107 protein-coding genes, 3 tRNA genes and 1 riboswitch are annotated in these 110,256 nt (G+C 62.8%); of the genes, 20 read left to right on the top strand and 90 right to left on the bottom strand.

Annotated elements, in window-relative coordinates:
- The 7 genes from ACG97_RS08870 to ACG97_RS08840 all read right to left on the bottom strand — a co-directional run.
- Positions 1 to 348, bottom strand: a 348-nt coding sequence (locus ACG97_RS08870; protein WP_047966989.1) for an MFS transporter, incomplete at its 3' end; no start/stop codon positions are given.
- Positions 345 to 797, bottom strand: a complete 453-nt coding sequence (locus ACG97_RS08865) for a chalcone isomerase family protein (protein WP_053068117.1) — start codon at positions 795 to 797, stop codon at positions 345 to 347. The genes ACG97_RS08870 and ACG97_RS08865, both read right to left, overlap by 4 nt.
- Positions 798 to 831: 34 nt before the next feature.
- A complete protein-coding gene (locus tag ACG97_RS08860; protein ID WP_047966987.1) occupies positions 832 to 2,052 on the bottom strand; it encodes a cyclopropane-fatty-acyl-phospholipid synthase family protein in 1,221 nt (406 codons plus the stop codon).
- The gene (locus ACG97_RS08855) at positions 2,049 to 2,816 is read right to left on the bottom strand and encodes a DUF1365 domain-containing protein (protein WP_047966986.1); all 768 of its coding nucleotides are present in this window, start codon (positions 2,814 to 2,816) and stop codon (positions 2,049 to 2,051) included. The genes ACG97_RS08860 and ACG97_RS08855 overlap by 4 nt, the downstream gene beginning before the upstream one ends.
- Complete coding sequence (locus ACG97_RS08850) at positions 2,813 to 4,123, bottom strand: NAD(P)/FAD-dependent oxidoreductase (protein WP_047966985.1); 1,311 nt, start codon at positions 4,121 to 4,123, stop codon at positions 2,813 to 2,815. The genes ACG97_RS08855 and ACG97_RS08850 overlap by 4 nt, the downstream gene beginning before the upstream one ends.
- A 134-nt stretch (positions 4,124 to 4,257) precedes the next feature.
- Positions 4,258 to 5,208, bottom strand: coding sequence for a D-2-hydroxyacid dehydrogenase (locus tag ACG97_RS08845; RefSeq protein WP_047966984.1), 951 nt, complete (start codon positions 5,206 to 5,208; stop codon positions 4,258 to 4,260).
- Positions 5,209 to 5,222: 14 nt separating this feature from the next.
- On the bottom strand, positions 5,223 to 5,951 hold the full coding sequence (locus ACG97_RS08840; protein ID WP_238377302.1) for a DUF2189 domain-containing protein: 729 nt from the start codon (positions 5,949 to 5,951) through the stop codon (positions 5,223 to 5,225).
- A gap of 204 nt (positions 5,952 to 6,155) precedes the next feature.
- Between ACG97_RS08840 and ACG97_RS08835 the strand changes: the two genes are divergently transcribed.
- Positions 6,156 to 6,482 (top strand): FKBP-type peptidyl-prolyl cis-trans isomerase, encoded by a 327-nt coding sequence (locus ACG97_RS08835; protein ID WP_047966982.1) that lies wholly within the window; start codon positions 6,156 to 6,158, stop codon positions 6,480 to 6,482.
- A 48-nt stretch (positions 6,483 to 6,530) separates the two neighbouring features.
- On the opposite strand, the gene ACG97_RS08830 is transcribed toward ACG97_RS08835, so the two are convergent.
- The 5 genes from ACG97_RS08830 to rlmE all read right to left on the bottom strand — a co-directional run bounded on the left by ACG97_RS08830 (position 6,531) and on the right by rlmE (position 12,255).
- Positions 6,531 to 7,175 carry a DedA family protein gene (locus ACG97_RS08830; protein WP_047966981.1) on the bottom strand — a complete coding sequence of 215 codons (645 nt, stop codon included), beginning with the start codon at positions 7,173 to 7,175 and terminating at the stop codon, positions 6,531 to 6,533.
- A 178-nt stretch (positions 7,176 to 7,353) separates the two neighbouring features.
- A complete protein-coding gene (gene glmM, locus ACG97_RS08825; protein WP_047966980.1) occupies positions 7,354 to 8,685 on the bottom strand; it encodes a phosphoglucosamine mutase in 1,332 nt (443 codons plus the stop codon).
- A gap of 78 nt (positions 8,686 to 8,763) precedes the next feature.
- The gene (gene folP / locus ACG97_RS08820) at positions 8,764 to 9,594 is read right to left on the bottom strand and encodes a dihydropteroate synthase (protein WP_047966979.1); all 831 of its coding nucleotides are present in this window, start codon (positions 9,592 to 9,594) and stop codon (positions 8,764 to 8,766) included.
- A 65-nt stretch (positions 9,595 to 9,659) separates the two neighbouring features.
- Positions 9,660 to 11,567, bottom strand: coding sequence for an ATP-dependent zinc metalloprotease FtsH (gene ftsH, locus ACG97_RS08815; protein ID WP_047966978.1), 1,908 nt, complete (start codon positions 11,565 to 11,567; stop codon positions 9,660 to 9,662).
- A 70-nt stretch (positions 11,568 to 11,637) separates the two neighbouring features.
- The gene (gene rlmE / locus ACG97_RS08810) at positions 11,638 to 12,255 is read right to left on the bottom strand and encodes a 23S rRNA (uridine(2552)-2'-O)-methyltransferase RlmE (RefSeq protein ID WP_047966977.1); all 618 of its coding nucleotides are present in this window, start codon (positions 12,253 to 12,255) and stop codon (positions 11,638 to 11,640) included.
- A 94-nt stretch (positions 12,256 to 12,349) separates the two neighbouring features.
- Between rlmE and yhbY the strand changes: the two genes are divergently transcribed.
- Positions 12,350 to 12,670 carry a ribosome assembly RNA-binding protein YhbY gene (gene yhbY, locus ACG97_RS08805; RefSeq protein WP_202902728.1) on the top strand — a complete coding sequence of 107 codons (321 nt, stop codon included), beginning with the start codon at positions 12,350 to 12,352 and terminating at the stop codon, positions 12,668 to 12,670.
- A gap of 112 nt (positions 12,671 to 12,782) precedes the next feature.
- Here yhbY and ACG97_RS08800 read toward each other — a convergent pair whose 3' ends face one another.
- The 8 genes from ACG97_RS08800 to ACG97_RS08765 all read right to left on the bottom strand — a co-directional run bounded on the left by ACG97_RS08800 (position 12,783) and on the right by ACG97_RS08765 (position 23,033).
- Positions 12,783 to 13,214 (bottom strand): DUF4149 domain-containing protein, encoded by a 432-nt coding sequence (locus ACG97_RS08800; RefSeq protein ID WP_047966975.1) that lies wholly within the window; start codon positions 13,212 to 13,214, stop codon positions 12,783 to 12,785.
- Between the two features lie 72 nt (positions 13,215 to 13,286).
- Positions 13,287 to 13,763 (bottom strand): transcription elongation factor GreA, encoded by a 477-nt coding sequence (gene greA, locus ACG97_RS08795; RefSeq protein WP_047966974.1) that lies wholly within the window; start codon positions 13,761 to 13,763, stop codon positions 13,287 to 13,289.
- 157 nt (positions 13,764 to 13,920) lie between these two features.
- Complete coding sequence (carB, locus tag ACG97_RS08790) at positions 13,921 to 17,130, bottom strand: carbamoyl-phosphate synthase large subunit (protein ID WP_047966973.1); 3,210 nt, start codon at positions 17,128 to 17,130, stop codon at positions 13,921 to 13,923.
- A 77-nt stretch (positions 17,131 to 17,207) separates the two neighbouring features.
- Positions 17,208 to 17,855: a leucine efflux protein LeuE gene (gene leuE / locus ACG97_RS08785; RefSeq protein WP_047966972.1), complete on the bottom strand. Its 648-nt coding sequence runs from the start codon at positions 17,853 to 17,855 to the stop codon at positions 17,208 to 17,210.
- Between the two features lie 16 nt (positions 17,856 to 17,871).
- Complete coding sequence (gene carA / locus ACG97_RS08780; RefSeq protein ID WP_047966971.1) at positions 17,872 to 19,005, bottom strand: glutamine-hydrolyzing carbamoyl-phosphate synthase small subunit; 1,134 nt, start codon at positions 19,003 to 19,005, stop codon at positions 17,872 to 17,874.
- Between the two features lie 358 nt (positions 19,006 to 19,363).
- Entirely contained in the window at positions 19,364 to 21,148 is a 1,785-nt protein-coding gene (locus ACG97_RS08775) for an acyl-CoA dehydrogenase (RefSeq protein WP_047966970.1), read from the bottom strand.
- Between the two features lie 199 nt (positions 21,149 to 21,347).
- The gene (locus tag ACG97_RS08770; protein ID WP_047966969.1) at positions 21,348 to 22,280 is read right to left on the bottom strand and encodes an electron transfer flavoprotein subunit alpha/FixB family protein; all 933 of its coding nucleotides are present in this window, start codon (positions 22,278 to 22,280) and stop codon (positions 21,348 to 21,350) included.
- Between the two features lie 3 nt (positions 22,281 to 22,283).
- A complete protein-coding gene (locus tag ACG97_RS08765; RefSeq protein ID WP_047966968.1) occupies positions 22,284 to 23,033 on the bottom strand; it encodes an electron transfer flavoprotein subunit beta/FixA family protein in 750 nt (249 codons plus the stop codon).
- 306 nt (positions 23,034 to 23,339) lie between these two features.
- On the opposite strand from ACG97_RS08765, the gene ACG97_RS08760 reads away from it, so the two are divergent.
- On the top strand, positions 23,340 to 23,759 hold the full coding sequence (locus ACG97_RS08760) for a MaoC family dehydratase (RefSeq protein WP_047966967.1): 420 nt from the start codon (positions 23,340 to 23,342) through the stop codon (positions 23,757 to 23,759).
- Positions 23,759 to 24,220 carry a GNAT family N-acetyltransferase gene (locus ACG97_RS08755; protein ID WP_156168002.1) on the top strand — a complete coding sequence of 154 codons (462 nt, stop codon included), beginning with the start codon at positions 23,759 to 23,761 and terminating at the stop codon, positions 24,218 to 24,220. The genes ACG97_RS08760 and ACG97_RS08755 overlap by 1 nt, the downstream gene beginning before the upstream one ends.
- Positions 24,221 to 24,280: 60 nt before the next feature.
- Here ACG97_RS08755 and queG read toward each other — a convergent pair whose 3' ends face one another.
- Positions 24,281 to 25,360 (bottom strand): tRNA epoxyqueuosine(34) reductase QueG, encoded by a 1,080-nt coding sequence (gene queG, locus ACG97_RS08750; RefSeq protein WP_047966966.1) that lies wholly within the window; start codon positions 25,358 to 25,360, stop codon positions 24,281 to 24,283.
- Here queG and tsaE point away from each other — a divergent pair.
- Positions 25,359 to 25,850 carry a tRNA (adenosine(37)-N6)-threonylcarbamoyltransferase complex ATPase subunit type 1 TsaE gene (gene tsaE, locus ACG97_RS08745; protein WP_047966965.1) on the top strand — a complete coding sequence of 164 codons (492 nt, stop codon included), beginning with the start codon at positions 25,359 to 25,361 and terminating at the stop codon, positions 25,848 to 25,850. The genes queG and tsaE overlap by 2 nt on opposite strands.
- The gene (locus tag ACG97_RS08740; protein ID WP_047966964.1) at positions 25,811 to 27,049 is read left to right on the top strand and encodes an N-acetylmuramoyl-L-alanine amidase; all 1,239 of its coding nucleotides are present in this window, start codon (positions 25,811 to 25,813) and stop codon (positions 27,047 to 27,049) included. The genes tsaE and ACG97_RS08740 overlap by 40 nt, the downstream gene beginning before the upstream one ends.
- 69 nt (positions 27,050 to 27,118) lie before the next feature.
- Here ACG97_RS08740 and yacG read toward each other — a convergent pair whose 3' ends face one another.
- The 7 genes from yacG to ACG97_RS08710 form a co-directional block, all read right to left on the bottom strand.
- On the bottom strand, positions 27,119 to 27,301 hold the full coding sequence (yacG, locus tag ACG97_RS17260) for a DNA gyrase inhibitor YacG (protein ID WP_082133705.1): 183 nt from the start codon (positions 27,299 to 27,301) through the stop codon (positions 27,119 to 27,121).
- Positions 27,302 to 27,307: 6 nt separating this feature from the next.
- Positions 27,308 to 28,066, bottom strand: coding sequence for a cell division protein ZapD (gene zapD / locus ACG97_RS08735; RefSeq protein WP_082133704.1), 759 nt, complete (start codon positions 28,064 to 28,066; stop codon positions 27,308 to 27,310).
- Positions 28,063 to 28,806, bottom strand: coding sequence for a dephospho-CoA kinase (gene coaE, locus ACG97_RS08730; protein ID WP_082133703.1), 744 nt, complete (start codon positions 28,804 to 28,806; stop codon positions 28,063 to 28,065). The genes zapD and coaE overlap by 4 nt, the downstream gene beginning before the upstream one ends.
- Complete coding sequence (locus tag ACG97_RS08725) at positions 28,703 to 29,557, bottom strand: A24 family peptidase (RefSeq protein ID WP_047966961.1); 855 nt, start codon at positions 29,555 to 29,557, stop codon at positions 28,703 to 28,705. The genes coaE and ACG97_RS08725 overlap by 104 nt, the downstream gene beginning before the upstream one ends.
- Positions 29,557 to 30,774, bottom strand: coding sequence for a type II secretion system F family protein (locus ACG97_RS08720; protein WP_047966960.1), 1,218 nt, complete (start codon positions 30,772 to 30,774; stop codon positions 29,557 to 29,559). The genes ACG97_RS08725 and ACG97_RS08720 overlap by 1 nt, the downstream gene beginning before the upstream one ends.
- Before the next feature lie 16 nt (positions 30,775 to 30,790).
- Positions 30,791 to 32,494: a type IV-A pilus assembly ATPase PilB gene (gene pilB / locus ACG97_RS08715; RefSeq protein ID WP_047966959.1), complete on the bottom strand. Its 1,704-nt coding sequence runs from the start codon at positions 32,492 to 32,494 to the stop codon at positions 30,791 to 30,793.
- A 170-nt stretch (positions 32,495 to 32,664) separates the two neighbouring features.
- On the bottom strand, positions 32,665 to 33,627 hold the full coding sequence (locus ACG97_RS08710) for a porin (RefSeq protein ID WP_047966958.1): 963 nt from the start codon (positions 33,625 to 33,627) through the stop codon (positions 32,665 to 32,667).
- A 323-nt stretch (positions 33,628 to 33,950) separates the two neighbouring features.
- Between ACG97_RS08710 and ACG97_RS08705 the strand changes: the two genes are divergently transcribed.
- Positions 33,951 to 35,333: a deoxyribodipyrimidine photo-lyase gene (locus ACG97_RS08705; protein WP_238377301.1), complete on the top strand. Its 1,383-nt coding sequence runs from the start codon at positions 33,951 to 33,953 to the stop codon at positions 35,331 to 35,333.
- Between the two features lie 63 nt (positions 35,334 to 35,396).
- Here the strand turns inward: ACG97_RS08705 and plsY are convergent, their stop codons facing one another.
- Positions 35,397 to 36,023, bottom strand: coding sequence for a glycerol-3-phosphate 1-O-acyltransferase PlsY (plsY, locus tag ACG97_RS08700; RefSeq protein ID WP_047966956.1), 627 nt, complete (start codon positions 36,021 to 36,023; stop codon positions 35,397 to 35,399).
- A gap of 68 nt (positions 36,024 to 36,091) precedes the next feature.
- Here plsY and ACG97_RS08695 point away from each other — a divergent pair, with 68 nt between their 5' ends.
- The gene (locus ACG97_RS08695; RefSeq protein WP_047966955.1) at positions 36,092 to 36,451 is read left to right on the top strand and encodes a dihydroneopterin aldolase; all 360 of its coding nucleotides are present in this window, start codon (positions 36,092 to 36,094) and stop codon (positions 36,449 to 36,451) included.
- A gap of 79 nt (positions 36,452 to 36,530) precedes the next feature.
- Here the strand turns inward: ACG97_RS08695 and ACG97_RS08690 are convergent, their stop codons facing one another.
- The 9 genes from ACG97_RS08690 to mutY form a co-directional block, all read right to left on the bottom strand.
- Positions 36,531 to 36,917, bottom strand: a complete 387-nt coding sequence (locus tag ACG97_RS08690) for a group II truncated hemoglobin (RefSeq protein WP_047966954.1) — start codon at positions 36,915 to 36,917, stop codon at positions 36,531 to 36,533.
- A 48-nt stretch (positions 36,918 to 36,965) separates the two neighbouring features.
- On the bottom strand, positions 36,966 to 37,811 hold the full coding sequence (locus ACG97_RS08685; protein ID WP_238377300.1) for a CheR family methyltransferase: 846 nt from the start codon (positions 37,809 to 37,811) through the stop codon (positions 36,966 to 36,968).
- Between the two features lie 79 nt (positions 37,812 to 37,890).
- Positions 37,891 to 38,244 carry an iron-sulfur cluster insertion protein ErpA gene (erpA, locus tag ACG97_RS08680; protein WP_047966952.1) on the bottom strand — a complete coding sequence of 118 codons (354 nt, stop codon included), beginning with the start codon at positions 38,242 to 38,244 and terminating at the stop codon, positions 37,891 to 37,893.
- 90 nt (positions 38,245 to 38,334) lie between these two features.
- Positions 38,335 to 39,378 (bottom strand): N-acetyl-gamma-glutamyl-phosphate reductase, encoded by a 1,044-nt coding sequence (argC, locus tag ACG97_RS08675; RefSeq protein ID WP_047966951.1) that lies wholly within the window; start codon positions 39,376 to 39,378, stop codon positions 38,335 to 38,337.
- Positions 39,379 to 39,499: 121 nt separating this feature from the next.
- The gene (rpsI, locus tag ACG97_RS08670; protein WP_047966950.1) at positions 39,500 to 39,892 is read right to left on the bottom strand and encodes a 30S ribosomal protein S9; all 393 of its coding nucleotides are present in this window, start codon (positions 39,890 to 39,892) and stop codon (positions 39,500 to 39,502) included.
- A 17-nt stretch (positions 39,893 to 39,909) separates the two neighbouring features.
- Positions 39,910 to 40,338 carry a 50S ribosomal protein L13 gene (gene rplM / locus ACG97_RS08665; protein WP_047966949.1) on the bottom strand — a complete coding sequence of 143 codons (429 nt, stop codon included), beginning with the start codon at positions 40,336 to 40,338 and terminating at the stop codon, positions 39,910 to 39,912.
- 351 nt (positions 40,339 to 40,689) lie between these two features.
- Positions 40,690 to 41,406, bottom strand: coding sequence for a purine-nucleoside phosphorylase (deoD, locus tag ACG97_RS08660; protein WP_047966948.1), 717 nt, complete (start codon positions 41,404 to 41,406; stop codon positions 40,690 to 40,692).
- 291 nt (positions 41,407 to 41,697) lie between these two features.
- Positions 41,698 to 43,905, bottom strand: coding sequence for a bifunctional (p)ppGpp synthetase/guanosine-3',5'-bis(diphosphate) 3'-pyrophosphohydrolase (locus tag ACG97_RS08655; RefSeq protein ID WP_047966947.1), 2,208 nt, complete (start codon positions 43,903 to 43,905; stop codon positions 41,698 to 41,700).
- A gap of 39 nt (positions 43,906 to 43,944) precedes the next feature.
- A complete protein-coding gene (gene mutY / locus ACG97_RS08650; RefSeq protein WP_047966999.1) occupies positions 43,945 to 45,009 on the bottom strand; it encodes an A/G-specific adenine glycosylase in 1,065 nt (354 codons plus the stop codon).
- Positions 45,010 to 45,130: 121 nt separating this feature from the next.
- Between mutY and ACG97_RS17255 the strand changes: the two genes are divergently transcribed.
- Positions 45,131 to 47,860: a THUMP domain-containing protein gene (locus tag ACG97_RS17255; RefSeq protein ID WP_082133701.1), complete on the top strand. Its 2,730-nt coding sequence runs from the start codon at positions 45,131 to 45,133 to the stop codon at positions 47,858 to 47,860.
- Positions 47,861 to 47,964: 104 nt separating this feature from the next.
- A complete protein-coding gene (locus tag ACG97_RS08640) occupies positions 47,965 to 48,564 on the top strand; it encodes a MarC family protein (protein ID WP_047966946.1) in 600 nt (199 codons plus the stop codon).
- 162 nt (positions 48,565 to 48,726) lie between these two features.
- Here the strand turns inward: ACG97_RS08640 and ACG97_RS08635 are convergent.
- The 5 genes from ACG97_RS08635 to hppD all read right to left on the bottom strand — a co-directional run bounded on the left by ACG97_RS08635 (position 48,727) and on the right by hppD (position 51,845).
- A tRNA-Phe gene (locus tag ACG97_RS08635) sits at positions 48,727 to 48,802 on the bottom strand.
- Positions 48,803 to 48,825: 23 nt separating this feature from the next.
- A tRNA-Phe gene (locus tag ACG97_RS08630) sits at positions 48,826 to 48,901 on the bottom strand.
- A 111-nt stretch (positions 48,902 to 49,012) separates the two neighbouring features.
- Positions 49,013 to 49,672 carry a maleylacetoacetate isomerase gene (maiA, locus tag ACG97_RS08625; protein ID WP_047966945.1) on the bottom strand — a complete coding sequence of 220 codons (660 nt, stop codon included), beginning with the start codon at positions 49,670 to 49,672 and terminating at the stop codon, positions 49,013 to 49,015.
- The gene (locus tag ACG97_RS08620; protein WP_047966944.1) at positions 49,665 to 50,648 is read right to left on the bottom strand and encodes a fumarylacetoacetate hydrolase family protein; all 984 of its coding nucleotides are present in this window, start codon (positions 50,646 to 50,648) and stop codon (positions 49,665 to 49,667) included. The genes maiA and ACG97_RS08620 overlap by 8 nt, the downstream gene beginning before the upstream one ends.
- A gap of 120 nt (positions 50,649 to 50,768) precedes the next feature.
- Complete coding sequence (gene hppD / locus ACG97_RS08615) at positions 50,769 to 51,845, bottom strand: 4-hydroxyphenylpyruvate dioxygenase (RefSeq protein WP_047966943.1); 1,077 nt, start codon at positions 51,843 to 51,845, stop codon at positions 50,769 to 50,771.
- Positions 51,846 to 52,115: 270 nt separating this feature from the next.
- Between hppD and ACG97_RS08610 the strand changes: the two genes are divergently transcribed.
- Positions 52,116 to 52,598: an Lrp/AsnC family transcriptional regulator gene (locus ACG97_RS08610; protein ID WP_047966942.1), complete on the top strand. Its 483-nt coding sequence runs from the start codon at positions 52,116 to 52,118 to the stop codon at positions 52,596 to 52,598.
- A gap of 93 nt (positions 52,599 to 52,691) precedes the next feature.
- A complete protein-coding gene (locus ACG97_RS08605; protein ID WP_047966941.1) occupies positions 52,692 to 54,497 on the top strand; it encodes a diguanylate cyclase domain-containing protein in 1,806 nt (601 codons plus the stop codon).
- 64 nt (positions 54,498 to 54,561) lie between these two features.
- Here the strand turns inward: ACG97_RS08605 and metF are convergent, their stop codons facing one another.
- From metF to metK, 3 genes are all read right to left on the bottom strand, one after another.
- A complete protein-coding gene (gene metF / locus ACG97_RS08600; RefSeq protein WP_047966940.1) occupies positions 54,562 to 55,398 on the bottom strand; it encodes a methylenetetrahydrofolate reductase [NAD(P)H] in 837 nt (278 codons plus the stop codon).
- Between the two features lie 148 nt (positions 55,399 to 55,546).
- Positions 55,547 to 56,947 carry an adenosylhomocysteinase gene (ahcY, locus tag ACG97_RS08595; protein ID WP_047966939.1) on the bottom strand — a complete coding sequence of 467 codons (1,401 nt, stop codon included), beginning with the start codon at positions 56,945 to 56,947 and terminating at the stop codon, positions 55,547 to 55,549.
- A 104-nt stretch (positions 56,948 to 57,051) separates the two neighbouring features.
- Positions 57,052 to 57,115: riboswitch (S-adenosyl-L-homocysteine riboswitch) on the bottom strand.
- A 125-nt stretch (positions 57,116 to 57,240) separates the two neighbouring features.
- Positions 57,241 to 58,410, bottom strand: a complete 1,170-nt coding sequence (gene metK / locus ACG97_RS08590; protein WP_047966938.1) for a methionine adenosyltransferase — start codon at positions 58,408 to 58,410, stop codon at positions 57,241 to 57,243.
- A 70-nt stretch (positions 58,411 to 58,480) separates the two neighbouring features.
- On the opposite strand from metK, the gene ACG97_RS08585 reads away from it, so the two are divergent.
- Both ACG97_RS08585 and ACG97_RS08580 read left to right on the top strand, forming a co-directional pair.
- Complete coding sequence (locus ACG97_RS08585; protein ID WP_047966997.1) at positions 58,481 to 59,362, top strand: lysophospholipid acyltransferase family protein; 882 nt, start codon at positions 58,481 to 58,483, stop codon at positions 59,360 to 59,362.
- Between the two features lie 12 nt (positions 59,363 to 59,374).
- Positions 59,375 to 60,241: a lipid A biosynthesis lauroyl acyltransferase gene (locus tag ACG97_RS08580; RefSeq protein WP_047966937.1), complete on the top strand. Its 867-nt coding sequence runs from the start codon at positions 59,375 to 59,377 to the stop codon at positions 60,239 to 60,241.
- 342 nt (positions 60,242 to 60,583) lie between these two features.
- On the opposite strand, the gene ACG97_RS08575 is transcribed toward ACG97_RS08580, so the two are convergent.
- The 18 genes from ACG97_RS08575 to tpiA all read right to left on the bottom strand — a co-directional run bounded on the left by ACG97_RS08575 (position 60,584) and on the right by tpiA (position 76,639).
- The gene (locus ACG97_RS08575) at positions 60,584 to 60,880 is read right to left on the bottom strand and encodes a DUF2818 family protein (protein ID WP_047966936.1); all 297 of its coding nucleotides are present in this window, start codon (positions 60,878 to 60,880) and stop codon (positions 60,584 to 60,586) included.
- Positions 60,881 to 60,889: 9 nt separating this feature from the next.
- Entirely contained in the window at positions 60,890 to 62,344 is a 1,455-nt protein-coding gene (nuoN, locus tag ACG97_RS08570) for an NADH-quinone oxidoreductase subunit NuoN (RefSeq protein ID WP_047966935.1), read from the bottom strand.
- 20 nt (positions 62,345 to 62,364) lie between these two features.
- Complete coding sequence (locus ACG97_RS08565) at positions 62,365 to 63,861, bottom strand: NADH-quinone oxidoreductase subunit M (RefSeq protein ID WP_047966934.1); 1,497 nt, start codon at positions 63,859 to 63,861, stop codon at positions 62,365 to 62,367.
- Between the two features lie 41 nt (positions 63,862 to 63,902).
- Positions 63,903 to 65,954 carry an NADH-quinone oxidoreductase subunit L gene (nuoL, locus tag ACG97_RS08560; RefSeq protein WP_047966933.1) on the bottom strand — a complete coding sequence of 684 codons (2,052 nt, stop codon included), beginning with the start codon at positions 65,952 to 65,954 and terminating at the stop codon, positions 63,903 to 63,905.
- Between the two features lie 35 nt (positions 65,955 to 65,989).
- A complete protein-coding gene (gene nuoK, locus ACG97_RS08555) occupies positions 65,990 to 66,295 on the bottom strand; it encodes an NADH-quinone oxidoreductase subunit NuoK (protein ID WP_047966932.1) in 306 nt (101 codons plus the stop codon).
- Positions 66,296 to 66,314: 19 nt separating this feature from the next.
- Positions 66,315 to 66,956 (bottom strand): NADH-quinone oxidoreductase subunit J, encoded by a 642-nt coding sequence (locus ACG97_RS08550; protein WP_047966931.1) that lies wholly within the window; start codon positions 66,954 to 66,956, stop codon positions 66,315 to 66,317.
- A 9-nt stretch (positions 66,957 to 66,965) separates the two neighbouring features.
- Positions 66,966 to 67,445 carry an NADH-quinone oxidoreductase subunit NuoI gene (nuoI, locus tag ACG97_RS08545; RefSeq protein WP_202902727.1) on the bottom strand — a complete coding sequence of 160 codons (480 nt, stop codon included), beginning with the start codon at positions 67,443 to 67,445 and terminating at the stop codon, positions 66,966 to 66,968.
- A gap of 28 nt (positions 67,446 to 67,473) precedes the next feature.
- Positions 67,474 to 68,520: an NADH-quinone oxidoreductase subunit NuoH gene (nuoH, locus tag ACG97_RS08540; RefSeq protein WP_047966930.1), complete on the bottom strand. Its 1,047-nt coding sequence runs from the start codon at positions 68,518 to 68,520 to the stop codon at positions 67,474 to 67,476.
- Positions 68,521 to 68,523: 3 nt separating this feature from the next.
- Positions 68,524 to 70,878, bottom strand: coding sequence for an NADH-quinone oxidoreductase subunit NuoG (gene nuoG, locus ACG97_RS08535; RefSeq protein ID WP_047966929.1), 2,355 nt, complete (start codon positions 70,876 to 70,878; stop codon positions 68,524 to 68,526).
- Positions 70,879 to 70,881: 3 nt separating this feature from the next.
- Entirely contained in the window at positions 70,882 to 72,177 is a 1,296-nt protein-coding gene (gene nuoF / locus ACG97_RS08530) for an NADH-quinone oxidoreductase subunit NuoF (RefSeq protein ID WP_047966928.1), read from the bottom strand.
- Positions 72,177 to 72,677 (bottom strand): NADH-quinone oxidoreductase subunit NuoE, encoded by a 501-nt coding sequence (nuoE, locus tag ACG97_RS08525; RefSeq protein WP_047966927.1) that lies wholly within the window; start codon positions 72,675 to 72,677, stop codon positions 72,177 to 72,179. Before nuoE ends, nuoF begins: the two co-directional genes overlap by 1 nt.
- Positions 72,677 to 73,930: an NADH-quinone oxidoreductase subunit D gene (locus ACG97_RS08520; RefSeq protein WP_047966926.1), complete on the bottom strand. Its 1,254-nt coding sequence runs from the start codon at positions 73,928 to 73,930 to the stop codon at positions 72,677 to 72,679. The genes nuoE and ACG97_RS08520 overlap by 1 nt, the downstream gene beginning before the upstream one ends.
- A complete protein-coding gene (locus tag ACG97_RS08515; RefSeq protein WP_047966925.1) occupies positions 73,923 to 74,516 on the bottom strand; it encodes an NADH-quinone oxidoreductase subunit C in 594 nt (197 codons plus the stop codon). Before ACG97_RS08515 ends, ACG97_RS08520 begins: the two co-directional genes overlap by 8 nt.
- 9 nt (positions 74,517 to 74,525) lie before the next feature.
- Positions 74,526 to 75,002: an NADH-quinone oxidoreductase subunit B family protein gene (locus ACG97_RS08510; protein WP_047966924.1), complete on the bottom strand. Its 477-nt coding sequence runs from the start codon at positions 75,000 to 75,002 to the stop codon at positions 74,526 to 74,528.
- Positions 74,993 to 75,349: an NADH-quinone oxidoreductase subunit A gene (locus ACG97_RS08505; RefSeq protein ID WP_047966923.1), complete on the bottom strand. Its 357-nt coding sequence runs from the start codon at positions 75,347 to 75,349 to the stop codon at positions 74,993 to 74,995. Before ACG97_RS08505 ends, ACG97_RS08510 begins: the two co-directional genes overlap by 10 nt.
- 93 nt (positions 75,350 to 75,442) lie before the next feature.
- Positions 75,443 to 75,528, bottom strand: a tRNA-Leu gene (locus tag ACG97_RS08500).
- 18 nt (positions 75,529 to 75,546) lie between these two features.
- Positions 75,547 to 75,891 carry a preprotein translocase subunit SecG gene (secG, locus tag ACG97_RS08495; RefSeq protein ID WP_047966922.1) on the bottom strand — a complete coding sequence of 115 codons (345 nt, stop codon included), beginning with the start codon at positions 75,889 to 75,891 and terminating at the stop codon, positions 75,547 to 75,549.
- Between the two features lies 1 nt (position 75,892).
- On the bottom strand, positions 75,893 to 76,639 hold the full coding sequence (tpiA, locus tag ACG97_RS08490) for a triose-phosphate isomerase (RefSeq protein ID WP_082133700.1): 747 nt from the start codon (positions 76,637 to 76,639) through the stop codon (positions 75,893 to 75,895).
- Positions 76,640 to 76,785: 146 nt separating this feature from the next.
- On the opposite strand from tpiA, the gene pstS reads away from it, so the two are divergent.
- From pstS to ACG97_RS08465, 5 genes are all read left to right on the top strand, one after another.
- Positions 76,786 to 77,733: a phosphate ABC transporter substrate-binding protein PstS gene (gene pstS, locus ACG97_RS08485; RefSeq protein WP_238377299.1), complete on the top strand. Its 948-nt coding sequence runs from the start codon at positions 76,786 to 76,788 to the stop codon at positions 77,731 to 77,733.
- A 170-nt stretch (positions 77,734 to 77,903) separates the two neighbouring features.
- Positions 77,904 to 78,866: a phosphate ABC transporter permease subunit PstC gene (gene pstC / locus ACG97_RS08480; protein WP_047966921.1), complete on the top strand. Its 963-nt coding sequence runs from the start codon at positions 77,904 to 77,906 to the stop codon at positions 78,864 to 78,866.
- Positions 78,867 to 78,922: 56 nt separating this feature from the next.
- Complete coding sequence (gene pstA / locus ACG97_RS08475; protein WP_047966994.1) at positions 78,923 to 79,795, top strand: phosphate ABC transporter permease PstA; 873 nt, start codon at positions 78,923 to 78,925, stop codon at positions 79,793 to 79,795.
- A 13-nt stretch (positions 79,796 to 79,808) separates the two neighbouring features.
- Entirely contained in the window at positions 79,809 to 80,573 is a 765-nt protein-coding gene (gene pstB / locus ACG97_RS08470; RefSeq protein ID WP_047966920.1) for a phosphate ABC transporter ATP-binding protein PstB, read from the top strand.
- Between the two features lie 222 nt (positions 80,574 to 80,795).
- Positions 80,796 to 82,244 (top strand): inorganic phosphate transporter, encoded by a 1,449-nt coding sequence (locus ACG97_RS08465; protein ID WP_047966919.1) that lies wholly within the window; start codon positions 80,796 to 80,798, stop codon positions 82,242 to 82,244.
- 85 nt (positions 82,245 to 82,329) lie between these two features.
- Here the strand turns inward: ACG97_RS08465 and recG are convergent, their stop codons facing one another.
- From recG to ACG97_RS08440, 9 genes are all read right to left on the bottom strand, one after another.
- Entirely contained in the window at positions 82,330 to 84,378 is a 2,049-nt protein-coding gene (gene recG, locus ACG97_RS08460) for an ATP-dependent DNA helicase RecG (protein ID WP_047966918.1), read from the bottom strand.
- 66 nt (positions 84,379 to 84,444) lie between these two features.
- Complete coding sequence (locus ACG97_RS17595) at positions 84,445 to 84,858, bottom strand: hypothetical protein (protein ID WP_156168000.1); 414 nt, start codon at positions 84,856 to 84,858, stop codon at positions 84,445 to 84,447.
- A gap of 15 nt (positions 84,859 to 84,873) precedes the next feature.
- The gene (locus tag ACG97_RS17250; protein WP_156167999.1) at positions 84,874 to 85,803 is read right to left on the bottom strand and encodes a glycohydrolase toxin TNT-related protein; all 930 of its coding nucleotides are present in this window, start codon (positions 85,801 to 85,803) and stop codon (positions 84,874 to 84,876) included.
- Positions 85,734 to 86,204, bottom strand: coding sequence for a hypothetical protein (locus tag ACG97_RS17590; protein ID WP_047966917.1), 471 nt, complete (start codon positions 86,202 to 86,204; stop codon positions 85,734 to 85,736). Before ACG97_RS17590 ends, ACG97_RS17250 begins: the two co-directional genes overlap by 70 nt.
- Before the next feature lie 273 nt (positions 86,205 to 86,477).
- Positions 86,478 to 86,984, bottom strand: coding sequence for a hypothetical protein (locus ACG97_RS17585; protein ID WP_156167998.1), 507 nt, complete (start codon positions 86,982 to 86,984; stop codon positions 86,478 to 86,480).
- A gap of 585 nt (positions 86,985 to 87,569) precedes the next feature.
- Positions 87,570 to 88,001, bottom strand: coding sequence for a DUF2147 domain-containing protein (locus tag ACG97_RS08450; protein ID WP_047966916.1), 432 nt, complete (start codon positions 87,999 to 88,001; stop codon positions 87,570 to 87,572).
- 136 nt (positions 88,002 to 88,137) lie between these two features.
- Positions 88,138 to 88,719, bottom strand: coding sequence for a metallophosphoesterase (locus ACG97_RS08445; RefSeq protein WP_238377298.1), 582 nt, complete (start codon positions 88,717 to 88,719; stop codon positions 88,138 to 88,140).
- On the bottom strand, positions 88,719 to 88,883 hold the full coding sequence (locus tag ACG97_RS18050) for a metallophosphoesterase (RefSeq protein ID WP_238377297.1): 165 nt from the start codon (positions 88,881 to 88,883) through the stop codon (positions 88,719 to 88,721). The genes ACG97_RS08445 and ACG97_RS18050 overlap by 1 nt, the downstream gene beginning before the upstream one ends.
- 64 nt (positions 88,884 to 88,947) lie before the next feature.
- Positions 88,948 to 89,793, bottom strand: a complete 846-nt coding sequence (locus ACG97_RS08440) for a PhzF family phenazine biosynthesis protein (protein WP_047966915.1) — start codon at positions 89,791 to 89,793, stop codon at positions 88,948 to 88,950.
- A gap of 379 nt (positions 89,794 to 90,172) precedes the next feature.
- Between ACG97_RS08440 and sstT the strand changes: the two genes are divergently transcribed.
- Positions 90,173 to 91,423, top strand: coding sequence for a serine/threonine transporter SstT (gene sstT / locus ACG97_RS08435; protein ID WP_047966914.1), 1,251 nt, complete (start codon positions 90,173 to 90,175; stop codon positions 91,421 to 91,423).
- Positions 91,424 to 91,491: 68 nt separating this feature from the next.
- On the opposite strand, the gene ACG97_RS08430 is transcribed toward sstT, so the two are convergent.
- From ACG97_RS08430 to ACG97_RS18045, 17 genes are all read right to left on the bottom strand, one after another.
- Positions 91,492 to 92,127 (bottom strand): LysE family translocator, encoded by a 636-nt coding sequence (locus tag ACG97_RS08430; protein ID WP_047966913.1) that lies wholly within the window; start codon positions 92,125 to 92,127, stop codon positions 91,492 to 91,494.
- 131 nt (positions 92,128 to 92,258) lie between these two features.
- Positions 92,259 to 92,837: an NAD(P)H-dependent oxidoreductase gene (locus tag ACG97_RS08425; protein ID WP_047966993.1), complete on the bottom strand. Its 579-nt coding sequence runs from the start codon at positions 92,835 to 92,837 to the stop codon at positions 92,259 to 92,261.
- A 51-nt stretch (positions 92,838 to 92,888) separates the two neighbouring features.
- On the bottom strand, positions 92,889 to 93,257 hold the full coding sequence (locus ACG97_RS08420) for a MerR family transcriptional regulator (RefSeq protein ID WP_047966912.1): 369 nt from the start codon (positions 93,255 to 93,257) through the stop codon (positions 92,889 to 92,891).
- A gap of 88 nt (positions 93,258 to 93,345) precedes the next feature.
- Entirely contained in the window at positions 93,346 to 93,732 is a 387-nt protein-coding gene (locus ACG97_RS08415) for a RidA family protein (protein ID WP_047966911.1), read from the bottom strand.
- Positions 93,732 to 94,985: a radical SAM family heme chaperone HemW gene (hemW, locus tag ACG97_RS08410; protein ID WP_047966910.1), complete on the bottom strand. Its 1,254-nt coding sequence runs from the start codon at positions 94,983 to 94,985 to the stop codon at positions 93,732 to 93,734. The genes ACG97_RS08415 and hemW overlap by 1 nt, the downstream gene beginning before the upstream one ends.
- Positions 94,982 to 95,578: an RdgB/HAM1 family non-canonical purine NTP pyrophosphatase gene (rdgB, locus tag ACG97_RS08405; RefSeq protein WP_047966909.1), complete on the bottom strand. Its 597-nt coding sequence runs from the start codon at positions 95,576 to 95,578 to the stop codon at positions 94,982 to 94,984. Before rdgB ends, hemW begins: the two co-directional genes overlap by 4 nt.
- A gap of 127 nt (positions 95,579 to 95,705) precedes the next feature.
- Positions 95,706 to 96,692, bottom strand: a complete 987-nt coding sequence (gene dusA, locus ACG97_RS08400) for a tRNA dihydrouridine(20/20a) synthase DusA (protein ID WP_047966908.1) — start codon at positions 96,690 to 96,692, stop codon at positions 95,706 to 95,708.
- Between the two features lie 116 nt (positions 96,693 to 96,808).
- Positions 96,809 to 97,894, bottom strand: a complete 1,086-nt coding sequence (gene tssA, locus ACG97_RS08395) for a type VI secretion system protein TssA (protein ID WP_047966907.1) — start codon at positions 97,892 to 97,894, stop codon at positions 96,809 to 96,811.
- 40 nt (positions 97,895 to 97,934) lie between these two features.
- Entirely contained in the window at positions 97,935 to 98,198 is a 264-nt protein-coding gene (locus ACG97_RS08390) for a PAAR domain-containing protein (RefSeq protein WP_047966906.1), read from the bottom strand.
- Positions 98,195 to 99,619 (bottom strand): hypothetical protein, encoded by a 1,425-nt coding sequence (locus ACG97_RS08385; RefSeq protein WP_047966905.1) that lies wholly within the window; start codon positions 99,617 to 99,619, stop codon positions 98,195 to 98,197. Before ACG97_RS08385 ends, ACG97_RS08390 begins: the two co-directional genes overlap by 4 nt.
- Positions 99,620 to 99,632: 13 nt before the next feature.
- Positions 99,633 to 102,257, bottom strand: coding sequence for a type VI secretion system ATPase TssH (gene tssH / locus ACG97_RS08380; RefSeq protein WP_047966904.1), 2,625 nt, complete (start codon positions 102,255 to 102,257; stop codon positions 99,633 to 99,635).
- Positions 102,258 to 102,299: 42 nt separating this feature from the next.
- Complete coding sequence (gene tssG, locus ACG97_RS08375; protein ID WP_047966903.1) at positions 102,300 to 103,319, bottom strand: type VI secretion system baseplate subunit TssG; 1,020 nt, start codon at positions 103,317 to 103,319, stop codon at positions 102,300 to 102,302.
- Entirely contained in the window at positions 103,283 to 105,139 is a 1,857-nt protein-coding gene (gene tssF / locus ACG97_RS08370; RefSeq protein ID WP_047966902.1) for a type VI secretion system baseplate subunit TssF, read from the bottom strand. The genes tssG and tssF overlap by 37 nt, the downstream gene beginning before the upstream one ends.
- Positions 105,140 to 105,295: 156 nt before the next feature.
- On the bottom strand, positions 105,296 to 106,399 hold the full coding sequence (locus ACG97_RS08365) for a sel1 repeat family protein (protein ID WP_156167997.1): 1,104 nt from the start codon (positions 106,397 to 106,399) through the stop codon (positions 105,296 to 105,298).
- Positions 106,396 to 107,454, bottom strand: a complete 1,059-nt coding sequence (locus ACG97_RS08360) for a sel1 repeat family protein (protein WP_053068115.1) — start codon at positions 107,452 to 107,454, stop codon at positions 106,396 to 106,398. The genes ACG97_RS08365 and ACG97_RS08360 overlap by 4 nt, the downstream gene beginning before the upstream one ends.
- Before the next feature lie 3 nt (positions 107,455 to 107,457).
- Positions 107,458 to 109,587: a phospholipase D-like domain-containing protein gene (locus tag ACG97_RS08355; protein WP_047966901.1), complete on the bottom strand. Its 2,130-nt coding sequence runs from the start codon at positions 109,585 to 109,587 to the stop codon at positions 107,458 to 107,460.
- A gap of 2 nt (positions 109,588 to 109,589) precedes the next feature.
- The coding region (locus tag ACG97_RS18045; protein WP_238377296.1) for a DUF2345 domain-containing protein at positions 109,590 to 110,256 on the bottom strand (667 nt) is incomplete at its 5' end.

The raw sequence follows: 110,256 nt of genomic DNA, 5'->3' as shown, positions 1-110,256 counted from the left end.
CGCCAGGTACACCAGCAGCAGCGAGGCGGCCAGTTGCGGCAGCAGCGGCCAGTCGCGCTGCGGCATCACCAGCCAGCCGAAACCGGCCAGGCCGCCGCCGGCGGCCAGCAGCAGCAGCGCGCGCGCCCGCGGCGGCGACAGGCGGTCCTGCCACAGCCCGAGCAGCGGGTCGATGGCGGTATCGAACAGCCGCGCCAGCAGCAGCACCCAGCCGAGGCTGGCCAGCGCCACGCCGAAATCGGCGGCGTACAGCGCCGGGGTGTGCACGTACAGCGGCAGCGCCACCATCGCCAGCGGCAGGCCGCCGAGGCCGCTCAGTGCCAGCTGGCGCGTGCTCAGCGCGTTCATCCGCGGCCACCCAGCAGCTGCTCGCGCACCGCCGGCGCCCGCGATGCCGGATCCAGCCAGATGCGGAAAAACAGCTGCCCGAACAGCGGGTCGTCGATGCGGTGGGTCAGGCGGCCGTTAAGCCAGAAGCGCACCACCGCGCCGTCCATGGCGCCGAGCAGCACGTCGCCCTCCTTTACGTCGGGAAAGGCGCGCCGCATGTGCTCGGCCCACGCCGCACGTGAACGCTCCGGCATGCCGTAGCGCAGCATTTCCTCGAGGCTGGTTTCCACCAGCTTGGCGCCGGCAATGCTGCGCGCGTAGCGTATCTCCAGCGCGAACGGCCGCGCCCACTGGAAGGGCTGCGCCGCCGGGGTGTACAGCGCCGAGTCGTACAGCTTGAAGCCGAACCAGCGCAGCGTGCCCTGGCCGCGCAGTTGCAAACCGTTCAGTTCTGCTGGCAGTGCCATGGCATTTCCCATCTGTGCGACAAGCAGCGCCACGCTAGCGGCGACGGATTTCCAGTTGGCAGACATCGGTGCGTCCCGCATCGAAGCCGGCGATGCAGTAGTGCAGGTAGAACTGCCACAGGCGCACGAAAGCCTGATCGAAGCCCTGGCCATACACCTGCGGCAGCGCGGCGTTGAAATCATGCAACCAGCGCCGCAGTGTCTCGGCGTAGTCGCGGCCAAAGGTATAGCGCTCGGCCAGCTGCAACCCGGCGCCGGCGATCTCGCGGTCCAGCGCCGCCGGCGACGGCAGCATGCCGCCGGGGAAGATGAACTGCTGGATGAAGTCGGTACCGCGCTGGTAGCGCGCGAAGTAGTCGTCGCCGATGGTGATCACCTGCACCATCGCCCGGCCGCCGGGCTTGAGGCGGTCGTGCAGGGTGCGGAAGTAGCGCGGCCACCAGCGCGCGCCGACCGCCTCCAGCATCTCGATCGACACGATGTGGTCGAACTGGCCGTCGATGTCGCGGTAGTCCTGCAGCCGCAGATCGGCCTGCTGCGCCAGCCCCGCTGCGGCCAACCTTTGCTGCGCCCATTCCAGCTGTGACGGCGACAGGGTCACGCCGGTGACGTGCACGCCGCGGCTGCGGATCGCGTACTCGGCAAAGCCGCCCCAGCCGCAGCCGATCTCCAGGATGCGCTGCCCCGGCTGCGCATCGAGCCGCGCCAGGATGCGTTCGTACTTGGCCTCCTGCGCTGCGGCCAACGTCTGCCCGGCCTCGCCGCTGAAGATGGCGGCGGAATAGGTCATGCCCGGGTCCAGCCACAGCCGGTAGAAGTCGTTGCCGATGTCGTAGTGGGCGTGGATGTTGCGGCGGCTGCCACGGCGGGTATTGGCGCGCGTCAGGTGCTTCAGCCAGTAGCCGGCGGTGCCGAGCCAGCTGCCGTGGATCGCCTGCTCGAAGGCGGCCTCGTTGGCCAGCGCCAGCTGCAGCAGCGACGTCCAGTCCGGCGACGTCAGCCAGCCGTCACGCCAGGCCTCGGCAAGGCCGATGTCGCCGGCCAGCACGATGCGGCGCAACGCGCGCCAGTCGTAGACCTGCAGCTGTGCCTGCGGGCCGGGATGCGCGCCGCGGAACAGGTAGCTGCCGCCGTCGGGGGTGATCAGCGTCAGCTCGCCGTACTGCAGGCGCGACAGGGCCAGCAGCAGCGGGCGCACCAGCAGCGGGGCACGCAAGTCCTGCGGCGAAGCGAGGGTACGCGAGGATGCATTCATGACAACTCTCCGGGAGGGGCCGGGGTGGCCACACGGCCATCCTTGCCGAAAAACGGGACTTTCTTGCGCCACAGCCGTAGCGCCTGCCAGTGGATGCGCCCCCACACCGCCACGGCGAGCAGGCCGGTGGCCAGCAGCAGCTGCCACAGCCGCGCCGGCGAGTACGGCACCGGCGTGCCCTGCTGGGTGGCGACGAAGTCGTTGTGCTCGTCGTCGCGGCGGTACTCGATACGCACCGCGAAGCGGCCGTCCGCCGCGCGCAGGAAGCGGAAGCGGTAGCTGCCCTCCACCTGGAAGAACGGCGACACCTGAAGCGCCTTGCCGGCGGTCAGCAGGTCGCGGCTGCCGATGGCACGATGGTCGGGGTGGTGCAGGCAGTAGTCATGATGCTGGCCGAAGGTATTGCTGACCTCGACCCACACCGCGCGCAGCGTGGCGGCGGCATCGAACACCAGGTAGAAGCTGACCGGGTTGAACACGTAGCCGCACAGGCTGGGCAGGGTGTGCAGCTCGATGCGCGCGATGTCGTGTACCCCGCTTGCGGCCAACCTTGCCGTCAGCCACGGCAGCAGCGGCGAGCCGTCGCGCGGGCCGTGGCGGCGGCGCTGCCAGCTCACCCCCGGCGCCAGGCGGATGCTGGCCGGCTCCGGCTGCCCCGGCAGCAGAGTCAGCGCCAGCCAGGCGTGGCGGTAGCTGAACTGGTGGCGGGCCGGCGCGCTGCGTCCGTGCCAGACGCGGCCGCGGTAGACGGAGAACGTGCTCATGGCGCAATCACCACCGGTTGCGGTTGCAGCGGCGGTGCGGCCAGCGGCACGCTGATGTCCCACGGGATCGGCGCGCCGAGCGCCTGCGCCACCGCCATGCCGGCCTTGAGGCCGTCCTCGTGGAAGCCGTAGCCGGCCCACGCGCCGGCAAACCAGGTGCGCTGGCGGCCCTGTATCGTCGCCAGCGACTGCTGCGCGGCGATGGCGGCGCGGTCGAACAGCGGGTGGGCGTAGTCGAACTCCGCCAGCTTGCCCTGCGGCTCGCGGTAGGGGTTCAGCGTCACGATCACCGGACTGCGGAACGGCAGCCCCTGCAGCTGGTTGAGCAGGTAGCTGACCATCACCGGCTGCGACGACGGCCCGCCCTCGCCCATGCGGTAATTCCACGCTGCCCACGCCTGGCGTCGCGCCGGCAGGAAGGAAGCGTCGGTGTGCAGCACCGCGCGGTTGGGCTGGTAACGCAACTGCGACAGCAGCGCGCGCTCGGCGTCGCTGGCGTCGCCGAGCAGCGCCAGCGCCTGGTCGCTGTGGCAGGCCAGCACCAGCTGCTCGAAGTGCTCCTCGCCGTGGCGGCTGCACAGCGTCACGCCGCGCTCGTCGCGACGCACCTGTCGTACCGGCGACGACAGCCGCACCTCGCCGATGCCGGCCACCATGCGCTGCACGTACTCGCGCGAACCGCCCTGCACCGTTTTCCACTGCGGCCGGTCCAGTATCTGCATCAGGCCGTGGTTGGCGCAGAAATCGAAGAAGGTCGAGGCCGGGAACGCGGCCATGTCGCGGGTGGAGCTGGACCAGATCGCCGCCCCCATCGGCAGCAGATACCAGTCGCGCAGCGCCGCGCTGAAGCGGTAGCGATCGAGGATCTGGCTCAGCGTCTCGCCGCTGTCGCGGCTTTCCCGCTGCAGCTGCGGCGCCAGCCGGTGCAGGCGCAGGATGTCGCCGACCATGCGCCAGAAGGTTGGCCGCAACAGGTTGCGCTTCTGCGCGAACAGCGTGGCGACGCTGCTGCCGGCCCACTCCACGTTCTCCTGCTCCAGCACCACCGAAAAAGTCATCTCGCTGGCACGCACCGGCACGCCCAGCAGCGCAAACAGGCGGATCAGGTTGGGATAGGTGCGGTCGTTGTGCACCAGGAAGCCGGTGTCCACCGGCGCGCGGACGCCTTCCAGCTCGACATCGACGGTGTTGCTGTGGCCGCCGGCGTAGGCCGCGGCCTCGAACAGCACCACCTGGTGTCCGGCCCGGCTCAAGAGCCAGGCCGAGGACAAGCCGGCAATGCCGGCACCCACCACCGCAATTTTCATGATGTCAGTCCTTTATCGATAGTGCGTTATCGGTCAATCACAACTGATTGTCAAATGTTTGTCCTGTACAAAAATGGAAAGTTCAACAAAAAAGCCTGACATCGTCAGGCTTTGTCCACTACATGAGCGCCGGCTCAGTCCAGCCGGTGCTGCCGTTCGCCGCGCTGCCAGGCCTCGATATTGCTGACCAGCTGCGCCGCCAGCCTGGCCATCGCCTCGCCGCTGGCCCAGCCGACGTGCGGTGTCACGATCAGGTGCGGCAGGCGCGCCTTCAGCAGCGGATTGCCGTCGCGCGGCGGCTCCACCGACAGCACGTCGAAGCCGGCGCCGCCGAGCTGGCCGAATTTCAGCGCCGCCACCAGTGCTTCCTCGTCCACCAGCCCGCCGCGCGCGGTATTGATCAGCACCGCGCCCGGCTTCATCGCCATCAGCTCCGGCTGCGCGATCAGGTTGCGGGTGTCGTCGTTCAGCGGGCAGTGCAGCGAGATCACGTCGGAGCTGGCCAGCAGCGCGTCAAACGCCACGTAGCCGTCGCGCACCGTGGCCGCGCCCTTGCGCTCGGCAAACTGCACGCGCATGCCGAAAGCGCGCGCGCGCTGCGCCATCGCCTGGCCGATGCCGCCGCTGCCGACGATGCCCAGTGTCGCGCCCTGCAGGTCGCGGATCGGCGCGCCGAAATGGCAGAACTGCGCCGCCTGCTGCCACACCCCGGCGGCGACATCGCGCTGGTAGGCCGGCAGGTTGCGCATCAGCGCCATCATCAGCATGAAGGCATGTTCCGCCACGGTGTCGTCGCCGTAGTGGCGGATATTGCTCACCGCGATGCCGCGCTCGCGGCAGGCGGCGACATCGATGTGGTTGTAGCCGGTAGCGGCGATGGCCAGCAGTTTCAGCCGCGGCAATGCGGCCAACGTGGCCGCATCGAACGCGACCTTGTTGCTGATCACGATGTCGGCATCGGCACAGTGGGCCAGCAGTTGCTCGCGGCTGGTGGACGGATAGGCGCTGAAGCGGTGCGGGAAGGCACAAGACGGCACCGGGACAGGCAAGCTGTCCCGGTCGACAAACACGATGTGGAGATTCATGGAATGGACAGGTGCTAGCGCTCGAAGTTGATCAGGGCGCGATAGGCATGCCAGCTGGACAGCCCGATCAGGGGCATGATGAGCAACAGGCCGATGAACTGGGTAGCAAAACCGATCGCGGTCAGGACCACGATCATAGCCGCCCATACCAGCATCGTCAGCAAATTGCGATACACCGCCTGCACGCTCATCACCATCGCGGTGACGGTATCGACTTCCTTGTCCAGCATCATCGGAATGGCGCAGACGCTGAGCGCGAACACCGCCACGGCAAAGAAGAAGCCGGTGCCGAAGTAGGCAATCAGGAACGGCAGGTTCTCGGCAGTGAAGGCGGAGACCACCAGCTGTTCCAGCGACGGCACGCTACCCTGGAAGAACAGTGCGAACATCAGCAGCGAAACGCGGAACCAGCCGAATACCAGCACCGCCAGCAAGGCGGCAAACAGGGTAAAGCCCGGCATGTTGACGCGCCACGCGGTCATGCTGTGCATCAGCGTCACCTTCCCGCTACCCGGTGCTTCCAGCTGCCGCGCGATATCGTACAGGCCGATGGCGAGGAACGGACCGCCCAGCAGGAACAGCGTTGCCAGGGTAATCACGTGCTGTGGTGCGAAGTCGAAATACATGTTCAGCAAGAAGCCCATCACCACAAACACGGCGCCGTAGAACAGCGAATCCGCCGGTGCGCGCCGCAAATCCTGCCAGCCCAGGCGCAGCCACTGCAGCGGCTGATCGGGCGTCACATGCCTGACCACTATATGCTCATGAGACGGTAGATGAGTAATGTCCATTGCCATTCCCCTATGTCAGATAAAGTCGTAGGCGAAAACTGCTCCGCTTTCTCTTTATAAGCAATTGAAGGGCAAAGACAATATCAAGATTTCGACGGCGCGGTAGCGGACTGTTAAAATGCCGTTTTCGCTAATGCAGCAAAACAAGGACATCTCATGGCAGAACTGATCATCGAAGACCTGCTGGTAGGCGACGGCGCGGAAGCCGTGGCCGCTCAGGAAGTGACCGTGCACTACACCGGCTGGCTGACCGATGGCACCAAATTCGATTCCAGCAAGGATCGCTACCAGCCGTTCAGCTTCGTGCTGGGCGAAGGCTACGTGATCAAGGGCTGGGATCAGGGCGTGCAGGGCATGAAGGTCGGCGGCAAGCGCAAGCTGACCATCCCGGCCGAGCTGGGCTACGGCGCCCGCGGTGCCGGTGGCGTGATCCCGCCGCACGCCACCCTGGTATTCGAGGTCGAGCTGCTGCAGGTCGGCTGACCCCGCCTCACCCGGCAATGAATAATGCCCCGCGCTGCGGGGCATTATTCATTTGGCGATCAGGTCTTCGGCGTTGCGCCGGGCTTTCGACTCGCGCCGCTTGTGGCGCCAGTAGAAGCCGCCCAGCACCACCGCCAGCAGCGCGATGGCGATCAGGATGCCGGCCTGGCCACGGTGCACCATCTGCATCAGCCACTCGTGGTTGCGTGCACCGAAGTAACCGAGATACACCCACACCGGCACCGAGATCAGCGCGGCAAAACCGTCCATCAACAGGAAACGCCAGTACGGGATACGCCGTGTCAGCCCGGCGGTCAGGAAGATCGGCGAACGCAGGCCGGGCAGGAAACGGGCGACGAACAGCACCCAGTTGCCGTAACGGGCGAACTTCTCCTGTACCGCGGCAAAACGCTCCGGCGTCATCACCTTGGCAATCGGCTTGAAGCGCAGCACACGGTCGCCGTAGACGCGGCCGGCGAGGAACATCAGGCCATCGCCAAACAACACGCCGGCCATGCCCACCGCAAACATCACGTGCACGTCGGTATAGCCCAGCCCGGAAATGATGCCGCCGGCGACCAGGGTAATATCCTCCGGAATCGGCACACCAAAACCACACACCAGCAACACGATGAATACGGCAAAGTAGCCATATCCCGTGAACAAATCGAGAAGAATCTGCAGGATATCCATGTCGGCCTGACAAGCTGTTGATCGGTCGAAGTACTTCCGGCAAGGCCAGGCGAAGCAGTTCAGAGAGCGGCTGCCATCATAGCACAGCCCCCGTGGCGCCCTGCTTGACTATGGTTAGGTCGCCACGGCAAAAACAAAGCCACCTTCGCAGGTGGCTTGCGCCGATGCCGGTACGCCGTCAGGCCGCTTCGATCGCCGCGGCGATTTGGCCGGCCCACTGCTCGGCCAGCGCCAGTTCATCCGCTTCGACCATCACGCGCACCACCGGTTCCGTACCGGACGGACGCAGCACCACGCGGCCACGGCCGGCCAGCGCCAGCTGTGCCTCGGCGTACTTGGCGGCACTGGCGGCCTGCCAGTCCTGGCCATTGAGACGCACATTGATCATCTTCTGCGGGAACGGCTGCCAGTCGTTGCAGATGGTGGCCAGATCACTGTCCAGCTCGGCCAGCGCCGCCAGCACCTGCAGGCTGGAGATGATGCCGTCGCCGGTGGTGTGCTTGTCCAGACACAGCACGTGGCCGGACGCCTCGCCACCGACCTGCCAGCCGTTTTCGTGCAGCAGTTCCAGCACGTAGCGGTCGCCGACCTTGGCGCGGCCAAAGGCGATGCCCTGCTGCTGCAAGGCCAGCTCCATCGCCAGGTTGGTCATCACCGTGCCGACCACGCCGCCGCCGAGCTGGCCGCGCGCCGCGCGCGCCTTGGCGATCACGTAGATCAGCTGGTCGCCGTCGTAGACCTTGCCGTGGCGGTCGGCCATCATCAGCCGGTCGCCGTCGCCGTCCAGCGAGATGCCGAGATCGGCACCATGCTGCAGCACCGCCTGGCTGATCGCCTCGGTGTGGGTGGCACCGACGCCGTCGTTGATGTTGTAGCCGTTCGGCTCGCCACCGATGGTGATCACCTCGGCGCCCAGCTCGTGGAACACCTTCGGTGCGATGTGGTAGGTGGCGCCGTGCGCGCAATCTACGACCAGCTTCAGGCCCTTCAGGTTGCGCTCGTTGGGGAAGGTGCTCTTGCAGAATTCGATGTAGCGGTCGGCGGCACCGTCGATGCGCCGTGCGCGGCCCAGCTCGCGCGACGGGCTGGTCTGCATCGGCGAATCCAGCATCGCCTCGATCTCGCGCTCCAGCGCGTCGTCCAGCTTCTTGCCACCCTCGGCGAAGAACTTGATGCCGTTATCCTGATACGGATTGTGCGACGCGGAAATCATCACCCCGGCCGACAAGCGCAGCGCGCGCGTCAAATAGGCGATGCCCGGCGTCGGCAGCGGCCCGGTCAGCAGCACGTTGACACCGGCGGCGGTGAGGCCGGCCTGCAGCGCCGCTTCCAGCATGTAGCCGGAAATACGGGTGTCCTTGCCGATGATCACCGTCGGGTGTTCCTGCCGCTCGTGATCGACCAGCACCTTGCCGGCGGCATAGCCCAGGCGCAGCACGAAATCGGGGGTAATCGGAAACTGGCCGACTTCGCCACGCACACCATCGGTACCAAAATATTTGCGGCTCATTATTGTTCCTTCAGACTTTTATCCTGCCGATTTTACATCGCCACCTGCTTGCGGGGGCAACTGCCGCCACAGCCGGTTTCAGCCCAGCGCCTGCCACACCTGCAGCGCCTGGTGCGTGGCCTTCACGTCGTGCACGCGGATCACCTTGGCACCGCGCTGTGCTGCCAGCAACGCCGCCGCCACGCTGGCACCGAGGCGCTGGTCCGGCTGCTGCTCGCCGGTGATGGCGCCCAGCATCGACTTGCGCGACATGCCGACCAGCAGCGGTGCGCCGGCCAGTACTTCCAGCTGCGGCAACTCGCGCAGCAGTTGCAGATTGTGCTGCAGCGTCTTGCCGAAACCGAAGCCGGGATCGGCCAGCAGCCGGTCGCGGGCGATGCCGTGCGCCAGACACAGCTCGATGCGGCGGGCGAGGTAGCTACCGACTTCCTGTACCACATCGGCGTAGTCCGGCTGCTGCTGCATGGTGTCCGGATTGCCCTGCTTGTGCATCAGGCAGATGCCGACGTTGGCCGCCGCCACCAATGCCAGCGCACCCTCGTCTTCCAGCGCCGACACGTCGTTGATCAGGTCGACGGCACCGGCCTGCAGCGCGGCGCGCATCACCGAGGTGCGCCGGGTATCCAGCGACAGCGGTACCTGCAATGCGGCCAACCTTTCCAGCACCGGCAGCACCCGCTGCAGCTCCTCTTCCGGGCTGACGTAGGGCGCGCCCGGCCGTGTCGACTCGCCGCCGATGTCAAGGATGTCGGCACCGTCGGCCAGCAGGCGCTCGGCGTGCGCCAAGGCCGCATCCAGCCGGTTGTAGCTGCCGCCATCGGAAAAGGAGTCCGGCGTCACGTTCAAAATGCCCATCAGCAGCGGGCGCTCGAGCGACAGGCTGAACCTGCCGCAGGCAAAAACCGACATAGCTTTCTCCAATGCAAAACAGGGTGTCAGCCTGGACTGACACCCTGTTGTTTACCTGACCTGCCTTACAGTTCTTGTGCCGGCGTCACCGATGGTTCTGGTGCCGGTGGTGCCGGCGGCTTGCTGTCCGGCTTGTTGAAACCGGCGCCCGGCGATGGCGGACGCGGCGTCTTGCCGGCCATGATGTCGTTGATCTGCTCGGCATCGATGGTTTCCCACTCCAGCAGCGCGGCGGTCATTGCCTCCACCTTGTCGCGGTTCTCGTCCAGCAGGCGGCGCGCCAGCGCGTACTGCTCGTCGATGATGCGGCGGATTTCCTGATCCACTTGCTGCATGGTGGCTTCCGACATGTTCTTGTGGGTGGTCACCGAACGGCCGAGGAACACTTCACCCTCGTTCTCGCCGTAGACCATCGGGCCGAGACGGTCGGACATGCCGTAGCGGGTCACCATGTCGCGCGCCATCTGCGTGGCACGCTCGAAGTCGTTCGAGGCGCCGGTAGTCATCTGGTTCATGAACAGCTCTTCCGCGATGCGGCCGCCGAACAGGATGGCGATGCGGTCCATCAGATAACCGCGGTCGTAGGCGTAGCGGTCTTCTTCCGGCAGCTGCATGGTCACCCCCAGCGCACGGCCGCGCGGGATGATGGTGACCTTGTGCACCGGATCGGACTTCGGCAGCAGCTTGGCCACCACCGCATGGCCGGACTCGTGGTAGGCGGTATTCTTTTTCTCGTCCTCGGACATCACCATCGACTTGCGCTCGGCGCCCATCATGATCTTGTCCTTGGCGGATTCGAAGTCCAGCATGTCGACCAGGCGCTTGTTGCGGCGCGCGGCGAACAGCGCGGCTTCGTTGACCAGGTTGGCGAGGTCGGCACCGGAGAAGCCCGGCGTACCGCGCGCGATGATCTGCGCGTCGACGTCGGCGGCAATCGGTACCTTGCGCATGTGCACGTTCAGGATCTGTTCGCGGCCGCGGATATCCGGCAGCGGCACCACCACCTGGCGGTCGAAACGGCCTGGGCGCTGCAGCGCCGGGTCCAGCACGTCCGGACGGTTGGTGGCGGCGATCACGATCACCGTCTGGTTGGTCTCGAAACCGTCCATCTCCACCAGCAGCTGGTTGAGGGTCTGTTCGCGTTCGTCGTTGCCGCCACCGAGGCCGGCGCCACGCTGGCGACCGACGGCGTCGATCTCGTCGATGAAGATGATGCACGGCGCGTTCTTCTTCGCCTGCTCGAACATGTCGCGCACGCGGGAAGCACCGACGCCGACGAACATTTCGACGAAGTCGGAACCGGAGATACTGAAGAACGGCACCTTGGCTTCGCCGGCGATGGCCTTGGCCAGCAGGGTCTTACCGGTACCCGGCGAGCCGGCGAGCAGGATGCCGCGTGGAATGCGGCCACCCAGGCTCTGGTAGCGGGAAGGATCGCGCAGGTAGTCGACGATCTCCTTCACCTCTTCCTTGGCTTCATCGCAACCGGCCACGTCGGCAAAGGTCACGGTGTTGGTGTCCTGATCCAGCATGCGCGCCTTGCTCTTGCCGAACGAGAACGCGCCGCCCTTGCCGCCGCCCTGCATCTGGCGCATGAAGAAGAACCACACCCCGATCAGCAGCAGCATCGGGAACCAGCTGATGAAAATGCTCATCAGCATCGACGGTTCCTCTTCCGGCTTGGCGGAGAAGGTCACGTTGTTCTTGATCAGCACGTCCACCATTTTCACGTCGAACGGGGCATAGGTGCTGAAACTGGAGCCGTCGGTACGCTTGCCGCGCACCCACTGGCCGCGTAGCGGATTGCCTTCAATGCTCACCGTCTGAATCTTGCCGGACTCCACATCGCTCATGAATTGCGAATACTCGACCTGATTCTGGGTTTCCTGGCGCTTGGTAAACTGGTTGAACACAGTCATCAGTACAAGACCGATGATGACCCAGATCGCGATGTTTTTTCCGATATTGTTCACAAGAGCGTGCTCCTATGTGCCCTGACTTGGTAAATGGTTTTTTCTATTGTAAACCCGGCACGTCGCACTGTCAGCGACGGTCTTTGCCCAGCAGGTAGATTTCACTGGAACGGTCGCGCGAGGCCTTGGGTTTACGCGTTACGACTTCGCCAAACAGCTCGCGCATGGCTTTCAGATAGGGCTGAAAATCACTGCCCTGGAACACTTTGACGAGAAAACTGCCGCCGGGTTTCAAATGGTCACGGACAAATTCCAGTGCCAGCTCATTCAGATGAAAGCTTCTGGCCTGATCAATCCCGCTCATCCCTGAGATATTGGGCGCCATATCGGAAATTACAAGGTCCAGCTGCCGCCCGCCGAGCATGGTCACGAACTCCTCCAGCACCTCGTCGTCGCGGAAGTCGCCCTGGATGAAGGCGACGTCGGCGATCGGGTCCATCGGCAGGATGTCGATGGCAAACACCTTGCCGTTGTCGCCGACGATGCGCGCCGCCACCTGCGACCAGCTGCCCGGCGCCGAGCCGAGATCGGCCAGCACGGTGCCCGGCCGGATCAGCTTGTCCTTGTCGTTGATTTCCAGCAGTTTGTACGCGGCGCGTGCGCGATAGCCGTCTTTTTGGGCCATTTGCACATAGTGATCGTTGACGTGCTCACGCAGCCAGGCGTTGCTAGACTTGCTTCTTGCCATGTGGATTCCAGTAATTAATGCATGTGCCGTTTGGGGAATGACCTAAAGTTTAGTAAAATCGTTTTTTAATCTGAAACTTGAAGCCACAATGAAAATCGAACTGACCCCAGTCGAGCGCCAATATCTGAAGGGTTTGGCCCACTCGCTCAGCCCCGTCGTGATGATCGGCAACAATGGCCTGACCGAGTCGGTTATCCGTGAAATCGCCGTCAGCCTGGACGCCCACGAACTGATCAAGGTGCGCGTTCTCGGCGACGACCGCGCGGCACGCGTGGCCATGTATGACCAGATTGCAAACGATCTGGGCGCCGGTCAAGTGCAGCACATCGGCAAGCTGCTGGTGCTGTTCCGCCCGTCCGAGGCCAAGCGCATCGACCTGCCTAAAAGCAAGAAGGCACTCAAGGCACGCCCTTGAGCGTTGCCGGCTAGCGGGCGGCGGTCACGGACCGCGGCGCGCGCATGACAGACAAAAAGCGGTGGCGATGCCACCGCTTTGTCTTTGTCGGCCCGCACAAAGGTAGTACGGCTCAGTTGTCGCTGCGCAGCAGGTACACCAGCGCCATCAGGCTTTGCAGCAGGTAGATCAGGCTGGAGATGGCATGCCAGGTGGCAAAGCCACCACCGAACAGCCCTTCCGCGGCATGGTTCATCTGCAGCTTGAGGCTGGCGATGATCGGTGTCACCGCGAAGTGGTTGATCACGATGCACACCAGCATGCCCAGCAGCAGCCAGAAACCGCCCTGCTTCAGGCCGCGTGCGCCGTAGCGCAGCACGTAGTCGGCGAGCAGGAAGATGCCGCACACCAGCCCGACCCAGGCGATGGCGGCAAACAGCCGCCCCGCCACCATGCCGGCGGTCACGTTATCCAGTGCCGAAAACAGGATGGGGGCCACGATGATGCCGACCACCCACATGCCGCCGATCCACAGGGTCCGGGCAATTGCACGCAATCCGTCCATTGGTCTTCCTCTTCCCGGCCGGCTTTGCGGCCAACGTTACAGCACCCGCCTGGCCGCAGCCAGCCGCCGCGCTCAGATGTAGCGCACTTCCAGCACTTCGTACTCGCGGATGCCACCCGGGGCCATCACCTCGGCCACGTCGCCTTCCACCTTGCCGATCAGCGCGCGCGCGATCGGCGAGTTGACCGACACCTTGCCCAGCTTGATGTCGGCTTCGTCGTCGCCGACGATCTGGTAGGTCTTTTCTTCTTCGCTTTCCAGATCGGTGAGCAGCACGGTGGTGCCGAACACGATGCGGCCGTCGGCATCCAGCTCGGTCGGATCGATGATCTGGGCGTTGGAGATTTTGCCCTCCAGCTCGGCAATACGGCCCTCGACAAAGGCTTGGCGCTCTTTGGCGGCGTCGTATTCTGCATTCTCGGATAGATCGCCTTGCGCGCGCGCTTCGGCAATGGCCTCGATCACCGACGGACGCTCAATGCTTTTCAGACGCTGCAATTCGGCCTTCAGCTGTTCGGCACCACGCACGGTCAACGGGACTTTGTTCATGACTCGGTTCTCCAAGGGCGTACTGCTGCCCTGTGATAAAAGCGCAAGCCGCCGTACGGGACGGCGGCTTTGCTGGACGTTTGATTCAGCGGTGATTGTAACGAGATTTTGCTCCGGGTTCAAAGGTTGGCCGCATGCGGCCAACCTTTGACCGTGCTTAGCCCTTCAGCTCGGCGTGCAGTTGCTGCACGCTGTAGACGTCGAAATCATCGACGTGCGACAGGCCGACGCAGACCGCCTTGGCACCGGCCAGGGTGGTGTACTGCGGCACGCGCATCTGCAGCGCGGAGCGGCGGATGGCGTGGCTGTCCTGGATCGCCTTGCGCTTCTCGTCCACGGTGTTGACCAGCACGTCGATTTCGCCGTTCTTGATCATGTCGACGATGTGCGGACGACCTTCGTTGACCTTGTTCACCACCTGCACCACGATACCGGCGTCGGCCATCGCCTTGGCGGTACCGCGGGTGGCGCAGACGCCGAAGCCCAGCTTCTGCAGTTCGCGCGCCACTTCGATGCCGCCTTCCTTGTCGCTCTCGCGCAGGGACAGGAACACCTTGCCGGTACGCGGCAGACGGTCGCCGGCAGCCAGCTGGCCCTTGACGAAGGCTTCGGCAAAGGTGCGGCCAACGCCCATCACTTCACCGGTCGACTTCATTTCCGGCCCGAGGATGGTATCCACGCCCGGGAACTTGATGAACGGGAACACCGCTTCCTTCACTGCGTAGTACGGAGGAATCACTTCCTTGGTGAAACCCTGCTCGATCAGGCTGATGCCGGCCATGGCACGGGCGGCGATCTTGGCTAGTGGCGCGCCGGTCACTTTCGACACGAACGGCACGGTACGCGACGCACGCGGGTTCACTTCCAGCACGTAGATGGTGTCTTTCTGGATCGCGAACTGCACGTTCATCAGGCCGACCACGTTCAGCGCACGCGCCATCGCTTCGGTCTGGCGGCGGATCTCGTCCTGCACCGCCGGGAACAGGCTGTACGGTGGCAGCGAGCAGGCGGAGTCACCGGAGTGGACACCGGCCTGTTCCACGTGCTGCATGATGCCGCCGATCACCACGGTGGTGCCGTCGGACACGCAGTCGACATCGACCTCGATGGCGTCGTTCAGGAAGCGGTCCAGCAGCACCGGGCTGTCGTTGGACACCTTCACCGCTTCGCGCATGTAACGTTCCAGATCGGCCGGTTCGTGCACGATTTCCATCGCGCGGCCGCCCAGTACGTAGGACGGACGCACCACCAGCGGGTAGCCGATCTCTTCGGCCAGACGCATCGCGTCAACCGGATTGCGCGCAGTGCGGTTCGGCGGCTGCTTCAGGCCAAGGTCGTTCAGCAGCTGCTGGAAGCGCTCGCGGTCTTCGGCGGCGTCGATCATGTCCGGGCTGGTACCGATGATAGGCACGCCGTTGGCTTCCAGCGCGCGCGCCAGTTTCAGCGGCGTCTGGCCGCCGTACTGCACGATCACGCCGAACGGCTTCTCGATGCGGCAGATTTCCAGCACGTCTTCCAGCGTCAGCGGTTCGAAGTACAGGCGGTCGGAGGTGTCGTAGTCGGTGGACACGGTTTCCGGGTTGCAGTTGACCATGATGGTCTCGAAACCGGATTCGCGCAGGGACAGCGCGGCGTGTACGCAGCAGTAGTCGAATTCGATACCCTGGCCGATACGGTTCGGGCCGCCACCCAGTACCATCACCTTCTTGCGGTCGGTCGGATTGGACTCGCACTCTTCTTCATAAGTGGAGTACATGTAGGCGGTGTTGGTGGCGAATTCGGCGGCGCAGGTATCCACGCGCTTGTACACCGGATGCAGCTTCAGCCCCCAGCGATGGCTGCGCACGGCGGCCTGGTCGGTACCCAGCAGCTCGCCGAGGCGACGGTCGGAGAAGCCCTTGCGCTTCAGGCGACGCAGTTCGTCGTAGCCCAGGCTGTCTGCCTTGCGGCCGGCCAGCGCTTTTTCTTCACCGATCAGGTCTTCGATCTGCGCCAGGAACCACGGATCGATCTTGCTGATGGCAAAGATGTCGTCACGGCTCATGCCGAGACGGAAGGCGTCGGCCACGTACAGGATGCGTTCCGGACCAGGCGCGCCCAGTTCGTGACGGATGGTTTCTTCGTCCTGGCTCACCGAGTTGAAGCCGGAGAGGCCGGTTTCCAGACCGCGCAGCGCTTTCTGCATCGATTCCTGCAGCGTGCGGCCCATGGCCATCACTTCGCCGACCGATTTCATCTGCGTGGTCAGGCGGTCGTCGGCCTGCGGGAATTTCTCGAAGGCGAAACGCGGGATCTTGGTGACCACGTAGTCGATGGACGGCTCGAACGAGGCTGGGGTGGCACCGCCGGTGATGTCGTTCTTCAGTTCGTCGAGGGTGAAGCCGACCGCCAGCTTGGCGGCGATCTTGGCGATCGGGAAGCCGGTGGCCTTGGAGGCCAGTGCCGAGGAACGCGACACGCGCGGGTTCATCTCGATCACGATCATCTCGCCGGTATCCGGGTTGGTCGCGAACTGCACGTTGGAACCGCCGGTGTCGACGCCGATTTCACGCAGTACCGCCAGACTGGCGTTACGCATGATCTGGTATTCCTTGTCGGTCAGCGTCTGCGCCGGGGCCACGGTGATGGAGTCGCCGGTGTGCACGCCCATCGGATCGAAGTTCTCGATCGAGCAGATGATGATGCAGTTGTCGTTGCGGTCGCGCACCACTTCCATCTCGTACTCTTTCCAGCCGAGTACCGATTGTTCGATCAGCAGCTCATGGGTTGGCGACGCTTCGAAACCGCGCTCGCAGATGGCCAGGAACTCTTCCTTGTTGTAGGCGATACCGCCGCCGGAACCGCCCATGGTGAACGACGGACGGATCAGGGTCGGGAAGCCGACCTTGGTCTGCGCTTCCAGCGACTCTTCCAGGGTGTGACAGACGAAGGACAGCGGGCAGGACAGGCCGATCTTGGCCATCGCTTCCTTGAAGCGGCCGCGGTCTTCCGCCTTGTCGATGGCGTCTTCGGTAGCACCGATCAGCTCGACCTTGTACTTTTCCAGCACGCCGTTGCGCGCCAGGTCCAGCGCGCAGTTCAGCGCGGTCTGGCCGCCCATGGTCGGCAGGATCGCGTCCGGACGCTCCTTGGCGATGATCTTTTCCACTACCGGCCACGAGATCGGCTCGATGTAGGTGACGTCGGCCATATCCGGGTCGGTCATGATGGTGGCCGGGTTGGAGTTCACCAGGATGACTTTGTAGCCTTCTTCACGCAGTGCCTTGCACGCCTGCGCGCCGGAGTAGTCAAACTCGCAGGCCTGGCCGATGACGATCGGGCCAGCGCCAATGATGAGAATGCTCTTGATATCAGTACGTTTAGGCATGGTAATCGCTCAATATTGTTCAATGTTTTACACGTTCCGGCAGACTGACGCGGCCTGCTGCCGGAGACGCTGGATAGTTACAGGCTGGCGGCGGCCAACTTGGCGCCGAAACCGATAAACATGGCACCGACCGCCCCGCCCATTGCCGCCGACAGGCGACGGCGGCGGCGGAACGCCTCGGCCAGATGATTGCCGGCCAGGATCAGCGTGGTCAGGTACAGCGCGCTGAACAGCTGCACGATGGCGCCGAGGATGGCAAAGGTCAGTGCCGGGTAGTGATAGGCCGGATCGACGAACTGCACGAAGAACGACACGAAGAACAGGATCGCCTTCGGGTTCATCAGGCTGATCAGTAGCGCCTTGGAAAACGGGCGGTTGATGTCCAGCACCGGTGCCGCCACCGCGACCTGGCCCTGGCGGCGCTGTTGCCAGCCGGCCCAGGCGCCACGCAGCATGGCGATGCCGATCCACGCCAGATAGGCGCCGCCGGCATACTTGACGATGGCAAACAGCGCCGGATTGGCCTGCAGCAAACCGGCGGCACCGGTTGCAGCCAAGGTCATCAGCACGAAATCACCGACGAACACGCCACAGGCGCCGGCAAAGCCGGCCCGCACCCCGCGCTGCGCCGCCACCGACAGCACATACATCGAATTGGGGCCCGGCAGCAGCACGATGAAGATGGTGCCGAGAATGTAGGTGGTCAGGTCAGTGATACCGAACATGATGCGTCCTCCGTGATCAGGCCGGTTTGTGCGCGGCCATCAGCGAGATGAAACGGTCAAACAGATAGGCCACGTCTTCCGGCCCCGGGCTCGCTTCCGGGTGTCCCTGGAACGAGAATGCCGGGCGGTCGGTCAACGCGATGCCCTGCACCGTCTGGTCGAACAGCGAACGGTGGGTAATGCGCACGTTGGCCGCAAGGCTGGCTTCGTCAACCTGGAAACCGTGGTTCTGGCTGGTGATCATCACGCGGCCGGAATCGAGATCCTGCACCGGGTGGTTGGCACCGTGGTGGCCGAACTTCATCTTGGAAGTCTTGCCGCCGGTGGCCAGGCCCAGCAACTGGTGACCGAGGCAGATGCCGAAGACCGGCAGCTTGGTGTCCAGGATGTCGCGGATGGCGCTGATCGCGTAGTCGCACGGTTCCGGATCGCCAGGACCGTTGGACAGGAACACGCCGTCCGGTTTCAGTGCCAGCACGTCCTTGGCCGGCGTCTCGGCCGGTACCACGGTCAGCTTGCAGCCGCGCTCGGCCAGCATGCGCAGGATGTTGCGCTTGACGCCGAAATCGTAGGCCACCACATGGAACGGGGTCTCGGTCTGCTCGACATAACCCTGGCCCAGACGCCATTCGCGTGTCGTCCAGCCGTAGGCTTCCTTGCAGCTGACCACCTTGGCCAGATCCTGGCCGGCCATGCTGCCGAAACTGCGTGCCAGCTCGACGGCTTTCGCCTCATCGATGTCACCGGCCATGATGCAGCCGGGCTGGGCGCCTTTTTCGCGCAGGATGCGCGTCAGCTTGCGGGTGTCGATGTCGGCGATGGCGACGACATTGTTTCTCTTCAGATAATCGGACAGCGACTCTTCCGCACGGAAGTTGCTGTGCAGCAGTGGCAGATCACGAATGATCAGGCCAGATGCAAAGACGGCGCCGGACTCGGTATCTTCCGAGTTGGCGCCGACGTTGCCGATATGAGGATAAGTCAGGGTGACGATCTGCCGGGTATAGGACGGGTCGGTAAGGATTTCCTGATAACCGGTCATGGCAGTATTGAATACTACCTCTCCGACGGTGTGGCCGTTGGCTCCGATGGCGACGCCTTTGAACAGCGTGCCGTCAGCCAAGGCAAGAATCGCGGGTACGGTTGTCACTGGCTGGCTCCTAATAATGATATTTTTGATTTATTGATACAACAAACGGGACTATAGCGACGTGCGCTTGTCCCGTTCGGTTAAACTTTTCAAGTATATCCTGTTTTCGGCCATCGCGGCAAGGCCGCGCACCGCGACTGCTGCTTTTCTGAACAATGGATACAGTCGCCATCACCGGCTAAGCCCTTGTTTACGCTAGCGTCAACCTTACAAAAAATGCGCGCGCCCGGCAAGTTGTTCTGCGCCGGGCTCCGGCCAGCCACACGTCCCGTCATTAACCTCCAGCGCCGATCGCCGCATAAAAAACCGCCGGCGCCACGACTGCGGCACCGGCGGTTTTCATACCCAGGGCTGTCACTCAGAACAGCGCTTCGTCCAGCTCCAGCACGCTGTCACCACCGTGAACGATGGCGGCCGCCAGACCGGCGGTCTGCGGCAACAAGTGCTCGCCATAGAAACGGGCAGTGACGATCTTCGCCTCGAGGAACTCGGCATCGGCATCCTCGTCGCCCTGCTGCGCCCTGGCGATCAGCGCGGCGCGCCCCATCATCCAGCCGCCGAGCACGATACCCATCAGCTTGAGGAAGGGCACCGACCCGGCGGCAGCCAGCTGCGGCCGGCTGCTGAAGGTGTCGAGGATGAAGGCGACGCAGCGCTCGGCATCCTTCACCGCGGCCTCAAGGTTGGCCGCAAGGCTGGCGTAGCCCGCCGCCGCCAGCTTGCCGGCGGTGACCTTGACCTCCTCCAGCAACCAGCGCGCGGTCACGCCGTCTTCGCTGGCGGTCTTGCGCCCGATCAGGTCCAGCGCCTGGATGCCGGTGGTGCCTTCGTAGATGGCAGTGATGCGCGCGTCGCGGCAGTACTGCGCGACGCCGGTCTCCTCGATATAACCCATGCCGCCGTGGATCTGCATCGCCAGACTGGTGATCTCGTTGGCCTGCTCGGTGTTCCAGCCCTTCACGATCGGGATCAGGAAGTTGACCAGCGCCTGGCTGCGCGCCGCCTCGCTGGCTACCGGATCGCGCGCGGCGCGGTCCAGCGCTGCGGCGGCGTAGAACGCCAGTGCGCGTTGCGCCTCGATCTGCGCCTTCATCGTCATCAGCATGCGGCGCACGTCCGGGTGCCGGATGATGGCGACACCGGCTGGGTCGGGACTACCGACGGCGCGGCTCTGCACGCGGTCACGCGCGTATTCCACCGCCTTCTGGTAGGCGCGCTCCGACACCGCCATGCCCTCGATGCCGACACCCAGGCGCGCGTGGTTCATCATGGTGAACATGTAAGCCAGACCCTTGTTGGCCTCGCCCACCAGGTAGCCGATGGCGCCGCCGTCGTCACCGAAGCTCATCACCGCGGTCGGGCTGCCGTGGATGCCCAGCTTGTGCTCGATCGACACGCAACGCACGTCGTTGCGCGCGCCGAGGCTGCCGTCGGCATGAACCAGGAACTTGGGCACGATGAACAGCGAGATGCCCTTCACCCCGGCCGGCGCATCCGGCAGCCGCGCCAGCACCAGGTGGACGATGTTGTCCGCCATGTCGTGCTCGCCCCAGGTGATGAAAATCTTCTGGCCGCTGATCTTGTAGCTGCCGTCGCCGACCGGGATGGCGCGCGAACGCACCTGCGCCAGATCGGAGCCGGCCTGCGGCTCGGTCAGGTTCATGGTGCCGGTCCACTCACCGGTCGACATGCGCGGCAGGTAAATATTTTTCAATTCGTCAGACGCGTGGTGATTGATCGCCTCGATCGCGCCCAGCGTCAGCATCGGCGCCAGCGAAAACGCCAGGTTGGCCGAACACCACATTTCTTCTGCCGCCAACGCCACCAGCGCCGGCAGGCCCTGGCCGCCGAACTCGGCCGGCGCGCGCAGGCCGACCCAGCCCGCCTCGACATACTGTTGCCATGCTTCCTTGAAGCCTTCGGCGGCGGTAACGGTAAAGTCAGGCGACCACTTGGCGCCCTTGTCGCCCAGCCGGTTGATCGGCGCCAGCACGTTTTCGGCGAACTTGGCGCCCTCCTCCAGGATGGCGTCGGTCAGCTCCACCGAGCAATCCTCGTAGCCGGGCAGGGTGCAGATGGCCGGCAGCTCCGCCAGCTCGTTCAGGGCAAAGCGGATGTCTTTGCTGGGTGCCTTGTAAATCATCGATAGCTCCTCTGTGTCATTTCTCGTCATTTCTCGTGCAAAAAAACCGGCCATGTGTCCGCCAACGGACAAGCCGCACGCTGCGCACTGCGCGGTGTGGACTCCTCCCGACGAACCGGTCATGGCCGGTGTTCTTGTGTGGTGCGGCACCGTAGCGCCGCACCTTATTTTGATTACTGCGTTTTGATTACTGCAGGTGTTACTTGGACAGCTCGGCGATCAGCTCCGGCACCACGGTGAACAGGTCACCAACGATGCCGTAGTCGGCCACCTGGAAGATCGGCGCCTCTTCATCCTTGTTGATCGCCACGATCACCCTGGAATCCTTCATGCCGGCCAGGTGCTGGATGGCACCGGAGATGCCCACCGCCACGTACAGCTGCGGCGCCACCACCTTGCCGGTCTGGCCGACCTGGTAGTCGTTCGGCGCGTAGCCGGCATCCACCGCGGCGCGCGAGGCACCGACGGCGGCGGACAGTTTGTCGGCCAGCGGCTCGATCACCGCCTTGAACTGCTCTTCCGAACCCAGCGCACGACCACCGGACACGATGATCTTGGCAGCGCCCAGTTCCGGACGGTCGGACTTGGTCAGCTCCTGGCCGACAAAGCTGGACAAGCCGGCGTCGGAGACGGTAGCGACCGCTTCAACGTTGGCCGCACCGCCAGTAGCCGCTGCTTCGAAGGCGGTGGTACGCACGGTGATCACCTTGATGGCATCAAGCGACTGCACGGTGGCCAGCACGTTGCCGGCGTACACCGGGCGCACGAAGGTATCGGCCGACTCGATGGCGATGATATCGGAAAGCTGCGCCACGTCCAGCAGCGCGGCGACGCGCGGCAGCAGGTTCTTGCCGTAGGAGGTTGCCGGTGCCAGCACGTGGCTGTAACCCTTGGCCAGTTCCACCACCAGCGGTGCCAGGTTTTCGGCCAAGCCGTGGGCGTAGGCGGCGTTGTCGGCCAGCAGCACCTTGGCCACGCCGGCGACGGCCTTGGCTGCATCGGCAGCAGCGGCGGCGTTGTGGCCGGCGACCAGCACGTGCACTTCACCCAGCTTGGCGGCGGCGGTAACGGTGTTCAGAGTGCCTGCTTTCAGGCTCTGGTTGTCGTGTTCAGCGATAACGAGAATGGCCATGGCTTACAGCACCTTTGCTTCGTTTTTGAGTTTGGCCACCAGCTCGGCGGCATTGGCAACCTTGATACCGGCCGAGCGCTTGGCAGGCTCGGCCACTTTCAGGGTTTTCAGGCGCGGGGCGACATCGACGCCCAGCTCGGCCGGGGTGGTCTTGTCCAGCGGCTTTTTCTTGGCGGCCATGATGTTCGGCAGCTTGACGTAGCGCGGCTCGTTCAGGCGCAGGTCGGTGGTGACCACCGCCGGCAGGCGCAGCTTGACGGTTTCCAGACCACCATCCACTTCACGGGTCACGTCCACGGTTTCCGCGGTGACATCCACTTTCGAGGCGAAGGTACCCTGCGCCCAGCCCAGCAGCGCCGATACCATCTGACCGGTCTGGTTGGCGTCGTCATCGATCGCCTGCTTGCCGACGATCAGCAGCTGCGGCTGTTCCTTGTCCGCGATCGCCTTCAACAGCTTGGCCACCGCCAGCGGCTGCAGCTCGGCGTCGGTTTCCACCAGGATGGCGCGGTCGGCGCCCATCGCCAGTGCGGTACGCAGGGTTTCCTCGCACTGCTTCACCCCCAGCGATACCACCACGATCTCGGAGACCTTGCCGGCTTCTTTCAGACGCACGGCCTCTTCCACCGCGATCTCGTCGAACGGGTTCATCGACATCTTGACGTTAGCGACATCCACATCAGTGCCATCGGCCTTGACCCGGACTTTCACGTTGTAATCGACAACGCGTTTCACAGCGACTAGAGCTTTCATATTCCTCCAGCGAACTCTCTGAGTTGAACAATTGTCGTCAATGTGCGGCTGTTTGGCGTGAGGCGACAGCGCAATCTCAAACAAGCGTTTAATTGGTAGATTGCCTACAAAAAAACTGCAGTACAACAGGGGTGACACAAATATTACGCCATTTTCCCCGTAATTTGCATTTGAGGTAAAGCGTGTCAGAATGCGCTGCAACAATTGAGCATGTCATAACACGCCGACAGACCGGACATTCCTGCCGCAAGTGCTGCCATCGTGGTGCCTACTTGCGGCTTTTCTTGCCAAAACAGGGAGCACAGCATGACTGTCTACTTCGAAGATATCCAGATCGGTGACAGCGCCGAATACGCCAAAACCATCACCGAGGCCGATATCCTGATGTTTGCCGCCGTTTCCGGCGACGACAATCCGGTGCACATCAACCAGGAATACGCCGAAGCGTCGATGTTCAAGACCCGCATCGCCCACGGCATGCTCACCGCCGGGCTGATCTCCACCGTGGTCGGCACCCGCCTGCCGGGCAACGGCACCATCTACCTGTCGCAATCGACCAAGTTCAAGGCGCCGGTACGCCTCGGCGAGACCGTCACCGCCCGCGTCACCGTCACCGAGCTGGACCCAGCGAAGAAGCGCGTCAAGTTTGCCACCCAGTGCCTGGTGAAAGGCAATGTGGTACTGGAAGGCGAATCGCTGGTGATCGCGCCGTCGCGTCCCGCCTGATGAGCACGCTGCGCATCGAACGACTGAGCGACGAGCACGGCCACATCACCCAGCCGCAAATCCTGGCCGCGGCGCTGGCGGTGCATCGCCAACTGCGGCCGATGCTGCCGGAGACCGCTGCCGACTACGTCGCCAAGATGGCGCGCATCACCGGCTACGGCGCACGGCTGGTGGCGGCGCTGAACGAGGACGATCAGGTACTGGGACTGGCGCTGTATCGCGTCTACGAAAACACCTACGAAGACCTGCGGCTGTACATCGACGACCTGGTCACCGACGAGCGCCTGCGCTCGCAAGGTGTCGGCAGTGCGCTGATCGACTGGTGCGAGGCCGAGGCGCGGGCGCTGGGCTGCCGCTTTTTGGTGCTGGATTCCGGCACCTGGCGCACCGCCGCGCACAAGCTGTACCTGCGCAAGGAGTTCGTGATCTCCTCCTTCCACTTCACCCGCGCGCTGGACTAAGATCCGTCGGCAGGACTAGTGGTGCAAGGTTGGCCGCAAGCCTGGCTTGCGGCCAACCTTTTATGCGCGGCCCTGTTGCTGCGCCAGCGCCCAGGCGACCGACTCGCGCACTACCTCCTCCGCATGATCCTGCCGCTGTTGCAACGCAACAACAATCTCGGCCGCATGTGGCGCATTGCCCAGCCCGATGGCCAGATTGGACAGCCACTTGGCGTAGCCGATGCGGTAGATCGGGCTGCCTGCCATGCGGCTGGCAAAGGTCGCCTCGTCCCAGCCGAACAGCTCCAGCAAACTGACATCGTCCAGCCCGTGGCGCACGGCAAAATCGTCCTCTGCACTGTGCACCACGAAACGGTTCCACGGGCAGGCCAGCTGGCAGTCGTCACAGCCATAGACGCGGTTGCCGATCAGCGGCCGCAACGGCTCCGGTATCACGCCCTTCAGCTCGATGGTGAGGTAGGAAATGCAGCGCCGCGCGTCAACCTGGTACGGCGCCACGATGGCGCCGGTTGGACAGACATCCAGGCAGCGGGTACAACTGCCGCAGTGGCCGTCCTCGCTGTCATCTTCCGGCAACGGCAGATCGGTGAGAATCTCGCCGAGGAAAAACAGCGAGCCCTGCTTCTTGTTGAGCAGCAGCGTGTGCTTGCCGCGCCAGCCCTGCCCCGCCTGTGCCGCCAGCGCCACCTCGGCCAGCGGTGCGCTGTCGGTGAACACGCGGTAGCCATGCTCGCCCACCGCCTGCGTGATGCGCTCGGCCAGCTTCTGCAGCCGGTTGCGCACCACCTTGTGGTAGTCGCGGCCCAGCGCGTAGCGCGACAGGTAGGCACGCGTGCCATCGGCCAGCACCGCCTCGGCAGCGCGTGCTGCCGCCGGCCAGTAGTGCATGCGTAGGCTGATCACGCGCACCGTGCCCGGCACCAGCTCCGCCGGGCGCACGCGCAGTACGCCATGGCGTGCCATGTACGCCATTTCGCCGTGGTTGCCCGCCGCCAGCCACGCCAGCAGGCTGGCTTCGGTCTCTGCCGGCAGCACCGCCCGCGTGATGCGCGCGTCGGCAAAACCGAGTTCTTTGGCCCATCCCTTGATTTGGCTGGCCAATTGGCGATAATTCTCGCTTTTACAGGATATTTCACTCATGGCAACGGATGATACCAGCCTGCGGCAAGGCTTCCTTGCCGATGAAAGCGCCACCCTGCAACTGGGTGCCACGTTGGCCGCAGTGCTGCATGGCGGCATCCAGCTGCAACTGCACGGCGACCTCGGTGCCGGCAAGACCACTTTCACCCGCGGCCTGCTGCAGGCGCTGGGCCATCCGGGGCGGGTGAAAAGCCCGACCTACACCCTGGTGGAAAGTTACAGCCTGCCGCCGCTGACGGTGCACCACTTCGACCTGTACCGCTTTGCCGATCCGGACGAGTGGCACGATGCCGGCTTCGGCGACTACTTTGCCACCGACACGCTGTGCATCGTCGAATGGCCGGACAAGGCCGGCAGCTGTCTGCCGCCACCCGACCTGGCGCTGGAACTCTCGGTTTGCGACGCTGGTCGCAACTATCGTCTTCAAGCCTTTAGTGAAACAGGACACCAATGTCTCTCCCGCCTCGCGACCTCCGCCGCCGCCAGCTGATCGGCGCCGCCGCAGCCACGTTTTTCCTGAGCGTCAGCCGCATCGGCTTCGCCAGCAGCAGCCAGATCGTGGCGGTACGGGTGTGGCCGTCGTCGACCTACACCCGCGTCACCATCGAGGCCAGCGAAGCCATCCGTTACAAGCACTTCAGCCTCGCCGAGCCGAACCGGCTGGTGATCGACCTGGAAGGCGTGCAGCTGACCGGCATCCTGCAGGACATCAACAAGCAGATCCAGAGCGCCGACCCCTTCATCCAGACCGCGCGCGCCGGCCAGTTCAACAGCAACACCGTACGCCTGGTGCTGGACCTGCGCAACGAGGTCAAGCCGCAGATCTTCTCGCTACAGCCGATCGGCGAGTACCGGCACCGCTTGGTGGTGGACCTGTATCCGGCCAGCGGCCAGCAGGACGACCCGTTGCTGGCGCTGCTGCAGGATTACAACAAGGGGCAGTTGAACGAGCAGGCACCACTGGGCAGCAAGGGCCGCACCGACAAGAACCGCATCATCACCGTGGTGATCGATCCGGGACATGGCGGCGAAGACCCCGGCGCCGTCGGCCCGTCCGGTGTCTATGAAAAAGACGTGGTGCTGCGCATCAGCCGCCAGCTGAAGAAGCTGATCGATAGCGAAAAGAACATGAAGGCGCACCTGACACGCGACGAGGACGTATTCATCCCGCTGGGGGTGCGCGTGGCCAAGGCGCGCAAGCTCGGCGCCGACCTGTTCATCTCCATCCATGCCGATGCCGTCGCCAACCGCACCGCCAACGGCTCCTCGGTGTTCGCGCTGTCGGAAAACGGCGCCACCAGCAGCATGGCGCGGCTGCTGGCCAAGAGCCAGAACGACGCCGACCTGATCGGCGGCGTCAAGATCAGCGGCAAGGACCGCTACCTCGCCCACACCCTGTTCGACCTGACACAGACCGCCACCATCAATGACAGCCTCAAGCTGGGCAAGTCGGTACTCGGCAAGATGGGCAACCTCAACCGCCTGCACAAGTCGCAGGTGGAGCAGGCAGGCTTTGCCGTACTCAAGGCGCCGGACATCCCCTCCATCCTGGTGGAAACCGCGTTCATCAGTAACTACGAGGAAGAAAAGAAACTGGTCAGCCCGGCCTTCCAGCAGCAGATGGCGGAGGCGATAATGTCCGGCGTGCGCCAGTATTTTGCGCAGGGAGCGGTGCTGGCCCGCATCTGAATTACCGGCTAGCAATGAAAAAGCCGTTGCCTTGCGGGCAACGGCTTTTTGCTGGCTGGCGCTCTGCGCTCAATCGGGATGGTCGTCAAACGGCAGATCCGGTGTCGCTGGCACGCGGTACTGCTCGTCGGCCCACTGTCCGAGGTCGATCAGCTTGCAGCGCTCGCTGCAGAACGGGCGGTACGGGCTGTCCGGCCCCCAGCGTACCGGGGTCTTGCATTGCGGACAGGGAACGATAGTGGGTGAGGTCATCGGTAATCAGAACTTGCAAAAGGTCAGGGTGAACTCGATATCCTGCTCCACCTGGCGCGAACGCACCTCGCCGGTGCCGGCATCGATAAAACGGATATTCAGTGCGTACTTGTTGGCGGAGACTTCCGGTACCACCTGGTAGCGCTCATCAAAGCTGACGCGGATCAGCTGCACTACCTTGCCGCCGGACATCTGCTGGAACGCGCCACGGCGCGCGACATAGGAAAAATGCTTGCCGCTGTCACGCAGCAGTTTCAGCAGGATGGCCGCCGCCTGCGCCGTCGGCATCAGCGGCAGCGACCAGCGCTGCAGGTCGGCGCGGCGTTGCGCCACCGGCTGCTGCAGCCACAGGTGATAGGACGGCAGGTCGAACGAGCAGGTGCCACCGGGAATGATGGAACGCTGCTTGATCGCCATCAGCCATTCGTTCTCGCGCAGATGCTGGCCAAAACGGCTGCTCAGCTCCAGCAGATGCTGCGACGCCAGCTCGATCTCGTCCAGCACCTGCTCCAGCGCCACCTGTTCGATGGCCGGGCTTTCGCGCCAGCTCTCCAGCGCCTGCTTCTGCCGCTCCAGCTCCTGTAGCAACTCCGACTTCAACTCGGTACGGCCGGCCGCCTCCAGCACCTCGAACAGCGCCATCAAGGCGGCGTGATGCTGGTATGGCTCGTCTTGCGCCATGAAGAAAGCCAACCGCTGGTAGAGCTGCTCCAGCCGGAGCAGCGTTCTGGTACGTTCGGTAACAGGAAACTCGAAACTAGTCACAGCGCCGGATCCACAGAATTTGAAGGGGCAGCAAGGTTGGCCGCAGCGAAACGTTGCAGATAATAACGATGTTTGTTCTCGACTTGAAGCGACAATAGCGCCAAATCGCCACTATTATCAAGCACGGCATCCGCCAGCGCCCGCCGCTCTTCGCGCGGCATCTGCGCGGCGATGATGGCATCCACCTGCGCCGCCGGCAAGCCGCTGCGCTGCATCACTCGCTCGCGTTGCAATTGCGGCTCGCAATCCACCAGCAGCGTTTCGGCCACCAGGTTTCGATAAGCGGCAGTTTCAAACAGCAGCGGCACCGCCAGCAGTACATAGGGCGCCTGTTGCAATGCCAGCTGCCGCCGGCTTTCCGACAGGATCAGCGGATGAAGAATAGCTTCCAGCCGCTGCCGCTCGCCCGCATCGGCGAACACCTTCTGCCGCATCACGGCACGATCAAGTGCGCCTTCCGCCGTCAGGATCGCGGCGCCGAACTGCGCCACCAGTGCCGGCATCGCGGCGCCGCCGGCCGCAGTCAGCTGATGCGCGATACGGTCGGTATCGACACAGGGAATGCCCAGCCTGGCAAACAGCGCCTCGACGGTGCTCTTGCCGGCGCCAATGCCGCCGGTGAGGCCGATCACCGGGCTAGACACCGAGATACCACTGCATGATGGCAGGCCCCCACACGAAGGCACACCAGCCGGCCAGCGCCAGATACGGCCCGAAAGGCATGGTCTGCCCTTTTTCATGTTTCGACAGCAACAGCAACAGGATGCCGAATACCGCGCCCAGCACCGACGACAGCAGGATCACCAGCGGCAACAGCATCCAGCCCAGCCAGGCCCCCAGCGCCGCCAGCAGCTTGAAATCGCCGTAGCCCATGCCTTCCTTGCCGGTCACCAGCTTGAACAGCCAGTACACCGACCACAACGCCAAGTAGCCCAGCACCGCGCCCATGACCGCATCCGCCAGCGGCACCCGGCCACTCCACAGATTGAACAGCAGGCCGGCCCACAGCAAGGGCAGGGTCAGGTCATCCGGCAACAGCTGGGTGCGAGCATCAATCAGCGCCAGCGTCAGCAGCGTCACCGAAAACAGCGAGGCCACCAGCCACCACGGCGACAGGCCGTAGTGCCAGGCAAAGCCGGTAAACAGCAGCCCGCTGGCCAGCTCCACCAGCGGATAACGCCAGGAAATCGCTGCCCGGCAATGGCTGCAACGACCGCGCTGCAGCAGGTAACTGACGAGCGGGATGTTTTGCCACGCGCGGATCGGCGCCTGGCAATGCGGACAGGCCGACGCCGGTACCAGCAGGTTGAACGGTGGTTGTGCGGCCAACTCGTTACCCTGCCACTGCGCGCACTCCGCCGCCCAGCGCCGCTCCAGCATCAAGGGCAGGCGATAGATCACCACATTAAGAAAACTGCCCAGCAGCAGACCCAGCAGTGCCGCAATCGCCACCTGAGCGCCGAACGGCAGCTCCGCCAATAACGCCAACATCAACCGACCACCTGCCCCATCTGGAAGATCGGCATATACATCGCGATCACCAAGCCACCAATCAGCACCCCGAGAATGATCATGATCATCGGCTCCAGCAAGCTGGACAGCGATGCCACCGCATTATCAACTTCGTCTTCATAAAAATCCGCCACCTTGTCCAGCATCGAGTCGAGCGAGCCGGACTCCTCCCCGATCGAGGTCATCTGCAGCACCATATTGGGAAACAGGTTGGAGCGCTGCATCGAGTTGTTGAGGGTCGAGCCGGCGCTGACATCCGACTGGATAACCTTGGTGGCCTCGGCATACACCTGGTTGCCGGCGGCCCCGGCCACCGAGTCCAGTGCCTCCACCAGCGGCACGCCGGCAGTAAACAGCGTCGACAGCGTCCGCGCCCAGCGCGCAATGGTTGCCTTGCGCACCACGTCGCCGATCACCGGTACCTTAAGCACGAAACGGTCCATCGCCGCCTGCATCTTGGGTGAGCGCTGGTACAGCTTGACGGTACCGATGATCACCACCGCAATGGAGCCGAACACCATCCACCAGTACTCGACGAACAGGTCGGACAGCCAGATCACGATCTGCGTCGGTGCCGGCAGATCGGCACCAAAACTGGAGAACAGTTCCTTGAACGCCGGAATCACATAGATCAGGATCACCGCGGTAATGATGAAGGCGGTGGCGATGATCGCCGCCGGATAGATCATTGCCGACTTGATCTTGCCCTTGATGGCAATCACCTTTTCCTTGTAGGTCGCCAGCTTGTCCAGCAAAGCATCCAGCACCCCGCCCGCCTCACCGGCGGCGATCAGGTTGCAGAACAGCTTGTCGAAGTACAGCGGATACTTGCGAAAAGCATCGGCTAGGTTGCTGCCGGACTCGACCTCCGAGCGCACATCGAGCAGGATGCGCACAAAGGCGGCATTGCTGTGCCCCTTGGCCGCGATGTCAAAGGCCTGCAACAGCGGCACGCCGGCTTTCATCATCGTCGCCAGCTGGCGGGTAAACAGCGCAACATCCTTTTCGGTGATGCGCTGCCGCAGGCTGGCGCTGCGCTTCTTCAGCTTGGTCGGGCTGACCCCTTGCCGCCGCAACTGGGCACGGGCGACGGTTTCCGACTCGGCACGAATCTCGCCGCGGATGGCCTTGCCGGCCCGGTCTCGCCCTTCCCAGACAAAGACATGGGAGGCGGGCTTCTTGCTTGGCGTGGGCATAGTGATCGCTTGTCTATTATTCGTTGGTAACGGCTTCGATTTCAGTCAGCGACGTCAGGCCACGTTTTACTTTCAGCAGGCCGGCATGGCGCAAATCGACCATGCCCTCCTGGCGCGCGAGGTCGGCAATATCCATCGCGTTGCCGCCACTCATGATCAGTCGCACCATAGCGTCGGTGATCGGCATCACCTCGTAGATGCCGACCCGCCCCTTATAACCGCTGCCACGGCACTCCTCGCAGCCGACCGGGCCGTGCGGCTGCCAGCTGCCGTCCAGCTCTTCCTTGCTAAAGCCGGCACGCAGCAAGGCCGGCTCGGGAATCTCGACCGGTGCCTTGCAGTGCGGACACAGCCGTCGCGCCAATCGCTGCGCCATGATCAGCAATACCGAGCTGGCGACGTTGAATGGTGCCACCCCCATGTTCAGCAGCCGGGTCAGTGTCGCCGGTGCATTATTGGTATGCAAGGTAGAAAATACCATATGCCCGGTTTGCGCCGCCTTGATCGAGATGTCCGCGGTTTCAAAGTCGCGGATCTCGCCGACCATGATGATGTCCGGGTCCTGACGCAGGAAGGCGCGCAGCGCCGAGGCAAAGGTCAGCCCGGCCTTCTCGTTGACGTTGACTTGGTTGATGCCGGGCAGGTTGATTTCCACCGGGTCTTCCGCGGTAGAGATATTGCTGTCCGGCTGGTTCAGGATATTGAGGCAGCTATACAGCGACACCGTCTTGCCGCTACCGGTCGGCCCGGTGACCAGCACCATGCCATAAGGGCGCTCGATCGCCCGCAGCAGCATTTCCTTCTGCTCCGGCTCGAAACCGAGCTGTTCGATATCCAGCGATGCGGCGGAAGAATCGAGAATACGCATCACGATCTTCTCGCCATACAGTGTCGGCAAGGTGCTGACGCGGAAATCCACGGCACGGTGCTTGGAAATCACCAGCTTCAGGCGGCCGTCCTGCGGCACCCGCCTTTCCGAGATGTCCATCTTCGACACCACCTTGATGCGCGACGCCAGCTTCTCGCGGATGGCCAACGGCGGCTGCGCGATCTCCTTCAGGATGCCGTCGACACGATAGCGGATACGGAAGAACTTTTCGTAGGGCTCGAAGTGAATGTCGGATGCGCCGCCATTGATGGCGTCCATCAGCACCTTGTTGACGAACTTGACCACCGGTGCGTCATCGACATCAGGCAGGCTGTCGCTTTCCAGCTGGGCATCGCCATCGGTCAGCTGCAGCTCGCCAAATTCGTCACCGGCCAGATCATTGAGTACCTTGCTCGGATTGCTGGCATAGCGGCCAATCGCCCGTGCCAACTTGTCATCTTCCACCACCACCAGGTCGATGCTGAGACCGGTCTTGAAGGTAATGGTATGGAACAGCGTCGCCTGCGTCGGATCGGAAGTGGCAATGAACAGCTTGTTGCCGCGCTTGTACAACGGCAGCAAGCGGCCGTTGTTGACCGTGTCGTCGTCCACCAGATTGCGCGGCAGACCGTCCTGGCTCAGCGCGGCCAGATCCAGCAAGGGCAAGCCGAACATGTTGGCCGCAAACACTGCCACCTCGATGGCACTCATCTTCTTGCTCTGCACCAGCAGCTCGACAAAGCTCACCCGCGTGGTCTGCGCCTGCTTGAACAGCGCCTCGGCATCCGCCGTCGCCAGCCGCTCGTTCTGCACCAGGGCACGTGCCAGTCCGGAAATGCTTGCTGTGCTCATGACATTATTCGCCAGAAAAGGATGGGAGGATTATACGAAGAAAACGGGACGGGGTTCATGGTGCCACAACAAATGATGGCATTGCCGACAGCTCTACCGCTTTGCAATGGCGACTGCAATGAAAAAAGGCTGCCGAAGCAGCCTTTTCAGATCAAACCATCAAGCGATGATTAGAACTTGGTACCGAGGTATACCATTGCACGGCGCACGGAACCATCAGCGTTGTCGTCGTAGTTGACTTTGGAGATCTGGGCACCAGCGCGAGTGCGCTTGGACAGAGCGTATTCAACACCAACAGCGTAGGCCTTGTGACCGTCGTTGATCTTGTCGCCGTCAGCTTCTTTCAGGTCGCCCTCTTTCCAGAAGCCAACCATCGGCTTCAGGTTGCCCATGGCGTAGGAAGCGGACAGACCGTAGCCGCTACGCTTGTCACCGTTAGCAGCCTTATCGTGGGCATAGCCAGCAACCAGGCTCAGTGCATCCAGCGATACGGTTGCGTTCAGTTCGTGCAGTTTGCCAGTCTTGTTCTCAACAGCATCTTTGGTACGACGGCCGTCATAAGATACGCCAAAGCCTTCGCCTTCGTAGGCCAAGCTCAGAGTCTGAGAGTGTGCTTTGTCTTCTTCAGCTTGCTTGGACTTACCGAAGGAGTGCTGGACAGTAGCGGTAAAGCCAGCGATCGACGGAGTTACGTAGGCAACAGTGTTGTTCACACGGGTACCTTGGTCGTAGATAGCGGAGTCAAAAGTAGCCGACAGGTCTTCAAAGATAGCCAGCTGACCGGAAGTTGGCATGTTGTAGATGTTACCCAGCTTCACTGTACCGAAGTCACCTTGCAGACCTACGAAGGACTCACGGGTGCCCCAAGCATTCTCTTCAGCAGCGCTTTCGTCTTTGGAGTCAGCCAGGTTGATCTTGGTAGCGATCTGCCAGATGGACTTCAGACCGTTACCCAGATCTTCTTTGCCTGCGAATTTGATTTCGCCGGAAGTACGGTCTTGAGTAGTCAGGGAGCCGGTGCCGGACTCTTTGGTGTTGGTGATACCAACAGCCAGGTTACCGGAGATAACAACGTCAGCCATTGCAGCAGCTGGCAGCGCAGCCAGAGTAGCCAGAACGATCAGCTTCTTCATGTGTGTTCCTTTCGAGGTCATGTACACTGCCCGTGTTTTGCCGAAGCCTGAGGCCCGGCGGGGCTGTATTGACCACCGCGATTAGGCGGCGGTTTCTGGATGGCAATATAAGCGGGGCGTTGCGAAAAAACAAAAGCGCTTTACGCATTTGTGTTGAAGCCGGATACAAAACCGGCACAAATTCGACATAAGTTATTGTTTTTTTTGAAAAATACAAAAAACAACAGCAGTCTCCTTTTCGCAACACAATTGACCACAACCAAGATATCTGTTGTTTTTTCACACATAACCCAGCCAAAACCATGAGCCAAGCAAGCGTTCTGATGTGGTTTCGCCGCGATTTGCGCGCCAGTGACAATGCTGCGCTGAATGCCGCCTTGCGCAGCGGCGCCAGCGTGCATTGCGTGTTCGTGTTTGACCGCCGGATTCTGGCCAGCCTGCCGCCGGACGACAAACGCCTGGTCTTCATCCACGCCGCCTTGGCGGAGTTGCAGCAGACGCTGCGCGACGCCGGCGGCGAGCTGTTGTGGCGGAATGGCGATCCGGTGCACGAGATTCCGGCACTGGCGCGCGAGCTCGGTTGTGCCAGCGTCTACGCCAACCGCGACTACGAACCGTATGCGCGGCAGCGTGATGCGGAAGTGGCGGCGCAGCTTGCGGCCAACCTTGGCCAGCTGCAGCTGTACAAGGATACGGTGATCTTTGAGCAGGACCAGTTGCTCACCGGCCAGGGCAAGCCGTACACCGTGTACACCCCCTATATGAAGCGCTGGCGGCAAAGTTTTCATCCGGCGCTGGCGGCGGAGGCCAGCACCGCCTTGCGCGGCGCACTGGCGGCGCCAGCCGGCACCCGTCCGTTGCTGACACTGGCGGAGCTGGGTTTCGGTGAGGCCACGCTGGACGGACTGCGGGTACAGACCGGCCGCAGCGGCGCGCTGGCGCTGCTAGACGATTTCCGCCGCCGCATCGCGCACTACAAGACGCTGCGCGACTTCCCGGCGGTGAAGGGGGTGTCCTACCTGTCGGCGCACCTGCGCTTTGGCACGCTGTCGGTACGCGAGGCGGTGCGCGCCGCACTGGCGGAACCGTCGGAAGGGGCGGAGTGCTGGCTTAACGAGCTGATCTGGCGCGAGTTCTACCAGCAGCTGCTGTGGCACTTCCCGTCGGTGGCCGGTGAAAGCTTCAAGCCGGAGTACCGTGAGCTGCCGTTCCCCAATGACGCGGCACTGTTCGAGGCCTGGTGCCAGGGGCGGACCGGCTATCCGCTGGTGGATGCCGCGATGCGCCAGCTCAACCACAGCGGCTACATGCACAACCGGCTGCGCATGATCGCCGCCAGTTTTCTGGTCAAGGACCTGCTGGTCGACTGGCGCTGGGGCGAGGCCTACTTCGCGCAGAAGCTGCTGGACTTCGATCTGGCGGCCAATAACGGCGGCTGGCAGTGGGCCGCCTCCACCGGTTGCGATGCGCAGCCCTACTTCCGCATCTTCAACCCGGTGACGCAATCGGAAAAATTCGACAGCAAGGGCCAGTTCATCCGCCGCTACGTGCCGGAGCTGGCGGCGCTGGACGACAAGGCGATCCATGCGCCGTGGCTGGCGAAAACACTGCCAGCCGGTTTTGTGCTCGGCCGCGACTATCCGGCCCCCATCGTCGACCACGCGGTCCAGCGCGAAGCGGCACTGAAGCTGTTTGCGCGCGATTAACGTTCAGCAACACGACAAAAAGCCTGTCGGCGACGACAGGCTTTTTTTGTTTGCGGCCAACGTTCAGGACTTGCCCTGCTCGTCCGCCTTGCCGATCTTGTCCTCGGTGCCGGTAAGCAGGTTCACCAGATTGGACTTGTGGCGATGCACCACCAGAATGGCGATGATGATGCAGGTGCCGAAGTAGACGCTCTGCGGGCCGACGATGAAGTAGGCGTACACCGGCACCATCACGCAGGCGACGATGGCCGACAGCGACGAAATCTTCACCACGAAGGCCATGAACAGCCAAGTGACCAGCGCCGCCAGCGCCAGCCACGGGCTGAAGGCCAGCAGCACGCCCACCGCGGTGGCCACGCCCTTGCCGCCCTTGAAGCCGAAAAACACCGGCCACATGTGGCCGAACAGCACCGCAAGACCGGCCATGGCGACCTGCTGCTCGCCCAAGCCGTAGGCAGGACCGAAACTGGCGACCAGGAACACCGCCAGCCAGCCCTTGACGCCATCGCCCAGCAGCGTCAGCACCGCGGCCAGCTTTTTGCCTGAGCGCAGCACATTGGTGGCACCGGGGTTTTTCGAACCGTAGGTACGCGGATCGGCCATCCCCATCAGGCGGGTGACAATCACCGCAAACGACAGGGATCCGATCAGGTAGGCGCCCAAAATAAAGGCAAACGCTGTTGTGGTCATGGCTTATCCACTAGAATGCAAGACTTGGCATTTTACGGTATCGGGCAGTAAACCCAAAGCCCGCAGCGATGGACATCATATTTTTGCGCGAAGTGCGCGCCGAGACAGTGATCGGCGTTTATGACTGGGAGCGCCTGGCGCCCCAGACTATCTTGCTGGATCTGGAGATCGGCATCCCCAGCGAAGTGCCCTGCCATAGCGACGACATTGGCGACACCATCCACTACGGCGTGGTAGTGGAACGCATCCGCCAGTCGCTGGCCGAGCAGCATTTCCTGCTGATCGAGGCACTGGCCGAGCACATCGCACGCATGGTGCGCGAGGAATTCGGTGCGCCGTGGACCAAGGTGGCAGTCACCAAGCTCAACATCCTGCCGGACGTGAAGCATGTCGGCGTGATGATCGAACGCGGCCACCGACCACGCTGACCCCACGCTCACGGCAAAAACATTGCGGCCAACCTTGTACAAGGTTGGCCGCAATGGTTTTTGGGGCGTGGCAGACCGCTCAGTCTTCGCGATTGCGCATGAAGTCGGCGGTGTTGTAGAACGCCTCCAGCAGCCTGGCCTTCAGCCAGTCCTCGCACACCAGCTCGTTCACCGCCTGCGTCATGCACTTCATCCACTGGTCGCGCGCCTCGCCATCCACCGCGAACGGCATGTGCCGCTGCCGCAGCCGCGGGTGGCCGAAGGTATCCATGAACAGCGGCGGGCCGCCCAGCCAGCCGGAGAGGAACATGTACAGCTTCTCGCGCGAGGCGGTCAGATCCGCTGGATGCATGTCGCGCAGCGGCTTCACCGCCGGATCGCTGTCCATGATGTCGTAGAAGCGGTCGGTCAGCCAGCGCACCACGCCGGCGCCGCCGAGCAGCTCGTAAGGGGTCATTTCCTGCATGTTGTTCCTTGCCGCGGGCGCTGCCCGCGTGAATATCAGTGCGCCCGATTACGCCCGGGCCCGGGCCAGCTCGTACACCGTCTTGCCGCGCAGGGTGAAATAGTCCGCGGCAAAGTAGAAGTTCTCGGAGTGGCCGACAAACAGCAGACCGTGCGCCTTCAGCAACGGGTGGAATTTCTTCAGCACTGCCAGCTGGGTGTCACGGTCGAAATAGATCATCACGTTGCGACAGAAGATCGCGTCGAACTGCTTGCGCTGCGCCCAGTTGGCGTCGACCAGGTTCAACCGCGAGAAGGTAATCATTTCGCGCAGCTGCGCCTTGGCCTGGTAGTTGCCGTCCGGCAGCTTGTCGAAGTAGCGCGCGGCATGACCGGCCGGCAGGCGCGAGATCTTGTCGGCGCTGTAGATGCCCTTGCGGCCAACCTCCAGCACGCTGGTATCGAGGTCGGTGGCTTGGATCTGGATGCGGCTGCCACTGCCCAGCGCTTCCAGCGCGGCGATCGCGATCGAGTACGGTTCTTCCCCGGTCGACGACGCCGCACACCAGATATTGATCTCGCCCTTGCCAGCCAGCGTCTTCAGGTGTGCTGCCAGAATCTGGAAATGGTGTTCCTCGCGAAAGAAGAAGGTCAGGTTGGTGGTCAGCGCGTTGACGAACTGCTCGAACTCGCGCTTGCCCGCGATAGACTGCAGGAAGTCGATATAGGCGGCGAAGCTGTTCAGCTTCAGCTCGCGGATGCGGCGCACCAGCCGGCCGTAGACCATGTCCTTCTTGGTCGGGTTCAGCGCAATGCCGGCTTCCTTGTAGATCAGCTGCCGGATGCGCTCGAACTCCTGGTCGCTGAAGGCGAACTCGCGGGTAAAGTCGATCTTGGGCAGAATGATGGGCGGCATCTTGTTTTGCATCGTTAGAACCCTGAAGTTGAAAAACCCGGACACCAGGTCCGGGTTTCAGGTGCTGGCAATGCCGTACTTATACCGAAAAGGACGAGCCGCAGCCACAAGTGGTCTCTGCATTCGGATTGCGAATCACGAACTGCGAACCTTCGATGCTTTCCTGGTAGTCGATTTCGGCGCCGACCAGATACTGGTAGCTCATCGGGTCGACCAGGAACACCACACCTTCGCGTTCGATGGTGGTGTCGTCTTCGTTGGCAATCTCGTCAAACGTAAAGCCGTACTGGAAGCCAGAACAGCCACCGCCGGTGACGAACACACGCAGTTTCAGGTCAGGATTACCTTCTTCAGCCACCAGGTCACGCACTTTGGCGCAGGCGCTGTCGGTAAAGTTGATCGGGGACAGGGTTTCAGCAGCAGCAGCAGTCATTTTAAGCCTCACGGTACAGGACAGGCCGCAAGACGGCCTTTCATCCTACTATTTTAGTCGGATATTGGGTCGTCTGGCGAGTCTTCAAGTTCAGGGCAGCAACGGCACGATGTCGAGACCGGCATTTTCCGGCAGCCCGAACATCAGGTTCATCACCTGCACCGACTGGCCGGACGCCCCTTTCACCAGATTATCCTCCACCACCAGGATGATCAGCAAATCGCCATCGCCGGGGCGATGCACCGCGATGCGCGCGGTATTGCCGCCGCGTACCGAGCGGGTTTCCGGGCAGCTGCCGGCCGGCATCACGTCGACGAACGGTTCGGCGGCAAAGCGCTGCTCGAACAGCTGCTGGTAGTCGACATCGCGGCCTTCCGGCTTGATGCGGGCGTAGATGGTGGAATGAATGCCACGAATCATCGGCGTCAGGTGCGGCACGAAGGTCAGCTTCACCGGTGCGCCGTGGATCAGCGACAGGCCCTGCTCGATCTCCGGCGAGTGGCGGTGCCCTTTCACGCCGTAGGCCTTGAAGTTGTCGGCCGACTCGGCAAACAGGGTACCCACCTCGGCCTTGCGCCCGGCGCCGGACACGCCGGACTTGCAGTCGGCGATCAGGGTAGTGGTTTCGACATACTGCTTGCCGCCTTCCAGCAGCGGCAACAAGCCCAGCTGCACCGAGGTCGGATAGCAGCCGGCCATGCCGATCAGGCGCGCGTTCTTGATCGCATCGCGGTTCACTTCCGGCAGGCCGTAGACCGCCTCGGCCAGCAGGTCGGTGCAGCTGTGCTCCATCGCGTACCACTTGGCGAACTCGGCCGGGTCTTTCAGGCGGAAGTCGGCGGCCAGGTCGATGACCTTGACCCCGGCTTCCAGCAGCTCGCGCGCCTGCGCCATCGCCACCCCGTGCGGTGTGGCAAAGAACACCACGTCGCAGGCTTTCAGGTCGGTTTCATCCGGCGTGGAAAAGGCGATATCGACATGGCCGCGCAGCGACGGGAACATCTCGGCGACCTTCATCCCCGCTTCCTTGCGTGAAGTAACGGCGGTCACCTTGGCCGAAGGATGGTTGGCCAACAGACGCAAAAGCTCTACGCCGGTATACCCGGTGCCACCGACAATGCCCACCTTGATCATGCTGCGCTCCTAACAATATAAAAAAATGTCGCAAAGGCGACATGGTAAGGAGTGCGGCAAGGCATTGCAACAAAGAAAAAAGCCACCCTGCTGGGTGGCTTTTTCGATCGGTACAAACAGATTAACGCTTGGAGAACTGTTTGCGACGACGCGCCTTGCGGAAGCCGACTTTCTTACGTTCAACTTCACGGGCATCGCGGGTAACGAAGCCGGCGTGCGACAGGGTTGGTTTCAGTTCAGCACTGAAATCAACCAGAGCGCGGGTGATACCGTGACGGATCGCACCAGCCTGGCCAGTTTCGCCACCACCGCATACGTTCACCATGATGTCGAAGGACTCGAGGTGATCGGTGATTTGCAGTGGCTGACGGATTACCATGCGGCCAGTTTCGCGAGCGAAGTACTGGTCAACAGGCTTGCCGTTAACGATGATCTGGCCGGAGCCTTTTTGCATGAACACACGAGCTACAGAGCTCTTGCGACGGCCGGTACCGTAGTAATATTTACCGTTCATCTATTAATTGCCTCTGATCAGATTTCCAGCACTTTAGGCTGTTGCGCGGTGTGTGGATGCTCGGTGCCGGCGTAAACCTTGAGCTTCTTGATCATCGCGTAACCCAGCGGACCCTTAGGCAGCATGCCTTTTACGGCTTTCTCCAGAACGCGCTCAGGGAACTTGTCTTGCAGTTCGGTGAAGTTGCGCTCGTAGATACCACCAGGGTAGCCAGAGTGGCGATAGTATTTCTTGTCCAGTGCCTTGTTACCGGTTACGCGCAGTTTTTCTGCGTTAACGACAACAATGTAATCACCAGTATCAACGTGCGGAGTGAACTCCGGCTTATGCTTGCCACGTAGGCGGCGTGCGATTTCAGCGGCAAGACGGCCCAACACCTTGTCTTCGGCGTCGACCACAAACCACTCGCGCTTTACCTCATGCGGCTTGGCAGAAAAGGTCTTCATGGAACTCTACCATCGTAATTCTTGAAAGTTCCGGAGTCTATTACAAGACTATTTCGCTGTCAAACCGAAGCTGGCTTTCGCCGGGGAATCGCGACCAAAAACACCCGCCGCGGCAACAGAATGTGGACAACAGGCAAAAAAAGGGCGCAACCAAGAGACTGATCGCGCCAAGTTCCACCTTATAGAAGGAGGATGGAGGAGACAACACCAAAACGCACACGATATGCAACGTCCTGATGCAGTTGTGATTATGGTGACCCGATTCGGGTTTTGCAAGTTTTTTTGTGCAGCGCAGTATAAGTTGCGCCACAGTGCGGCCAACTGTGGGCAGCATGCCGCAGCCGGCACCGCTCAATCCAGCTGCAGCGCGGTCTCCAGCGCGATTTCCATCATGTCGTGGAAGCTGTTCTGGCGGGCTTCGGCATCCATCGCCTCCCCGGTCGGAATCACATCCGACACCGTGAGCATGGCCAGCGCGCGGGCACCATATTGCGCCGCAACACCGTAAATACCGGCCACTTCCATCTCCACCGCGTTGACATTCATGCCCCTGAGCACGTCCAGCAGCGGCGGCTGCACACCGTAGAACAGGTCGGTGGAGAACACGTTGCCGACCCGCACCGGCTTGCCCAGCCGCGCGGCGACCTCCACCGCGGTGCGCAGCACCTCGAAGTCGGCGATGGCGGCAAAGTCGTGATCCAGCAGACGCATGCGGTTGACCTTGCTGTCGGTGCAGGCGCCCATGGCGATCACCACCTCGCGCAGCCCGAGGCGCGCGCCATCCACCGAGCCGCAGGAGCCGATGCGGATCAGGGTGCCCACGCCATAGTCCTTGATCAGCTCGGTGGCGTAGATGCTGGCCGACGGAATGCCCATGCCATGCGCCATCACCGACAGCCGCTTGCCGCGGTAGCTGCCGGTGTAGCCGAACACGTTGCGCACGCTGGTGACCTGCACCGCGTCCTGCAGATAGGTTTCCGCGATCAACCTGGCGCGCAGCGGGTCGCCCGGCATCAGTACGATGTCGGCAAAATCACCAGCTGCGGCGCCGATATGCGGTGTCGCCATGTTTACTCTCCTGTGTCATGCCACCATGCGCAACAGGCCACCATGCCGCCTGCCGCCCGGAGTAGGCCCCATGCTTGCCATGATAGCGCGGCGCCCGGCAAGCACCAGCGCTGTCGCCAGCCGCGACATGACCTGACCTGTACCACGGAAACAGGCCACCATGCTGCCGCTGGGGCATTGCGCGCAGCTGGCGCGCGGACTCATTGGCTGCCAACCCCGCAAACAACACAAGGTTGGCCGCAACGCTTGCGGCCAACCTTGTCGGGTACTGCAGCCTGCCGTGGCCGGCGGCTACACGCGGCGCGCCTCCTGCACGCCGCGCACTTCCATCAGGTGTGCCAGCACGCGGCTGATGTCGCGCACGTGGCGCACCTCCAGCGTGAAGCGCAAGCGTGCCTTCTGCTCACGCGACAGGGTATTGACGCCGATCACGTTCAGCTTCTCGCGCGAGAACACGTCGGAGATGTCGCGCAACAGCCCCGGGCGGTCGCTGGCGAGGATGTCGATGTCGATCGGGAACACGCTGCCCTTCTGCTCGCCCCAGTCGGCGGCGATCAGCCGCTCCGGCACGTCGGCCGACAGCCGCTTCAGCGTGATGCAGCTGCTGCGGTGGATGGAGATGCCGCGGCCCTTGGTAACGAAACCGACCACGCTGTCCGGCGGCGCCGGGCGGCAGCACTTGGCCAGCACCGTCATCAGGTTGCCAACACCCTCGATCAGCACACCGCCGGCGTCGTGGCCACCGCGGCTGCGGCGCACGATGTCTTCCGGATTGACGTCCGGCGGTGGTGGCGGCGCAAAGCTGACGAAGGCCTGGTTGACGGCGCGGGTGCCCAGCTCACCGTGGCCCAGCGCGGCGTAGACCTCGTCCAGCTTGTCGTAGCCCAGCTTTTCCGCCACCTGTGCCAGGTTAGGCTGTACCCCGGGATGGCGCGCCAGTTCGCGCTCGAAGATGTGGCGCCCGGTTTCGCGCACCGCGTCGAGGTTCTGCTGGCGGATGTACTGGCGGATCTTGGAGATGGCGCGATGGCTCTTGACCCAGCCTTCGTGCAGCCAGTTCACCGACGGGCCGCCCTCCTTCGCGGTCAGCACCTCGACGCGCTGGCCGTTCTGCAGCGGCGTCGACAGCGGCACGATGTGGCCTTCGACCTTGGCGCCGCGGCAGTGATGGCCGACGTCGGTATGCAGCGCGTAGGCAAAGTCGATGGCGGTGGCGCCCTGCGGCAGCGCCAGCACCCGCCCCTGCGGCGTCAGCACGTAGATGGTGTCGGCGAACAGCTCGGTCTTGAACGCGTCGGCCAGCCCCTCGCGGTCGGAGCCGGACATGTCCTCGCGCCAGTCCAGCAGCTGGCGCAGCCAGGAGATCTTCTCCTCGTACTGGCTGTCACCCTTGCCGCCTTCCTTGTAGCGCCAGTGCGCGGCGACGCCGAACTCGGCGTGCTCGTGCATCTCGAAGGTGCGGATCTGCACCTCGACCACGCGGTCTTCCGGGCCGATCACCGCGGTGTGCAGGCTGCGGTAGTCGTTGGCCTTCGGATTGCTGATGTAGTCGTCGAATTCGCCGGGAATCGGCTGCCACATGCTGTGGATCAGGCCGAGCACGGTGTAGCAGTCCTGCAGTTTTTCCACCAGGATGCGCACCGCGCGAATGTCGTACAGCTCGGAGAAATCGAGCTTTTTCTTCTTCATCTTCTTCCAGATGGAGAAGATGTGCTTAGGCCGGCCGGCAACATCACCCTTGACCCCGGCCTGGCGCAGCTCGCCACGCAGGGTATCCAGCACCCGTTCGATGTAGTCGATGCGCTCCAGCCGCCGCTCGTCGAGCAGCCTGGCGATCTTCTTGTAGTTGTCCGGATCGGTGTGGCGGAAGCCGAGATCTTCCAGCTCCCACTTGATCTGCCACACGCCGAGGCGGTTGGCCAGCGGCGCGAACAGGTCCAGCGTCTCGCGCGCGATCTGGCGACGGATGCCCTCGTCGCACTGCGGCAGGTAGTGCATGGTCTGCGTGCGCCACGCCAGCTTGATCAGCACCACGCGGATGTCGGCCACCATCGCCAGCAGCATCTTGCGCATGGTTTCCGCCTGCCGCGCGCTGTCTTCCGGGGTGGCAAACCTGTCGATGCGCGCGATCTCGGTGAGGCGGCGCACGCGGTTGCCGCCCTCTACCAGCGTCAGCACGGTGCGGTTGAACGCCTTGGGCAGCCACTCCTGCCAGTCGGCGCGGTAGTCCGGCACCGCGAACAGCAGCGTGGCGACGATGGCGTCGGTCAGCAGGTTGAGGTCGGCGACGATCGCCGCCGCCGCCACCGCGTGGCTGAACACGTCCTCGCCGGTGTGCGGCAGCTTCTTGTCGCGGTACAGCTCGCGCGCCGCGGCAAACGCCTTTTCCAGCATCGCCATGTCGTCGGGCGCAACCGAGCTGGACAACTGCGCCAGCCAGCGCCCCGGATCGGCCGCATCGGCCAGCGTATCGGCAACAGATCGAACAACGGAAACCATGGTCTAGTCTTTCACCCTGCCTGTGATGGCATATCGGGGTTAATCAATGGTGGCGCCTGCGGGCGACTGCAAGGCCTGCAACAGCAATTTGCGTACCGGGGTCGGCACCCCGGCGTCCAGCGCCTGCGCCAATGGCAGCCAGACATGACCGTCTTCGGCACAATGGCTTGCGGCCAACCTTTGCAGTGGCACGCACTGCGGCGTGATGGTGAGGCGGAAATGGGTAAACACGTGCCGCAATTCCGGCCACACCGGCAGTAGCTCGCCGTCGCCGTTGTCCGCCAGCCAGTCGGCAATCGCCAGCGTGGACTCGAATTCCGGCAGCGACAGCAGACCGCCCCAAATGCCGGAAGGCGGCCGGCGCTGCAACAGCACCTGCCCCTGGTGCAGCGCGATCAGCATCACCGTCTCCCGCTGCGGCTGCACCTTTTTCGGCTTGCGCTGCGGCAGCTCGGCGGTGCGACCGTCACGGGCGGCGACGCAACCGTCCGCCATCGGACAGACGCCGCAGGCCGAGCGCGAGCGACTGCAGACGGTGGCGCCCAGATCCATCAGCCCCTGGGTGTAGGCAACCATGTCGCCGTCGGCGGCCGGCAGCAGGCTCTCCGCCAGCGTCCACAATTGCGCCTCCACCTTCTTGTCGCCGGGATAGCCGTCGATACCGAAACAGCGCGTCAGCACCCGTTTGACATTGCCGTCGAGTATGGTTTCACGCTGGCCGAAGGCAAAAGCGGCAATCGCCGCCGCGGTAGAACGACCGATGCCGGGCAGCGTCTCGATCGCCTCGCGCCGGGCCGGAAACTCGCCGCCAAAGCCGGCCATCACCTGCTGCGCCGCCTTGTGCAGGTTGCGGGCGCGGGTGTAGTAGCCGAGGCCGCTCCAGTGCGCCAACACGTCTTCCACCGGCGCGGCGGCCAGCGTGGCCAGATCCGGGAAGCGTTCGAGGAAGCGCGCGTAGTAGCCGAGCACCGTGCTCACCTGCGTCTGCTGCAGCATGATTTCCGACAGCCACACGCGATAGGGATCGCTGACCTGCCACGGCAAACCGTGCCGGCCGTGCTGTTTCTGCCAGGCGACTAGGCGCGCCGCAAACGCCGACTGCAAGGTCATCGCATCATCCAATCCGAATCGAACCGGCCATGGTAAACCAATCATCCGCGACTACCAAGAAGTTGCCGGCGAAATCAGCTAGAATAGAGGATTGTTTTGAAAGGATTACCCTCAGATGTCGACCTTCCGTTCCCGCCAGCGCGCCGCGCAACGCCGTCAGCCCACTCCGACCGCCGAGCGCGCCACGCCACCAGCCGGGAACAATGCCCCGCCCGGCCCGCGTGGCGACAAACCATTCCAGCAAAAACCACGCGCCGGCGATGCACGGCAGGAAGGTCGCTTCGGCGCCCCCCGTGACAAGGACCCGCGCTTCGGCAACGACAAACCGCGCTTCGCTGGCGACAAGCCACGCGAGGGCGGTTTCAACAAGCCGCGCTTCGACGCCGACAAACCGCGTTTCGGTGGCGACAAGCCACGCGAAGGCGGCTTCAACAAGCCACGCTTCGACGACAAACCGCGCTTCGGTGGCGACAAGCCGCGCGAGGGCAGCTTCCAGCGCGACCGCGAGCAGGCACCGCGCGAAGGCGGCTTCAACAAGCCGCGCTTCGACGACAAACCGCGCTTCGGTGGCGACAAGCCACGCGAGGGCAGCTTCCAGCGCGACCGCGAGCAGGCACCGCGCGAAGGCGGCTTCAACAAGCCACGCTTTGATGCCGACAAACCGCGTTTCGGCGGCGACAAGCCACGCGAGGGCAACTTCCAGCGTGACCGCGACCAGGCGCCGCGCGACGGCGGCTTTAACAAGCCACGCTTTGATGCCGACAAACCGCGTTTCGGTGGCGACAAGCCACGCGAAGGCAGCTTCCAGCGTGACCGCGAGCAGGCACCGCGCGAAGGTGGTTTCAACAAGCCACGCTTCGACGACAAGCCGCGTGAAGGCAGCTTCCAGCGTGACCGCGACCAGGTACCGCGCGACGGCGGTTTCAACAAGCCACGCTTTGATGCCGACAAACCGCGTTTCGGTGGCGACAAGCCACGCGAAGGCAGCTTCCAGCGTGACCGCGAACAGGCACCGCGCGAAGGCGGCTTCCAGCGCGATAGCGCACCGCGCAGTCCGGCCGCCGAGGGCAACGCCCCGAAAGTGCTGTTCGGCAACCGCAAGATCAGCGAAGACCACGCCGCGGCACCAAGCACCACTGACAGTGCGGCCGCCAGCGGCGAGCGCAGCTACACCCGCGACCGCGTGGCCGGCATCCGCGGCAAGGCGCATCCGGACTTCCAGGCACCGGAGCGGCGCGAACCGGCCGAGCCGGTACGTCCGAAATCCTTCCTGAAAACGCCGCGCCGCGACGATGACGCGCCGCGCCGTGACGAGCCGCGCGACAGCGGCGAACGTGCCCCACGCCGCGACGACCGCCCTTACGGCGAAACCCGCGAGGGCAGCTTCCAGCGCAACCGCACCTTTGACGCCCGCGGCGAGCAAAGCGGCGTGCGCGAGAGCGGCTTCCAGCGTGACCGCACCTTCGATCGCAGCAGCCCGGCACGCGACGGCGAGCGCAAGCCGTGGCCGCGTGACGACAAGCCGCGCTTCGACCGCGAGCGCAGTGCACCGCGTGACGAACCGGCACCGCGCACGCTGTTCGGCAAGGGCAATGCGCCGCAACGCAGCGACGCCCCGCGCGGCAACGCCCCGCAACGCGGCGATGCGGCCAACGTTGGTCGCACCCCGTACGCCAAGCCGCAAGCGCGCATCCTGCAGCAAGGCCAGCTGGCGCTGTTCGCCAGCTGCCCGCGCGGCCTGGAAAAACTGCTGGCCGAGGAAATCAGCCAGCAAGGCGGCAGCGAACTGCAGCTGACCGACGGCGGCGTGCACTTCACCGGCAACCAGGAAGTGATGATGCGGGTCAACCTGCACTCGCGCACCGCCAGCCGCCTGCTGCAGCAGCTGGCGCAAGGCAGCTTCCAGATCGAGCGCGACATCTACACCTTGGCCAAGAGCATCGACTGGCCGGCGCTGTTCGACATCAGCAACACCATCAAGGTGAAGACCGACGGCCACGCCCGCCTGCGCAGCATCGACTACGTGTCGCTGATCGTGAAGGACGCGATCTGCGACCGCTTCCGCGCGCTGAACGACGAGCGCCCGAGTGTGGACACCCGCCGTCCGGACATCCGCATCCGCGTGTTCCTGTCCGGCTTCGACGTGCAGATCTATCTCGACACCAGCGGCGAAGCGCTGTTCAAGCGCGGCTGGCGCGACGAGACCGGCGAGGCACCGCTGCGTGAAAACCTGGCCGCCGGCATCCTGCTCAGCGCTGGCTACAATGGCAGCCAGCCGCTGCTGGACCCGATGTGCGGCAGTGGCACCTTCCTGGTGGAGGCTGCCGACATCGCACTCAACCGCGCACCGGGCCGCCTGCGCAACTTTGCCTTTGAAAAGCTGAACACCCACAACGACCTGCTGTGGCACAGCATCCGCAACGATGCCGAGCTGGCGGTACGGCCGCTGGAAAAGCTGGCGATCTACGGCAACGACGCGTCACTGGAAATGGTGGAGATTGCCCGCCACAACCTGACGCGCTGCGGCCTGGAGTCACTGGTCAGCCTCAGCCACGGCGACGCCACCGAGCTGCAGGCGCCTGCCGCCAGCGGCCTGCTGGTGTGCAACCCGCCATACGGCATCCGCCTCGACGAGCAGGACTCGCTGGCCGAGCTGTACCCGCGGCTGGCAACCTGGCTGAAACGCAACTTTGCCGGCTGGACCGCTCACCTGATGACTGCCGACAACCGCCTGCCGGCCCTGATGCGCCTGAATGCCGAAGCGCGGCCGCTGCTGTACAACGGCGCGCTGGAGTGCCGCGTCTATGCCTTCCCGCTGGTGGCCGGCTCCAACCGCAAGGAATAATGCGACAGCATTTGCCAGTAACAAGGCATGGCAGTAGCCACTAAGCAAGGGCGTGCGATAATCCATCGCACGCCCTTTTGCCATTCTTCCCCACCGAGGCAGCCATGGACACATCCTTTCTCTCCGCCACCATCCTGCTGATCCTGATCACCGATCCGCTGGGCAACATCCCGCTGTTCATCTCGGCACTGAAGCAGGTGAAGCCGGAGCGCCGCCGCCGCGTGGTGTTCCGCGAGTGTTTCATCGCCTTCAGCGTGCTGCTGACCTTCATGTTCTTCGGCAACGGCTTCCTGGAAGTGATGCACCTCACCGACGAGAGCCTGCGCGTGGCCGGCGGCGTGATCCTGTTCCTGATCGCACTGAAGATGATCTTCCCCGGCGGCGACGGCCACGCCGGCAACCAGCTGAGCGGCGAGCCGTTCATCGTACCGATCGCGGTGCCGCTGATTGCCGGGCCGTCGGCGATGGCCACGGTGCTGCTGATGTCGACGCGCGAGCCGGAACGGATGCTGGAATGGATAGGCGCGCTGACGCTGACCATGCTGGTGACGCTACTGGTGTTCCTGTTCTCCGGCAAGATCCAGAAACTGCTCGGCGAACAGGCGATTACCGCGCTGGAGCGGCTGATGGGACTGGTGCTAACCGCGATCTCGATCGAGATGCTGCTGGGTGGCGTCGCCGCCTACATCAAGAAGCTGGCCTGAGGCCGGCGCCGCGTACGACAACGGCGCCCTTCGCGGCGCCGTTTTTGCGGCGCGCTCGCGCTGGCGGCCTTGCTCCACGCTAGAGCCAGGACTGCCCTGCTCCACAGCCGGGCCAGCAATGCAAAAAGCCGCAACCCGTTAAGGATTGCGGCTTTTCATATTTGGTGGCCAATCTCGGAATCGAACCAAGGACACACGGATTTTCAATCCGTTGCTCTACCAACTGAGCTAATTGGCCAAACATCTGGCGCAGGGGAAAAGTGGTGGCCAATCTCGGAATCGAACCAAGGACACACGGATTTTCAATCCGTTGCTCTACCAACTGAGCTAATTGGCCTCTTTGCCGCGCACTTGCGTGCTGCATCAGAGGCACGCATTAAAGCAGATCGGAATTTATGCGTCAAGGCTTTTCCGGAAAAAAACCGCCGAAACGGCGGTTTTTACCAGTTTACTGCGCGTCCGGCTGCCGTGACGGATGGGCCTCCGCAAACGCCGGCACCTGCTCAAGGTTGGCCGCAATGCGCGCCAGCAAGGGATACGCGCCCATGTCGACGCCAAAGCGCTGCGCGTTGAACACCTGCGGCAGCAGGCAGACGTCGGCCAGCGTCAGCGTGTCGCCGAAACAGTAGCGCCCGGCACTGGCGGCCAGCTGCTGCTCCAGCGCGGCAAAGCCCGTCGCCACCCAGTGCCGGTACCAGCCGTTGCGCGTCTCTTCACCCTGCCCCAGCTCGGTCTTCAGGTAGTTGAGCACGCGCAGGTTATTGAGCGGGTGGATGTCGCAGGCGATGGCCTGCGCCACCGCGCGCACCTGCGCCCGCGCTACCGCGCCCTCCGGCAGCAGCCGTGCGCTGTCCGGATAGGCCTCGTCCAGGTACTCGCAGATCGCCAGCGACTGCGTCAGCAGTACGCCGTTGTCCAGCAGCGCCGGCAGCAGCCCCTGCGGATTGAGCGCCAGATAATCGGCGCTGCGCTGCTCGCCGCGCAGCAGGCTGACCGGCGCCTGGGCGTAGGCCAGCTCTTTCAGGTTCAGCGCGATGCGCACGCGGTAGGCGGCCGAGGAACGGAAATAGCCGTACAGCGTGCGACCAACGTTGGCCGCGTCAGCCATGCTTGACCACCGTCTGCGCGATGGCGCCGAAAATACTCACGCCGGCGGCATCCTTCATCTCGATGCGCACCGTGTCGCCCACCTTCATGAACGGGGTGATCGCGGCGCCGCTGTCGATGATCTCGATCATGCGCTGTTCGGCCAGGCAGCAGCTGCCGACGCTGCGGTCGTGGTTGGACACGGTGCCGGAGCCGACGATGGAGCCGGCAACCAGTTCGCGGGTCTTGGCCACGTGCGCCACCAGCTGCGGGAAGCTGAACTGCATCTCGACGCCGGCGTTCGGCTTGCCGTAGAAGGCGTTGTTGTAATCAACCAAGAGCGGCAGGTGCACCTTGCCGTCCTGCCACGCGTCGCCCAGCTCGTCCGGGGTCACCGCCACCGGCGAGAACGCGGTCGCCGGCTTGCTCTGGAAGAAGCCGAAGCCCTTGGCCAGCTCGTTGGGAATCAGGTTGCGCAGGGTCACGTCGTTGACCAGCATCAGCAGGCGGATATGTGCGGCGCACGCGGCGGCATCCGCACCCAGCGGCACGTCACCGGTGACCACCGCCACCTCGCCCTCGAAGTCCAGCCCCCACGCCTCGTCGCGCAGCGGAATCGGCGCCTGCGGCGGCAGGAAGGCGTCGGAGCCGCCCTGATACATCAGCGGGTCGTGGTAGAAGCTCTCCGGTACCTCGGCGCCGCGCGCCTTGCGCACCAGCTCGACGTGGTTGAGGTAGGCACTGCCGTCCGCCCACTGGTAGGCGCGTGGCAGCGGGCTGTGGCAACGCGCCGCGTCGAAGGCGACGGTGCCGGCGGCCTCGCCCTGATTCAGCGCGGCGTAGACCTGTTGCAGTTGCGGCTCGGTCTGCGCCCAGTTGTCCAGCGCCTGCTGCAGGGTGGCGGCGATCTGCGGTACGGCGACGGCACGGGAGAGGTCACGGCTGACGACCATCAGCTGGCCGTCGCGGGTGTTGTTCTGGTAGGTGGCGAGTTTCATGTGGGTGGTCTCGTCTGGAACGGTGTCGATACACGTTGGCCGCAGCAATCTGCTGCGGCCAACCTTGTGCTGCGGTGCGTCGGCTCACGCGGCGACGCGGAGGTCACGCCGCCAGCGCGCTCAATCGGCCTTCAGCACGCCGCGGCGGATCTGGTCTTCCTCGATCGATTCGAACAACGCGCGGAAGTTGCCTTCGCCGAAGCCTTCGTTGCCCTTGCGCTGGATGATCTCGAAGAAGATCGGCCCGATCACGGTTTCGGTGAAGATCTGCAGCAGGATGCCTTCCACCGGCGCGCCGTCGATCAGGATGCTGTTCTTCTGCAACCGAGCCAGGTCCTCACCGTGGTTCGGCACGCGCTGGTCGACCTTGGCGTAGTAGGTGTCCGGGGTGTCGAGGAAACGGGTGCCGCGCGCCTTCAGTGTTTCTACTGTGGTGTAGATGTCTTCGGTGGTCAGCGCAATGTGCTGGATGCCTTCGCCGTTGTACTGCTTCAGGAATTCCTCGATCTGGCTCTTGTCGTCGGACGATTCGTTGATCGGGATGCGGATCTTGCCGCACGGGCTGGTCATCGCCTTGGACACCAGGCCGGTGAGCTTGCCTTCGATGTCGAAGTAGCGGATTTCGCGGAAGTTGGCGATGTTCTCGTAGAATGAGCCCCACTTCTCCATATTGCCGCGTATCACGTTGTGGGTCAGGTGGTCGATCACCTGCAGGCCAACACCGGCCGGGTGCTGGTCGACGCCGTCCAGCGGCACGAAGTCGATCTCGTAGATGTCCTTGTCGTGGCCGTAGCGGTCGACGAAGTACAGAGCCGAGCCGCCGATGCCTTCCACCGCAGGGATGTTCAGCTCCATCGCGCCGACCGGGCGCACATACGGCTTGGCGCCGTGTGCTAGTGCGTAGTCGTAGGCCTTGGCGGCGTCCTTGACGCGCCAGGCCATGGCGCAGGCGGACGGGCCGTGCACGGTGGCAAATTCGGAGGCCGGCTGGGTGCGTTCGGCGTTGAGGATGAAATTGATGTCACCCTGGCGGAACAGGCTGACGTTCTTGCTGCGGTGGCGCGCGATCTCGATAAAGCCGAGCGACAGGAACAGCGCTTGCAGCTTGGCGACGCCTTCGGCGTTGGGGGCGGTGTACTCGACAAACTCGAAGCCATCGGTTGCCAGTGGGTTCATCAGTTGATGTTCCATTTTCATTCATCTCTCCTCTTGCGCGTCGTGCTCGACGCTGTCTCTGTGGTGCCGCCGCCTGGACTGCGCCGGGCGGCCGGCTTGCCGTTGCGTGCCGGACGCAGTCGCGGCCGCATGATGTAGACAATATCCGGTGATCTGGCGCCACCGTGTAAAATGTCTGGCTCAGGCGCTTTATTCTAAGTAAACTCAACCGCAATTTTCTTGCGATATAGTGCCGAGAAAACAAAAAACTTAAAACAATATTCCAGAGCAAACCCATCATCAGGAGATAACATGCCTACGGCACCCCTGGACAAGACAGATATAAAAATGTTGGCCGCATTGCAGGCCAATGGCCGGCTGACCAACGTGGAACTGGCGGAAAAGGTGGCCCTGTCGCCATCGCCCTGCCTGCGCCGCCTGAAGCAACTGGAGGACTCCGGCGTCATCCGCCAGTACGTGGCGCTGCTGGATCCGGCCAAGATCGGCCTCGGCCTGCAGGCCTTTGTGCGCGTCACGCTGGAAAAGCGCGGCAACGCCCATCTGCAGGGCTTCATGGACGCGGTGCAGCGCTGGCCGGAAGTGGTCAACTGCTACGCGATGACCGGCGAGATGGACTACCTGCTGCAGGTGTACTTCGAGGATCTGGAGCACTTCTCGCGCTTCGTGATGGACGACCTGCTGCAGCAGCCGGGGGTGGAGGACGTGAAGTCCAGCTTCGTGCTGAAGGAGTTCAAGCAGACCACCTCGCTGCCGATCTCGCACCTGAATCCGTAAGCCCCCTGCCCCCGCCATGTGCGGGGGCATTTCCTGCCGCCGCGCCATTCCGCTATCATCCAGAACACCTTGGTCAGCAAAACGGGATCCGCAGTGGCCGCTACCAATTCCTTATCCAGCCGCCTGCAATGGCGCGGCGTGCTGTGCCTGCTGTTGCTGGGCGTGCTCGGCGGCGGCGGCCACTACCTGCTCGGCCTGCGCGACATCGAGCAGCGACTGGCACAGCTGCACACGCTGGTGGAGCAACGCTTCGTCGGCGTGCTGGCGCAAAGCGTGTGGGACCTCGACCAGCACAATACCCAGCAACTGCTGGAAAGCATCAACCAGCTCGACGGCGTCAACCGCGTCGAGCTGATCACCAACCTCGGCCAGCGCCAGAGCAGCCAGCTGCACCCGACGGCGCACAGCGAGTGGATCCGCGACTTCCCGGTACAGTCCGAACGCTCCGGCAACCAGCCGCTGGCCAGCCTGCGTCTGCACCTCGGCCAGCAGGAGCTGCTGCAGCAACTGCGCCTGCGCAGCCTGCTGTTCGCCGGCAGCCTGATGGCCGCCATGCTGCTGATGCTGCTGCTGTGCCGCCACTTCATGCAACGCCACCTGCTGCGCCCGCTGGAACAGCTGGTCGGCCAGTTGCACAAGGAACAGCCGCTGGCCGACGGTGAGCGCGAGCTGGGCCTGCTGGGCAAACAGCTGCAACGCTATCGCCAGGGCTGGCAGCAACAGCTGCAGCAGCAACAGCAGCGCGGCAACGAGCTGCAAAAGCAGCGCGAACAGCTCAGCGAGCTGGCCAGCCAGCGCACCACCGAACTCGACCAGCTGACCCGCTCGCAGCAACTGCTGGCCAAGCTGTCGCACAGCTTCCTGCGCCTGCCGCCGGCAGAACAGCGCGACGCCATCGCCGACGCCCTGGCACGCATTGGCCACCTGCTCGGCGTCGACCGCTGCTACCTGCTGCTGCTGGATGAGCGGCAGGCGCTGCAGCAGCACATCAGCTGGCAAAACGCGCAGCTGCCGCCGGACGGCGGCTTTTACCTGCAAGCGCCGCTACAACACTCGCCCTGGTTGCTGCCGCAGCTGCGACAGCAGGCACAGCTCACCATCAGCCGGCTGGAAGAAATTCCGCCGGACGGCCACGGCGAACGGCTGCTGCTGGCCGAACACGGCATCCACAGCCTGGTGCTGATCGCACTCGATCACACGGTGCCGCTGCACGGCATCTTCGGCTGCGAGGTGGTCAACCGCCAGCACGACTGGCTGGACAAGGAACTGACGCTGCTGCGGCTGTTTGCCAAGCTGCTGTCCGGGCTGCTGCTGCGTCACCAGCAGCTGCAACAGCACGAGGCGCTGACGCAGCAGCTGGCGGCGGCCAACGCCAAGCTGCAGGCGCAGAGCCATTGCGACGGCCTGACCGGGCTGGCCAGCGTCAGCCGCCTGCAACAGGACAAGCAGCAGCTGTTCGAGCAGGCCTTCCTGCGCCAGCAGGCGCTGTCGGCGCTGATGCTGGACATCGACCAGTTCGCCGCCTACAACAGCCACGCCGGCCACCTGGCCGGTGACGACTGCCTGCTGCGCATTGCACAGCTGCTGCAGGCGCAGCTGGCGACGCACCCCGGCCTCGCGGTGCGCATCAAGGGCGCCACCATGCTGCTGCTGCTGCCGCAGCATGATCCGGCGCAAGCCGCCGCCGTGGCCGAGCAGCTGCGCCAGGCGGTCGCCGCGCTGCAGCTGCCGCACCCGGCGTCGCGGGTGTCCAGCTTCGTCAGCGTCAGTGTCGGCTGCGCCACGCTGGACCTGCGCCGCCACGACGACATCGACGACCTGATCGGCGAGGCGGCCCACGCCTTGCGCCAGGCCAAGACGCAGGGCCGCAACCGCTGCGTCAGCGCCGCGGCCACATGAAAAAAACCGCAGCCGAAGCTGCGGTTTTTTCATGCTGCCATCGCGCCGCATCCGGCGGCCGCGCTCACAAGCCCAGGCGCTGCCAGATGGTGGACACCGTGCCGGCCTGGTTCAGGGTGTAGAAGTGCAGCCCCGGTGCGCCATTGGCCAGCAGGCGGTCGCACAGCTCGGTCACCACATCCAGCCCCAGTGCGCGGATCGACGCGCTGTCGTCCATATAGGCCTGCATGCGCAGGCGCAGCCAGCGCGGCACTTCCGCGCCGCACATGTCGGAGAAGCGGCACAGCTGGCCGAAGTTGGCGATCGGCATGATGCCAGGCACGACCGGGATGTCCACGCCGCGCGCCTGCACCTCGTCGACGAAGCGGAAATAGCTGTCGGCGTTGAAGAAATACTGCGTCATCGCCGAGTTGGCACCGGCATTCACCTTGCGCACGAAATTGTTGATGTCGTCTTCGGCGGACTTGGCCTGCGGGTGGAATTCCGGATAGGCCGCCACTTCGATATGGAAGTGGTCGCCATGCTCTTCGCGGATGAAGGCCACCAGCTCGTTGGCGTAGCGGAACTCGCCGGCCTCGACCATGCCGGACGGCATGTCGCCGCGCAGCGCCACGATGTGGCGGATGCCGTGGTTGCGGTACTCGTTCAGGATCGAGCGGATATTGTCGCGGGTGGAGCCGATGCAGGACAGGTGCGGCGCCGCGGCATAGCCCTCGTTGCGGATTTCCAGCACCGTGGACAGCGTGCCGTCGCGGGTGGTGCCGCCGGCACCGAAGGTCACGGAGAAGAACTCCGGCTTGAACTGCGCCAGCTGCTGGCGGGTGGTACGCAGTTTGGCCACGCCTTCCGGGGTGCGCGGCGGGAAGAATTCGAAGCTGAAGGTACGGTTACGTTCGGTCATGGCAAGCTCTTGCGGCAAGGTTGGTGATGGTTTCCCTGGCATCCCGTGTCGGTCTGGCGCCGCTGACGGGGCGGCGGCCAACGTTGGCCGCACAAAAAAACGGACAGGGCATTTTACGGCCCTGTCCGTTTTAACCGGACATCAAATATCAATAACGATAGTGTGCCGGCTTATATGGACCGTCTTTCGGCACGCTGATGTAGCTGGCCTGTTCGTCGGACAGCTCGGTCAGGCGGGCGCCGATGCGCTCCAGGTGCAGGCGCGCTACTTTCTCGTCCAGATGCTTGGGCAGCACGTACACCTTGTTGTCGTACTTGTGCTCGTTGGCGAAGATCTCGATCTGCGCCAGCACCTGGTTGGTGAAGGAGTTGGACATCACGAAGCTCGGGTGGCCGGTGGCGCAACCGAGGTTCACCAGGCGGCCTTCGGCCAGCAGGATGATGCGCTTGCCGTCCGGGAAGATGATGTGATCCACCTGCGGCTTGATGTTTTCCCACTGGTACTGGCGCAGCGAGGCGACTTCGATCTCGCTGTCGAAGTGGCCGATATTGCACACGATGGCGTTGTTGCGCATCTTCTTCATGTGCTCGTGGTTGATCACGCCAACGTTGCCGGTGGTGGTCACGAAGATGTCGGCCTGATCGCAGACTTCGTCCATGCGTACCACGCGGTAGCCTTCCATCGCCGCCTGCAGCGCGCAGATCGGGTCGATTTCGGTCACCCACACGGTGGCGCCCAGGCCACGCAGCGATTGCGCGCAACCCTTGCCCACGTCACCGTAGCCCAGCACCACCGCAACCTTGCCGGCGATCATCACGTCGGTGGCGCGCTTGATGCCGTCCACCAGCGATTCGCGGCAGCCGTACAGGTTGTCGAACTTGGACTTGGTCACCGAGTCGTTAACGTTGAAGGCCGGGAACGGCAGCAGGCCGTCCTTTTCCAGCTGGTACAGGCGATGCACGCCGGTGGTGGTTTCCTCGGTCACGCCCTTGATGTGCTGCAGACGCTTGGAGTACCACTGCGGGTCGATTTCCAGATGACGCTTGATGGAAGCGAACAGTGCGGTTTCTTCTTCGTTGGTCGGGTGGCCGATCACGCCCAGATCCTTCTCCGCCTTGCTGCCCAGCATCAGCAGCAGGGTGGCGTCGCCACCGTCGTCGAGGATCATGTTGGCAGGCTGGTCTTCCGGCCATTCGAAGATCTTGTGGCTGAATTCCCAGTACTCGTCCAGGCTCTCGCCCTTGAACGCGAATACCGGAATGTTGGCCGCAGCAATGGCCGCGGCAGCGTGGTCCTGGGTGGAGAAGATGTTGCACGATGCCCAGCGCACTTCGGCGCCCAGCGCGGTCAGCGTCTCGATCAGCACCGCGGTCTGTACGGTCATGTGCAGCGAACCGGCGATGCGCGCGCCGCGCAGCGGCTGGCTGTGCTGGTATTCCTTGCGCGTGGCCATCAGGCCCGGCATTTCGGTCTCGGCAATATTGAGTTCCTTGCGGCCCCAATCTGCCAGATTGATATCGGCAACGAGATAGTCGTTGAATGCAGCCATCGTGTATTCCTTTGTCACGAAGGCCGGGAGGGATGGCTCACCCGCGCATCCCGTGCCCGGCACGGGTTATCCTGAAGCGGCCCGATCGGAGCCGTTCAATGAAAAGCAGGTGAGCGCCGTTTTGCGTTTCCGGGCCTGGGGCATGGCCTCGCAGCGCTCCCCGGAATCCCGCCATTATGGCAGAACTTGCGGCGCAAGGTTGGCCGCAACGACAGCAAGGCCACCGTGGCCGGCGCCCAGAGGCAAAGGAAAAGGCCTCTTGCGAGGCCTTTTTGCACAACAGTTCGGCTGGCTTACAGGCCGGCTGCGGCGCGTAGCGCGGCGGCCTTGTCGGTGCGCTCCCAGGTGAACTCCGGCTCTTCGCGTCCGAAGTGGCCGTAGGCGGCGGTCTTGGTGTAGATCGGACGCAACAGGTCCAGCATCTGCACGATGCCCTTCGGACGCAGGTCGAAGTGCTGTTTCACCAGCTCGACGATGCGCTCGTTCGGAATGGCATTGGTGCCGAAGGTGTCCACCGAGATCGAGGTCGGCTCGGCCACGCCGATGGCGTAGGAAACCTGGATCTGGCACTGGCGCGCCAGACCGGCGGCGACCACGTTCTTGGCGACATAACGGCCGGCGTAGGCGGCGGAACGGTCGACCTTGGTCGGATCCTTGCCGGAGAAGGCGCCACCACCGTGCGGTGCGGCACCGCCGTAGGTGTCGACGATGATCTTGCGACCGGTCAGGCCGCAGTCGCCCATCGGGCCGCCGATGACGAAACGGCCGGTCGGGTTGATCAGGAACTTGGTTTCGGCGGTAATCATTTCCGCCGGCAGCACCGGCTTGATGATGTCCTCGATCACCGCTTCGGTCAGTGTCTTGTGGTCGATTTCCGGTGCGTGCTGGGTGGACAGCACCACGGTGTCGATGCGCTTGGGCAGGCCGGTTTCGCTGTCGTAGACGCAGGTGATCTGGCTCTTGGCATCCGGACGCAGCCACGGCAGGCGGCCGTCCTTGCGCAGTTCCGCCTGACGCTGCACCAGACGGTGCGCGTAGTAGATCGGGAACGGCATCAGCGTCGGGGTTTCGTCGCAGGCGTAGCCGAACATCAGGCCCTGGTCGCCGGCGCCCTGGTCCAGATCCAGGCCTTCGCCTTCGTTGACGCCCTGGGCGATGTCCGGCGACTGCTTGTCGTAGCACACCATCACGGCACAACCGCGATGGTCAAAACCCAGCTCGGTATTGTCGTAACCGATGCGCTTGATGGTTTCGCGCGCGATCTTGATGTAGTCGATGTTGGCGGTGGTGGTGATCTCGCCGGCCAGGACTACCAGACCGGTGTTGACCAGGGTCTCGGCCGCAACGCGGGCGTATTTGTCTTCACGCAGGATGGCGTCCAGAATGGCGTCGGAAATCTGGTCCGCGACCTTGTCCGGATGGCCTTCAGATACCGATTCAGATGTAAAAAGATATTCGCTCATTGTGTCCGTTCCCGAATAATGGCCTTTGAGTTAATGATAAAATAGCGCGTTTACTTTCCAGCAGACCATGATGACCCGAATCGCACGACTCATCCTGCAGACCCTGGCCGCGTTGCCGCTACCGGCACTGCACCGGCTGGGCGCCCTGCTGGGGAAAATCCTCTATTACCTATCGCCGCGTTTTCGCGAACGCATACGCGAAAACCTCAAAACCAGTCAAATCGCTGGAAGTTATCAGCTTTACGAATCGCTCGTCAAACTCTGTGCGGCAGAAACCGGCAAGGGCGCGCTGGAACTGGCCATCGCCTGGTGCCGCGAGCCGGACTACATCACCTCGCTGGTCCGCGGCTGTGACGGCTGGGAGCATGTCGAAGCGGCACTGGCCGAAGGCAAGGGCCTGATCTTCGTCACCCCGCACCTGGGCAGCTACGACATTGCCGGACGCTACATCTCGGCGCGGCTGCCGTTCCCGCTGACCGCGATGTACCGCCCGCCGAAGCTGGCCTGGCTGGAACCGATCATGAACGAGGGCCGTGCCCGCGGCAAAGGCCGCACCGCGCCGGCCACCGGCGCCGGCGTGCGCCAGTTGATGAAGGCACTGAAGTCCGGCGAGGCCACCATCATCCTGCCGGACCAGGTGCCCGGCAGCGGCGAAGGCGCATGGGCGCCGTTCTTCGGCAAGCCGGCGTTCACCATGACACTGCTGGCGCGGCTGGCGCAGATGAACAGTGTCGCCGTGCTGTGGTTTACCGGCGAGCGGCTGGCCGGCGGTGCCGGCTTCCACATCCACATCAGCCCGCAGCAGGGCGAGTTCAGCGGTGAGCGCGAGGCCGACGCCGCGGTGGTCAACGCCAATGTCGAACGCCTGATCCAGCGTTGGCCGCAACAGTACCTGTGGAGCTATAACCGCTACAAGACGCCGTCCGGCGCTCCGTCCCCCGATCAAGCCTAACTGGAATACCGCATGAAATTCGCCCTAGCCCTGCTGTGGCTGATCCGCCTGTTGCCGCTGCCCGTCATCCACGCCCTGGCCTGGGGCCTGGGGCAGCTGGCCTACCTGCTGGCCCGCGAGCGCCGTCGCGTCGGCCTGATCAACCTGCGTCTGTGCTTTCCCGACATGGGGCTGACGCAACGCCGCCAGCTGATCCGCCGCCACTTTGTCGAGATGATGAAGCTGGTGCTGGAGTACGGCATCGTGTGGTGGTCGTCGCCACAGCGGCTGCGCCAGCTGGTGGAGGTACGCGGGCTGGAACACATCACCCGGCTGCGCGAAGCGGGCGAAGACGTGGTGCTGTTCTACCCGCACTTCGTCGCCTTCGAGATCTGCGCGCTGCGCCTGAACCTGGAAGTGCCGCTGCTCAGCGTCTATTCGCACCAGAAGAACAAGATACTCGACGCGCAGTTCTACCAGGGCCGCAACCGTTTCGACAATGCCTACATCGTGTCGCGGCAGGAGAGCCTGCGCAGTATCATCAAGGCGATGCGCAAGGAGCACACCCCGTTCCTGTACCTGCCAGACCAGGACTTCGGCCCGCGCGACGCCATCTTCGTGAAGTTCTTTGCCACCGACGCGGCCACCATCACCGGCCTGTCGCGCATTGCCAGCATCGCCAAGGCCAGGGTGGTGCCGGCCATCGCCCGCCGCGAAGGCGCGCGCTTCGTGCTCGACATCCATCCACCACTGGACAACTTCCCCAGCGACAACCTGGAAGCCGATACCCGCCGCATGAACGCCTTCCTGGAGCAGCGCATCCTGGAGGCGCCGGAACAGTACTTCTGGCTGCACAAGCGCTTCAAGACCCGGCCGCAGGGACAGGCACGTTTCTACTGAGCCAGCGACAGCAAGTACGGGCAAGGGCGGCTGCGGCCAACCTTGCCCGTTTTGTTTTCTGGACAGGCTAGCCAACGAGTAGGCTGAGCACCGGTAAACACGCGGTTGTAACCGTATAGAAGTGACGCCGCTCGGTAGCGGTCTGCGCGTGACCAGGTTGGCCGCAACAATGGCGAGATGACCGCGGTGCAACCCTGCCCTGCTCCGCTGCGATCGGGAGCGGCAACCTTCAATCTCCAGACATCCCGGCTTCAGCGACCCGGAAACGAAGCCCACGGTGCCGGCAGCCAAACAAAAACGCCACGATCGGATCGTGGCGTTTTTGTTGTGCTGCGCAGCGGCTCAGCTACCGCGCTTCTTCCAGAAGTAGCGCCCGATAAAACCGGGAAACGCAAACACCAGGAACAGTGCCAGGGTGGTGACATAAAACTGCCACTTCTGCACGTGTACCGGCGAATGACGGCCTTCCAGCAACTGCGCCAGCACACCCAGCAGCAGGTACAGTGCCACCAGCTCCAGTAACTGCCAGCCAAAGTGCTTGTTGGCAACCCGCCAAATGCCGGCAACGCGCCGGCTCATGAATGGCAGGTTGGCCGCAACAAACGCGAGCAGTAACAGGACGATGACGCTGACTTCCATGCTGATTCCTTACAGGACGACGAGGGATTGTTTCATCGCTTCGACACACATCGCGATCAGACGTTCCGGCATCGCACCCAGTACCAGCAAGGCCACGGCATTGAGCGACAGCACCAGCTTCATGTCACCGGAGATGGTGATCGGGCTGTGATCCTGCACGTCGTCGAAGTACATCACCTTGACTGCACGCAGGTAGTAGAAGGCACCGATCAGCGACATCAGCACCGCCACAATCGCCAGCCACAGCAAGTTGACATTGACGATCGCCTGGATCACCGCAAACTTGGCGTAGAAGCCAGCCAGCGGCGGAATACCGGCCATCGAGAACAGCGCCAGCAGCATCAGCAGCGCGTACCAGCTGTTGCGGCCGTTGAGGCCTTTCAGGTCGTCCAGTGTCTCGCACTCGAAACCGGCACGCGACAGGCCCAGCAGGATGCCGAAACCGGCCAGCGAGGTCAGCACGTAAACGATCACGTAGAACAGTGCGGCGGAGTAGCCTTCGGCGTTGCCGGCGATCAGGCCCAGTAGCAGGAAACCCATGTGCGAGATGGTCGAGTAGGCCAGCATACGCTTGAGGTTGGTCTGTGCAATGGCGGTCAGGTTACCGATGGCCATTGACAGCACCGCCAGAATCACCAGCATGCCCTGCCAGTCGGCCACCATTTCGCCCAGACCCTGCACCAGGATGCGGATCACGAACACGAAGGCAGCCAGTTTCGGTGCGGCACCGATCATCAGCGTCATCGCGGTGGACGAGCCCTGGTAAACGTCAGGTACCCACATGTGGAACGGTACCGCGCCCAGCTTGAACGCGAGACCAGCCACGATGAACACCAGGCCGAAGACCAGCAGTGTCTGGTTGGCGCTGCCCGAGGCGATCGCCTGAGCCACCTTGGCCAGTTCCAGCGAACCGGTGGCACCGTACACCATCGACACACCGTACAGCAGCAGGCCGGAAGCCAGCGCGCCGAGCACGAAGTACTTCATCGCGGCTTCGATGGCACGACCGGACTCACGCTGCAGCGCGATCAGCGAGTACAGCGACAGCGACAGCAGTTCCAGGCCCATGTACAGGCTGACGAAGTTGCTGGCCGACACCATCAGGTTCATACCCAGCAGCGCGAACAGGGTCAGGGTGAAGTATTCGCCCTTGAACAGGCCGCGGTCCTTGACGTACTGGCGGGTGTAAACCAGCACCAGAGCCGTCACGCCGTACATCGCCACCTTGACGATGTCCGACAGCGGATCATCGACAAACATGCCACTGAGGGTAACGGTGGCGAACGGCTCGAAAGTGGAAACCTGGATCACGGCACAAACCAGCAGTGTCAGCAGCGACAGTGCATAGGTGATGCCGCGCTTGGCGTCCGAGATAAACAGGTCAAGAATGAGGATTACCGACAGAGCCCCAAGCAGGAACATCTCTGGCAAAGCCGGCATCAGATTGAGATCAGCCCAATTCATTTCGTATTCCTTGTGGCCTCTTAGAGCTTGCTTTGCGCAACGTGCGCGATCAGTTCATTGACAGACAGGTGCATCTTCTCAACGAACAGCTGCGGGTACAGACCCATACCCAGTACGGTCACGGCCAGGATCACCAGAATCAGGAATTCACGCTTGTTGACGTCCTTCATCTCTTCCACGTGATGGTTGCCCACCTCACCGAAAATCACGCGCTTGTACATCCACAGGGTGTAAGCGGCGCCGAAGATCAGCGTGGTGGCAGCCAGCGCGGCAACCAGGAAGTTCACCTGCACCGCACCCATGATCACCATGAACTCGCCGACGAAGCCGGAGGTGGCAGGCAGGCCGGAGTTGGCCATGCCGAACAGCATCATGAAGGCGGCAAAAATCGGCATCTTGTTGGCGACACCACCGTAGTCGGCGATGTTGCGGCTGTGCACGCGGTCATACATCACGCCGATGCAGAAGAACATCGCGGCGGAGACGAAGCCGTGCGACACCATCTGTACCAGTGCACCTTCCACCGCCCACGCATTCATCTGGCTGCCGGTGAACAGGAACATGCCCAGGGTCACGAAGCCCATGTGGGAAATGGAGGAGTAAGCCACCAGTTTCTTCATGTCGGTTTGTACCAGTGCCACCAGACCGATGTACACCACCGCCACCAGCGACAGGCCGATCATGATCGGGGCCAGCTCGATCGAGGCATCCGGCACGATAGGCAGCGCGAATCGCAGGAAGCCGTAAGCACCGATCTTCAGCGTGATCGCCGCCAGCACCATGGAGCCACCGGTTGGCGCTTCCACGTGGGCATCCGGCAACCAGGTGTGTACCGGCCACATCGGCACCTTCACCGCAAACGACAGGAAGAAGGCGATGAACAGCAGGATCTGCACCTGCAGCGGGATCTGCTTCAGGGCCTGGAAGGCCTGGATGTCAAAGGTCTTGCCAGCCTGGAAATACAGGTAGATGAACGCTACCAGCATCAGCAGCGAACCCAGCAGCGTGTACAGGAAGAACTTGATCGAGGCGTAAACGCGACGCGGACCACCCCACACACCGATGATCAGGTACATCGGGATCAGCATGCCCTCGAAGAACACGTAGAACAGGATCGCATCCAGCGCGGCGAAAGCACCGTTGATCAGACCCGACATGATCAGGAACGCAGCCATGTACTGTGCGGTGCGCTTCTGGATCACTTCCCAGCCGGCCAGGATCACCATCAGCGTGGTGAAGCTGTTCAGCACGATGAACAGCATCGAGATGCCGTCCACCCCCAGGTGGTAGTTGATACCGAGGGATTCGATCCACGGCATGTTTTCGACAAACTGCATGCCGCCATGCAGGTTGTCGAACTGCGTAAACAACGGGAGCGATACCAGGAACCCCAGCACGGCACCAGCCAGCGCCAGCCAGCGCGCCAGCGGTGCGCGCTGGTCGCCACCGGTCGCCAGCACCAGCAGGCCGGCTACGATGGGGGTCCAGATCACCAGACTCAAAGGATTAGCAAACATATCGAGAACCTAATTTGTTATATCGATTCCGGTACCGATCCTTAACGGAGGATCAGCGGCTTGAACCAGTACGTCATCAGAACCAGCACCCCGATGATCATCACCGCAGCGTAGCTGTAGATGAAACCGGTTTGCAGCTTGCGGACCGCTCTGGATACCGAGCCGACCAGACGGGCACTGCCATTCACCAGCAAGCCATCGATCAGCAGCATGTCACCGACTTTCCAGAAGAAAGTGCCCAGTGCGCGCGAACCTTTGGCAAACACGGCGAAGTACAGCTCGTCCATGTAGTACTTGTTCTCGAGTAGCGTGTGCACGCCGGAGAACTTCTGCTTGATGGCGGCCGGAATGTGCGGCGCCTTCATGTAGAAGAACCAGGCCAGTGCCACACCCGCTGCAGCCAACCAGAACGGCAGGGTCACGAAGGCGTGCAGGCCCATGGCCATTGCATCGTGGGCATGGTGCATAGCTGCTTCCAGGCCCGGATGCGCTTCCAGATTGGTGAAAATCACGCCCTTGAAGAACTCGCCACCGACCAGCGGATGAATGGCGAAGAAACCGATCAGCACCGAAGGAATCGCCAGCAGTGCCAGTGGCAGGGTCACCACCCATGGCGACTCGTGCGGCTTGTCGTTCGGACCCAGGCCATGGTGGTGGTCATCGGACGGCTCTTCGTCATCGTGATCGCCCTCATGGGCATGGTGCGAACCGTGGTTCTCCATCCAGCGTTCCTTGCCGTGGAAGACCAGGAAGTACATGCGGAACGAGTAGAACGCGGTCACGAATACACCGGCGATCACGGCAAAGTAGGCAAAGCCGGAAGCCGCCAGGTTGCTGTGTTCCACTGCCAGGATGATGGAATCCTTGGAGTAGAAACCGGAGAAGAACGGGGTACCGATCAGTGCCAGCGAGCCCAGCAGCGAGGTGATCCAGGTAATCGGCATGTACTTGCGCAGGCCGCCCATATTGCGCATGTCCTGGTCATGGTGCATGCCCATGATCACGGAACCGGCGCCAAGGAACAGCAGGGCCTTGAAGAACGCGTGCGTCATCACGTGGAACATGGCCACCGAGTAGGCGGAAGCGCCCAGCGCCACGGTCATGTAACCCAGCTGCGACAGGGTGGAGTAAGCCACCACGCGCTTGATGTCGTTCTGCACCACGCCGAGGAAACCCATGAACAGCGCGGTGATCGAGCCGGCCACCATCACCACGTTCAGTGCGGTATCCGACATTTCGAACAGCGGGCTCATGCGCGATACCATGAAGATACCGGCGGTCACCATGGTTGCCGCGTGGATCAGGGCCGAAATTGGCGTCGGACCTTCCATCGAGTCCGGCAGCCACACGTGCAGCGGGAACTGCGCCGATTTACCCATCGCGCCGATGAACAGCAGGATGCAGGTCACGGTCAGCAGCGACCACTCCACGCCAGGGATGATCTGGATGGTCTTGCTGGCCAGCGCCGGTGCCGCAGCGAACACGTCGCTGTAGTTCAGCGAGCCGCCGAAATAGGCCAGCACCAGGCCGATACCCAGCAGGAAACCGAAGTCACCCACGCGGTTGACCAGGAAGGCCTTCAGGTTGGCGAAGATCGCAGTCGGACGCTTGAACCAGAAACCGATCAGCAGATAGGAGACCAGACCCACCGCTTCCCAGCCGAAGAACAGCTGGATGAAGTTGTTGGACATCACCAGCATCAGCATCGAGAAGGTAAACAGCGAGATGTAGCTGAAGAAGCGCTGGTAACCCGGATCTTCGTGCATGTAGCCGATGGTGTAGATATGCACCATCAGCGACACGCTGGTTACCACCACCAGCATCATCGCGGTCAGCGAGTCAACGAGGAAGCCGACGGAGAACTCGAAACCACCGACCGTCAGCCAAGTGTATACAGGGGCATTGAATACCTGGGTGCTGCCGTCAAGGAAGCCCTTCAGTACGCCAATCGAGAGAACCGCCGAAACTGCCACGCCAAGAATGGTAACAACGTGTGCAGCACGGCGACCAATCGCCCATCCAAACAGGCCTGCAATGACCGACCCCACCAGTGGTGAGAGCGCAATCAGCAGGTATAAGCTCTTCATATCCATGTTTGTCGTGCTTTTTAAAGTGGTATCCGGTTGCCTTAGCCTTTGAGGCTGCCCAAGTCTTCTACGTTGATGCTGTCCAGTTTACGGAACAGCACCACCAGAATCGCCAGACCAATCGCCGATTCTGCCGCCGCAACGGTAAGGATGAAGAAGACGAAGATCTGCCCAGCCGTATCAGACAGATAGTGCGAAAACGCGATGAAGTTGTAGTTCACCGCCAGCAACATCAGTTCGATGGCCATCAGCAGGATGATCAGGTTTTTCCGGTTCAGGAAAATACCCAGTACGCTGATGGCAAACAGGATGCCGGCCAGAACCAGGAAGTGTGTGAGTGAAAGCACGTGTCCTCCTAATCGGCCGTCAGGCCTGTTGCTCGTTGGTGTCAGAAGCAGTGTCCACTTCAGGCTTCACCGCCTGAACCTGAACCACACGCACGCGGTCATTACGACGCACCCGCACCTGCTCCGCCGGATTGATGTACTTGCTGTCAGCACGCTTGCGCATGGTGATACCGATGGCAGCAACCATCGCCACCAGCAGCACGACCGCCGCGGCCTCAAATGGCAGCAGATAAACGGTATACAGCTGGCGACCCAGTTCGCGTACGTTGCTGGCATCGGCCGCCACCGCAGGCCCGGCCTGGAAACCGGCAAGGTTGGCCTCCGGGCTGGACAGGATCAGCAGCATTTCGGCCACCATCACCAGCGCCACGGTGCCGGCCAACGGGAAGTTCTGCCAGAAGCCTTCACGCAGCTTCTCGATGTTGATGTCGAGCATCATCACCACGAACAGGAACAACACCATCACCGCACCGACATAGACCAGCACCAGCGCAATGGCGAGGAACTCCGCCTGCAGCAACAGCCAGTGGCCGGAGGCGGTAAAGAACGCCAGCACCAGATACAAGGCTGCATGAACCGGGTTTTTGGCCGTCACCACGCGGAACGCGGCAACGATCAGGATCAGCGACAGCACATAAAACACAACAGCTTGAAAGCTCATGTCTCCCCCTTAGCGATACTTGGCATCAGCAGCCTTGTTGGCCGCAATTTCAGCCTCGTACTTGTCACCCACCGCCAGTAGCATCGGCTTGGTGTAGTAGAGGTCGCCACGTTTTTCGCCGTGGTATTCAAAAATGTGCGTTTCCACAATGGCGTCGACCGGGCAGGCTTCTTCGCAGAAACCGCAGAAAATGCACTTGGTCAGATCGATGTCGTAGCGGCTGGTACGACGGGTACCGTCGTCACGCTGCTCCGACTCGATGGTGATGGCCAGCGCCGGGCATACTGCCTCGCACAGCTTACAGGCGATGCAGCGCTCTTCGCCGTTGGCGTAACGGCGCTGTGCGTGCAGGCCACGGAAGCGCGGCGAGATCGGGGTCTTCTCTTCCGGGAACTGGACGGTGATCTTGCGGGCGAAGAAGTGACGACCGGTCACCATCAGGCCCTGCACCAGTTCTACCAGCAGGAAGGTTTTGAAAAAATTTCGGATCATTTCCATGCTATTCATCCAATCCGTATCAGTTCCACAGCGACAGTGGGCTCATCATCCAGGCGCCGACAACCAGCACCCAAACCAGCGATACCGGGATGAAGATTTTCCAGCCCAGACGCATGATCTGGTCGTAGCGATAGCGCGGGAAGGTGGCACGGAACCACAGGAACAGGAACAGCACCAGGGAAATTTTGGCCAGCAGCCAGATCACACCGGACGCGCCCAGCGCACCCCACGATGCCGGGAACGGCGACAGCCAGCCACCCATGAACATGATGGCGGTCAGTGCCGACACCAGGATCATGTTGGCGTATTCCGCCAGGAAGAACACGGCGAAGGCCATGCCGGAGTATTCCACGTGGAAACCGGCAACAATTTCCGACTCCCCTTCCGCCACGTCAAACGGGGCACGGTTGGTTTCCGCAACACCGGAAATCAGGTACACCAGGAAGAGCGGGAACAGCGGCAGCCAATTCCACGACAGCACCGAACCACCACCGATGCCGTGGCCCTGCTGGTTGACAATCTCAACCAGGTTCAGGCTGCCGGACACCATCAGCACGCCGACCAGCGCGAAGCCCATCGAGATCTCGTAGGACACAATCTGGGCCGAGGAACGCAGTGCACCCAGGAAGGAGTACTTGGAGTTACCCGCCCAGCCGGCCACGATCACGCCGTAAACGCCCATCGAGGTGATCGCCATGATGAACAGCAGCGATGCATCGATATTGGCCAGCACCATGGTGTCGGTGAACGGGATCACCGCCCAGGCCGCCAGTGCCGGCATGATGGACAGCACCGGCGCCACCAGAAACAGACCCTTGCTCGACTTGGTCGGCAGGATGATCTCTTTCATGAGCAGCTTCACGCCGTCAGCCAGAGGCTGCAGCAGCCCTTTCGGGCCGACACGGTTAGGGCCGATACGGATCTGCATGTAGCCGATCACCTTGCGCTCTGCCAGCGTCAGGTAGGCCACACCGATCATCAGCGGGGCAACGATGGCCAGAATCTTCAGCAGTGTCCACACTGCCAGACCGGCCTCGGTCCCCAGCAAGTTTTGCAGCAATTCCATGACTTATCCTCGCTTGATCTGAATCGGTTCGAACAGACCACCCAGTGCCTGCGTTGCCGGATGGGCAGCAGCGACACGGACCGCACCGGCGGCAACGGCAGCATCGGCTACCAGTTGCAGGCGAACTTCGGCCTCACCCTGGCTGACGATGGCAGGCTGACCTGCTTCCAGACCCAGTTTGGCGATGTCTTGCGGGTTGAGGGCAATCACGGGCGCGGCTGCCGCGGCGGTCTTCTGCAGCGATTCGGCGCGACGGCAGATGGCATCGGCCTGATACATCGGCACTTCACCGATACGTACCAGCGTGCCGTCAGCCACAACGTTGGCCGCAACACTGGCCAACTGGTTGTTCAGTGCCGCAGCGATGTCACCATGCGCCAGCAACTCGGCGCGCACGTCTTCCGCACTGTTGAAATCGAAGCCGGACAGGTTGAGCATGTTGCCCAGCACGCGCAGCACTTTCCAGGCCGGACGGGTCTCGCCCAGCGGACGCACCACGCCGTTGAACGGCTGCAGCTTGCCTTCCATGTTGACGAAGGAACCGGCGGTTTCGGAGAACGGCGCGATCGGCAGCAGCACATCGGCGTAGTCCAGCAGCGCCTCACCCTTGAATGCGGTCAGGGCAATCACGGTGGCAGCCTGCTTCATCGCAGCAACGGCTTGCTGGCTGTTGTAGGCGTCGGCTTCGATCTCGCTGTTGAGCAGCACGTAAGCCTTGCGCGGCGCGGCCAGCATCTCGCTGGCACCGATACCGGCAGAGACGGTCTTGCCCAGCGGGCCACGTTGCGGATTGACACCGGCGATGTCGGCACCGACGCTGTTGGCGGCTTCGGCTGCGATACCGAAACGGGCGCCAGTGACGCGGCCGATTTCCTGGGCCAGCGACAGCAGCTCGGCAAACGCTGGGTGGTGCTGTGCCACACTGCCCAACACCACGGCAGCCGATTCGGCGGCGCACAGGCTATCGGCAATGGCACGTGCCTCGGCACCAACGTTGGCCGCAGACAGGTCCAGCGTGGTCGACGCGGACTTGATTTCCACCGCGGCTTTCAGCACCTGCGCCAGCGCGTTGACCAGCGCCAGCGGCGATACGATCAGCTTGGCGTTGATGCGGGTCAGCAGCTCGTCGTCGCTGGTATGGATCACGTTCAGTGCCATGCCCTTCTTGACCGACTGGCGCAGACGCGATGCCAGCAATGGCTGCTCCTGGCGCTGGGTGGAACCCACCATCAGCACCGACTTGGCGGCCAGCAGCTCGACGATGCTGCTGCCCAGCCACAGTGCGCCCTGCTGTGCCGCGGCGACACGCTTGTCGCTGCGACGCAGTGCGGCATCGATATTGTTGACGCCGAAGCTGCGCGCCAGTTTCTGCGCCAGATACAGTTCTTCGGTGGTGCTATGCGGGCTGGCCAGGAAACCGATGGCATCCTTGCCGTGGTCGTTGGCCACGCCGTTGAGGCCCTTGACCACGTAGTCCAGAGCCGTCTGCCAGTCGGTTTCGTGCCACTTGCCGTCAAACTTGATCATCGGCTTCTGCAGGCGCTCGGCGCTGTTCAGGCCTTCGTACGAGAAGCGGTCGCGGTCGGCAATCCAGCACTCGTTGATGTCTTCGTTTTCCAGCGGCAGGACGCGCATCACCTGGTTCTGCTTGACCTGAACGATCAGGTTGCTGCCCAGACCATCGTGCGGGCTGACCGACTTGCGGCGCGACAGCTCCCAGGCACGGGTGGCGTAGCGGAACGGCTTGGAGGTCAGCGCGCCGACCGGGCACAGGTCGATGACGTTGCCGGAGATTTCCGAGTTCACGGTCTTGCCGAGGAACGGCAGGATTTCCGAGAATTCGCTGCGGTTGGCCATCCCGATTTCCTGGTAGCCACCGATCTCTTCGGTAAAGCGGACGCAGCGGGTGCAATGGATGCAGCGGCTCATTTCCTCGGCGGAAACCAGCGGCCCCATGTCCTTGCCGACCACGGCGCGTTTTTCTTCCTGGTAGCGGGAAGAAGAATTGCCGTAGCCCACGGCCAGATCCTGCAGCTGGCACTCGCCGCCCTGGTCGCAGATCGGGCAATCCAGCGGGTGGTTGATCAGCAGGAACTCCATCACGCCAGCCTGGGCCTTCTTGGCCAGCGGCGAGGCGGTATGCACTTTCATGCCGTCAGTGACCGGCGTGGCACAGGCCGGCAAAGGCTTGGGCGCCTTTTCCACTTCCACCAGGCACATGCGGCAGTTGGCCGCAATGGACAGCTTCTTGTGGTAGCAGAAGTGAGGAATATGTGTACCGGCGGTGTGGGCAGCATCCATGATGGTGATGCCCTGATTGACCGTCAGTTTTTTTCCGTCGATTTCGATTTCAAGCATCGCTCAACACCATTTGTGATCCACCAAGGCCTTCTTGTGCGTAATGAGATGTTCAAACTCATTGCGGAAGTGCTTGGTGAAACTACGAACAGGGAACACGGCGGCATCAGCCAGGGCGCAAATCGTGCGGCCCGCCATATTGTTCCCGACAGATTCCAGCAACTCCAGATCGCCGTCACGGCCTTCGCCGTTGGCGATGCGATGGATCACCTTATACAGCCAGCCGGTACCTTCACGGCATGGCGTGCACTGGCCGCAGGACTCTTCGTGATAGAAGTAGGCCAGACGCTCCAGCGCCTTGACCATGCACACGTCTTCGTTCATCACGATGACCGCGCCGGACCCCAGCATCGAACCGGCCTTGGAAATACTGTCGTAATCCATGGTCAGCTCCATCATCACCTCGCCCGGCAGTACCGGTGCCGACGAACCGCCCGGGATCACCGCCTTCAGCTTCTTGCCGTCCTTCATGCCGCCGGCCATTTCCAGCAGCGTGGCGAACGGGGTGCCCAGCGGGATCTCGTAGTTGCCGGGACGGTTGACGTGACCGGAGATGGAGAACAGCTTGGTACCGCCGTTGTTTGGCTTGCCCGCTTCCAGGAATTTCTGGCCGCCGTCACGGATGATGAACGGCACGGAGGCGAACGACTCGGTGTTGTTGATGGTGGTCGGCTTGCCGTACAGGCCGAAGCTGGCCGGGAACGGCGGCTTGAAGCGCGGCTGGCCTTTCTTGCCTTCCAGCGATTCCAGCAGCGCGGTTTCTTCGCCGCAGATGTAGGCGCCGTAGCCGTGGTGCGCGAACAGATCGAAGCTGAAGTCGGTGCCGAGGATGTTCTGTCCCAGCAGACCGGCCTTGCGTGCCTCGTCCAGTGCCTCTTCGAACAGCTCGTAGGCCTCGAAGATTTCACCGTGGATGTAGTTGTAACCCGCCTTGCAACCCATGGCGTAACCGGCAATGATCATGCCTTCGATCAGCGCGTGCGGGTTGTAGACGATGATGTCGCGATCCTTGAACGTGCCCGGTTCGCCTTCGTCGGTGTTACAGACCACGTACTTGTCACCGGGGAAGGAACGCGGCATGAAGCTCCACTTCAGACCGGTCGGGAAACCTGCACCGCCACGACCACGCAAGCCGGAGTTCTTCACTTCGGCGATCACGTCTTCCTGGGGGATCTTGTTATCAAGAATTTTCTTGAGGGCCTGATAGCCACCGCGAGCCATGTAGGCCTCGAGGCGCCAGCAGTCCGGAGCGGCGGTGTCCACGCCCTCGAAAATCACGCCATTGACGAAAACTGCCATTATTCCAACTCCGCCAGTTTCTTATCGATAGCTTCGCGCGTCATGAAGCTGCACATTTTGTGGTTGTTCACCAGCAGGACCGGTGCATCGCCACAGGCGCCCATGCACTCCCCTTCCAGCAGGGTGAACTTACCGTCGGCGGTGGTTTCACCGATGCCGATACCCAGCTTTTCACCGATGTAGTGCGCGGCATTGACGCCGCCTTGCAGCGCGCAAGGCAGGTTGGTGCAGACGGTCAGCTTGTATTTGCCGACCGGCTTCATGTCGTACATGTTGTAGAAGGTAGCCACTTCATAGGCGGCAACCGGCGGGATACCCACGTAGTTGGCCACGAATTCGATCACGTCGGCATTGAGGCAGCGCTCTTCCGGCGTGTTGCCGGTTTCACGACGCTCGACCAGTGCAATGCGCAACGCGCCCATGATGGCAGAACGGAACTGATCGGCAGGATACTTGGCCAGTTCGCGGTCAATTTTTGCAAGCGATTGTGCGGATAGCATCAGCGGTCGATCTCCCCAAATACCACGTCCTGAGTACCAATGATGGCGACAACGTCGGCGATCATGTGGCCACGAGACATTTCATCCAGACTAGCCAGATGGGCATAGCCCGGCGCACGGATTTTCAGACGATAAGGTTTGTTGGCACCATCGGAAACCAGATAGATACCGAACTCGCCTTTTGGATGCTCTACAGCGGCGTAAGCTTCGCCTTCCGGCACATGCATGCCTTCGGTGAAGAGTTTGAAATGGTGGATCAGCTCCTCCATATTGCTCTTCATGTCTTCGCGGCTAGGCGGGGCGAACTTGTGATTGTCGGTAATGACCGGACCAGGGTTGGCCTTCAGCCACTTCACGCACTGCTGGATGATACGGTTGGACTGGCGCATTTCTTCGACACGCACCAGATAGCGGTCGTAGCAGTCACCGGTCACACCGACCGGAATGTCGAATTCCATGCGGTCGTACACGTCGTACGGCTGCATCTTGCGCAGGTCCCAGGCGATGCCGGAACCACGCAGCATCGGGCCGGTCATGCCCAGATTCTTGGCACGCTCCGGGGTCACCACGCCGATACCGACAGTACGCTGCTTCCAGATACGGTTATCGGTGAGCAGGGTCTCGTAGTCGTCGACACAAGCCGGGAAACGGTTGGTGAAGTCTTCGATGAAATCGAGCATCGAGCCCTTGCGGGTTTCGTTCAGGCGGGCGATTTCCTTGGCGTTGCGGATTTTGGACGCCTTGTACTGCGGCATGCTGTCCGGCAGGTCGCGATAGACACCGCCCGGACGGAAGTAGGCGGCGTGCAGGCGGGCACCGGAGACGGCCTCGTAGCAGTCCATCAGGTCCTCGCGCTCGCGGAACGCGTACAGGAACATGGTCATCGCGCCGATATCGATGGAGTGTGCACCGATCCACAACAGGTGGTTGAGGATACGGGTGATCTCGGCGAACATCACGCGGATGTACTGAGCACGCTCGGGCACTTCGATACCGGCCAGCTTTTCGATCGCCAGGCAGTAGGCGTGCTCGTTGCACATCATCGACACGTAGTCGAGACGGTCCATGTACGGCAGCGACTGGATGAAGGTCTTGCTTTCGGCCAGTTTCTCGGTACCGCGGTGCAGCAGGCCGATATGCGGGTCGGCACGCTGTACCACTTCACCATCCAGCTCCAGCACCAGGCGCAACACGCCGTGCGCGGCCGGGTGCTGCGGACCGAAGTTCAGGGTGTAGTTACGGATGTCAGCCACCGTAGTTCTCCTCGCGAATGATGCGTGGCGTAATCTCACGCGGTTCGATGGTGACCGGCTGGTAGATCACGCGCTGCTGAGCTGCGTCGTAGCGCATTTCGACATGACCGGACAGCGGGAAGTCCTTGCGGAATGGATGGCCGACAAAACCGTAGTCGGTAAGGATGCGACGAAGGTCCGGATGGCCTTCGAAGATGATGCCGAACAGGTCGAACGCCTCGCGCTCGAACCAGTTGGCGGTGTTCCAGATTTCCACCACGCTCGGCACGACTGGGAAATCGTCATCCTCGGCAAACACGCGCACACGCAGGCGGGTGTTGTGCGTCAGGGACAGCAAATGATAAACCACCGCAAAACGCGGGCCGTCTTGTGGTTGGTCTTGGTAGGTGCTGTAGTCCATGCCGCAGACGTCGATACACTGCTCGAACGCCAGCTCTGGGTGATCGCGCAATGTGGTCATTGCTTCGGTCACGTTCACGGATTTACAGACGATAGTCAGCTCACCGAGCGCAATCTTGGCCGATACAACCTTGTCGCCAAGCACACGCTCTACCGCCGACTTGAGCACTTCCATTCTGGATGCCATGGTTTAACCTCAGCGGGCGATAGTATTGGTACGCTTGATCTTGTTCTGCAGCTGGATGATGCCGTAAAGCAACGCCTCTGCAGTCGGCGGACAGCCCGGCACATAGACGTCAACCGGAACAATACGATCACAGCCGCGAACGACAGAATAAGAGTAGTGGTAGTAGCCGCCGCCATTGGCACAGGAGCCCATGGAGATCACCCAGCGTGGCTCAGCCATCTGGTCGTACACCTTGCGCAGGGCCGGAGCCATCTTGTTGCACAGGGTGCCGGCGACAATCATCAGGTCGGACTGGCGTGGACTGGGACGGAACACGATGCCGAAACGGTCGAGGTCATAACGGGCAGCACCCGCATGCATCATCTCCACCGCACAGCAGGCCAGACCGAAGGTCATCGGCCACAGGGAACCAGTACGGGTCCAGTTAATGAGCTTGTCAGCCGTGGTGGTGACAAAGCCCTTTTCAAGAACGCCTTCTACTCCCATTCCAGAGCTCCCTTTTTCCACATGTAGACGAAACCGATGGTCAGCACCGTGATGAACTCAATCATGACGCCGAAGCCATACATGCCCAGTTCTTTGAGCACAACCGCCCACGGAAAGAGAAAGGCAATTTCCAGATCGAAGAGAATGAAAAGAATGGCGACCAAGTAGTACCGGACGTCAAACTTCATACGCGCATCTTCAAATGCCTCGAAGCCGCATTCGTATGGAGAAAGCTTTTCAGGATCAGGACGATTCGGGGCCAACAGCCACCCCAGAAGCAATGGACCGACGCCAACCAGCAGGCCGACGACAACGAACATCAGAATGGGAAAGTAATTTTGCAGCATTTCCCGCGCACCTCTAAAAGAAAGGAGGTCAAAGACCTCCTTGGCTCCAAGTAAAACAGGCCACCGGTTTCCCGATGGCCTGTTTTTTGAATGTGGTGCCGACAGTGAGACTCGAACTCACACAGCCTATGGCCACTACCCCCTCAAGATAGCGTGTCTACCAATTCCACCATGTCGGCACTATACAAACTCAATTTTTACTCTGGAATCACAGAACCAGAGGCCTTGCTCTTATCAGCGTCGCTCGGGAGTGGCGATGCAGACTGGCTGGACACTCCACCCATCACGCCCAATTCCGTCTTGGCCGAGGAGTGAAAGAAACCAATAACCATCAAGGACGAGAAGAATACGACTGCCGCAATCGCAGTAGCCCTACTCAAAAAATTCGCGGAACCGGTGGCACCAAACAAACTACCCGATGCACCACTACCGAAAGCAGCACCCATGTCCGCACCCTTGCCATGCTGCATCAGGACAAGGACGATGATCGCCAGCGCAGAAACCAACATGGCGACGAGTGCTAATGTATTCAGAAGTTCCATACTATACCGTTTTTTCAGCAGCCTGGCAAATTCGCCCAAAGCTCTCAACATCTAAAGATGCCCCGCCAACCAAGGCGCCACCGACACTTTGCAGCGAAAAAATCGCATCCGCATTGTCCGCCTTGACGCTGCCTCCGTAGAGGACGCGAATACTATCAGAAGCCCCATGGCATTGCAACAAAGTCGCCCGGATATATTGGTGCACGTCGTCGATCTGCTCGACGCTGGCAACCTTGCCGGTACCGATAGCCCAGACCGGCTCGTACGCCACCACGTAGTCGTGGCCGGCCAGCGCGCCCAGCACCGTCAGCTGCTCGGCGATTACCGCCTTGTAGGCATCGGCTTCGCGCTCGGCCAGCGTCTCGCCGACGCAATAAACCGGAACCAGGCCGGCGGCAACGGCCGCCTGCAGCTTGCGCGCCAGCAAGGCATTGTCTTCGGCAAAGTACTGGCGGCGCTCGGAGTGGCCGATCAGCACATAGCGGCAGCCGACATCGGCCAGCATCGCGGCACTGACTTCGCCGGTATAGGCACCATCCTTGTCAAAGGCACTGACATCCTGCGCCGCCAGCGCGATATTGCTGCCAGCCAGCAACGCGGCGGCCTGACCAAGGTAGGCAAACGGTGGCGTCACCGCTACCTGGGCCGCCCGCACCGCCGCATCGGCTTGCAGCGCGTCGATCAGTGCAAGGTTGGCCGCAAGCCGCCCGTTCATCTTCCAGTTGCCGATTACCAGTTTGCCCGTCATGCCGAATACCCTGATTGCTGTTTTTAATGGGCAAATTATATCAGCGGGTACTACATTGCTGTGCATAGTCATGACTGTAATATTTCTGCAAAGAGCCTCCCTTAGGATGCGCACATCGAAACAAGTCGTGAACTCTAGGAGCAAGCATGAAACATTCTATTCGTTGGGCTACCACGCTGGTGGTTTCCGGTTTTGTTGCAAGCAATGTGTTTGCGGCCGACATCACCGGCGCTGGCGCCACCTTCCCGTACCCGCTGTACGCCAAATGGGCGGAAGCGTACAAGGCGCAGACCAACAACAACATGAACTACCAGTCGATCGGTTCGGGTGGTGGTATCAAGCAGATCCAGTCGAAGACCGTTGATTTCGGCGCCTCCGACATGCCGCTGAAGCCGGAAGAGCTGAGCAAGCACGGCCTGACCCAGTTCCCGACCGTGATCGGCGGCGTGGTACCGGTCGTCAACGTCCCGGGCATCGGCGCCGGCCAGCTGAAACTGACCGGCCCGCTGCTTGCCGACATCTACCTCGGCAAGGTTGCCAACTGGAACGATGCCGCCATCGGCAAGCTGAACCCGGGCGTGAAGCTGCCGGACCAGAAGATTACCGTGGTACGCCGCTCCGACGGCTCCGGCACCACCTTCATCTTTACCAACTACCTGTCCAAGGTATCGCCGGAATGGAAATCCGCCATCGGTGAAAACACCGCGGTGAACTGGAAGACCGGTGTCGGCGGCAAGGGCAATGAAGGCGTGGCCAACTACGTGACCCGCATCAAGGGCTCCATCGGCTATGTCGAATACGCCTACGCCAAGCAGAACAAGATTGCGCACGCCCAGGTACAGAACGCGGCCGGTACTTTCGTGAATCCGGATGACAGCACCTTCAAGGCTGCTGCGGCCAACGCCGACTGGGCCAAGGCACACAGGCTTCTACCTGATCCTGACCAACCAGCCTGGCAAGGACAGCTGGCCAATCTCCGGCGCCACCTTCATCCTGATGCACAAGAAACAAGACAAGCCGGAACAGGCGCAGGAAGCACTGAAGTTCTTCGACTGGGCCTACAAGGGCGGCGACGCCATTGCCACCCAGCTTGACTATGTGCCGATGCCTGCCAATGTGAAGACGGTAATCCGCAACAGCTGGAAACAGATCGCTGCCACCTCCGGCGCCCCGGTCTGGAAGTAATCTGCAGTTGCAGCACTGAAGTACAAGCCGGGGAGAGACTCCTCGGCTTTTTGTCTGCCAATCAGACCAAGAGATTTTCATGGAAAAACTAAGCAACAGCGCCAACCTGAAACGTCAGATGATGCTGGATTCGCTGTTCCGCATGACCACCCGGTTTTTTGCCTTCCTGGTGCTGGCCCTGCTGGTCGGCATCCTGATCTCGCTGGTCATCGGCGCCATGCCCAGCATCCGGCACTTTGGCTGGGGCTTCCTGACCAGCACCGAGTGGGATCCGGTATCGGAAAACTTCGGCGCGGTGGTGCCGATCTTCGGCACGCTGGTGACCTCCTTTATCGCGTTGCTGATCGGGGTTCCGGTCAGCTTCGGCATTGCCATCTTCCTGACCGAGATCTGCCCGCCGCTGCTGAAGCGGCCGCTGGGTATCGCGGTGGAGCTGCTGGCCGGCATCCCGTCCATCATCTACGGCATGTGGGGCCTGTTCGTGTTTGCGCCGCTGTTCGGCGACCACGTGCAGCCATGGATCATGGAAAACCTCGGTGAATGGCCGCTGATCGGCTTCCTGTTCCAGGGCGCGCCGATGGGCATCGGCATCTTCACCGCCGGCCTGATCCTGGCCATCATGGTGATCCCGTTCATCGCCTCGGTGATGCGCGACGTGTTCGAAGTGGTACCGCCGATGCTGAAGGAGTCCGCCTACGGCCTGGGTGGCACCACCTGGGAAGTGGTGCGCAACGTGGTACTGCCGTACACCAAGACCGGTGTCATCGGCGGCATCATGCTGGGGCTGGGCCGCGCGCTGGGCGAGACCATGGCGGTCACCTTCGTGATCGGCAACTCCACCAACCTGTCCACCAGCCTGTTCGACCCCGGCAACTCGATTGCCTCGGCACTGGCCAACGAGTTTGCCGAAGCCACCGGCGAATTCCACATGGCCGCGCTGATCGAACTCGGCCTGATCCTGTTCTTCATCACCTTTGTCGTACTGTCCTGCTCCAAGTTGCTGCTGCTGCAACTGAAGAAGCAGGAAGGCCGTAATTCCTGAGCGGGAGCATGATGACTACCACCCTGACCGCCCGTTCGCCCAACACGGATCACACCATGTCGGCACAACCAAGCAAAAATTCGCGCAACAACGCCATCTACGCCCGGCGCCGTTTCGTCAACGGCTTCAACATGACCGCCTCGCTGCTGGCGATGGGGTTCGGCCTGTTCTGGCTGGCGTGGATCCTGTACACCCTGCTCGTCAACGGCCTCGCCGGCATGAGCGTGGACGTGTTCACCAAGATCACGCCGCCGCCCGGCTCCGAAGGCGGCCTGATCAACGCCATCGCCGGCTCGCTGAAGATGACCTTCTTCGGCACCCTGCTCGGCACCCCGATCGGCATCCTCGCCGGTGTGTACCTGGCGGAATTCGGCGAGCGCGGCTGGCTGGCGCCGGCCACCCGCTTCATCAACGACATCCTGCTGTCCGCACCGTCCATCGTCATCGGCCTGTTCATCTACGAGATGTACGTGGTGACCATGGGCCACTTCTCCGGCTGGGCCGGCGCGCTGGCGCTGTCGCTGCTGGTGATCCCGGTGGTGGTGCGCACCACCGAGAACATGCTGCGCCTGGTGCCGAACAGCCTGCGCGAAGCGGCGATCGCCCTCGGCGCACCGCAGTGGAAGGTGACCATGTACGTGACGCTGCGCTCGGCCAAGGCCGGCGTGATTACCGGCATCCTGCTGGCAGTGGCGCGCATTTCCGGCGAAACCGCGCCGCTGCTGTTCACCGCGCTGAACAACCAGTTCTGGAGCGGCATGAACCAGCCGATGGCCAACCTGCCGATCGTGATCTTCCAGTTCGCGATGAGTCCGTACGAAGACTGGCACGCACTGGCCTGGGCCGGCGCCCTGCTGATCACGCTCAGCGTACTGACCCTGAACATCGTTGCCCGCTGGCTGGGCAGTCAGAAAACCCAATCTCATTAAGGCTTGACGCACCATGACTGAACAAGCAATCAAGCTCAAGGTAAAAGACCTCAACTTTTACTACGGCAACTTCCTCGCACTGAAGAAGGTCAACCTCGACATCCCGGCCGGCAAGGTCACCGCCTTCATCGGCCCGTCCGGCTGCGGCAAATCGACGCTGCTGCGCACCTTCAACCGCATGTTCGAGCTGTATCCCGGCATGCGCGCCGAAGGCGAGATCCTGCTCGACAACCAGAACATCCTCGCCAAGTCGGTCGACGTGAACATGCTGCGCGCCAGCGTCGGCATGGTGTTCCAGAAGCCGACGCCGTTCCCGATGTCGATCTACGACAACATCACTTTCGGCGTGAAGCTGTACGAAAACCTGTCGCGCAGCGAGATGGACGATCGCGTGGAATGGGCGCTGCGCAAGGCGGCGCTGTGGAATGAAGTGAAGGACAAGCTGAAACAGTCCGGCAACTCGCTGTCCGGCGGCCAGCAACAGCGGCTGTGCATCGCGCGTGGCGTCGCCACCCGCCCGGAAGTGCTGCTGCTGGACGAGCCGACCTCGGCGCTGGACCCGATCTCCACCGCGCACATCGAAGAACTGATTCACGAGCTGAAACAGGACTACACCATCGCCATCGTCACCCACAACATGCAGCAGGCGGCCCGGGTCTCCGACTACACCGCCTACATGTACCTGGGCGAGCTGATGGAGTTCGGCGCCACCGACGATATCTTCACCGCGCCGAAGCGCAAGGAAACCGAAGACTACATCACCGGCAAATTCGGCTGAATATTACTGTTTTATTACAGCCCTTCCGATGCCTCCAGAACGGAGGCATTTTTCTTTTCAAATCAAGCCACTAAACCCTGCCAAAATACAACACTGTCAAGCCGTAAACTCATGCCTTTGGCACATTTCAAACGCACCGCAAAAAGATTGTTACAAGCTCTTGACGTGTCATCTGCCAACCCCAAGAATCCCGCCTTTCGGATAACGCCTGACACATAAATCATGCTGGAACTTCTTTCGGGACTCGACACACTGCTCGCGATCACGCTGGTGCTGTCGATCACCTTCGTGCTCGCCTTTGAATTCATCAACGGCTTTCACGACACCGCCAACGCCGTTGCGACCGTCATCTACACCCAGTCGATGAAACCGGAGACCGCCGTGCTGCTGTCCGGCTTCTTCAACTTCCTCGGCGTGTTCTTTGGCGGTCTGGCCGTGGCCTACGCCATCGTCAACCTGATTCCGACCGACCTGCTGCTGAACATCAACTCGGCGCAGGGCATGGTGATGGTGTTCGCGCTGCTGACCTCCGCCATCGTGTGGAACCTCGGCACCTGGTACTTCGGCATCCCGGCGTCCAGCTCGCACACCCTGATCGGCGCCATCCTCGGCGTCGGCATCGGCAACGCGCTGCTGACCGGCGACTCCATCGTCAACGGCATCAACTGGAGCAAGGCCATCGACGTGTTCCTGTCGCTATTCCTGTCGCCGCTGTTCGGCGCCGGTCTCGCCGGCCTGATGCTGTTCACGCTGATGAAGCTGCGCCCGCTGTCCAACATCCACAAATCGCCATTCCAGCGCCAACAGATCGAAGGCCGCAAGCATCCGCCGTTCTGGGCACGTTTCATGCTGATCGTATCGTCGATGGGCATGAGCTTCACCCACGGCTCCAATGACGGCCAGAAGGGTGTCGGCCTGGTGATGCTGGTGCTGATCGCGCTGGCGCCGGCCCACTTCGTGGTCAACCTCGAAGCCGAGCCGATCCAGATCGAGCACACCAAGATCGCCGCCATCCAGCTGAAAGAGCTGTACCAGCGCAACCAGGTCATCATCGACCTGAAGTACCCGGTGAAGGGCAACCACCAGTGCGAACCATCCAAGATCGTGGAAGAAGCCGGTGCGCTGCTGAGCGCGATCGGTGACGCCAAGTCGTTCCAGACCCTGCCGGAAGCGCAGCGCTGGAACGTGCGCACCCAGCTGATCTGCCTCGCCGACGGCGCCAAGAAGATCAGCAAGGTGCCGGGCATCAACGACGTTGACCTGAAGCAGCTGAAAGGCATCCAGAAAGACCTGACCCAGACCACCGAATACGCACCGACCTGGGTGATCGTCGCCGTGGCGCTGGCCATCGGCCTGGGCACCATGGTCGGCTGGAAGCGCGTGGTCAACACCGTGGGCGAGAAGATCGGCAAGAAGGACATGACCTACGCACAGGGCATGGCGGCGCAAACCATGTCGGCGCTGTCCATCGGTCTGGCCAGCGTGATCGGTGCGCCGGTGTCCACCACCCAGATCCTGTCCAGTGCCGTCGCCGGCACCATGGTGGTCAACCGCTCCGGCGTGCAGCTGTCCACCATCAAGACCATCCTCACCACCTGGGTGCTGACCCTGCCGGTGAGCATGGGCTTGGCGATCAGCCTGTACTACTTTGGCGTGAAGCTGTTCGTGTAAGCGCGACCACGCAAACAACAAGGGCTGCCCGCGGGCAGCCCTTTTTCATGCCGACAAGGTTGGCCGCAGGCTGGTGAGCGCGGCATCAGGCCTTGAGGAAGTGCTCGCGCCCGGCCAGCCAGCGCGTCAGGTGCGCGGCGGCGTGTTGCGGCCAACGTTGCAGCAGCTGCGGTGCCAGCTCGCGCGCCGCCTCCAGCAGCTCGATGTCGGCCTCCAGATCGGCAAAGCGCAGCATCGGCAGGCCGCTCTGCCGCGCGCCGAGGAATTCGCCGGGGCCACGGATATTCAGGTCCTGGCGCGCGATCTCAAAGCCGTCGGTGTTCTCGTAGATCACCTTCAGCCGCGCCTTGGCCAGCTCCGACAGCGGCGTCTCGAACAGCAGCACGCAGCTGCTCTTCGCCGCGCCACGGCCAACGCGGCCGCGCAACTGGTGCAGCTGCGCCAGCCCCATGCGCTCGGCGTGCTCGATCACCATCAGGCTGGCATTGGGCACGTCGACGCCGACCTCGATCACCGTGGTCGCCACCAGCAGTTGCAGCTCGTTGCGGATGAAGCGCCCCATCACCTCGGCCTTTTCCGCCGCCTTCATGCGGCCGTGCACCAGCCCGACGCCCCACTGCGGCAGGTCCTCCACCAGCACCGCGTGGGTATCGACCGCGGTCTGCAGCTGCAGCGTTTCCGACTCCTCGATCAGCGGGCACACCCAGTACACCTGGTTGCCCTCGCGGCAGGCCTTGTCGACGAAGGCCACCACCTCGTCGCGGCGCGCGGCGTTGATCAGCTTGGTGACGATCGGGGTGCGCCCCGGCGGCAGCTCGTCGATCACCGACACGTCGAGGTCGGCGTAGAAGCTCATCGCCAGCGTGCGCGGGATCGGCGTCGCTGACATCATCAGCTGGTGCGGGGCGGCGCCCTTCTCCTGCAAGGCCAGCCGCTGCCCGACGCCGAAGCGGTGCTGCTCGTCGACGATCACCAGTCCCAAGCGTGCGAAGCTGACGTCGTCCTGGAACAGCGCATGGGTGCCCACCGCCAGCCGTGCCTCACCGCCGGCGATCTTGGCGGCCATCTCGCCGCGCGCCTTCTTGCGCAGGCTGCCGGACAGCCACGCCACCTCGATGCCCAGCGGCGCCAGCCACGTGGCCAGCTTCACGTAGTGCTGCTCGGCCAGGATCTCGGTCGGCGCCATCAGCGCCACCTGGAAACCGGCCTCGATCGCCGCCAGCGCCGCCAGCGCCGCCACCACGGTCTTGCCGCTGCCGACGTCGCCCTGCAGCAGGCGGTTCATCGGGTGCGGCAGCGCGATGTCGCTGACGATCTCGGCCAGCACCTTCTGCTGCGCGCCGGTCAGCGCGAACGGCAGGCTGGCCAGCAGCTGCGCGCGCAGGCTGCCGTCGCCGGCGATCACCGGCGCACTGCCCTGCCGCCGCGCGCGGTAGGCCAGCCGCATCGACAGCTGCTGCGCCAGCAGCTCGTCGAACTTCAGCCGCTGCCACGCCGGCAGGTTGCCGTCGGTCAGTTGGGTGGCGGAATACTCCGGGCCGGGGCGGTGCAGCAACTGCACCGCATCGGCAAACGGCATCAGCCCCAGGCTGCGGCGCATCTCGTCCGGCAGCGTTTCCGGCAGCGGCTGCGCCTTCAGCTCGGCATGGATCAGGCGGCGCAGCACCGGCTGGGTCAGGCCGTTGACGGTGGGATAGACCGGGGTCAGGCTGTCGGCCAGCGGATCGCCCTCGTGCACCTCGCGGATCTTGGGGTGCACCATCTCGTCGCCGAAGAAACCGCGGCGCACCTCGCCCAGCGCCCGCACGCGGCGGCCCTTGGCCAGCTGTTGCTGCGTGCTGCCGTAGAAGTGGATGAAGCGCAGTACCAGCTTGCCGCTCTTGTCCTCGATCTGCACCACCAGCTGCCGCCGCGGGCGGAACTGCACCTCGCACTGCGTCACCTCGCCTTCCACCAGCACCGCCTGGCCGTACGGCGCCTGGGCGATCGGATAGAGGTGGGTCTCATCCTCGTAGCGCAGCGGCAGGTGCAGCACCAGGTCGAAGCGGCGGCGGATGCCGAGCTTTTCCAGTTTCTTGGCGGTGGCGGGCGCGGCCAGCGGCGGCTGGCCGGCGATATCGGCAGGAGAGTTCATGGCGGCATTGTACCCATGCAAAACGGGACAGCCCAAGCTAGGTAGTGTAAGATCGTGTACTGTTTGTCAATTAAAAACCTTTTCCCAGTCAAAGTACTTGTTACTCAAATCAAGCATTTTGCCTAAGAAAAATTCGGTGGCATCATGAAAGTCCATAAACACTGCTATGGCATCGTGTCGGCCTCTTTCTGAAAAAGCTACTATCCAGTACCCCGATTTCTTAAAAAGACTATATTCCTCATTTCCTCCAAGGTGGCCTAGGGTATAGCCAGATTTTATTCCATTGTTGTTTAGGCATTCATGAATGCATGAAAATAGCTTTTTTTGGCTTGAGTCTTTTTCGAGTAAATCTTGGTTATCTGGGAGAATTGAAAAATCAATATCCAGATCGCTATCAATCTTTATCATTTTTTCCTTAATATATCCATCTTTAATTATTTTATTTAAATTTGATTTTTCAGAGAAGTATTGAGTTCCCATGCCTGGTTGATCAAATCAGGAGGCAATTTTCCCAGATTGCACTTCAAATGGCCTCACCACTTCGTATACTTTGTATGGCTCATTTTTCGATGCATTCGGTATGGCACGCAGCTCAAATGGCGTTCCTGCTGGAGATAGGAAACGGCCAGAGTCTCCACCATAACGGTCGAGGCGGATCCCCGGCTTGAGATTTTCAAGCTTCGGGAGGTCTACAAAACCATTGCTTTTTGGCCAGACCAAAGCGCCATTGGTATCTGCCCATTTACTACCATCTTTATAGAACTGATTGGCAATTTTAGCTTCAGCCTCGACACCAAGTCTGCTACCCGGTGCGAGGCCAATTATCCCCTTTAATCCTTTGCTTGCGCCAGGGCCGACTATGGCGAATATGCCAATTACACTTTCTGCCAAATTCAGCGTTGGCTGTACATTAGATGTCCAACTCTGCTGGTTTTGGTAGTTGCTTAGCTGTACCTCCAACTCCATTATGCTGGTCTGGACATCACGACGACAGTTGGCCGTACAAGTTGGATCTGTCAGTAGTTGCTTCAGACCGTCACGAATCTGCTCGGCACGAACCGGTATCATGACCCCCAGCTCGTTACTCATCAATTCCGTTACCAGTTCCCGACGCTGCTGCTTGTCCAACGCCGCATAACGTTCTTCAATGGCCTTCCGTTGTTCTGGGGTGGCCGCTCGGGCTAATTCTGCCTGCTTGTTCTTGATTTGTTGCTGGCTCAGGAAGTTGTTCTCCACCTCATTCTTCGCCGTCTGCCCTGCCGTCACCGCACCCGCACTATTGCCCGCCACTAGCGCTCCCGCCAGGGTGCCGGTCAACGTCGTCAGTGCCGAGACCGTTTGCTTCTCGCTCTCGGTCAGCTGATCAACACTCTTGTCGGGATAGAACTGTGCCAGCAGCAGACTGGCTGCCAGCGGGGCTGCCACCTTTCGCTTCGGCCAGCGCGGCGCCCAGTACGGCGATGCGCCATCGCGTTGGCGCCGGTGTTGACCTGGCCATTGCTGTCGGTGGTGAGATTCTTGATCATGCCGGCCAGATAGGGGGCGGCCACGCCGCTCAGGGCGGCCTCCAGGTTGCCGCCTGCCAGCCCTTGTAGCGCGGCGATCGCGGCCTGCGCGACCTTCTGGAAGTCGCTGCCGATGCCCCACTTGGCCTGGTACGCCTTCTCCAGTACGTTGGCCTGTTCACGCAGGCGTTGTGCACCGGCGGTGTCGCCGGCGGCCTCGGCGCGAGCCGCCTCCGCGCCCTTCAGCTGCGCGGGCATCGCCATCTGCGTGATCACGACCTGGGTAGCCTGGGCGCCGATCTCGCTCAGTAGCTGGGCCACCTGCAGGCGGTCCAGCTCTTTCTTTCTGCTTGTTGAAGATGGGGGAGAGGCCGTTGGCGGCGTGCTCGGCATCGCGGCTGGGGGTGGCGACATCCTGATCTTGCCGGTCGTTACCGCGAATCTCGATGGCACCGTCGCTGATGGCGGCGAAGGTGGTCGACCGGGCGCTGTCGCTGGTGCCCTGTCCGCCCAGCAGCGGTGCTGACCGCCACGCCTATTCGGCAAGCGGTGGCGTGAGGTAAGAATTGTATTCGAATATTGTATGGCAATTAGCTAAATTTGACTTCCTAGGATTTTGTCAAATATGAAGGCGTCCTCTTTGTTGATTTCAATATTGATCCATATTAAGAAGCTATTGGAATCAAACCCAAATTCAATATTATTAGATGTGTAAACAAAATTGGTTTCTTTTTCTTTTGAAAATTCAATTATAATGCTGCTTTTTTTTATGAAAACATCAAATTCGCAAAGTTCATCTTTATACGTTTCTTTGAGCCATTCGGAAATTTGAAAAATAGGGAAGCCTTGGATTGTCTTTTTTTCGATCGTGTTTTTGACTTGTTTTTGATCTATACCTCCAGGTAAAATTAATGCAATTGAACAAATGCTACCACTTTTTTCATTTATCCCAATTTCTATAAGTTTATTTTCGAAATTCCCAGTCCTCCAATAGATTGGCGTTGATGTTTCTTCGCTAGGAAATGAGATGTGAAAAGGCAGGTAACCCTCATTTTTAATAAGAATTGAACAAGGTGCCTTGTAAGAAATTGTTTTTATCATAACTATCTCCTTTTATAAACGGCATGGTACAAAACGGGGAGTTGCCCGACGGTTTTTGGAGGAGAAAAAACTAACTCCCACCCATCTACTTCAATTAGTTGGCGATATTTTATGCCATTGATCTGTGTTTGTTCAATGGCATTTTTCAGGCTATTGAGTTGCACTTGGCTGGACAGCTTAACCGCCTGAGGAGTGAAGTCTTTCGCTTTTGAGGCAGCATACTCTGCAATGTGTTTGGTTGCATTTGAGTCAATCCAAATTGACTACCCACCGTCAAGAGCAAGTTCAAAATTCTTCGGGATCACTGAGCCTGGGTAAACTGGGCCTGCAGAAGTAATTGATGTCCAGATGGTGCCGCTGGAAGACGACTGATTAATTATCGCATTTGCTTCAACGAGGTTACTCCGTAGAGAGCAAGTCAATAATAGTGATACTATTTAACGGTACATATACCAAATTGAGGCTTGGCAAGATGACCTTGCCAAGCCTCAATTTTGGTTGCTTCGGTATACCAACCCCTATCTAGACAACGGGCTGTCCCTTCGATTGCTGCAGCTCACGGCCGCGCTGGCCGCGGCGGCTGGCTTACTGGCGTTCCCAGGTCTGGGTGCGGCCCAGCAGCGCCATGCCGATGAAGCCGCGCACTTCCAGCTTCTTGCCGGCCTCGGCCAGCTTGGCCTTGGCGCTGTACACCTTGCCGGATTTCGGATCGAGGATCTTGCCGCCCTCCCAGCCGTCGCCGCCTTTTTTCAGGCCGGTGAGGATGGTCATGCCGACCACCGGCTTGCCCTTCAGCGGGCCGTCGCACTTGTCGCAGACCGCGTCCGGATTGGCAAACAGCTTCACGATGCGGCCGGACAGCTCGCCGCCGGCGGTTTCGCTGATCTCCACCAGCGCCTTGGCCTGCTTGGTCTCGTCGTCGATGGTTTTCCAGGTGCCGCCGGCACCGGCGGCCAGTGCCGCCTGGCTGGCCAACAGCAAGGCGGTGACGGTAGCAAGCTGGGTTAGTGTCTTCATGGTGCGTATCTCCCTCGTGTTGTCCGGCGCCGGCACCCCTCATGCCTTTTCAAACACCGGTTTGGTGTCACGACTCTAACCTTGATACGCAAATCGTTCAATCACTTGTATGAATTTCAGACGGTCGCAGCCGGTGCTAGGTCGCCATGCCGCTTTGCAGCCAGTCGGCCCAGTCCGGCCGGCCGTTGTCTGCCGCCCGTTGCGCGGCCTGCTGCCAATCGTAGGCAATCCGCAACAGTTGTACCTGCCAGCCCGTCGCCACCCGCTCGGCAATGGCGTAGCTGGCATGCGGCGCGCCGGTCTGCACGCGGTGATAGCCGCCGTCGCTATCGTCGTAGGCCGGCAGGCCCACACTACCGGGGTTCAGCACCAGCGGGCCGTCCGGCAGCTGCAGCAGGCGCGGCATGTGGCTGTGGCCGCACAACACCAGCGTGGCGCTGGTCTGCCCCAGCCGCTGCGCCACGGTGGCCCGGCTGGCCGGCACCAGGTTGGCCGCAACGATATCGTCCAGCAGGTACTGCAGGTCGCTGTGCGGGCTGCCGTGGGTGAGCTGCACGTCGCCCAGCCGCAGCGCACCCGGCAAGGACGCCAGCCAGACGCGCTGCAGCGGCGAGGTCTGGTCAAAGGCGTACTGGTCGGACGGGCCGCCGGGCTTGCTCTGACAGGCCAGCAACTGGCGTTCGTGGTTGCCGGCGATGGTCGGCAGATTCAGGCCCATCAGCAGGTCAGCGGTTTCCGCCGGCCACAGCGGGCCGGACAGGATGTCTCGCCCAGGTTCACCGCGTGGCTGACTCCGCGGCCGTGCATGTCGGCCAGCACCGCCTGCAAAGCCGGCAGGTTGCCGTGGATGTCGGAAATGACGGCAAAACGATCGGGCAGCATGGTGAAATCCCTTAATGACAAAGCGGCCGGCTGGCCGCTTGTCGATAGTGGCAAGCCACCACACTCAGGGCAAGCGGAACGTGCCCTCGCCCAGCTGCTGCACCTTGCCGCCGACCTGCACCGTGCCGGCGGCGTCGACATCCAGATACAGCACATTCGGCCGCTGGATGACCTCGCCCTGCTCGATGCGCCACGACAGCGGCGCCAGGCCGTTCAGCGCACACCAGCCGCCGAGGTTGGCGCAGGCGCTGCCGGTGCCCGGGTCCTCGATGACAGCCCCCTGCTGCTCGAAAAACAGCCGCACGGTGGCGACATTGTTTGTCACGTGCCACAGGTAGGCGATGCTGCGCCCGGGGTGCAGCGTGGCGTGGCGCACGAACAGCTCGTGCACCGGCCGCGCCGCCAGTACCGCCTCGCGGCTGGCGAGGCGGATCAGCAGTTGCTCGCTGCCGGCATTGACCCACATCGGCGCGGCGGCGATGTCGGCGGCGGCAAGGCCCAGCATCGCGGCGGCGTCCGCCGGCGCAAGGTTGGCCGCACGCTGCGTGGCCGGCACCGCGGTGAGGCGGAACACGCCGTCCTGCCAGTGGATCGGGATCAGCCCGGCGCGGGTGCGCAACGTAAAGCGCTCGCCCAGCCCGTGCTGAGCGTGCAGTACCGCGGCGCTGCCGATGGTGGGATGGCCGGCAAACGGCAGTTCATAACTGGGGGTGAAGATGCGCAGGCTGGCGGCCGCCCCGGCATCGTCCGGCAGCAGGAACACCGTTTCCGACAGGTTGAACTGGCGCGCGATCAGCTGCATGTCGTCATCCGACAGACCGCTGGCATCGGTAAACACCGCCAGCGGATTGCCGCCGAAACGGCTTTCGGCAAACACGTTGACGATCTGGTAGGCATAACTGCGGCTCATGGTGGCTCCTGTAAATGACTGCTGCCGGCAAGGTTGGCCGCAGCGTCGGGGCGCGGCATCGTGCCCGGCAAAGCGCCCATTAGGCCACAGCCCGCGGCACGGACAGAAGGCCGCCAGCGGAAACAGCCTGTTCCGCCGGCCGCGACAATGCCGCCGCATCCTGGATACTGGATTTTTTCTACAGGGGAAAATTTGTTACACTGCGCACCGCAACACCGATGTGCCTGTTTTTCATGGCATTTCGCAACGCCCCGAGGTGACGGGCTCCACCCCGCCGCCGCAGCTTGGCCGCAAGCACTCACCGCATGACAAAAAGAATCTGCCATCGTGCCGGCTGTCGTCCCCATAGCAACTCAACACATCTTGATTTAGGGAATTTATGCAGCAGAATCCTTCGATTATCAGCAGGATCATGAATGGCAGCATCGTGCTGCAGATCCTGATCGGCATGCTGGCCGGTATTGCGGTGGCCAGCTTCTCCCCCGACACCGCCCAGTCGCTGACCTTCCTCGGCAGCCTGTTCGTCAAAGGCCTGAAAGCCGTGGCGCCGGTACTGGTATTCGTGCTGGTAGCCAGCGCCATCGCCAGCAAGAAGCAGGGCGTGCAGACCAATATGCGCCCGGTGCTCACCCTGTACCTGCTGGGCACCTTCCTGGCAGCCGTCACCGGCGTCGTGGCCAGCTTTGTCTTCCCGACCACGCTGAAACTGGTGGCCGCCGCCGGCAGCACCACCCCGCCTAGCGGCATCGGCCAGGTACTGAACAACCTGGTGTTCCAGATCGTGGACAACCCGATCAACGCCATCGCGACCGGTAACTACATCGGCATCCTGACCTGGGCCGTGGCACTGGGCATGGCACTGCACCATGCCAGCGACAGCACCAAAACCCTGCTGAACGAGCTGGCCGACGGCGTATCGCGCATCGTCGGCGTGATCATCCGCTTTGCCCCGGTCGGCGTGTTCGGCCTGGTGGCTGAAGCTGTGGCCACTACCGGTCTGTCGTCGCTACTGGGCTACAGCCAGCTGCTGCTGGTACTGGTCGGCGCCATGCTGTTCATCGCGCTGGTGGTGAACCCGCTGATCGTCGCCCTGACCCTGCGCCGCAACCCGTACCCGCTGGTCTTCACCTGCCTGCGTGAAAGCGGCGTCACCGCCTTCTTCACCCGCAGCTCGGCGGCCAACATCCCGGTCAACATGAACCTGTGCAAGAAGCTGGGGCTGAATGAAGACACCTACTCGGTGTCGATCCCGCTGGGCGCCACCATCAACATGGCCGGTGCCGCCATCACCATCTCGGTGCTGAGCCTGGCCGCGGTGCACACCCTGGGCATCACCGTGGACGTGCCGACCGCGCTGCTGCTGTCGATTCTGTCCACCGTTGCCGCCTGCGGTGCCTCCGGCGTGGCCGGTGGCTCGCTGCTGCTGATCCCGATGGCGTGCAGCCTGTTCGGCATCAGCAACGATGTCGCGATGCAGGTGGTCGCCGTCGGCTTCATCATCGGCGTGGTGCAGGATTCGGCGGAAACCGCGCTGAACAGCTCCACCGACGTGCTGTTCACCGCCGCCGCCTGCATCGCAGCCGGTGACGTGGAACAGCCGGCACCGCAACTGGCGACCAATCGCGCCTGATCGCGCTGCCGTCCAGCAAAAAGGCCCCGCATGGGGCCTTTTTTATTGCGGCCAACCTTGGTCCGGCCTCAGCGCGGCAGCGGCCGCTCCAGCAGCAACAGCCGTAGAGCCAGCCCCAGCAGCACCGCCGCCAGTGCCCAGCGCTGCCAGCATGCCGCGCGCGGATGGCGCTGCAGCAAACGCCCCAGCTGGCCGCTGCAGCTGCCCAGCGCGCTGTTGAACAGCAGCGCCACCAGTGACAGCACCATGCCCAGCAGCGTCAGCTGCAACACGATGTCACCACGACCGGCATCGACAAACTGCGGTAGGAACACCATGAAGAACAGCAGTGCCTTGGGATTGAGCAGGCTGCCCAGCAACGCCATGCGGAACACCCGTCCCAGCGGCACCCGCTCGTGCGTGCCGAGGCGGACGACGCCGGGCTGACGCCATGCCTGCCACGCCAGCCACAGCAGGTACAGCGCGCCGAGATAGCGCAGCAGGTCGAACATCGGCGCCCACGCCGCCAGCAGCGCGGTGACACCGCTGGCGGTGAGCAGCGTCAGCACCAGATCGGCGGCGGCAATGCCCAGCGCTGCGGCCAGCCCGCCCCTCGGCCCCAGCGCCATGCCGTGCGACAGCACGAAGGCCATGTTCGGCCCCGGCGACAACATCAATACCAGCACCGCCAGCAGAAACAGCGATAACGTCGACCCCGCCACCATGACCCGCCCTCCTCTTCGTCATTGATCACCGCTTCCACGCTAGCGCAACGCCGGCGATGGCAACAGGCCGGTTTGGCAAAAAGAGAATTCTGCGCCATGGTGCCGGATAAGGCTTGCGGCCAACCTTGCGCTCAGCCGCGGGCCGCCAGCTGCGCCACCTGCTCCAGCCAGCGCGCCGGCTGCGTGCTGTTGCTGCCGCGTACCGGTGCCAGCGCGGTGATGCGTACCGGCGCAAAGCCGCAAAAGCCGAGGATGGTGTGTTTCAGCTGCCGGAACAGCGGCTGGCCGTACACCCAGCGGTAGTACCAGCCGGGCGTGTCCATGGTGACGATCACCTCGGCGCGGCGACCGCGCAGCAGCTTGTCCCACCACACCGAATCCTGGCGGTAGCGGTAAGCCCAGCCGGACAGGAACACGCGGTCGAACATGCCCTTCAGCAGCGCCGGCATGCCGCCCCACCACAGCGGCAACACCAGCACCAGCTGCTGCGCGTCGGCAATCGCCTGCTGCAGCCGTTGCAGGTCCGGCTCCAGCGGCTGCGGCTGGCGGTAGCCGTGGCGCAGCACCGGGTCGAACTGCAGGTCGCCGAGACAGAACAGGCTGACCTCGCGCCCGGCCTCGCGCGCGCTCTCCACATAACGGTGCGCCAGCGCCCCGCACAGGCTGTCGGCATCGGGATGCCCCAGTATCACCACCCATCGTTCTGACATGATCACTCCCCTTTCATGCCAGTACGATAAACCCTGCCCCACAGGGCAGAGTCAAGCCGCGGGACACGCCACGCCGGACTGCAGACAGTGCTCGATCTCGGCCAGCACCGTCGCCAGCCTGGCACGCTGTGCCGCCAGCCGCGCCTGCTCCGCGGCGACCTCGGCATCGCGTGCGCGTACCCGCTGCGCCACGGCCGGCCAGTCGATGCTGCCAACGGCGGTGCGCAGGCCCCGCAACTGCGCCAGCGACAGCCCCACTGCCTGCGCCTGGCGGATCAGCTGCACGAAGGCGACATCCTGCGCCGTGTAGCAGCGGTAGGCGCCGCGGCGGGCGATCGGCCCCAGCAGGCCGATGGCCTCGTAGTGGCGGATCGCCTTGGCGCTGGCGCCGCTGTGACGCATCACATCGCCGATCTTCATGCCGTTTCTCCTTGTCTAGCCAGCCTGCATGGCCGCCATGAAAAAAGCGGCCCGCAGGCCGCTTGTACTGATACCACGCTGCGCGTGATTACTCGCCCAGTACCATCACCGCGTCGGCTTCCACCTGCACGCCCTTCGGCAGGCTGGCAACGCCGATGGCGGCACGCGCCGGGAACGGCTGGCTCATGTACTGCGCCATGATCTCGTTGAAGGTGCCGAAGTTGGACAGGTCAGTGAGGAAGGCATTCAGCTTCACGATCTGGTCCAGCGAGCCGCCGGCGGCTTCGCACACCGCTTTCAGGTTCTTGAACATCTGGTGGGTTTCCGCAGCAAAGCCGCCTTCCACCACCGTCATCGTCACCGGATCCAGTGGGATCTGGCCGGACAGGTACACGGTGTTGCCGGCCTTGACCGCTTGCGAGTAGGCGCCGATTGCCGCCGGGGCCTTGTCGGTGTGGATGATTTCCTTGGCCATCAATTTTCTCCTTCGTCGTGCAGGAACAGGGTTAACAGATCGTTGAGGAAGCGCTGGCCCTTCAACGTTGGCCGCAGATGGGTGAGATCCTGTTCGATCAGCCCCTCCGCCTGCGCTTGCCGCAATTGCGATTGGATACAGGATACCGGCAAACCGGTGCGTTCGCTAAACAGTCTGGTTTCGAAGCCACCGGTCAGGCGCAGGGTGTTCATCATGAACTCGAACGGCAGTTCCTTGCGGCCAACCTTGTGGCTGCTTTGCAGCGGCTTGCCGTCCGCCACCGCCTGCAGATAGGCCGCCGGCTGCTTGTAGCGCATCTCGCGCACCACGCCCTCGTGCGAGCTGATCTTGCCGTGCGCGCCGGCGCCGATGCCGACGTAGTCGCCGAACTGCCAGTAGTTGACGTTGTGGCGGGCAAAGCGGCCGGGCTTGCCGAAGGCGGAGGTCTCGTAGTGCACGTAACCGGCGCCTTCCAGCCGCGCCTCGATCGCCTCCTGCATGTCGGCGGAAATGTCGTCGTCCGGCAGGTTGGCCGGCAGCTGCACCGCAAACAGCGTGTTCGGCTCGATGGTGAGGTGGTAGGCGGAAATGTGCGTGACGCCAAAGGCGATGGCGGTGTCGATGTCGGCCAGCGCCTCGGCCAGCGTCTGGTTCGGCAGCGCGTACATCAGGTCGAGGTTCACATTATCGAAGTGCGTCAGCGCGATCTCCACCGCGCGCCGCGCCTCGTCACCGTCATGGATGCGCCCCAGCGCCTTGAGCTGCCGCGGATCGAAACTCTGGATGCCGATCGACAGCCGGTTGATGCCGGCGGCACGATAGCCCTTGAAGCGCTCGCTTTCGAAGGTGCCGGGGTTGGCCTCCATGGTGATTTCGGCATCCGGGTGGATGCGCGCACGCGCGCGCAAGCCGGCCAGCAGCGCGTCCATCGCCTCCGGCGAGAACAGGCTGGGGGTGCCGCCGCCCATGAAGATGGTGGTGATCGGCCGTCCCCAGATCGCCGGCAGGCTGTACTCGAAGTCGCGCAGCAGCGCCTCGACATAGGCCATCTCGTCGAAGCCTTCGCCGACGCGGCTGCGGCCAACGTTGTCGGCGGCCTGGATGGCGATGGCGCCCGGCACCGGCTTGAACTCGTGCGAGTTGAAGTCGCAGTACGGGCACTTCTTCACGCACCACGGGAAGTGGATGTAGAGCGACAGCGGCGGCAATTCTTTTAAGCCGCCCTTCAGCGCCGACAGATCGATCACGCTCATGCCAGTTGCGCCTGCAGTTTCGCCAACAGCGCCTGCATCGCCTGGCCGCGGTGGCTGATGCCGTTCTTCACCCCGGCCGGCAGATCGGCGACGGTACAGCCGTGGCTTGGCAGCCAGAAGTGCGGGTCGTAGCCGAAGCCGCCGTTACCGGACGGGGTATCCACCACCTCGCCGTACCAGGCACCATCGACCACCAGCGGTTGCGGATCGTCGGCGTGGCGCACCAGCACCAGCACGCAGTAGTAGTAGGCGCGGCGGTTGGCCTTGCCCTGCAGCTTTTCTACCAGCTTGGCGTTGTTGCGCTCGTCCGATTTCGGCTCGCCGGCAAAGCGCGCCGACTGCACCCCGGGCTTGCCGCCCAGCGCTTCGACGCAGATGCCGGAATCGTCGGCCAGCGCCGGCAGCCCGGTCATGTGGCTGGCGTGGCGCGCCTTTTCCAGCGCGTTTTCGAGGAAGGTGTAGTGCGGCTCCGCGCACTCCGGCACGTTGAGGCGGCCCTGCGGAATCACCTCGATGCCCAGTGGCGCCAGCAGGGCGGCGAATTCTTTCAGCTTGCCGGCGTTGTTGCTGGCCAGCACCAGTTTTTCGATCATGCTTTGCTCCGACGGCGGGTAGCGCGGCCAAGCTTGCAGCCGCCGGCGCTACGCACCAGAAAACCAAAAAGCCCGGCGAACCGGGCGTGGGGGTATCTGACGTATCTTAACAAGGAATGCGGACAGTTCAACCCTGCGTCGCCAGCAGCGCGCGGATGAACAGGCTCTCGTCGGCGCCGTGCAGCTCCTTGCTATCGGACAGCATGCGCCGCCATTGCCGCGCGCCCTTCTGCCCCTGGAACAGCCCCAGCACGTGGCGCGCGATGTGACGCACATTGCTGCCGTCCTGCAGCCGCGCCGCGACATAGGGCAGCAGCGCCTCCACCACCTTGCCGCGCGACAGCGGGCGGCTGTCGTCGCCGTAGAACAGCGCGTCCCACTCTGCCATCAGGTAGGGATTGTGATAGGCCTCGCGGCCCACCATCACGCCATCGACGTGCTGCAGGTGAGCGGCGATTTCCTCGTTGCTCTTGATGCCGCCATTGATCAGGATCTCCAGATCCGGCCGCTCCTGCTTCAGGCGATACACGTACTCGTACTTCAGCGGCGGAATCTCGCGGTTTTCCTTGGGCGACAAGCCTTTGAGGATGGCGTTGCGCGCGTGCACGATGAAGGTGTGACAGCCGGCGTCGGCGACCACGTCGACAAAGGCGCGCATCGCGTCGTAGCTGTCGATGTCGTTGATGCCGATGCGGTGCTTGACGGTGATGTCGATGTCGACCGCGTCGCGCATCGCCTTCACGCAATCGGCCACCAGCTGCGGCTCGGCCATCAGGCAGGCACCGAAGGCACCCTTCTGCACCCGCTCCGACGGACAGCCGACGTTGAGGTTGACCTCGTCGTAGCCCCACTCTGCGGCCAACCTGGCGCACTGTGCCAGCTCCTGCGGCTCGGAGCCGCCCAGCTGCAGCGCGATCGGGTGCTCGGCGTCGTGGTAGCGCAGATGGCGCGGCACATCGCCGTGCAACAGCGCCCCGGTGGTCACCATCTCGGTGTACAGCCAGGTGTTCTTGGTAATCAGGCGCGCAAAATAGCGGTAGTGGCGATCGGTCCAGTCCAGCATCGGGGCCACGGACAGGCGGCGCGGGGGTAAGGCGGAGGGTGCTACGGTCATCGAAACTGGCGACAGGCTGCGCTAAGCATTTGAAAAGAAGGTGGATTATCCGCATGTCCCCTGCTGCGGTCAACCACGTTGGCCGCAGCAGGGGTCAAGCAGATCGCCGCAACGACTCAATCCTGGCGCACGTCCAGCAGCTCCTGCAGCTGGCGTAGGGTGGAGTCATCCTTCACCACGTGCTGCAGCCACTCCTCCAGGCTCATTTCCGCCCAGCGTGCCGCGCGCTCGGCCAGCAGCGATACCGGGCTGTGCGGCTCGTTGTGGCGGAAGTAGCGCGCCACCTCGGTGAGCATCTGTACCGCCTGCTGGCGGTTGGCGATGCTGCCGTCAAAGACGATGGCCGGCGCGGCAAGCGGTGGCGGGGTCATGGTGGCGGGGAACGGACTCACGGGCTTCTTCTCCTCGGTTACGGTGGCCGCGGGCGGCGTGCTGCCGGTCTGGCCACCACCCAGCTGCTGGCGGTAACGCAGCACCAGGTCCTGGCAGGCATAAATGGCATTGCGCAGCTCGGCCAGGCTGGGTGCCTGCTCGCCAAAGCGCAGCTCGATGCCGGCATCCAGTGCCTCGTAGGCCTGCAGCACCGCCACCAGCTGCTCCATGCATTGCTGGAACCAGGCGGCCCCCGACTGCTGCGCGGCCTTGTCGAAGGTCTCACCGGCCAGCTTGCCTTCGGCGATGGCCGCTTCGCGCGCTTCCGGGTTCTTCAGTCCCAGGTTGTCCACCTCGCGCGACTGCTGCCATTGCAACCAGCTGTAGCCACCGAATTCGGGACGGATCAGCGGCAGCTCGCGCACGCCCTGCCCCAGCTGCAGGTTCAACCACTCCAGTTTGCCGACGCGCTCGTCCAGATCGTGCGGGTCCAGCTCCGGAAAGCCGCTGTCCCAGTACTGCTGCAGCCAGCCGTCCAGTGCCGCCAGCGCCAGCTGCAGGCCGGCCAGCCCGGCCACCTTGACCTGCGCTTCGGCATACCACACCAGCAGTTGCAAATCCTTGCTGTAGGAGACGAGGGCCTCTTCGCACAATTTGACCACTTTTGGCCATTCGGCCTGCTTGAGGGTCTGTTCCCACTCGCCTTGCGCCAGAGTCGGGTCGTCGCTGCGACGGGCCTCGCGTATCTGGTCAAACAGTGCCGAGTAGGCCATATCCTCGCCAGCAGGGTGCGCCCCGGCGATCGGAGCCAGTAGTTGTTCTGGTGTCATGCAAATGTACCTGTTGCTTGTGTTCGGATCACGGTGCGCCTCAGCCCTTGCCCAGTTCGGGCAGGGTGGAGATCAGCATGGCACCGCAGCTCACCTTGTGGCCTTCCAGTGCTACCGGCTTGCCGCCCACCAGCCAGCTACCGTCACCTTCCACAATGGTGCAATTGGCATGCCCTTGCTGCGGGCAGGTTACCTGGTCGCCCAGCAGGGCGACCTGTTTGCCGAACAGTACGGTAGTGGATGCGGCACTCACCACCTTGCCACCGTGGCTGGTCGGGTCGCCCAGGCGAATGGCGCGTTTCATAGAGTGTTCTCCTTGCAGGCCGGCCGCGCCACCGCCAGGGCAGCATGGTCGTGATGAAATTGGGTAATGACCGCCGGCGCCGCCAGCCGGGCGCAATGGGTAACCGCCAGCGCCGCCAGCATGGCGGACGTAGCCGCACCGACATCGCCCCAGTCGCGGACCAGGTTGCAGGCTTCATCGATAGGGTGCAGCGCGATCTGATGGCGGGTGAGATTGCTGGCAATGGCGGACAGCCGCGCGCCACCAACCTCGACATCACCACTGTTGTGCACCAGCCAGGCCACGCTGTCGGCCCGGTTGTCCTGCGGCCGGGCGTCCTCCTCGCTGAACGGGTAGTCCAGCAGCGCCGCATTCACGAGCGCGTTGTCCAGCAGCGCCTGCAACTGGCGGGTGAGCTGCAGGGTTCCCTGCTGCGCCAGCGCCGTCCCACTGGACGGGGCCAGGCAGGCGAGCACGGGCAAGGCAGACAGGGCCGCCTGAGCGGATGCCGGCACCGGCCCCCAGCCCGCCGGGATGGCGGTAGCACTTCGTTCCCAGTAGGGCTGGTAGGGGTCAGCGCCGGCCGCAGGGGCGTGCCCTTCCGCCGCCAGCAGCCCCTCGCGCAGGAACAGCATCAGCACCACGGCGGCACCGGGGCGCCCCAGCTGGCGCCACTGCTGGCGGGTATGGCTGTCCGGCTCCTCATCCGCATCCAGCAATGCCCGCGGCGCATCGGCGGCCAGCACCACCACTCCGGGCAACGTCGGGTCCTGCGCCAGAAACGACAGGACGCGTTCGGCCAACGGGCCGCTGCCGGGCAGAAAGCGACAATCGCTGTCCGGCTGCGGCACATCGCCCTGTGCGCTGAACCAAGCTTGCTGCTGCAGCTCGCGCATGCGGCCAACCTGCTCGATGCCGGAGATCTGCGGCAGCACCTCCAGCAACAACGGCAACGCAGCGGCACCCGGCAGCTCGCCATACAGGGCAAGCAAGGCGTCGGCCACACTCGCTTGCAGGCTGTCCAGCACCGCGCCCTCGGCCACCTCCTCCGCCGTCAGCACCGACCACTGGCAAGCGTCAGGCAGTGCCGCCAGCCAGGCGGGTTCGTCACGCTGAGGCAGCGCCTGCCCCCATAACCAGCGACAGGCTATCGTTTGCTGTCGCTCGTGCAGCGCCGCCTGGTGCTGCGTGCGGGCGGCATCGCGCCGTGCCTGCTGGGCGGCGGCCTCGGCATCGGCTTGCGCCTGGGCGGCAGTCTGCTCCTGCCGCTGCTGGCGCAGTCGCCAGAGCTGCACCAGCACGGTAAGCATGATGGGCGGCAGCAGGTGCAGCAGCAACATGACGGTGGGGCTGAGCTGCTGCCAGTGCACCGGGATCAGCAGCCACAGCGCCGACCACCACAGCAGGGTGGACAGCCCCAGCAGGGCCAGTAGTTTCAGCATGCGTCCCGCCCTCCTAGCTCACGCGCACCTTGAGCGCGTCGCCCTTCAGAGCCACGGAGATCTTCTTCACCGGCTTGCCGCTGGCCATGCGCGCCAGCAGGTCGCTGGAGATCTGCGCCAGCAGGGTGCGGGTAAGGATGGCGTCGGCATTGCGCGCGCCGCTGTCCACGTCCATGCAGCGCGCGGCCATGGTGGCGGCCAGCTCGTCCGGGAACTCCACCTGTGCGCCATGGTTGCTGGCGATGCGCTGGCGGATGCGCTCCAGTTTCAGCTGCACGATGGCGTGCAGCACGTCATCGCTGATCGGGAAGTAGGGCACGATGTCCAGCCGTCCCAGGAAGGCCGGCTTGAACACCTGCTGCAGGGTTGGCCGCAGCACCTCTACCAGGTCATCCGCGCCAGGGGCGCGGGTTTCGCCCTCGACCGTCACGCCGTGTTCGCAGGCGCGCATCACCAGATCGGTGCCGGCATTGGAGGTAAGCAGGATGATGGTGTTCTTGAAGTCCACCTCGCGGCCTTCACTGTCCTCCAGCACGCCCTTGTCGAATACCTGGAAGAACAGCTCCAGCACGTCCGGATGCGCCTTTTCCACCTCGTCCAGCAACACCACAGAGTAAGGCTTGCGCCGCACCGCCTCGGTCAGCACCCCACCCTCGCCGTAGCCGACATAGCCCGGCGGCGAGCCCTTCAGCCCGGACACGCTGTGCGCCTCCTGGTATTCCGACATATTGATGGTGACCAGATTGCGCTCACCGCCGTACAGCGCCTCGGCCAGCGCCAGCGCGGTTTCGGTCTTGCCGACGCCGGACGGCCCTACCAGCAGGAACACGCCCTTGGGCTTGCCCGGGTCTTCCAGTCCGGCCTTGGCGATCTGCACCCGCTCGGCAATCTGCCGCAGTGCGTGGTCCTGGCCGATCACCCGCTCGCCCAGCAGGCGCGCCAGCTGCTGCACCTGCGCCAGCTCGTTGCTGACCATGCGCCCCAGCGGGATGCCTGTCCAGCCGGAAATCACGTCGGCAATCACGTTTTCGTCCACGCATTCGAACGCCAGCGGCTGTGTCTGCTGCAATTCGCGCAGCGCGCGGCGCTTGTGCTGCAGCGGCGACGGCTTGCGCCCCTTGCCGGCCTTGTCTGGCGCCGGCTGCTGGCGTGTAGCATCGATCTCGGCTACCAGCTGCTGCTGCGCCTGCCAGGCGGCATTCAGCTGCGCCAGGTCGTCGTGCAGCTGCGCGCAGCGGCCCTCCAGTTCGCCAATGCGTTCGCCGTGGCCATCTTCGCGTTGCAGCGCGGCAATCTCGCTCTCCACGTTGGCAATCAGCACCGCCACGTCCTCGATCGGCCCCGGCTGGCCGGCACGCGACAGCGCCACGCGGGCGCAGGCGGTATCCAGCACGCTGATGGCCTTGTCCGGCAGCTGGCGGCCGGTGATGTAGCGGCTGGACAGGTTCACCGCTGCCGCCACCGCCTCTTCCAGAATCTCTACCTGGTGATGCTCGGCCATGGCCTTCGCCAGGCCGCGCACCATCTGCACCGCGATCTCCGGTGCCGGCTCTTCCACCTTCACCACCTGGAAGCGGCGCGCCAGTGCGGCGTCCTTCTCGAAGTATTTCTTGTACTCGGCCCAGGTGGTGGCGGCGATGGTGCGCAGCTCGCCGCGTGCCAGTGCCGGCTTGAGCAGGTTGGCCGCATCGTTCTGCCCGGCCGCACCACCGGCACCGATCAGGGTGTGCGCCTCGTCGATGAACAGGATGATGGGCACCGGGCTGGCCTTCACCTCGTCGATGACCTGGCGCAGACGGTTCTCAAACTCGCCCTTGACGCTGGCCCCGGCCTGCAGCAGGCCCAGGTCCAGCGTGCGCAGCACCACACCAGCCAGCACCGACGGCACTTCGCCATGCACGATCTTGCGCGCCAGCCCTTCCACCACCGCGGTCTTGCCCACGCCGGGTTCGCCGGTGAGGATGGGGTTGTTCTGCCGGCGGCGCATCAGGATATCGATCATCTGGCGGATTTCCGCCTCACGGCCCAGAACCGGGTCGATCTTGCCGGCACGCGCTTGCGAGGTCAGGTCGATGGTGTATTTGTCCAGGGCCATGCCGCCACGCGCCTTGCCGGCAGCCGCCGGTGCATCCGGGTTAACGGCGCTGCTAGCCACCGGCGAGCCTTCGCCGCCATGCTGGCGCAGTGCGGTATAAGCCGGCAGCAGGCGGCCGGCATCCAGCTGCAGCAGGGCCGGACAACCGCTCTGCAGTGCCGGGCGCAAGCTGTCATCGCGCAGCAACGCCAGCAGCAGGTCCAGGCTGGACACGCTGTCCTCGCCGAACTCCGCACTGGCCAGCAGCCAGGCTTTTTCCAGCCACTTGGGCAGCCAGGCGGACAGCACCGGATTGCGGCTGTTGCCGCTACGGAAGCCATCCAGCTCCTGCTCCATCCCCTGCTGCAAGGCGGGCAGATCTGCCCCTGCCGCCAACAGCGCGGCGATGGCCGCGTTGTTGCTCTGGTCGAGCATGGTCAGCAGCACATGCTCGATCTCGATTTCAAAATGCGTACGCGCCAGCGCCCGACTGGCCGCCTGTTCCACGCAGTGGCGGGCAGGAGGCGTCAGGCGCTCGATCAGGGATTTCAAGGGTACTGACATGGTGTTTTCGTCCAGATAAGAAAGAAAGAGAGCGGCCGCCGCTCAATGCAACAGCGCATAGCGCACGTCGTCCGGGTCCTGCGCCTGCGGCCCCAGCCAGCTGCTGGCCCCCAGTCGAGGCGGCAGGGCGGCATCCAGCCGCGCCGGCGGCACGTCGCGTTTGTCCAGCACCAGGCAGACATCCACCGCCAGCTGATGCCCGACGGCAAACTGCAGCAGTGCCTGCAGGGCGCGGGCTCCGTCGCCCCCCGGCAACAGCGCATCGAATTGCGCACGGCGCAGGCTGCCCAGCCGCAGCTGCAACCGGGTCTGTCGGTCCCACTGCCGCTCACCGGCAAACAGTGACACCCCCAGCTCGCACGACTGGCCCCCCAGCCGGCTTTGTTCGGCCAACGGCACCGCCAGCCACTGGCCGGCAAACTGTTGTAGCTGGGCACGGGTGGCGAACAGCCCCTCCACCAGCGTTTGCAGCGTCTGCGCCGACAACGGCTTCTGGCTCAGCAAGCCGGCGTAATAAATGAATACGCGCTCGTCCAGCAGGCCGTCCTTGGTCGCCTGGCCACGCAGCCGGCTGAGGCCGACCCCGGCCAGATCCAGCAGGTTGCGGCCAAAACCATCCTGCTCGCCGGCCTCTTCGGCCAACCAGAAGCGGTACTTGCGCCAGGCGCCGTAGAACAGGGCAATGGCGCGATGGCTGAACAAGTCCAGGAACGCGTGCAGGGTGCTATCGCGGAATTGCTGCCGCCGCTCCAGTAGCAACTCGGTGTACGAGGTCGGCAACACGCCGCTGGGGCCGGTCAGCCCCATGAAACTCACGGTCATCTCGGCCGGCGGAGTCGCCTCGCCCTGCTGCCGGGGGCGGTACTGCACCAGCTCGCTGGCCGGAAACGACAGCGATGCCAGGGTACGAAAGCGCAGTTGCGCCGGCAGCGTGCGCCGTGCCCGGCGCGTGCCCTCGCACAGTCCCAGAAGGCGCACCGCCTGGAAAAAACTGAACTGGCTGGCGTCCTGCGCCAGTGCCTGCCTCAGATCACGAGGGCTTCGCCGGCTCGGGCTGGCCATAAGGCGACCTCCTCATCTCGTTGCACGGTCTTCACCCGCAGGCGGGTAAAGCTGTTGGGGGCGCAGTACAGCGCAAAGAAGCGCTCCAGCAGGGAAGCAAACAGATAGACACTACCGCCGACGTAGTAATCGGCATCCAGCGTCAGCGTGATTTCAGTGCCGCGCACGAAGCCGGAAAAGTGGCGGCCGTTGACGCGCTGTACCGCCGGCTGGCTGCAGATGCCGACAATGCCCTGGATCTGGCGCACGTTGGCCGCAGCCTCACCCAGGTTGTACAGGGTCAGCATTTCCTGCAGCGCTTCACGCCCTGCCTCGACAATCGACATGTAGTTGAGCGACAGGTGCGAGATCAAGCGCCACTGCAGCGCCCGTCCCAGCGGACTGCGCTGGCTGGCACCCGGCTTGCGCAACAGGCGCACGCGCTTCACCACCGAATGCCCGGGCAACTGGAAATCGGTACGCTGGGTCGCCTGACTGCCACCAAACGGAATCTGCTCCGGCAGGTCACGATTACTGCACAGCAGCGTCAGACTCAGCACCTCGCCCGCAGGCCGTACCGCCTCAAACTGCAGATCCACCAGGTGCAGCGCCATGTCGGTACCGCGGTCCCCCTGCCGTACCGACGGTTCGCGGCTGGCATGCCAGTAAAAGCGGGGCGCTTGCCCACTACCGTGACGCGTGGCATAGAACGGCAGTACCTCTTCGCTGCTCTCGCCTTCGCCGGATTTCTCCACCCGCACCACTTTACGAATCTGCACCACCTCGTAAGCCTGCTGCTTGCGCGCATCGGTCAGCACCGGATAGCTGGTTTTCTGGTGCGTGACGCGAATCGGCTCGCCCGGCTGCACAAACAGGTTAATCAGCGGCGTGCAGCCCAACTTCAGGTGCGCCGGCTGCAACTGGCTTTGCAGGCGGTGATGACGCTCGCTGTCCGGGTAGCTGCGCAGATGCAGCCGCAATTGCAGGGTGTCGCCCGTCAGGCGCGCCGCCAGCGGCGCCAGGTTCAGCAGATCGACGAACAGGAACTTGTCCGGATAGCTGAAGTACTCCGACAGCAGCCGATAGCCCATGAATGAGCGCTCGTCGTACTCCAGCATGCCCTCGTCACGGCCAAAACCCACCGCCTGCAAGCTGTCTGCGGCCAACATGCGCGTGCGCGCCGGATCCTCGCTGCCGTCTCCTGCCTGCACCCGCAGCACATTGGACAGCAGCATCTCGTACAACAGGTGCATCAAGGCCGGCTCGCCATCGAGGAAAAAGCGCAGCGACTGCAGATCGATGGCATTCAGCGCCACCCCGCCCTGGGTCTGCAACCGCAGGGTCAGCACTGCCGTCGCATCCGGCGCCAGGCTGCGCAGGTAGGGTGAGCCGCTGGTCAGTTCCAGCTTGGCTTCCTGCAGCTGCAGCGGGTACAGGTCCACCGGGTAGACGCTGCGGAACTTGCAGTTCACCCCCTGGATGGCTGGCGCCAGCACCTGCTGCCCGCGCTCAATGCGGTAGCGCTTGCCGATCTCCGGCCGCTGCGCATCGCACTCGAACTGCACCACGGTGGCCGCCGGCATCGGCTGCAGGTAGTGCGGATACATCACGTCCAGAAAGCTGGTGGCCACCTCCGGGTAGTCGTCGTCCAGCTTCTTGTGAACCCGCGCCGTCAGAAAGGCAAACGCCTCGATCAGCCGCTCGGTATGCGGGTCTTCGCACTGATCGCCTTCCAGCTGCAAGCGGCCGGCGATCTTGGGGTAACGGCGGGCGAACTCGCCCGACAGCTCGCGCAGATGGCCAAGCTCACGTTCGTAATAGGGGAGAAGGGATTCGAGCATGTCAGATATTCCGGGTTACAGGATTGTGCTCCCGCCCATTGCCGCAGCTAACGGCATGCGGTGTTTCCAGGTAGTCGGAGGTAGCCGTCAGCCGCGGAAAGGCTGCGGCCAACGTTGGCCGCAATGTCAGGCGCCGGAGACAGGGACTAAGCACGCTCATGGCTGCCCCGTCGTGGTTGCAGGCATGCCGGTAGCCGGGTCCAGCCCCTTGGCCCTGGCCATCTCGACTATGCGCGCCTCGCCAGGCAGCGGTGGCGGCACATTGCTTTCCCAGTCTTTCAGCCACTGGATCTTGCCATCCCATGGCGGCAACTTGGCCGGTGGCAAGGGCACAATATCGTCGATGTCGTCTACCGTAGGGTGGAAGTAGGAATAGCGCCCCAGAATGTCGGACAGAATGTTGTAGCGACGAGAGCGCTCTTCGTCTTTGGTCAGTCCCAGGTAATCCAACTCGTCACTGGGAGAGGGGCCGCGAAATGCATCAGATAGCCACAGTGCACCGGCCGAGCGCCCTGCTTTCACTGCCAATTGGTAGTACCTGAGCGCTTCGGAGTAGTTTTTGTCAATTTTTACATCAGTAGCATAATCAAAAGCTGCTTCTTGATTTCCCTGTTCCGCTGCACATTTCAGCATCTGGTTCCCAGCCTTGTAGGCCTCTGGGTAATCAACACCTAGACTGGTCAATTTGTCCCCGATGTAATGCTGCGCGTCCGGGCTCCCCAGATCGGCGGCATGGCGCATGTACTGTAATGCCAGTCCTTCGCTCCCCTCCACGCCATACCCCTGGTACAGCAGCACGCCCATGTCGTAGTAGCCCAGCGGCAGGCCGCGATCCACCAGCCTCTGCACCAGATCCACGCCCTCGGTGATCGGCAGCTCGCTGGCGCTCTGGCCACGCATCAGCATCAGCATCAGCAGCAGATTGTGTGCCGCCTTGTCGTGGCCCCAGGCGGCGGCGATGCGGTACAGCCGCTCGAAGGCCGGGTATTTCGCCGCCTCGTCCTTCAGCCGGTTCTTCTTCTGCAGCCAGCGCGCGTGCTGGAACAGCTGCTCGGCTTCCGGGTCGCGTTGCGGCGTGCGCGCCTGCTCGTAGGCGCAGCGAAAGGCCAGCTGTTCTTCCAGCTTGGTAGGTAGCTTGTCGATGGTGTCCATGTCCGGGCTCTTGATGGCGCTAGCGCTGCAGGCGACCAGCAACAGGCAGATTGCGGCCAGCGTTGGCCGCAATGCTAGGAAACGGTAACCGGGACGGAGCAGATTCATGGCGTTGTCGTGGTAACAGGTATGCCGGTAACCGGGTCCAGCCCCTTGGCCCTGGCCATCTCGACTATGCGCGCCTCGCCAGGCAGCGGTGGCGGCACATTGCTTTCCCAGTCTTTCAGCCACTGGATCTTGCCGTCCCACGGCGGCAGCTTGGCCGGTGGCAAGGGCACGATGGCGTCGATGTCGTCTACCGTGGGGTGGAGGTAGGAGTAGCGCCCCAGAATGTCGGACAGAATGTTGTACCGACGGGAGCGCTCTTCGTCTTTTTCCAGGGCGAGATAATCCAGTTCATCAGTTGAAGGTGGCGCGAGAAATGCATCGGATAACCATTGGGCTGCTGTTTCATTACCGGCTTTTACCGCCAACTGGTAGTACTTGAGCGCTTCGGGGTAGTTTTTTTGCAGCTTGAGTGCTGTCGCAGAGTCCATTGCCGACTCACTATGCCCCTGCTCCGCTGCACAACGCTTCATGGCATCACCAATTTTGTAGGGAACTGGGTAGTCAGCGGTGAGCCGATTCAGCTGCTCGCCGATATAGGCTTGGGCATCCGCACTTCCTAGATCGGCGGCATGGCGCATGTACTGCAAGGCCAGACCTTCGCTCCCCTCCACGCCGTACCCCTGGTACAGCAGCACGCCCATGTCGTAGTAGCCCAGCGGCAGGCCGCGATCCACCAGCCCCTGCACCAGGTCCACGCCCTCGGTAATGGGCAGCTCGCTGGCGCTCTGGCCACGCATCAGCATCAGCAGCAGGTTGTGCGCCGCCTTGTCGTGGCCCCAGGCGGCGGCGATGCGGTACAGCCGCTCGAAAGCCGGGTATTTCGCCGCCTCGTTCTTCAACAGGTTCTTCTTCTGCAGCCAACGCGCGTGCTGGAACAGCTGCTCGGCCTCCGGGTCGCGTTGCGGGGTGTGCGCCTGCTCGTAAGCACAATAAAAGGCCAGCTGTTCTTCCAGCTTGCGAGGAATCTTGTCGATGGTGTCCATGTCCGGGCTCTTGATGGCGCTGCCGCCGCAGGCGGCCAGCAGCAGGGTTAGCAAGGTCAGCAGGTGGCGCATGGGCTAATCCTTGTCCGAGATGCTGGGGTCGGTACGCAGGAAGCCGCGCAGCGAGGCGTAAGGAGGTAAAACGCGATCAGTCTCGCGCCGTTTGTTTTCGCTAATTATCTTTTCCCACGACTTGAACGCCTCCCCCACGTCCGCCTGTGCCCCCTTGCCCGCGGTGTGGATGTTCCATAGGTCCAGGCGCGCTTTTCTGGCCACCTGAGGGTTGCAGTGGACGAGGTTGAGTTCGCTGTCCACCTGCATGCTGCGGGTGTTGATATTGCTGCTGCCCAGGGTCATGAAGGTGTCGTTGACGATCATCAGCTTGCTGTGGATGTACACCTCCTGCCATTGCTTGCCTTCGCGCTTCACGCGGCGCGTGGTCATCGGGTAGACCATCTCGACGTAATAGCTGTCGGGCGACGGCGGGGTGTCCGGCGGCACCAGGGTGCAGATGTGCACCTTGAGGCCGGGCACTTCTTCCGGCCGGATCACCTCGTGCGCCTGCTTGCTCTTGTCGGCCAGCTCGTCGCGCTGCCGCTTCAGCCCCTGCACTTTTTGCGTGGCCTGGTGGTATTTCTCGGCCTGTTTTTGCCAAGCTGGCGGGTACTTGCCGCCCGGGTACAACACCGGATTGGGCAGGCCGATGCCTGTGCGCCGCGCCTGGCCTTGCGCCTGGCGGATGCTGGCATCCAGGTTTTCGATGCGCTTGGTGCGCGCCACGCCGGGAATGGTGTCGGCACGGCCCAGCTTGTCCAGCATCTGGTAGCTTTTCAGGGTGCCGGAGCCCATGCCGTCGTCGCTGCTATTGGTCACAACGAACAGGTGCAGCGAGCCGTGCTGGCCCGGGTCGCGCCCACAGCTCGTCTGGTCCTGTGCCGCCTTGCAGATGGCGTCGGCCAGTGGTGGCCAGCGAAAGTACTGGTTTTCGATGTAAATGCTCCGGGTGGCGTTGTTCACCGCCTGCAGGTAGACCTGCTTGATGTCTTCCACCGCCCTGCCCTGGCTGCGCACCTGTTGCTGGGTGCGCACGATCTGGCATTGCAATGCCTGACCACGCTTGTCATGCAGCGGGTAGCGACGGGTATCGATCTTCGGCAGCGCCTGCCCGGCGGCCTGTTGCCAGGCTTGCAGGAAGTTGCGATAGACATCGCCGCAAGCCGGGCCGCTGAGGCGGCTGGACAGGTCCTGCCGTGGCAGCAGGCCATTTGGCCCCAGCCAGGGGGTGTGGGGTTTGCGCTTCTGGATGCTGTGCGCGCTGGTATCCCAATAGGCGTCCAGCATGTTGTGTCCCATCACGAAGGCCAGATGGTCTTTCGGACTCTCGATATCGACCAGCACGGTTTTTTGGTGGTGGCTGGGGGTGCCGGCCAGCACATAGCGCATCGTGCGGCTGACATGCTTGTCGGTATAGTCATGCGCCAGCAGAAACTGACGATCCTGAGCGGTGAAGTCCCGGCTGTAGAACTGCAGGTTCTGCATGGTGACGTCCGACTTTGCCTGCTTGGCATTGCGCGCCATGTCGGCCTTCTCCTGCTTGCGATCGTAGCGTTCATACCAAGCAATATCGTATTCCTGCATCTGATCGGTGCTGGTAGAGGGCTGATCCGAAAGCCGCCGATTGTGCCGCCCTGGGGTGTTGGACTCTCCCAGACCGGCCTTTACCCCAGTGACGTTGATGTAGGTCTTGTCATCCGTGGCAGCGCCTTTGGCCGCACCAGCAACGGCACCCGCCACACCTCCGCCAGCACCTTTGCTAACCTCCCGTGCCATGGTGGCCGCCCGTGCCGGAATGTCTTCAAAGGCATAGCACAGCACCTTGACCTGCACATTGTTGCGGGCCTTGTATTCCAGTAGTTTGCCGATCTGTGCCGGCACCGCTTCCGGCAACTCGTCATAGCGGATGTTTTCTGCTCCCTTGCGCACGAAATACATCGACGGCTGGAAGCCCCAGCAGATGATGTACACCGACTTTTTGGCCAGGGCGATGGCGCGGTGCACCTCGGCAAACGCGCGCTCGCCATTGATCAGAAAATCAAAGGTGCCATTCAGCGGGCTGTATTCCGATTTCTGTACGAACCAAGGTGGAGTGACTGTGCATTGCAGACCCTGGTTGGCCGCAATCGGCGTCGTAATCTTGTTGCTCATGCTTATTCGCCCTTGCCAGACGGTTTGAACAGCGCCAGAAAATCTTCACGCGCCGATGCCAGCAGCTCGTCACGGCCACCGTCTGGTGCGGCTCCAGCCGTGTGTTTGTGAAAACCGGCATTCGCCGCTTCGCCTTGCGCCGGATTGTGGTAATCCACGGCTACCGGAATGTCGTACACCACCCCATTGGCCAGTTCCAGCTTGTATTTCTGTACCGGCACGCGGTGCGCCACCTGGATGTGTCCTTGCTCGTCTATCACACCCTCGCCCTGCAAGACAGCATCGGCATACAGCTTGTAGGGCATGCCGCCCCAACCGCTCTTCACGCCCAGTGGCGACTGGTCGACCTTGATGCGGAGCGGGAATGTCGGCGCATGCTGCGGAAAGGATGGATGGGCCGGGGTCATCTTCGCCGGCCCGCTCCAGTCGTGGCTGCCGCCTTTGAAGCTCACCTTGCCCGGTGCGTGCAGTTCGATCTTGCCGTCCTTGATGCGGATGTAGGCACCGCCGCAGGTGAGCAGCACCTCTTTCTTGCCGTTGAACAACTGGCTGGCACTCAGGCTGCTAATGGTCACGTCCTTGTCCGCCGTCAGCTCCATCGCATCGCTCTGCGCCTGAACCTGTACCTTGCCTTTGGCGGCAATCAGTTTCAGCGAGACCCGGTCCTTC

This window comes from Vogesella sp. EB (assembly GCF_001037925.1).
Taxonomy (GTDB): Bacteria; Pseudomonadota; Gammaproteobacteria; order Burkholderiales; family Chromobacteriaceae; genus Vogesella; species Vogesella indigofera.
The sequence above is the reverse complement of the archived record's forward strand: the minus strand, read 5'-3'. Positions and strand labels throughout refer to the sequence as shown.

Coding starts and splice junctions, on each gene's coding strand:
- ACG97_RS08865 (WP_053068117.1), bottom strand. CDS start 797: ATGGCACTGCCAGCAGAACTGAACGGTTTGCAACTGCGCGGCCAGGGC.
- ACG97_RS08860 (WP_047966987.1), bottom strand. CDS start 2,052: ATGAATGCATCCTCGCGTACCCTCGCTTCGCCGCAGGACTTGCGTGCC.
- ACG97_RS08855 (WP_047966986.1), bottom strand. CDS start 2,816: ATGAGCACGTTCTCCGTCTACCGCGGCCGCGTCTGGCACGGACGCAGC.
- ACG97_RS08850 (WP_047966985.1), bottom strand. CDS start 4,123: ATGAAAATTGCGGTGGTGGGTGCCGGCATTGCCGGCTTGTCCTCGGCC.
- ACG97_RS08845 (WP_047966984.1), bottom strand. CDS start 5,208: ATGAATCTCCACATCGTGTTTGTCGACCGGGACAGCTTGCCTGTCCCG.
- ACG97_RS08835 (WP_047966982.1), top strand. CDS start 6,156: ATGGCAGAACTGATCATCGAAGACCTGCTGGTAGGCGACGGCGCGGAA.
- ACG97_RS08830 (WP_047966981.1), bottom strand. CDS start 7,175: ATGGATATCCTGCAGATTCTTCTCGATTTGTTCACGGGATATGGCTAC.
- glmM (WP_047966980.1), bottom strand. CDS start 8,685: ATGAGCCGCAAATATTTTGGTACCGATGGTGTGCGTGGCGAAGTCGGC.
- folP (WP_047966979.1), bottom strand. CDS start 9,594: ATGTCGGTTTTTGCCTGCGGCAGGTTCAGCCTGTCGCTCGAGCGCCCG.
- rlmE (WP_047966977.1), bottom strand. CDS start 12,255: ATGGCAAGAAGCAAGTCTAGCAACGCCTGGCTGCGTGAGCACGTCAAC.
- ACG97_RS08800 (WP_047966975.1), bottom strand. CDS start 13,214: ATGGACGGATTGCGTGCAATTGCCCGGACCCTGTGGATCGGCGGCATG.
- greA (WP_047966974.1), bottom strand. CDS start 13,763: ATGAACAAAGTCCCGTTGACCGTGCGTGGTGCCGAACAGCTGAAGGCC.
- carB (WP_047966973.1), bottom strand. CDS start 17,130: ATGCCTAAACGTACTGATATCAAGAGCATTCTCATCATTGGCGCTGGC.
- leuE (WP_047966972.1), bottom strand. CDS start 17,855: ATGTTCGGTATCACTGACCTGACCACCTACATTCTCGGCACCATCTTC.
- ACG97_RS08775 (WP_047966970.1), bottom strand. CDS start 21,148: ATGATTTACAAGGCACCCAGCAAAGACATCCGCTTTGCCCTGAACGAG.
- ACG97_RS08770 (WP_047966969.1), bottom strand. CDS start 22,280: ATGGCCATTCTCGTTATCGCTGAACACGACAACCAGAGCCTGAAAGCA.
- ACG97_RS08765 (WP_047966968.1), bottom strand. CDS start 23,033: ATGAAAGCTCTAGTCGCTGTGAAACGCGTTGTCGATTACAACGTGAAA.
- ACG97_RS08760 (WP_047966967.1), top strand. CDS start 23,340: ATGACTGTCTACTTCGAAGATATCCAGATCGGTGACAGCGCCGAATAC.
- ACG97_RS08755 (WP_156168002.1), top strand. CDS start 23,759: ATGAGCACGCTGCGCATCGAACGACTGAGCGACGAGCACGGCCACATC.
- tsaE (WP_047966965.1), top strand. CDS start 25,359: ATGGCAACGGATGATACCAGCCTGCGGCAAGGCTTCCTTGCCGATGAA.
- queG (WP_047966966.1), bottom strand. CDS start 25,360: ATGAGTGAAATATCCTGTAAAAGCGAGAATTATCGCCAATTGGCCAGC.
- ACG97_RS08740 (WP_047966964.1), top strand. CDS start 25,811: ATGTCTCTCCCGCCTCGCGACCTCCGCCGCCGCCAGCTGATCGGCGCC.
- yacG (WP_082133705.1), bottom strand. CDS start 27,301: ATGACCTCACCCACTATCGTTCCCTGTCCGCAATGCAAGACCCCGGTA.
- coaE (WP_082133703.1), bottom strand. CDS start 28,806: ATGAAAAAGGGCAGACCATGCCTTTCGGGCCGTATCTGGCGCTGGCCG.
- ACG97_RS08725 (WP_047966961.1), bottom strand. CDS start 29,557: ATGTTGGCGTTATTGGCGGAGCTGCCGTTCGGCGCTCAGGTGGCGATT.
- ACG97_RS08720 (WP_047966960.1), bottom strand. CDS start 30,774: ATGCCCACGCCAAGCAAGAAGCCCGCCTCCCATGTCTTTGTCTGGGAA.
- pilB (WP_047966959.1), bottom strand. CDS start 32,494: ATGAGCACAGCAAGCATTTCCGGACTGGCACGTGCCCTGGTGCAGAAC.
- ACG97_RS08710 (WP_047966958.1), bottom strand. CDS start 33,627: ATGAAGAAGCTGATCGTTCTGGCTACTCTGGCTGCGCTGCCAGCTGCT.
- ACG97_RS08705 (WP_238377301.1), top strand. CDS start 33,951: ATGTGGTTTCGCCGCGATTTGCGCGCCAGTGACAATGCTGCGCTGAAT.
- plsY (WP_047966956.1), bottom strand. CDS start 36,023: ATGACCACAACAGCGTTTGCCTTTATTTTGGGCGCCTACCTGATCGGA.
- ACG97_RS08695 (WP_047966955.1), top strand. CDS start 36,092: ATGGACATCATATTTTTGCGCGAAGTGCGCGCCGAGACAGTGATCGGC.
- ACG97_RS08690 (WP_047966954.1), bottom strand. CDS start 36,917: ATGCAGGAAATGACCCCTTACGAGCTGCTCGGCGGCGCCGGCGTGGTG.
- ACG97_RS08685 (WP_238377300.1), bottom strand. CDS start 37,811: ATGCCGCCCATCATTCTGCCCAAGATCGACTTTACCCGCGAGTTCGCC.
- erpA (WP_047966952.1), bottom strand. CDS start 38,244: ATGACTGCTGCTGCTGCTGAAACCCTGTCCCCGATCAACTTTACCGAC.
- argC (WP_047966951.1), bottom strand. CDS start 39,378: ATGATCAAGGTGGGCATTGTCGGTGGCACCGGGTATACCGGCGTAGAG.
- rpsI (WP_047966950.1), bottom strand. CDS start 39,892: ATGAACGGTAAATATTACTACGGTACCGGCCGTCGCAAGAGCTCTGTA.
- rplM (WP_047966949.1), bottom strand. CDS start 40,338: ATGAAGACCTTTTCTGCCAAGCCGCATGAGGTAAAGCGCGAGTGGTTT.
- deoD (WP_047966948.1), bottom strand. CDS start 41,406: ATGGCGACACCGCATATCGGCGCCGCAGCTGGTGATTTTGCCGACATC.
- ACG97_RS08655 (WP_047966947.1), bottom strand. CDS start 43,905: ATGGTTTCCGTTGTTCGATCTGTTGCCGATACGCTGGCCGATGCGGCC.
- ACG97_RS17255 (WP_082133701.1), top strand. CDS start 45,131: ATGTCGACCTTCCGTTCCCGCCAGCGCGCCGCGCAACGCCGTCAGCCC.
- ACG97_RS08640 (WP_047966946.1), top strand. CDS start 47,965: ATGGACACATCCTTTCTCTCCGCCACCATCCTGCTGATCCTGATCACC.
- maiA (WP_047966945.1), bottom strand. CDS start 49,672: ATGGCTGACGCGGCCAACGTTGGTCGCACGCTGTACGGCTATTTCCGT.
- ACG97_RS08620 (WP_047966944.1), bottom strand. CDS start 50,648: ATGAAACTCGCCACCTACCAGAACAACACCCGCGACGGCCAGCTGATG.
- hppD (WP_047966943.1), bottom strand. CDS start 51,845: ATGAAAATGGAACATCAACTGATGAACCCACTGGCAACCGATGGCTTC.
- ACG97_RS08610 (WP_047966942.1), top strand. CDS start 52,116: ATGCCTACGGCACCCCTGGACAAGACAGATATAAAAATGTTGGCCGCA.
- metF (WP_047966940.1), bottom strand. CDS start 55,398: ATGACCGAACGTAACCGTACCTTCAGCTTCGAATTCTTCCCGCCGCGC.
- ahcY (WP_047966939.1), bottom strand. CDS start 56,947: ATGGCTGCATTCAACGACTATCTCGTTGCCGATATCAATCTGGCAGAT.
- metK (WP_047966938.1), bottom strand. CDS start 58,410: ATGAGCGAATATCTTTTTACATCTGAATCGGTATCTGAAGGCCATCCG.
- ACG97_RS08585 (WP_047966997.1), top strand. CDS start 58,481: ATGACCCGAATCGCACGACTCATCCTGCAGACCCTGGCCGCGTTGCCG.
- ACG97_RS08580 (WP_047966937.1), top strand. CDS start 59,375: ATGAAATTCGCCCTAGCCCTGCTGTGGCTGATCCGCCTGTTGCCGCTG.
- ACG97_RS08575 (WP_047966936.1), bottom strand. CDS start 60,880: ATGGAAGTCAGCGTCATCGTCCTGTTACTGCTCGCGTTTGTTGCGGCC.
- nuoN (WP_047966935.1), bottom strand. CDS start 62,344: ATGAATTGGGCTGATCTCAATCTGATGCCGGCTTTGCCAGAGATGTTC.
- ACG97_RS08565 (WP_047966934.1), bottom strand. CDS start 63,861: ATGTTTGCTAATCCTTTGAGTCTGGTGATCTGGACCCCCATCGTAGCC.
- nuoL (WP_047966933.1), bottom strand. CDS start 65,954: ATGGATATGAAGAGCTTATACCTGCTGATTGCGCTCTCACCACTGGTG.
- ACG97_RS08550 (WP_047966931.1), bottom strand. CDS start 66,956: ATGAGCTTTCAAGCTGTTGTGTTTTATGTGCTGTCGCTGATCCTGATC.
- nuoH (WP_047966930.1), bottom strand. CDS start 68,520: ATGGAATTGCTGCAAAACTTGCTGGGGACCGAGGCCGGTCTGGCAGTG.
- nuoG (WP_047966929.1), bottom strand. CDS start 70,878: ATGCTTGAAATCGAAATCGACGGAAAAAAACTGACGGTCAATCAGGGC.
- nuoF (WP_047966928.1), bottom strand. CDS start 72,177: ATGGCAGTTTTCGTCAATGGCGTGATTTTCGAGGGCGTGGACACCGCC.
- nuoE (WP_047966927.1), bottom strand. CDS start 72,677: ATGCTATCCGCACAATCGCTTGCAAAAATTGACCGCGAACTGGCCAAG.
- ACG97_RS08515 (WP_047966925.1), bottom strand. CDS start 74,516: ATGGCATCCAGAATGGAAGTGCTCAAGTCGGCGGTAGAGCGTGTGCTT.
- ACG97_RS08510 (WP_047966924.1), bottom strand. CDS start 75,002: ATGGGAGTAGAAGGCGTTCTTGAAAAGGGCTTTGTCACCACCACGGCT.
- ACG97_RS08505 (WP_047966923.1), bottom strand. CDS start 75,349: ATGCTGCAAAATTACTTTCCCATTCTGATGTTCGTTGTCGTCGGCCTG.
- secG (WP_047966922.1), bottom strand. CDS start 75,891: ATGGAACTTCTGAATACATTAGCACTCGTCGCCATGTTGGTTTCTGCG.
- tpiA (WP_082133700.1), bottom strand. CDS start 76,639: ATGACGGGCAAACTGGTAATCGGCAACTGGAAGATGAACGGGCGGCTT.
- pstS (WP_238377299.1), top strand. CDS start 76,786: ATGAAACATTCTATTCGTTGGGCTACCACGCTGGTGGTTTCCGGTTTT.
- pstC (WP_047966921.1), top strand. CDS start 77,904: ATGGAAAAACTAAGCAACAGCGCCAACCTGAAACGTCAGATGATGCTG.
- pstA (WP_047966994.1), top strand. CDS start 78,923: ATGTCGGCACAACCAAGCAAAAATTCGCGCAACAACGCCATCTACGCC.
- pstB (WP_047966920.1), top strand. CDS start 79,809: ATGACTGAACAAGCAATCAAGCTCAAGGTAAAAGACCTCAACTTTTAC.
- ACG97_RS08465 (WP_047966919.1), top strand. CDS start 80,796: ATGCTGGAACTTCTTTCGGGACTCGACACACTGCTCGCGATCACGCTG.
- recG (WP_047966918.1), bottom strand. CDS start 84,378: ATGAACTCTCCTGCCGATATCGCCGGCCAGCCGCCGCTGGCCGCGCCC.
- ACG97_RS17595 (WP_156168000.1), bottom strand. CDS start 84,858: ATGGGAACTCAATACTTCTCTGAAAAATCAAATTTAAATAAAATAATT.
- ACG97_RS17585 (WP_156167998.1), bottom strand. CDS start 86,984: ATGATAAAAACAATTTCTTACAAGGCACCTTGTTCAATTCTTATTAAA.
- ACG97_RS08450 (WP_047966916.1), bottom strand. CDS start 88,001: ATGAAGACACTAACCCAGCTTGCTACCGTCACCGCCTTGCTGTTGGCC.
- ACG97_RS08445 (WP_238377298.1), bottom strand. CDS start 88,719: ATGGGCCTGAATCTGCCGACCATCGCCGGCAACCACGAACGCCAGTTG.
- ACG97_RS18050 (WP_238377297.1), bottom strand. CDS start 88,883: ATGCTGCCCGATCGTTTTGCCGTCATTTCCGACATCCACGGCAACCTG.
- ACG97_RS08440 (WP_047966915.1), bottom strand. CDS start 89,793: ATGAGCCGCAGTTATGCCTACCAGATCGTCAACGTGTTTGCCGAAAGC.
- sstT (WP_047966914.1), top strand. CDS start 90,173: ATGCAGCAGAATCCTTCGATTATCAGCAGGATCATGAATGGCAGCATC.
- ACG97_RS08430 (WP_047966913.1), bottom strand. CDS start 92,127: ATGGTGGCGGGGTCGACGTTATCGCTGTTTCTGCTGGCGGTGCTGGTA.
- ACG97_RS08425 (WP_047966993.1), bottom strand. CDS start 92,837: ATGTCAGAACGATGGGTGGTGATACTGGGGCATCCCGATGCCGACAGC.
- ACG97_RS08420 (WP_047966912.1), bottom strand. CDS start 93,257: ATGAAGATCGGCGATGTGATGCGTCACAGCGGCGCCAGCGCCAAGGCG.
- ACG97_RS08415 (WP_047966911.1), bottom strand. CDS start 93,732: ATGGCCAAGGAAATCATCCACACCGACAAGGCCCCGGCGGCAATCGGC.
- hemW (WP_047966910.1), bottom strand. CDS start 94,985: ATGAGCGTGATCGATCTGTCGGCGCTGAAGGGCGGCTTAAAAGAATTG.
- rdgB (WP_047966909.1), bottom strand. CDS start 95,578: ATGATCGAAAAACTGGTGCTGGCCAGCAACAACGCCGGCAAGCTGAAA.
- dusA (WP_047966908.1), bottom strand. CDS start 96,692: ATGACCGTAGCACCCTCCGCCTTACCCCCGCGCCGCCTGTCCGTGGCC.
- tssA (WP_047966907.1), bottom strand. CDS start 97,894: ATGACACCAGAACAACTACTGGCTCCGATCGCCGGGGCGCACCCTGCT.
- ACG97_RS08390 (WP_047966906.1), bottom strand. CDS start 98,198: ATGAAACGCGCCATTCGCCTGGGCGACCCGACCAGCCACGGTGGCAAG.
- ACG97_RS08385 (WP_047966905.1), bottom strand. CDS start 99,619: ATGCTGAAACTACTGGCCCTGCTGGGGCTGTCCACCCTGCTGTGGTGG.
- tssH (WP_047966904.1), bottom strand. CDS start 102,257: ATGTCAGTACCCTTGAAATCCCTGATCGAGCGCCTGACGCCTCCTGCC.
- tssG (WP_047966903.1), bottom strand. CDS start 103,319: ATGGCCAGCCCGAGCCGGCGAAGCCCTCGTGATCTGAGGCAGGCACTG.
- tssF (WP_047966902.1), bottom strand. CDS start 105,139: ATGCTCGAATCCCTTCTCCCCTATTACGAACGTGAGCTTGGCCATCTG.
- ACG97_RS08365 (WP_156167997.1), bottom strand. CDS start 106,399: ATGAATCTGCTCCGTCCCGGTTACCGTTTCCTAGCATTGCGGCCAACG.
- ACG97_RS08360 (WP_053068115.1), bottom strand. CDS start 107,454: ATGCGCCACCTGCTGACCTTGCTAACCCTGCTGCTGGCCGCCTGCGGC.
- ACG97_RS08355 (WP_047966901.1), bottom strand. CDS start 109,587: ATGAGCAACAAGATTACGACGCCGATTGCGGCCAACCAGGGTCTGCAA.